This is a genomic window from Endozoicomonas montiporae CL-33 (assembly GCF_001583435.1).
Lineage (GTDB): Bacteria > Pseudomonadota > Gammaproteobacteria > Pseudomonadales > Endozoicomonadaceae > Endozoicomonas_A > Endozoicomonas_A montiporae.
Map to the genome: position 1 here is coordinate 1 of NZ_CP013251.1, position 115,343 is coordinate 115,343.

108 protein-coding genes (1 of these 108 running past the window's edge) are annotated in these 115,343 nt (G+C 47.8%); 58 read left to right on the forward strand and 50 right to left on the reverse strand.

The window, feature by feature from the left end; all coding sequences use genetic code 11:
• From dnaA to lpcA, 5 genes are all read left to right on the forward strand, one after another.
• Window positions 1-1,701 (forward strand): chromosomal replication initiator protein DnaA, encoded by a 1,701-nt coding sequence (gene dnaA / locus EZMO1_RS00005; protein ID WP_034878972.1) that lies wholly within the window; start codon window positions 1-3, stop codon window positions 1,699-1,701.
• A gap of 90 nt (window positions 1,702-1,791) precedes the next feature.
• Entirely contained in the window at window positions 1,792-2,895 is a 1,104-nt protein-coding gene (gene dnaN / locus EZMO1_RS00010) for a DNA polymerase III subunit beta (RefSeq protein WP_034878973.1), read from the forward strand.
• A 75-nt stretch (window positions 2,896-2,970) separates the two neighbouring features.
• A complete protein-coding gene (recF, locus tag EZMO1_RS00015) occupies window positions 2,971-4,158 on the forward strand; it encodes a DNA replication/repair protein RecF (protein ID WP_034878974.1) in 1,188 nt (395 codons plus the stop codon).
• Window positions 4,151-6,565: a DNA topoisomerase (ATP-hydrolyzing) subunit B gene (gyrB, locus tag EZMO1_RS00020; protein ID WP_034878976.1), complete on the forward strand. Its 2,415-nt coding sequence runs from the start codon at window positions 4,151-4,153 to the stop codon at window positions 6,563-6,565. Before recF ends, gyrB begins: the two co-directional genes overlap by 8 nt.
• A 125-nt stretch (window positions 6,566-6,690) precedes the next feature.
• A complete protein-coding gene (gene lpcA / locus EZMO1_RS00025; RefSeq protein ID WP_034878977.1) occupies window positions 6,691-7,269 on the forward strand; it encodes a D-sedoheptulose 7-phosphate isomerase in 579 nt (192 codons plus the stop codon).
• A 54-nt stretch (window positions 7,270-7,323) separates the two neighbouring features.
• Here lpcA and EZMO1_RS00030 read toward each other — a convergent pair whose 3' ends face one another.
• The 11 genes from EZMO1_RS00030 to EZMO1_RS00080 all read right to left on the reverse strand — a co-directional run bounded on the left by EZMO1_RS00030 (window position 7,324) and on the right by EZMO1_RS00080 (window position 20,803).
• Window positions 7,324-8,058 carry a lysophospholipid acyltransferase family protein gene (locus tag EZMO1_RS00030; RefSeq protein WP_034878978.1) on the reverse strand — a complete coding sequence of 245 codons (735 nt, stop codon included), beginning with the start codon at window positions 8,056-8,058 and terminating at the stop codon, window positions 7,324-7,326.
• 42 nt (window positions 8,059-8,100) lie between these two features.
• Window positions 8,101-8,649 carry a D-glycero-beta-D-manno-heptose 1,7-bisphosphate 7-phosphatase gene (gene gmhB / locus EZMO1_RS00035; protein ID WP_034878979.1) on the reverse strand — a complete coding sequence of 183 codons (549 nt, stop codon included), beginning with the start codon at window positions 8,647-8,649 and terminating at the stop codon, window positions 8,101-8,103.
• Window positions 8,650-8,730: 81 nt separating this feature from the next.
• Window positions 8,731-10,821, reverse strand: coding sequence for a glycine--tRNA ligase subunit beta (gene glyS / locus EZMO1_RS00040; RefSeq protein WP_034878980.1), 2,091 nt, complete (start codon window positions 10,819-10,821; stop codon window positions 8,731-8,733).
• Window positions 10,821-11,774 carry a glycine--tRNA ligase subunit alpha gene (gene glyQ, locus EZMO1_RS00045; protein WP_051790564.1) on the reverse strand — a complete coding sequence of 318 codons (954 nt, stop codon included), beginning with the start codon at window positions 11,772-11,774 and terminating at the stop codon, window positions 10,821-10,823. Before glyQ ends, glyS begins: the two co-directional genes overlap by 1 nt.
• 243 nt (window positions 11,775-12,017) lie before the next feature.
• Window positions 12,018-13,985 carry a hypothetical protein gene (locus EZMO1_RS00050; protein WP_034878981.1) on the reverse strand — a complete coding sequence of 656 codons (1,968 nt, stop codon included), beginning with the start codon at window positions 13,983-13,985 and terminating at the stop codon, window positions 12,018-12,020.
• 145 nt (window positions 13,986-14,130) lie between these two features.
• The gene (locus tag EZMO1_RS00055; RefSeq protein WP_034878982.1) at window positions 14,131-15,579 is read right to left on the reverse strand and encodes a TrkH family potassium uptake protein; all 1,449 of its coding nucleotides are present in this window, start codon (window positions 15,577-15,579) and stop codon (window positions 14,131-14,133) included.
• Between the two features lie 201 nt (window positions 15,580-15,780).
• The gene (gene trkA / locus EZMO1_RS00060) at window positions 15,781-17,154 is read right to left on the reverse strand and encodes a Trk system potassium transporter TrkA (protein ID WP_034878984.1); all 1,374 of its coding nucleotides are present in this window, start codon (window positions 17,152-17,154) and stop codon (window positions 15,781-15,783) included.
• A gap of 20 nt (window positions 17,155-17,174) precedes the next feature.
• A complete protein-coding gene (gene rsmB / locus EZMO1_RS00065; RefSeq protein WP_034878985.1) occupies window positions 17,175-18,488 on the reverse strand; it encodes a 16S rRNA (cytosine(967)-C(5))-methyltransferase RsmB in 1,314 nt (437 codons plus the stop codon).
• The gene (gene fmt / locus EZMO1_RS00070) at window positions 18,488-19,444 is read right to left on the reverse strand and encodes a methionyl-tRNA formyltransferase (RefSeq protein ID WP_034878986.1); all 957 of its coding nucleotides are present in this window, start codon (window positions 19,442-19,444) and stop codon (window positions 18,488-18,490) included. The genes rsmB and fmt overlap by 1 nt, the downstream gene beginning before the upstream one ends.
• A gap of 290 nt (window positions 19,445-19,734) precedes the next feature.
• Window positions 19,735-20,244, reverse strand: coding sequence for a peptide deformylase (gene def / locus EZMO1_RS00075; protein ID WP_034878988.1), 510 nt, complete (start codon window positions 20,242-20,244; stop codon window positions 19,735-19,737).
• A gap of 136 nt (window positions 20,245-20,380) precedes the next feature.
• On the reverse strand, window positions 20,381-20,803 hold the full coding sequence (locus EZMO1_RS00080) for a hypothetical protein (RefSeq protein ID WP_034878989.1): 423 nt from the start codon (window positions 20,801-20,803) through the stop codon (window positions 20,381-20,383).
• Window positions 20,804-21,013: 210 nt separating this feature from the next.
• On the opposite strand from EZMO1_RS00080, the gene EZMO1_RS00085 reads away from it, so the two are divergent.
• Entirely contained in the window at window positions 21,014-22,048 is a 1,035-nt protein-coding gene (locus tag EZMO1_RS00085; RefSeq protein ID WP_034878991.1) for a LysM peptidoglycan-binding domain-containing protein, read from the forward strand.
• Window positions 22,045-23,208 (forward strand): DNA-processing protein DprA, encoded by a 1,164-nt coding sequence (gene dprA, locus EZMO1_RS00090; protein WP_051790566.1) that lies wholly within the window; start codon window positions 22,045-22,047, stop codon window positions 23,206-23,208. Before EZMO1_RS00085 ends, dprA begins: the two co-directional genes overlap by 4 nt.
• A gap of 24 nt (window positions 23,209-23,232) precedes the next feature.
• Here dprA and EZMO1_RS00095 read toward each other — a convergent pair whose 3' ends face one another.
• Complete coding sequence (locus EZMO1_RS00095) at window positions 23,233-24,657, reverse strand: calpain family cysteine peptidase (RefSeq protein WP_061509235.1); 1,425 nt, start codon at window positions 24,655-24,657, stop codon at window positions 23,233-23,235.
• Window positions 24,658-24,891: 234 nt separating this feature from the next.
• On the opposite strand from EZMO1_RS00095, the gene EZMO1_RS26400 reads away from it, so the two are divergent.
• The gene (locus EZMO1_RS26400) at window positions 24,892-25,053 is read left to right on the forward strand and encodes a DprA-like winged helix domain-containing protein (protein WP_160174116.1); all 162 of its coding nucleotides are present in this window, start codon (window positions 24,892-24,894) and stop codon (window positions 25,051-25,053) included.
• A gap of 24 nt (window positions 25,054-25,077) precedes the next feature.
• On the opposite strand, the gene EZMO1_RS00100 is transcribed toward EZMO1_RS26400, so the two are convergent.
• Window positions 25,078-26,466, reverse strand: a complete 1,389-nt coding sequence (locus EZMO1_RS00100) for a hypothetical protein (RefSeq protein ID WP_061509236.1) — start codon at window positions 26,464-26,466, stop codon at window positions 25,078-25,080.
• A gap of 365 nt (window positions 26,467-26,831) precedes the next feature.
• On the opposite strand from EZMO1_RS00100, the gene EZMO1_RS27900 reads away from it, so the two are divergent.
• Together EZMO1_RS27900 and EZMO1_RS26410 are read left to right on the forward strand one after the other, a co-directional pair.
• A protein-coding gene (locus tag EZMO1_RS27900; protein ID WP_420809906.1) for an IS1 family transposase occupies window positions 26,832-27,589 on the forward strand; the annotation gives its coding sequence in 2 pieces (ribosomal slippage) (window positions 26,832-27,099 and window positions 27,099-27,589; 759 coding nt in all).
• 826 nt (window positions 27,590-28,415) lie between these two features.
• Window positions 28,416-28,574: a hypothetical protein gene (locus EZMO1_RS26410; protein ID WP_160173990.1), complete on the forward strand. Its 159-nt coding sequence runs from the start codon at window positions 28,416-28,418 to the stop codon at window positions 28,572-28,574.
• Here EZMO1_RS26410 and EZMO1_RS00115 read toward each other — a convergent pair.
• Entirely contained in the window at window positions 28,571-29,749 is a 1,179-nt protein-coding gene (locus EZMO1_RS00115) for an IS110 family RNA-guided transposase (RefSeq protein WP_051790568.1), read from the reverse strand. The genes EZMO1_RS26410 and EZMO1_RS00115 overlap by 4 nt on opposite strands.
• A gap of 541 nt (window positions 29,750-30,290) precedes the next feature.
• Here EZMO1_RS00115 and EZMO1_RS26415 point away from each other — a divergent pair.
• Complete coding sequence (locus EZMO1_RS26415; protein WP_160174116.1) at window positions 30,291-30,452, forward strand: DprA-like winged helix domain-containing protein; 162 nt, start codon at window positions 30,291-30,293, stop codon at window positions 30,450-30,452.
• 36 nt (window positions 30,453-30,488) lie between these two features.
• On the opposite strand, the gene EZMO1_RS00120 is transcribed toward EZMO1_RS26415, so the two are convergent.
• On the reverse strand, window positions 30,489-32,117 hold the full coding sequence (locus EZMO1_RS00120) for a hypothetical protein (RefSeq protein ID WP_145912417.1): 1,629 nt from the start codon (window positions 32,115-32,117) through the stop codon (window positions 30,489-30,491).
• Window positions 32,118-32,301: 184 nt separating this feature from the next.
• Window positions 32,302-34,413 (reverse strand): autotransporter outer membrane beta-barrel domain-containing protein, encoded by a 2,112-nt coding sequence (locus EZMO1_RS00125; protein WP_222842168.1) that lies wholly within the window; start codon window positions 34,411-34,413, stop codon window positions 32,302-32,304.
• Window positions 34,414-34,687: 274 nt separating this feature from the next.
• Between EZMO1_RS00125 and purE the strand changes: the two genes are divergently transcribed.
• The 6 genes from purE (at window position 34,688) to EZMO1_RS00155 (ending at window position 39,923) form a co-directional block, all read left to right on the forward strand.
• Window positions 34,688-35,194 carry a 5-(carboxyamino)imidazole ribonucleotide mutase gene (gene purE / locus EZMO1_RS00130; protein ID WP_034878996.1) on the forward strand — a complete coding sequence of 169 codons (507 nt, stop codon included), beginning with the start codon at window positions 34,688-34,690 and terminating at the stop codon, window positions 35,192-35,194.
• Between the two features lies 1 nt (window position 35,195).
• Complete coding sequence (gene tsaC / locus EZMO1_RS00135; RefSeq protein ID WP_236632082.1) at window positions 35,196-35,822, forward strand: L-threonylcarbamoyladenylate synthase type 1 TsaC; 627 nt, start codon at window positions 35,196-35,198, stop codon at window positions 35,820-35,822.
• A gap of 36 nt (window positions 35,823-35,858) precedes the next feature.
• A complete protein-coding gene (gene hemF, locus EZMO1_RS00140) occupies window positions 35,859-36,788 on the forward strand; it encodes an oxygen-dependent coproporphyrinogen oxidase (protein ID WP_034878997.1) in 930 nt (309 codons plus the stop codon).
• Entirely contained in the window at window positions 36,788-37,624 is an 837-nt protein-coding gene (gene aroE, locus EZMO1_RS00145) for a shikimate dehydrogenase (RefSeq protein WP_034878998.1), read from the forward strand. Before hemF ends, aroE begins: the two co-directional genes overlap by 1 nt.
• A 30-nt stretch (window positions 37,625-37,654) precedes the next feature.
• The gene (locus EZMO1_RS00150; RefSeq protein WP_034878999.1) at window positions 37,655-38,305 is read left to right on the forward strand and encodes a YiiX/YebB-like N1pC/P60 family cysteine hydrolase; all 651 of its coding nucleotides are present in this window, start codon (window positions 37,655-37,657) and stop codon (window positions 38,303-38,305) included.
• Window positions 38,306-38,498: 193 nt separating this feature from the next.
• Window positions 38,499-39,923 carry a hypothetical protein gene (locus EZMO1_RS00155; protein ID WP_034879000.1) on the forward strand — a complete coding sequence of 475 codons (1,425 nt, stop codon included), beginning with the start codon at window positions 38,499-38,501 and terminating at the stop codon, window positions 39,921-39,923.
• A gap of 74 nt (window positions 39,924-39,997) precedes the next feature.
• On the opposite strand, the gene speB is transcribed toward EZMO1_RS00155, so the two are convergent.
• The 9 genes from speB to EZMO1_RS00205 all read right to left on the reverse strand — a co-directional run bounded on the left by speB (window position 39,998) and on the right by EZMO1_RS00205 (window position 50,845).
• Window positions 39,998-40,915: an agmatinase gene (gene speB / locus EZMO1_RS00160; protein ID WP_034879001.1), complete on the reverse strand. Its 918-nt coding sequence runs from the start codon at window positions 40,913-40,915 to the stop codon at window positions 39,998-40,000.
• Window positions 40,912-41,835, reverse strand: coding sequence for an adenosylmethionine decarboxylase (locus EZMO1_RS00165; protein WP_034879002.1), 924 nt, complete (start codon window positions 41,833-41,835; stop codon window positions 40,912-40,914). Before EZMO1_RS00165 ends, speB begins: the two co-directional genes overlap by 4 nt.
• The gene (speA, locus tag EZMO1_RS00170; protein WP_082212324.1) at window positions 41,835-43,847 is read right to left on the reverse strand and encodes a biosynthetic arginine decarboxylase; all 2,013 of its coding nucleotides are present in this window, start codon (window positions 43,845-43,847) and stop codon (window positions 41,835-41,837) included. Before speA ends, EZMO1_RS00165 begins: the two co-directional genes overlap by 1 nt.
• A gap of 44 nt (window positions 43,848-43,891) precedes the next feature.
• Window positions 43,892-44,791, reverse strand: coding sequence for a polyamine aminopropyltransferase (gene speE / locus EZMO1_RS00175; protein WP_269077890.1), 900 nt, complete (start codon window positions 44,789-44,791; stop codon window positions 43,892-43,894).
• Between the two features lie 571 nt (window positions 44,792-45,362).
• Complete coding sequence (gene oppF, locus EZMO1_RS00185) at window positions 45,363-46,355, reverse strand: murein tripeptide/oligopeptide ABC transporter ATP binding protein OppF (RefSeq protein WP_034879005.1); 993 nt, start codon at window positions 46,353-46,355, stop codon at window positions 45,363-45,365.
• Window positions 46,348-47,340 (reverse strand): oligopeptide/dipeptide ABC transporter ATP-binding protein, encoded by a 993-nt coding sequence (locus tag EZMO1_RS00190; protein WP_034879006.1) that lies wholly within the window; start codon window positions 47,338-47,340, stop codon window positions 46,348-46,350. The genes oppF and EZMO1_RS00190 overlap by 8 nt, the downstream gene beginning before the upstream one ends.
• A 15-nt stretch (window positions 47,341-47,355) precedes the next feature.
• Window positions 47,356-48,300, reverse strand: a complete 945-nt coding sequence (gene oppC, locus EZMO1_RS00195) for an oligopeptide ABC transporter permease OppC (protein ID WP_034879007.1) — start codon at window positions 48,298-48,300, stop codon at window positions 47,356-47,358.
• Window positions 48,300-49,226, reverse strand: coding sequence for an oligopeptide ABC transporter permease OppB (gene oppB, locus EZMO1_RS00200; RefSeq protein WP_034879008.1), 927 nt, complete (start codon window positions 49,224-49,226; stop codon window positions 48,300-48,302). Before oppB ends, oppC begins: the two co-directional genes overlap by 1 nt.
• Window positions 49,226-50,845, reverse strand: a complete 1,620-nt coding sequence (locus tag EZMO1_RS00205; RefSeq protein ID WP_082212325.1) for a peptide ABC transporter substrate-binding protein — start codon at window positions 50,843-50,845, stop codon at window positions 49,226-49,228. Before EZMO1_RS00205 ends, oppB begins: the two co-directional genes overlap by 1 nt.
• 181 nt (window positions 50,846-51,026) lie before the next feature.
• On the opposite strand from EZMO1_RS00205, the gene soxR reads away from it, so the two are divergent.
• Window positions 51,027-51,524, forward strand: a complete 498-nt coding sequence (gene soxR / locus EZMO1_RS00210) for a redox-sensitive transcriptional activator SoxR (protein ID WP_034879010.1) — start codon at window positions 51,027-51,029, stop codon at window positions 51,522-51,524.
• A 104-nt stretch (window positions 51,525-51,628) separates the two neighbouring features.
• Window positions 51,629-52,450: an arylamine N-acetyltransferase family protein gene (locus EZMO1_RS00215; RefSeq protein WP_051790570.1), complete on the forward strand. Its 822-nt coding sequence runs from the start codon at window positions 51,629-51,631 to the stop codon at window positions 52,448-52,450.
• 36 nt (window positions 52,451-52,486) lie between these two features.
• On the opposite strand, the gene EZMO1_RS00220 is transcribed toward EZMO1_RS00215, so the two are convergent.
• Complete coding sequence (locus tag EZMO1_RS00220; protein WP_160174117.1) at window positions 52,487-53,806, reverse strand: AAA family ATPase; 1,320 nt, start codon at window positions 53,804-53,806, stop codon at window positions 52,487-52,489.
• Window positions 53,807-54,077: 271 nt separating this feature from the next.
• Window positions 54,078-54,341, reverse strand: coding sequence for a MarC family protein (locus EZMO1_RS00225; RefSeq protein ID WP_051790573.1), 264 nt, complete (start codon window positions 54,339-54,341; stop codon window positions 54,078-54,080).
• A gap of 261 nt (window positions 54,342-54,602) precedes the next feature.
• Here EZMO1_RS00225 and EZMO1_RS00230 point away from each other — a divergent pair, with 261 nt between their 5' ends.
• Window positions 54,603-55,208 carry a hypothetical protein gene (locus EZMO1_RS00230; protein ID WP_034879016.1) on the forward strand — a complete coding sequence of 202 codons (606 nt, stop codon included), beginning with the start codon at window positions 54,603-54,605 and terminating at the stop codon, window positions 55,206-55,208.
• A gap of 320 nt (window positions 55,209-55,528) precedes the next feature.
• A protein-coding gene (locus EZMO1_RS27905) for an IS1 family transposase (protein WP_420809906.1) occupies window positions 55,529-56,286 on the forward strand; the annotation gives its coding sequence in 2 pieces (ribosomal slippage) (window positions 55,529-55,796 and window positions 55,796-56,286; 759 coding nt in all).
• Window positions 56,287-56,350: 64 nt separating this feature from the next.
• Here the strand turns inward: EZMO1_RS27905 and EZMO1_RS00245 are convergent.
• The 4 genes from EZMO1_RS00245 to EZMO1_RS00260 all read right to left on the reverse strand — a co-directional run bounded on the left by EZMO1_RS00245 (window position 56,351) and on the right by EZMO1_RS00260 (window position 59,144).
• Window positions 56,351-57,409: a PDDEXK nuclease domain-containing protein gene (locus EZMO1_RS00245; RefSeq protein WP_034879017.1), complete on the reverse strand. Its 1,059-nt coding sequence runs from the start codon at window positions 57,407-57,409 to the stop codon at window positions 56,351-56,353.
• 157 nt (window positions 57,410-57,566) lie between these two features.
• On the reverse strand, window positions 57,567-58,157 hold the full coding sequence (locus EZMO1_RS00250; RefSeq protein ID WP_034879018.1) for a YhgN family NAAT transporter: 591 nt from the start codon (window positions 58,155-58,157) through the stop codon (window positions 57,567-57,569).
• 95 nt (window positions 58,158-58,252) lie between these two features.
• Complete coding sequence (locus EZMO1_RS27125; RefSeq protein WP_145912419.1) at window positions 58,253-58,492, reverse strand: hypothetical protein; 240 nt, start codon at window positions 58,490-58,492, stop codon at window positions 58,253-58,255.
• A gap of 118 nt (window positions 58,493-58,610) precedes the next feature.
• A complete protein-coding gene (locus EZMO1_RS00260; RefSeq protein ID WP_034879021.1) occupies window positions 58,611-59,144 on the reverse strand; it encodes a gamma carbonic anhydrase family protein in 534 nt (177 codons plus the stop codon).
• 175 nt (window positions 59,145-59,319) lie between these two features.
• Between EZMO1_RS00260 and prlC the strand changes: the two genes are divergently transcribed.
• Window positions 59,320-61,356, forward strand: coding sequence for an oligopeptidase A (gene prlC, locus EZMO1_RS00265; RefSeq protein WP_034879022.1), 2,037 nt, complete (start codon window positions 59,320-59,322; stop codon window positions 61,354-61,356).
• Between the two features lie 50 nt (window positions 61,357-61,406).
• The gene (locus tag EZMO1_RS00270) at window positions 61,407-61,658 is read left to right on the forward strand and encodes a YheV family putative zinc ribbon protein (RefSeq protein WP_034879023.1); all 252 of its coding nucleotides are present in this window, start codon (window positions 61,407-61,409) and stop codon (window positions 61,656-61,658) included.
• A gap of 71 nt (window positions 61,659-61,729) precedes the next feature.
• Here EZMO1_RS00270 and EZMO1_RS00275 read toward each other — a convergent pair whose 3' ends face one another.
• A complete protein-coding gene (locus EZMO1_RS00275; RefSeq protein ID WP_152557068.1) occupies window positions 61,730-62,443 on the reverse strand; it encodes a hypothetical protein in 714 nt (237 codons plus the stop codon).
• Window positions 62,444-63,468: 1,025 nt separating this feature from the next.
• Here EZMO1_RS00275 and coxB point away from each other — a divergent pair.
• Genes coxB through EZMO1_RS00295 form a run of 4 tightly spaced genes read left to right on the forward strand, consistent with a single transcriptional unit; the run spans window position 63,469 to window position 67,748 of the window.
• Window positions 63,469-64,665, forward strand: coding sequence for a cytochrome c oxidase subunit II (gene coxB / locus EZMO1_RS00280; protein WP_061509237.1), 1,197 nt, complete (start codon window positions 63,469-63,471; stop codon window positions 64,663-64,665).
• A gap of 10 nt (window positions 64,666-64,675) precedes the next feature.
• Window positions 64,676-66,259, forward strand: coding sequence for a cytochrome c oxidase subunit I (ctaD, locus tag EZMO1_RS00285; protein ID WP_034879025.1), 1,584 nt, complete (start codon window positions 64,676-64,678; stop codon window positions 66,257-66,259).
• Window positions 66,260-66,274: 15 nt separating this feature from the next.
• Entirely contained in the window at window positions 66,275-66,847 is a 573-nt protein-coding gene (locus tag EZMO1_RS00290; RefSeq protein WP_051790574.1) for a cytochrome c oxidase assembly protein, read from the forward strand.
• 10 nt (window positions 66,848-66,857) lie between these two features.
• On the forward strand, window positions 66,858-67,748 hold the full coding sequence (locus tag EZMO1_RS00295) for a cytochrome c oxidase subunit 3 (protein WP_034879026.1): 891 nt from the start codon (window positions 66,858-66,860) through the stop codon (window positions 67,746-67,748).
• A 44-nt stretch (window positions 67,749-67,792) separates the two neighbouring features.
• Here EZMO1_RS00295 and EZMO1_RS00300 read toward each other — a convergent pair whose 3' ends face one another.
• On the reverse strand, window positions 67,793-68,008 hold the full coding sequence (locus tag EZMO1_RS00300) for a DUF2909 domain-containing protein (protein WP_034879027.1): 216 nt from the start codon (window positions 68,006-68,008) through the stop codon (window positions 67,793-67,795).
• Between the two features lie 16 nt (window positions 68,009-68,024).
• On the opposite strand from EZMO1_RS00300, the gene EZMO1_RS00305 reads away from it, so the two are divergent.
• From EZMO1_RS00305 to EZMO1_RS00340, 8 genes are all read left to right on the forward strand, one after another.
• Complete coding sequence (locus tag EZMO1_RS00305) at window positions 68,025-68,819, forward strand: SURF1 family protein (RefSeq protein ID WP_034879028.1); 795 nt, start codon at window positions 68,025-68,027, stop codon at window positions 68,817-68,819.
• A complete protein-coding gene (locus EZMO1_RS00310; RefSeq protein WP_034879029.1) occupies window positions 68,800-69,417 on the forward strand; it encodes a hypothetical protein in 618 nt (205 codons plus the stop codon). Before EZMO1_RS00305 ends, EZMO1_RS00310 begins: the two co-directional genes overlap by 20 nt.
• 216 nt (window positions 69,418-69,633) lie before the next feature.
• Complete coding sequence (locus EZMO1_RS00315) at window positions 69,634-70,668, forward strand: COX15/CtaA family protein (RefSeq protein ID WP_034879031.1); 1,035 nt, start codon at window positions 69,634-69,636, stop codon at window positions 70,666-70,668.
• Between the two features lie 11 nt (window positions 70,669-70,679).
• Window positions 70,680-71,567, forward strand: coding sequence for a heme o synthase (cyoE, locus tag EZMO1_RS00320; protein WP_034879263.1), 888 nt, complete (start codon window positions 70,680-70,682; stop codon window positions 71,565-71,567).
• 37 nt (window positions 71,568-71,604) lie between these two features.
• Window positions 71,605-72,267, forward strand: a complete 663-nt coding sequence (locus EZMO1_RS00325; protein ID WP_034879032.1) for an SCO family protein — start codon at window positions 71,605-71,607, stop codon at window positions 72,265-72,267.
• 155 nt (window positions 72,268-72,422) lie between these two features.
• Complete coding sequence (locus EZMO1_RS00330; RefSeq protein WP_201772232.1) at window positions 72,423-73,334, forward strand: manganese-dependent inorganic pyrophosphatase; 912 nt, start codon at window positions 72,423-72,425, stop codon at window positions 73,332-73,334.
• A 140-nt stretch (window positions 73,335-73,474) separates the two neighbouring features.
• A complete protein-coding gene (locus EZMO1_RS00335) occupies window positions 73,475-74,431 on the forward strand; it encodes a lipid A deacylase LpxR family protein (protein ID WP_034879033.1) in 957 nt (318 codons plus the stop codon).
• 131 nt (window positions 74,432-74,562) lie between these two features.
• On the forward strand, window positions 74,563-75,927 hold the full coding sequence (locus EZMO1_RS00340; protein WP_051790576.1) for a MipA/OmpV family protein: 1,365 nt from the start codon (window positions 74,563-74,565) through the stop codon (window positions 75,925-75,927).
• A 173-nt stretch (window positions 75,928-76,100) separates the two neighbouring features.
• Here the strand turns inward: EZMO1_RS00340 and znuB are convergent, their stop codons facing one another.
• From znuB to EZMO1_RS00370, 6 genes are all read right to left on the reverse strand, one after another.
• Window positions 76,101-76,889 (reverse strand): zinc ABC transporter permease subunit ZnuB, encoded by a 789-nt coding sequence (znuB, locus tag EZMO1_RS00345; RefSeq protein ID WP_034879266.1) that lies wholly within the window; start codon window positions 76,887-76,889, stop codon window positions 76,101-76,103.
• Complete coding sequence (gene znuC, locus EZMO1_RS00350; RefSeq protein WP_034879034.1) at window positions 76,889-77,647, reverse strand: zinc ABC transporter ATP-binding protein ZnuC; 759 nt, start codon at window positions 77,645-77,647, stop codon at window positions 76,889-76,891. The genes znuB and znuC overlap by 1 nt, the downstream gene beginning before the upstream one ends.
• 48 nt (window positions 77,648-77,695) lie before the next feature.
• Window positions 77,696-78,205, reverse strand: coding sequence for a transcriptional repressor (locus EZMO1_RS00355; RefSeq protein ID WP_034879035.1), 510 nt, complete (start codon window positions 78,203-78,205; stop codon window positions 77,696-77,698).
• An 89-nt stretch (window positions 78,206-78,294) separates the two neighbouring features.
• The gene (locus tag EZMO1_RS00360) at window positions 78,295-80,016 is read right to left on the reverse strand and encodes a hypothetical protein (RefSeq protein ID WP_034879036.1); all 1,722 of its coding nucleotides are present in this window, start codon (window positions 80,014-80,016) and stop codon (window positions 78,295-78,297) included.
• A 70-nt stretch (window positions 80,017-80,086) separates the two neighbouring features.
• The gene (locus EZMO1_RS00365; RefSeq protein WP_034879037.1) at window positions 80,087-81,070 is read right to left on the reverse strand and encodes a homoserine kinase; all 984 of its coding nucleotides are present in this window, start codon (window positions 81,068-81,070) and stop codon (window positions 80,087-80,089) included.
• A gap of 77 nt (window positions 81,071-81,147) precedes the next feature.
• A complete protein-coding gene (locus EZMO1_RS00370) occupies window positions 81,148-81,543 on the reverse strand; it encodes a DUF2782 domain-containing protein (RefSeq protein WP_051790578.1) in 396 nt (131 codons plus the stop codon).
• A 113-nt stretch (window positions 81,544-81,656) separates the two neighbouring features.
• Here EZMO1_RS00370 and polA point away from each other — a divergent pair, with 113 nt between their 5' ends.
• Window positions 81,657-84,425: a DNA polymerase I gene (gene polA, locus EZMO1_RS00375; RefSeq protein ID WP_051790579.1), complete on the forward strand. Its 2,769-nt coding sequence runs from the start codon at window positions 81,657-81,659 to the stop codon at window positions 84,423-84,425.
• A gap of 837 nt (window positions 84,426-85,262) precedes the next feature.
• On the opposite strand, the gene yihA is transcribed toward polA, so the two are convergent.
• Window positions 85,263-85,952 (reverse strand): ribosome biogenesis GTP-binding protein YihA/YsxC, encoded by a 690-nt coding sequence (gene yihA / locus EZMO1_RS00385; RefSeq protein ID WP_034879039.1) that lies wholly within the window; start codon window positions 85,950-85,952, stop codon window positions 85,263-85,265.
• A 404-nt stretch (window positions 85,953-86,356) separates the two neighbouring features.
• On the opposite strand from yihA, the gene EZMO1_RS00395 reads away from it, so the two are divergent.
• From EZMO1_RS00395 to EZMO1_RS00425, 7 genes are all read left to right on the forward strand, one after another.
• Window positions 86,357-86,914: a c-type cytochrome gene (locus EZMO1_RS00395; protein WP_476700503.1), complete on the forward strand. Its 558-nt coding sequence runs from the start codon at window positions 86,357-86,359 to the stop codon at window positions 86,912-86,914.
• Between the two features lie 153 nt (window positions 86,915-87,067).
• Window positions 87,068-87,787 (forward strand): thiol:disulfide interchange protein DsbA/DsbL, encoded by a 720-nt coding sequence (locus EZMO1_RS00400; RefSeq protein WP_051790581.1) that lies wholly within the window; start codon window positions 87,068-87,070, stop codon window positions 87,785-87,787.
• A 76-nt stretch (window positions 87,788-87,863) separates the two neighbouring features.
• The gene (locus EZMO1_RS00405) at window positions 87,864-88,736 is read left to right on the forward strand and encodes an endonuclease/exonuclease/phosphatase family protein (protein ID WP_034879042.1); all 873 of its coding nucleotides are present in this window, start codon (window positions 87,864-87,866) and stop codon (window positions 88,734-88,736) included.
• 452 nt (window positions 88,737-89,188) lie between these two features.
• A complete protein-coding gene (locus EZMO1_RS00410) occupies window positions 89,189-89,821 on the forward strand; it encodes an adenylyltransferase/cytidyltransferase family protein (protein WP_051790582.1) in 633 nt (210 codons plus the stop codon).
• A 10-nt stretch (window positions 89,822-89,831) separates the two neighbouring features.
• Window positions 89,832-90,443, forward strand: a complete 612-nt coding sequence (locus tag EZMO1_RS00415) for an NUDIX domain-containing protein (protein ID WP_034879043.1) — start codon at window positions 89,832-89,834, stop codon at window positions 90,441-90,443.
• Window positions 90,436-90,984, forward strand: a complete 549-nt coding sequence (locus EZMO1_RS00420) for a hypothetical protein (RefSeq protein WP_034879044.1) — start codon at window positions 90,436-90,438, stop codon at window positions 90,982-90,984. The genes EZMO1_RS00415 and EZMO1_RS00420 overlap by 8 nt, the downstream gene beginning before the upstream one ends.
• A gap of 81 nt (window positions 90,985-91,065) precedes the next feature.
• Window positions 91,066-91,380 carry a hypothetical protein gene (locus tag EZMO1_RS00425; RefSeq protein ID WP_051790584.1) on the forward strand — a complete coding sequence of 105 codons (315 nt, stop codon included), beginning with the start codon at window positions 91,066-91,068 and terminating at the stop codon, window positions 91,378-91,380.
• Here the strand turns inward: EZMO1_RS00425 and def (EZMO1_RS00430) are convergent.
• The gene (gene def, locus EZMO1_RS00430) at window positions 91,377-91,985 is read right to left on the reverse strand and encodes a peptide deformylase (RefSeq protein ID WP_051790585.1); all 609 of its coding nucleotides are present in this window, start codon (window positions 91,983-91,985) and stop codon (window positions 91,377-91,379) included. The two genes, EZMO1_RS00425 and def (EZMO1_RS00430), sit on opposite strands and share 4 nt — an antisense overlap.
• A gap of 131 nt (window positions 91,986-92,116) precedes the next feature.
• Window positions 92,117-93,181 carry an IS701 family transposase gene (locus EZMO1_RS00435; protein WP_034873259.1) on the reverse strand — a complete coding sequence of 355 codons (1,065 nt, stop codon included), beginning with the start codon at window positions 93,179-93,181 and terminating at the stop codon, window positions 92,117-92,119.
• Window positions 93,182-93,242: 61 nt separating this feature from the next.
• On the opposite strand from EZMO1_RS00435, the gene purU reads away from it, so the two are divergent.
• Both purU and EZMO1_RS00445 read left to right on the forward strand, forming a co-directional pair.
• Window positions 93,243-94,097, forward strand: a complete 855-nt coding sequence (purU, locus tag EZMO1_RS00440) for a formyltetrahydrofolate deformylase (RefSeq protein ID WP_034879045.1) — start codon at window positions 93,243-93,245, stop codon at window positions 94,095-94,097.
• 246 nt (window positions 94,098-94,343) lie between these two features.
• Window positions 94,344-94,631 carry a hypothetical protein gene (locus tag EZMO1_RS00445; protein ID WP_034879046.1) on the forward strand — a complete coding sequence of 96 codons (288 nt, stop codon included), beginning with the start codon at window positions 94,344-94,346 and terminating at the stop codon, window positions 94,629-94,631.
• Window positions 94,632-94,635: 4 nt separating this feature from the next.
• Here the strand turns inward: EZMO1_RS00445 and znuA are convergent, their stop codons facing one another.
• The 3 genes from znuA to EZMO1_RS00455 all read right to left on the reverse strand — a co-directional run bounded on the left by znuA (window position 94,636) and on the right by EZMO1_RS00455 (window position 97,163).
• Complete coding sequence (znuA, locus tag EZMO1_RS00450; RefSeq protein WP_034879048.1) at window positions 94,636-95,583, reverse strand: zinc ABC transporter substrate-binding protein ZnuA; 948 nt, start codon at window positions 95,581-95,583, stop codon at window positions 94,636-94,638.
• Window positions 95,584-96,023: 440 nt separating this feature from the next.
• Entirely contained in the window at window positions 96,024-96,197 is a 174-nt protein-coding gene (locus EZMO1_RS26430) for a PA3496 family putative envelope integrity protein (protein WP_160174118.1), read from the reverse strand.
• 108 nt (window positions 96,198-96,305) lie between these two features.
• Window positions 96,306-97,163: a MurR/RpiR family transcriptional regulator gene (locus EZMO1_RS00455; RefSeq protein WP_034879050.1), complete on the reverse strand. Its 858-nt coding sequence runs from the start codon at window positions 97,161-97,163 to the stop codon at window positions 96,306-96,308.
• A 133-nt stretch (window positions 97,164-97,296) separates the two neighbouring features.
• On the opposite strand from EZMO1_RS00455, the gene uvrD reads away from it, so the two are divergent.
• Window positions 97,297-99,468, forward strand: a complete 2,172-nt coding sequence (uvrD, locus tag EZMO1_RS00460; RefSeq protein ID WP_034879051.1) for a DNA helicase II — start codon at window positions 97,297-97,299, stop codon at window positions 99,466-99,468.
• A gap of 282 nt (window positions 99,469-99,750) precedes the next feature.
• On the opposite strand, the gene EZMO1_RS00465 is transcribed toward uvrD, so the two are convergent.
• A complete protein-coding gene (locus EZMO1_RS00465; protein ID WP_145912421.1) occupies window positions 99,751-100,584 on the reverse strand; it encodes a hypothetical protein in 834 nt (277 codons plus the stop codon).
• 574 nt (window positions 100,585-101,158) lie between these two features.
• On the opposite strand from EZMO1_RS00465, the gene EZMO1_RS00470 reads away from it, so the two are divergent.
• On the forward strand, window positions 101,159-102,265 hold the full coding sequence (locus EZMO1_RS00470) for a TRAP transporter substrate-binding protein (protein ID WP_034879053.1): 1,107 nt from the start codon (window positions 101,159-101,161) through the stop codon (window positions 102,263-102,265).
• Between the two features lie 17 nt (window positions 102,266-102,282).
• On the opposite strand, the gene murI is transcribed toward EZMO1_RS00470, so the two are convergent.
• Both murI and EZMO1_RS00480 read right to left on the reverse strand, forming a co-directional pair.
• Window positions 102,283-103,245, reverse strand: a complete 963-nt coding sequence (murI, locus tag EZMO1_RS00475) for a glutamate racemase (protein ID WP_244886720.1) — start codon at window positions 103,243-103,245, stop codon at window positions 102,283-102,285.
• A 24-nt stretch (window positions 103,246-103,269) separates the two neighbouring features.
• Complete coding sequence (locus EZMO1_RS00480) at window positions 103,270-103,632, reverse strand: TraR/DksA family transcriptional regulator (RefSeq protein ID WP_034879056.1); 363 nt, start codon at window positions 103,630-103,632, stop codon at window positions 103,270-103,272.
• Window positions 103,633-103,730: 98 nt separating this feature from the next.
• Here EZMO1_RS00480 and cdd point away from each other — a divergent pair, with 98 nt between their 5' ends.
• The 9 genes from cdd (at window position 103,731) to EZMO1_RS00525 (ending at window position 111,515) form a co-directional block, all read left to right on the forward strand.
• The gene (cdd, locus tag EZMO1_RS00485; protein WP_051790589.1) at window positions 103,731-104,627 is read left to right on the forward strand and encodes a cytidine deaminase; all 897 of its coding nucleotides are present in this window, start codon (window positions 103,731-103,733) and stop codon (window positions 104,625-104,627) included.
• Window positions 104,628-104,700: 73 nt separating this feature from the next.
• Complete coding sequence (locus tag EZMO1_RS00490; RefSeq protein WP_034879058.1) at window positions 104,701-104,937, forward strand: hypothetical protein; 237 nt, start codon at window positions 104,701-104,703, stop codon at window positions 104,935-104,937.
• Between the two features lie 114 nt (window positions 104,938-105,051).
• The gene (locus EZMO1_RS00495) at window positions 105,052-106,149 is read left to right on the forward strand and encodes an acyltransferase family protein (RefSeq protein WP_034879060.1); all 1,098 of its coding nucleotides are present in this window, start codon (window positions 105,052-105,054) and stop codon (window positions 106,147-106,149) included.
• A gap of 78 nt (window positions 106,150-106,227) precedes the next feature.
• Window positions 106,228-107,244, forward strand: coding sequence for a polysaccharide deacetylase family protein (locus EZMO1_RS00500; protein WP_034879061.1), 1,017 nt, complete (start codon window positions 106,228-106,230; stop codon window positions 107,242-107,244).
• 108 nt (window positions 107,245-107,352) lie between these two features.
• Window positions 107,353-109,131 (forward strand): HAD-IIIC family phosphatase, encoded by a 1,779-nt coding sequence (locus EZMO1_RS00505; protein WP_034879062.1) that lies wholly within the window; start codon window positions 107,353-107,355, stop codon window positions 109,129-109,131.
• Between the two features lie 41 nt (window positions 109,132-109,172).
• A complete protein-coding gene (locus EZMO1_RS00510) occupies window positions 109,173-109,421 on the forward strand; it encodes an acyl carrier protein (protein WP_034879063.1) in 249 nt (82 codons plus the stop codon).
• A 17-nt stretch (window positions 109,422-109,438) separates the two neighbouring features.
• Window positions 109,439-109,864 carry a MaoC family dehydratase gene (locus EZMO1_RS00515; protein ID WP_034879064.1) on the forward strand — a complete coding sequence of 142 codons (426 nt, stop codon included), beginning with the start codon at window positions 109,439-109,441 and terminating at the stop codon, window positions 109,862-109,864.
• On the forward strand, window positions 109,861-110,592 hold the full coding sequence (locus tag EZMO1_RS00520; RefSeq protein WP_034879065.1) for an SDR family NAD(P)-dependent oxidoreductase: 732 nt from the start codon (window positions 109,861-109,863) through the stop codon (window positions 110,590-110,592). The genes EZMO1_RS00515 and EZMO1_RS00520 overlap by 4 nt, the downstream gene beginning before the upstream one ends.
• On the forward strand, window positions 110,589-111,515 hold the full coding sequence (locus EZMO1_RS00525; protein WP_034879066.1) for a hypothetical protein: 927 nt from the start codon (window positions 110,589-110,591) through the stop codon (window positions 111,513-111,515). Before EZMO1_RS00520 ends, EZMO1_RS00525 begins: the two co-directional genes overlap by 4 nt.
• A gap of 60 nt (window positions 111,516-111,575) precedes the next feature.
• On the opposite strand, the gene EZMO1_RS00530 is transcribed toward EZMO1_RS00525, so the two are convergent.
• Window positions 111,576-113,222: a hypothetical protein gene (locus EZMO1_RS00530; protein ID WP_034879068.1), complete on the reverse strand. Its 1,647-nt coding sequence runs from the start codon at window positions 113,220-113,222 to the stop codon at window positions 111,576-111,578.
• A 207-nt stretch (window positions 113,223-113,429) separates the two neighbouring features.
• On the opposite strand from EZMO1_RS00530, the gene EZMO1_RS00535 reads away from it, so the two are divergent.
• Both EZMO1_RS00535 and EZMO1_RS26035 read left to right on the forward strand, forming a co-directional pair.
• Window positions 113,430-114,713 carry an FAD-dependent monooxygenase gene (locus EZMO1_RS00535; RefSeq protein WP_061509239.1) on the forward strand — a complete coding sequence of 428 codons (1,284 nt, stop codon included), beginning with the start codon at window positions 113,430-113,432 and terminating at the stop codon, window positions 114,711-114,713.
• The gene (locus EZMO1_RS26035) at window positions 114,667-115,032 is read left to right on the forward strand and encodes a hypothetical protein (protein ID WP_145912422.1); all 366 of its coding nucleotides are present in this window, start codon (window positions 114,667-114,669) and stop codon (window positions 115,030-115,032) included. Before EZMO1_RS00535 ends, EZMO1_RS26035 begins: the two co-directional genes overlap by 47 nt.
• 38 nt (window positions 115,033-115,070) lie before the next feature.
• Here the strand turns inward: EZMO1_RS26035 and EZMO1_RS00545 are convergent, their stop codons facing one another.
• On the reverse strand, window positions 115,071-115,343 hold the final stretch of the coding sequence (locus EZMO1_RS00545) for a cation diffusion facilitator family transporter (RefSeq protein ID WP_201772233.1). It continues 645 nt past the right edge of the window; 273 of the gene's 918 nt are visible here — the last part of the coding sequence; its start codon lies off the right edge, out of view — the gene reads right to left on this strand; the stop codon is at window positions 115,071-115,073.

Genomic DNA, 115,343 nt, shown 5'->3' on the forward strand with positions numbered 1-115,343 from the left:
GTGCCCCTTGAGCTCTGGCAAAAATGCATAGATCTTCTTCAGGATGAGCTGTCATCCCAGCAGTTCAATACATGGATTCGTCCACTAAAAGTGATGGGTGATGAGCACGACTTATGCTTGCTGGCTCCTAACCGGTTTGTCTCGGACTGGGTAAAAGAGAAGTTTTTACCAAGAGTCGAGGAGATTCTTGATGAATTGACAGACGGGCAGCCTCCTGCTGTTGCCCTGGCAGTGTCCAATCGTCGGCCACAGTCTCTGAGCCGACGTTCTGGTAGCAGAACTTCAACGCCTGCCAGCAGTTCTCCATCTTTCTCTACTCAGTTTGCTCAGCGTTCAGTTGCACCTGTTCAGGAACCCCCGACACCTGCGGCGGCTTCAAAGCCTGCCTTGCTTAATCCTATTCAGAATCCTGCAGCCGAAAAGCAGCTGCAGGAGCGGATTGTCACTGAAAAGCTGGTGGATAATCTGGAATTAAACAGGGAATCAGAGCCTCTGTTGAGGCAGGAATCACTGGCTGTTGACCAGCCAGTGGCTGATGAACCTGTCGTTACAAAGCAACGAAAAGTAAACCCTCTTAAAGATCCCCTTAAAGAAACCAGGCTTGCAACGGATGAACCGGACCCTTCCAGAGAAATAATTACCCCGACTCGTCAGGTTGAGGTTGAAGGCTCCATCAAGCACAACAGCTCATTGAATACCCAATTTACCTTCGAAACGTTTGTCGAGGGTAAGTCTAACCAGCTGGCACTGGCGGCTTCCCGTCAGGTGGCTGAGAATCCCGGAGCAGCATATAACCCCCTGTTTCTATATGGTGGTGTTGGTTTGGGTAAAACACACCTGATGCATGCTGTAGGTAACTCTCTGGTGAAACAAAACCCCAATGCCAGAGTGGTTTATCTGCATTCCGAGCGGTTTGTTGCAGATATGGTAAAAGCCCTTCAGCTTAATGCTATTAATGACTTTAAGCGCTACTATCGGTCAGTAGATGCACTGTTGATTGATGATATCCAATTTTTTGCGGGTAAAGAACGGTCACAGGAAGAGTTCTTCCATACTTTTAACGCATTGCTGGAAGGCGGGCAACAGATGATCCTGACCTGTGATCGTTATCCCAAAGAGATCAGTGGTGTCGAAGAGCGATTAAAGTCGCGTTTTGGTTGGGGTCTTACTGTAGCGGTTGAACCTCCGGAGCTGGAAACCCGGGTGGCTATTTTGATGAAAAAGGCGGAGCAGCATCGGGTTGACTTGCCCCATGAAGCGGCCTTCTTTATTGCCCAGCGAATACGTTCCAATGTACGTGAGCTGGAAGGGGCTCTCAAACGCGTAATAGCCAGTGCGCACTTTATGGGGCGCAGCATTGATATAGACCTGATCAGGGAATCCCTGAAAGATCTTTTAGCCTTGCAGGATAAGCAGGTCTCTATAGATAATATTCAGAGAACAGTGGCAGAGTATTACAAAATCAAAGTCGCTGATATCTTATCCAAACGACGCAGTCGTTCTGTGGCCCGGCCTCGCCAGATAGCCATGGCACTGTCCAAGGAATTAACCAGTCACAGTCTGCCGGAAATTGGCGATGCCTACGGCGGTCGAGATCATACTACGGTGCTGCATGCCTGTCGCAAGGTAAAAGAGTTGACGGGTACAGATAGTGAGATCCGGGATGACTACAAGAACCTGTTGAGATCACTGACCAGTTAATGACTCTGGTGTGACAGCATCTCCACAGATTTTATTGAATTTGAGAGAAGAGTCTCAGCTCTTTTCCAGCTAGCAAGAGAAAGGAAAGCGATGAAATTTACCATTAATCGGGAAGCATTGCTGAAGCCACTGCAACTGGTGGCGGGCGTTGTAGAGCGCAGGCAGACACTACCAGTTTTGTCTAACGTCCTGATGGTGGTGGACGGTGATCAACTCTCCCTGACAGGTACAGACCTGGAAGTGGAACTGGTTGGCCGCGTTTCTCTGGATGATGTCACTGAAGGCGGCGAGATAACTGTTCCAGCACGTAAACTGATGGATATCTGTAAGTCTCTTCCTGAGAATGCCATGATTGAATTTTCTCAGGATGATCAAAGGGTTAAGGTGCGTGCCGGACGCTCACGCTTCACGCTTTCAACTCTGCCAGCCAATGAGTTCCCGAGTATTGAAGAAGAAGCGGGCTCTATGACCTTTACCATTGGTCAGACCCGTCTGCGTCGCCTTATTGATCGAACAGCCTTCGCGATGGCTCAGCAAGATGTTCGTTATTATCTGAACGGTATGCTGCTTGAAGTTAGTCAGAACCGCTTGCGGGCAGTAGCAACAGATGGTCATCGTCTGGCTATGTGTGCTGTGGATGCCGATATTAATCAGCAGGACCGGCATCAGGTTATTGTGCCCCGTAAAGGTATTCTGGAAATGGCTCGTCTGCTCACAGAAGGTGACGAGATGGTTCATGTCTCTTTGGGGGCAAATCATATTCGTGTCAGGACTGGTGATTTTATCTTCACTTCCAAGCTGGTCGATGGCAAGTTCCCGGATTATGATCGCGTAGTTCCTCGTGGCGGCGATAAGATTGTAGTTGGTGACCGTCAACAGCTACGTCAGGCTTTTCAGCGAGCCTCTATTCTTTCCAACGAGAAATACCGTGGCATTCGCCTGATCTTGAATGATGGTCTGCTAAAGGTAATGGCTAATAACCCGGAGCAGGAAGAAGCCGAAGAAGAACTTAGTCTGAGTTATCATGGCGATGCGATTGAAATTGGTTTCAACGTGAGTTATCTGCTGGACGTACTGTCTGTCATTTCCGGCGATTCAGTGAAAATTACTCTTTCTGACCCCAATAGCAGTGCACTACTGGAAGAGTCAGAAGGTGGTGACTCCACTTACGTTGTCATGCCGATGCGACTGTAATTCATTTATGAAGATGCACAATTCTCAACTAACGACAATCGTTGACGAGTCGCTGTTTTCTACTGAGGGTTGTGCATGACCATTCATAAATTGATGGTTAAGGATATCCGGAATCTGGAAGCCTTAACCATCGAGCCCTCTCCTTTTATAAATATTCTTTATGGCCTGAACGGCAGTGGTAAGACCAGTGTTCTTGAAGCTATTCATTTATTAGGTCTTGCACGTTCATTTCGCAGCAACCGGGTAAAGCCTGTTATTCGCAAAGACCAGCAAAAATGCACTGTGTTTGGTCAGGTTCGTCATTCTGGCAGCGCTGTGTTGAATGTCGGTGTGTCTCGTGCTTTGCAGGATGAGAACTTCCAGATAAGGGTTTCAGGTGAAAATCTGAGATCGACTTCTGCGCTGGCTCAGCACTTGCCGTTACAACTCATCAATCCTGATACTTTTCGTTTACTTGAGGGTTCTCCTAAAGATCGCAGGCAGTTTTTGGACTGGGGTGTGTTTCACGTGAAACAACGTGATTTTATTCCTCTTTGGAAGCGCCTGCAGAAGGCACTCAAACAGCGGAACAGTTTGCTTCGCCATGGTAGAATGTCCAGTTCTATAAATCGTTCTACCATTGCTCAAATTAGCTCAGAACTTCAGGTTTGGAATTCAGAACTGGTGAAGGCTTCTGAGGCTGTACATCAATTACGAGATGAATACTTTGAGCAACTTAAACCAGTCTTTCATGAAGTACTGAGTCAACTCACAGAGCTTTCGGGTATAAGTCTCAAGTATTATCGTGGTTGGGATAAAGAGCGCTCTTTTAGTGAGGTGCTGGCAGAAAGTCTTGAAAAAGATATACAGTCAGGATATTCACAGTCTGGCCCTCAGCGAGCTGATATTCGTGTGAGAATTGATGGCACTAATGCTATCGATACACTGTCGCGTGGACAGCTAAAGCTGGTTGTTTGTGCATTAAAGTTGGCACAAGGGATGTTGTTCTATCGAAAAACCGGCAAGCAATGTGTTTTTCTGGTGGATGATCTGCCGTCGGAGCTGGATGCTCCGCACAGAAAAGCCCTGTGTGCAATTCTACAAAATATGAAAACCCAGGTGTTTATCACCTGTGTCGAGCAATCTGCACTGGCTGATTGCTGGTTGCCTGAAGTCTATGTCAAAGTGTTTCACGTGAAACAGGGACGACTGGAGGCTAATGAACAGATCTATCCTGGGCGTGAGATTCGCCAGGCTGAATCGTTGGAGATAGAGCATGAGTGAACAAAACTACGATGCGTCCAATATTAAGGTGCTGAAAGGTCTGGATGCCGTTCGTAAGCGCCCTGGTATGTATATTGGTGACACCGATGACGGAACCGGTCTGCACCATATGGTGTTTGAGGTAGTTGATAATTCAATTGATGAGGCTCTGGCAGGCTACTGTGACCAGATTACAGTCATTATTCACCCGGATGAATCCATTACTGTAAAGGATAATGGTCGAGGCATTCCGGTTGATATCCATGAAGAAGAAGGTGTATCAGCTGCTGAAGTCATCATGACGGTACTCCATGCCGGTGGTAAGTTTGACGACAATACTTATAAAGTGTCTGGCGGTCTGCACGGTGTAGGTGTTTCGGTTGTAAACGCCTTGTCTAAAGAACTGAGAATGACTATTCGTCGAGGTGGACAAGTTCACCATCAGATGTATGTGCATGGTGTTCCACAAGAACCGATGAAGGTGATTGGTGAGACGGAGACCAGTGGTACAGAAATTCACTTTATTCCGTCAGAAGAAACCTTCAACAATATACAGTTCAGTTACGATATCCTTGCCAAGCGTCTGCGTGAATTGTCATTCCTGAACTCCGGTGTTTATATCAAGCTGGTTGACGAGAGAACAGGCAAAGAAGACGACTTTCGCTATGAAGGTGGACTAAGTGCGTTTGTTGAGTATCTGAATACCAATAAGACCAATATCAATAAGGTATTTCATTTTAATATCAACCGTGAAGACGGTACTGGTGTTGAAGTGGCACTTCAGTGGAATGATGGCTTTCAGGAAAGCATCTACTGCTTTACCAACAACATTCCCCAGCGTGATGGTGGTACGCACCTTGCCGGTTTCCGTGCAGCATTGACACGCAGTTTGAATGGTTACATCGAGCGGGAAGGCTTTGCCAAAAAGCAGAAAGTAAGCACATCGGGTGACGATGCCAGAGAAGGTTTGACTGCTATTATTTCGGTCAAAGTGCCGGATCCGAAATTCTCTTCCCAGACCAAGGATAAACTTGTTTCTTCCGAGGTGAAAACGGCAGTAGAGCAGGAAATGAGCAAGTATTTTTCTGACTACCTGCTGGAAAACCCTCAAGAATCCAAAGCGGTTGTTAACAAAATGCTGGATGCTGCTCGAGCCCGTGAAGCAGCCCGTAAAGCTCGTGAAATGACTCGCAGAAAAGGTGCTTTGGACATTGCAGGCCTTCCGGGGAAACTGGCGGACTGTCAGGAAAAAGACCCGGCGCTGTCTGAACTGTACATTGTGGAGGGTGACTCTGCTGGCGGTTCTGCCAAGCAGGGACGTAACCGCAAGACTCAGGCGATTCTGCCACTGAAAGGTAAGATCCTGAACGTCGAGAAAGCGCGTTTTGATAAGATGCTGTCTTCAGCTGAAGTGGGCACTCTGATTACAGCGATGGGCTGTGGTATTGGGCGATCTGAATTCAATATCGAAAAGCTGCGCTATCACAACATTATTATCATGACCGATGCGGATGTGGACGGTTCTCACATCCGGACGTTGCTACTGACTTTCTTCTTCCGTCAGATGCCGGAGCTGATCGAAAACGGTTATGTCTATATCGCTCAGCCTCCACTGTATAAAATCAAGCGTGGCAAACAGGAACAGTACCTGAAAGATGAGGCTGCACTCAGTGAATATCTGACTCAGGCTGCGTTAGAAAATGCCAGCATGCACGTCAATGAAAATGCGCCGGGTATCAGTGATGAGCCGTTGGAAAATCTGGTCAAAGAGTATCGTCAGGTGATTGCTGGTATTGAACGCCTGTCCCGCCTGTATCCGATGGATATCATGAAGGAGCTGATCTACATGCCTGAGGTGGAAGAAGCCAGCCTCGGTAATGAAGCCTTTATGAAGGACTGGACTGAAAAACTGAATGAGCGTGTTCAGCAGATTGATCTGGCAGGTCGAACCATTACCTTTGAATGTATTGAAGATCGTGAACACCATGCCTGGTTGCCGAAGGTGACTATTCTGGCTCATGGCATTCCCACTGAATACACTTGGAGAACCGATTTCTTCACTTCCGGTGATTATCGAGCCATTGTGAAACTGGGTAAGCAGCTGCAAGGGCTTCTGGAAGAGACCGCCTTTTTCCAGAAAGGTGAGCGTAAGAAAGAGACAACCTCTTTCGAAGAAGGTTTGGAGTGGTTGATGACTGAATCTACAAAGCGTGTTGGTATTCAGCGTTATAAGGGGCTGGGGGAGATGAATCCGGAACAGCTCTGGGAAACCACTATGGATCCGGATGTGCGCCGAATGCTGCGTGTGACCATTGAAGATGCCATCGCGGCTGACCAGATCTTTAACACCCTGATGGGGGATCAGGTTGAACCACGTCGTGACTTTATTGAGACCAATGCGCTCCGTGTGGCAAACCTTGACGTGTAATCTACTGCAAAGCTGATTGCCATAAAGGCTGTAAAGCCGGAGACTGGAAAGAGTCTCCGGCTTTTTTTGTATACTGCCTGTTCATACAACGGCTACTCATTTTACCTCTGACAGCAGGAATCGCTATGTACCAGTCACTTATTCGACAAGAACTTGAAGAAGCACAACAGGTGTTGGATCGTTTCCTGAACGATGAAAACTGCATTAATGCAATCAATGATGCAGCTAAATTAATTGCTGACTCATTTAAGACGCGAGGAAAAGTAATCTCTTGCGGTAACGGTGGTTCTCATTGTGATGCCATGCACTTTGCTGAAGAGTTAACAGGACGCTACCGGGATAATCGTCCATCCTATCCTGCCATAGCCATTTCTGATGTCAGTCACCTCTCCTGTGTCTCCAATGACTATGGCTATGACCATGTATTTTCACGCTATATCGAAGGCGTTGGCTTTGAAGGCGATGTTCTATTGGGAATCAGTACCAGCGGAAACTCCGGGAACATTATTACCGCCATAGAAGCGGCAAGAAAAAAAGGAATGAAAGTCGTTCTGTTGAGTGGTAAAGATGGTGGCAAGATGGCGGGTATGGCTGATGTTGAAATTCGTGTGCCGCATTTTGGTTATGCAGATCGAATTCAGGAAGTCCATATTAAAGCGATTCACATCATGATTCAGTTGATTGAAAAGCACATGGCGGAATAAGTATTTAGAGTAAAATGCGGCTTCTTATAATGAACAAGAAACCGCATTTTACAATCAGGCTACATCGCTATTATTCATTTCTTTAAGTGCGCCTTCTATCCACAATCTGGATTCTTCATTTAGCTGGGCAGGTGTTTTCCCTTCGGGCTTAATTTCATTACCGATGTGTACGGTAATCGTTCCAGGACGCTTTATCCACGAAGTATTTGGCCAGCAGCTGCCCGCATTATGAGCAATGGGAAGAATATTCTTATCAGTCTTGCGAGCCAGATTTATCCCCCCTCTTGAAAATTTTCCCAGCTGACCATTAGGAATCCGTGTACCTTCGGGGAAAATTAAAACCCAGACATTGTCTTCCAAAGCCCGCTTACCCTGTTCAACAATCTGTTGCAGGGATCGCCTTGGGTCATCCCGGTCTATGGCAATAGGCTTGGTCAACCTGAAGGCCCAACCAAAAAAAGGAATATTTAAAAGTGACTTTTTTACTACCTGAGTTTGAGGAGTAAACAGTGTTTGCAGGAAGAAGGTTTCCCACGAACTCTGGTGGTTACTGACAATAACGCAGGGGTTCTCCGGGATATTTTCCCTGCCTTTAACTTCCCATTTAACTCCGGCAATCCAGCGTGTCAGACCAATGGTGACATGTGCCCAGATTTTTACCAGAGCATGTCTTTTTCTGAAAGGAGCCAATGGCAAACCAATCAACATGAATGACGACCAGCCAACTGTCCATACAGTCAGGGCCAGATAAAGTAGAATTGTTCTTAAACTATATACGACAGCGGACATTTAATACCTTTTTCTATGTTGTCATGCTGATTGTCAGACGGGTTAGGTTAGGGGTAGGGTTAATAAGTGGTCTGCAAACTCAGCCAGTGATTCAAAAACCGGTACATCATCCAGTTCTTCCCCTTTTGCCAGAGTTCTCTTTCCTTTGCCGGTTTTAACCAGAACTGGCTGGCAATGTTTTCTTTCAGCACACTGAAGGTCCTTTAATGAATCTCCCACAAACCACGCACCGCTGGCAGACAGGTTAAGATCAAGTTCTATCTGTTCCACCAGGCCGGTTTCAGGTTTTCTGCACTGGCAGCCTTCATCGGGTGTGTGAGGACAGTATTTAATGCAAGCTATATGCCCACCCTGTGCCTGAACCAGACGGTTCATTTTATCGTGCATGGCAAATAATTCTGATAGTGGGTAATACCCTCTACCAATTCCAGACTGATTGGTTGCAACGGCGATGGTGAAACCGGCTTTACTCATTCTGGCAATAGCTTCGATACTGCCAGGCACCGGAATCCATTCATCAACACTTCGAATGTAATCGTCGGAGTCTTCGTTAATCACTCCGTCGCGATCAAGAATAATAAGTCTGGTCATGGGGTAAGTAGCTCTACCAATCCTGCTGGGCGTTTATAATACCTAAAAAAAGAGCGGCTGTTGCCGCTCTTTTGCTGTTCATCAGGACTTCTGTAACAACGAAATATCGGCAACGTGCAGGAACAGGCTACGAAGTTGCTTCAACAGAGCGTAACGGTTCAGACGAACCGCTTCATCTTCTGCATTGACCAGAACCTTGTCGAAAAAGTTATCAACAACATCCTTCAGTGGTGCCAGACTTTCCATTGCCTGACTGTACTGACGCTGTTCCAGCGCAGGCTGAACTTCTTCTTTCTTGTCTGCCAGAGCGGTAGCCAGAGTCTTCTCGGCTTCTTCGCTCATCAGGCCGGCATCTACGGAATCCGGAATCACCAGATCGCCCGCTTTGGCCATGATGTTGGAAACACGCTTGTTGGCAGCAGACAGAGCGTCAGCTTCAGCCAGCTGACTAAAGGCATGAACGGCTTTAACACGCTGGTTGAAGTCGAACGGCTGGGAAGGTTTCAGAGCCATAACGGACAGGAACACTTCCGCAGGAATGTTTTCGTCCTGATACCAGGCACGGAAACGTTCCAGCATGAATTTAACTACGGTGTCGGTCAGACCTTCACCGGCAGGCAGCTCAACCCCCTGAGCCTTGTAACCTTCGATGGAGTGATTGATCAGATCACGCAGATCCAGATCCAGCTTTTTCTCAACGATGATACGCAGAACGCCCAGAGTCGCACGACGGAGTGCAAACGGGTCTTTGCTACCTGAAGGTGGCTGCTTTATGCCGAAGATACCGGCGATGGTATCGATCTTGTCGGCAATCGCTACAGCGCAACCGGTCAGGTTGGAAGGCAGCTCGTCGCCTGAAAAGCGAGGCATGTACTGTTCGTTCAGTGCTGCGCAGACTTCTTCCGCTTCACCTTCAAAGGCACCGTAGTACTGACCCATAATGCCCTGCAGTTCCGGGAATTCCAGAACCATTTCAGAGTTCAGGTCAGACTTGCACAGTTCACCGGCACGCTTGGCCAGATCAGCCTGTCCACCTTCCTGTTCAGCGATGAACGCTGCGAGGCGGGCAATACGATCGGTTTTGTCGTAAACAGAACCAAGCTGCTGCTGGAATACGACAGGTTTCAGGTTTTCACGGCGGGCTTCCAGCGTAGTCTTCTTATCGGTATCAAAGAAGAACTTGGCGTCAGCCAGACGAGGGCGGATAACCTTCTCGTTACCTTCCACAACCTGAGTCGGATCTTTACTTTCAATGTTGGAAACGGTGATGAAGTAAGGCATCAGCTTGCCTTCTGCATCCACCATGTGGAAGTATTTCTGATGCTCTTTCATGGAAGAGATCAGGGCTTCGGCAGGGACTTCCAGGAATTTTTTATCGAACTGACCGGACAGAGGTACCGGCCATTCGTTCAGAGCGGCTACTTCATCCAGCAGGTCTTCATCAATAACCGCATTACCGCCAGCGGCTGCCGCGACTTCATTGACTTTGGTTTTGATGGTGTCACGACGTGCTGCAAACTCGGCAACGACTTTACCCTCTTCCAGCAGCAGGTTTTGATAATCAGCCGCCGCCGTGATGGTCAGTTCTTTATTGGCATGGAAACGATGACCTTTTGTGGTGTTACCACTTTTAAGGCCAAGGATTTCGCAATCAACCACTTCAGAACCCATTAACATCACCAGCCAGTGAACCGGGCGAACAAATTCTGCACGGCTTGCACCCCAGCGCATACGCTTAGGAATTGGCAACGCGTTAAGGGATTTTGAAACGATTTCAGGCAGCAGTTCGCTGGTCTGCAGACCTGGCTGAACAGCACGGAAAACCAGCCATGCACCTTTAGGTGTTTCCAGCTGTTCCAGTTGATCAACGGTAACACCGTTGGAACGGGCAAAACCTTCAGCGGCACGAGTCGGGTTACCGTCTGCATCGAATGCTGCTTTTACAGCAGGACCACGACGTTCCAGATTCTGATCCGGCTGAGCGGTTTCCAGACCTTTAACCAGCAGTGCCAGACGACGTGGTGCAGCGAAAGATTCAAAACCTTCGAAAGACAGCTGAGCGTCTTTCAGACCGTCGATGATGTCATTGGTAAACGCATCAGACAGTTTCTTGAGCGCTTTTGGCGGCAGTTCTTCAGTACCCAGCTCAACCAGGAAATCTTGTTTACTCATTACTTTTCCTCCTGAGCCAGTTGTTTCAGTGTTTCTTCTCTAATCTCGTCACTGGCCATCGGGAAGCCCAGCTTGTGACGAGCGTCGAAGTAAGCCTTGGCTACAGCGCGAGCCAGAGTACGAACACGCAGGATGTAACGCTGGCGCTCGGTCACAGAAATTGCGTGACGGGCGTCCAGCAGGTTGAAGGTGTGAGATGCTTTCAGAACGTATTCGTAAGCAGGCAGAGGCAGACTCAGTTCAACCAGACGGGCGGACTCGCTTTCGAAGAAGTTGAACTGATGGAACAGTTCTTTGGTGTCGGCGTGTTCGAAGTTGAACGTGGACATTTCCACTTCCTGCTGCAGGAACACATCACCGTAAGTGACAACACCCTGAGGGCCTTCTGTCCAGACCAGATCGTAAACGTTATCCACATCCTGAATGTACATGGCCAAACGTTCCAGACCGTAGGTGATTTCGCCGGTTACCGGGAAGCACTCAATGCCACCGACTTGCTGGAAGTAAGTGAACTGGGTCACTTCCATGCCGTTCATCCAGACTTCCCAGCCCAGACCCCAGGCGCCCAGAGTCGGGGATTCCCAGTTGTCTTCGACAAAACGAATATCGTGAACCAGAGGGTCAATGCCCAGCTCACGCAAAGAGTCCAGATACAACTCCTGAATATTGGCCGGAGAAGGCTTCATGACGACCTGGAACTGATAGTAGTGCTGCAGGCGGTTCGGGTTTTCACCATAGCGGCCGTCAGTCGGGCGGCGGCTTGGTTGAACGTAAGCGGCATTCCAGTTTTCCGGGCCGATGGCACGCAGGAAAGTCGCCGGGTGGAAGGTGCCTGCCCCCACTTCCATATCCAGTGGTTGCTGAATGACGCAACCCTGTTTGGCCCAGAATTGCTGCAGGGCAAGGATTAGGCCCTGGAATGTTTTGATGTCAGGCGTGCTTTGAGCAGTCACTTTACTACCTCATGGAGGCTTGAATACGGTGTATTGTCCCTGGATGCCCTGTTCGAAATTGCGAAATATTCAGTGTGAAAACACTGGAGGGCATGATTCCGGTGAGCCGGAAAGTGGGGATGAATTATCGCAAATAGGGGCGGATTATACCGGTTTATGCCGCAGAGTATAAGGTTGTGGATAAGATGTTAATTGATGTGGATAAGGTCATCGGGAGCTCTGCTTACCTTGAAGCAGAACCACTTAATCAATAGCTCGTCGTTCCCAGTTGCCTTTGGATTTTAGAATCTTTTTCTGGAGATCCTGAAGAATGATATCAGGGAATTTGTAAAAACCATCGAATTCTCCAGCCGCGTTTCTGCCGCTCTTTCGCCTGGATATATAGTCAAAGGCCTCATGCTTTGAATTAAAGGTTTTCAATCCACCTTTGCCAGGGTCAGTAAAAAAGTCCGTTTCGTAAGCAAAATTGTGAGGGTCATAGACAACATACTGGTAACGTCCGTTATCTAATTGTTGTCTGAAAACGCCATAAGCATAAGCACCCTGCCCGACAATAACCGAACTGGCTTTATTAAAATCGTGATTTTCAATTTCACTACGTGAAATGACTTTTGTGTCACTGCGATTATAGAGATGACCGTCACCTTCTTCCGTAGGAGAACCTTCTTCAGTACCAATAAGTGTGTAACCATTGTAGGCATCAGCAAAAGGTGGTGACTTGTAACGGTCAGTATCGCCTAACAGACTTTGAAGAATGATCGTTCCAAACCCGTAGCGCTTTCTGCACAAAGCCTGTCTGATGCGTTTACGCTGTTGTGGACTCTGAATATCAATCTGGTCTTCAATCGCATCAACCAGTATTGGAAATGGAACTTTAACGCCTGTTGCCATGAATATAGCCACCTGAAGCGAGTTAAAGCCGCAGGCCCAAGCTTCTATGTTTCCACCACTCCCGGCTTGAAGGTCCTTATAGGGCATGGTGTTATCAACCACTTTGTTTTTCAGGTAGGCAAAGGCTCTTTTAGCTCCAACTTCCGAATAGCCCGGGTATCCACCTCCACCGAGGTCTTCACCATCAAACGAACCCGCTCTGACCAGTTTGTGCTGATTGGTTGTCATGTCTTTCACAACAAGAATCTCATCACCGGGTAAATAGTCCCGGCTTGATCGTGGTTGCAGCTGTACCCTGAATTTTTTGATGACCTTATGATGACTGTTCGAATAGGCAATTCGCTCAAAATCGTTTAATTCTGTTTGTTGAATACTCATTGGAATATTTTGCAACCAGCTGGCATCTGCTCTTCTGAAGCCAAGATAAGCTTTTCTAAGATAACGAAGAGAAGACTCGGAACGACTGTTTAAGTCGTTCGCCACTTCATCAGAGATAAAACGTACTCTGTTGGTGTCAGCTTCATCCAGCTTAAATCCCCCTCTGCGATTTGTATCCGTTGGAATACCTGCTCCTTGTCTTTCCTGTTCCAGTGTAAATTCTCCACGAGTGTGGCTGGATGTGGATGAAGTCCCTGATGAGTGAGGTGGTCGAGAATCTGGCTTTGGAGCAATCATGGAACGAAGAGGAACCGCAAACTGCCGGTAATCAACAGCCGGTGTAGGAGCCCCTGTTTCATGTAAGGTTGCTTCGCAGGTGAGCAGGCGTTTTTCAGCGGAAGTTGCCTCATCAAACAAAGCCTGCTTTTTAACGCCTTTGTACTGATTATCCACTTGCTCCAGTTTATTGATCAGCTTGCGTTTTATCTCGTTGTACTTCTGTGGGTCCGCTTTTAAGCGTTCGTCGGGCGGAACCACACTGATCAGGGTTCCTTTATCGTTGTATGAAATGGAAAAGCCGAGGTCGGCGGGGATGATGCCTGCCGGGTTTTCATCCAGTTTTTTTAATGCGGGGAGATGTTTGATCAGGTTCGCCTGTGTCTGTAGCACACAGGTTGTGCGGAGCTGTTGTACATAGTTCGCTTTTGCCACCGCTTTAGCATTGATAGTGGGTGCGGGTGCGGAATTGGGATTGGAAGTGGAAGGGTGAATATTACGGGCTTTTAATGGTGTCTTCTTGAAATCTTGCTCTCTTCTCAGGGGTTGAGGCTGAGCTTCAAATGTCCTTCTTCTTTTTTTGTCGTAGTGATTTTCCTGTGAATAGGGGCGATATTCTGATGAATAAGGTGTGCTGCCTGATGGCGGCTTATGATCAATGGGCATGTTGTAAGCCGCCTGATTGGAGATTTGGTGGTTTTTTCTAAGCTATGTAGATTTATCGGTTAGGCGAAAATTAAAATTAGATTCCACGAGGTTGAAGAGAAAAGGCTGGAGGGCGGCAGCAGCATAAGACTGCTGCCGATAAACGTCAGTAGCGCCAGAACACCGGAGTGAACAACACCAGAAGGGTAAATATTTCCAGCCGTCCCAACAGCATGGCAAAGGTCAGAATCCATTTGGCAGCATCGGGCAGGGTCTGATAGTTCGAATACGCATCACCGAGTGCCGGGCCCAGATTGTTCAGACAGGAAGCAACGGTAGTAAAGGCGGTGACAATATCCAGCCCCGTTGCCATCAACAGCAAAAACATCACGACCAGCAGGAAAACATAAGTGGCAAAGAATCCCCACACGGCTTCACCGACTCGGCTATTAACAGGTTGGCCGCCCAGTTTGATAGTAAGAATCGCATTGGGGTGAACCAGACGATACAGTTCCCGTACACCCTGTTTAAAAATCAGCATAATTCGAACCACTTTCATACCGCCTGCTGTTGAGCCGGCACACCCCCCCACAAAGCTGGTAATGAACAGCAACAGTGGTAAAAAGGTGGGCCAGACAGAAAAGCCGGTGGTTGAATACCCTGTTGTTGTGGCAATGGAAACCACTTCAAACAGCCCGTACTCGAAAGAGGTCCAGAAGCCATAAGTGTTGGAGGCGTAGAGTGTAAACACTGTGATTAAGGCGACCGTGGAAAGTATCAGTACATAGCCTTTTACTTCAGAGTCTTTGAAATAATGCGAAGCCGTTTTGTTTCTCCATGCGAAAAAATGCAGCGCAAAGTTAATGCCCGCAAAGAACATAAAGAATGTGGTCATCGCATTGATCAGAGGCGATTGAAAATACCCGATACTGGCATCGTGTGTGGAAAAGCCGCCAATGGCAATGGTCGAGAAACTATGACTTATCGCGTCAAACCAGTCCATACCGGCGAGTTTGTACCCAATGGCACAAGTCACTGTTAGAGCAACATAGAGTGTCCAGAGCGCCTTGGCGGTTTCCTTGATTCTTGGCGTCAGCTTTGAGTCTTTAACAGGGCCTGGCGTTTCAGTGCGATACAGCTGCATGCCGCCAATACCCAGCATAGGCATAATAGCGACCGCCAGAACAATGATGCCCATCCCGCCAAACCATTGAATCTGCTGACGGTAAAACAGAATTGAACGAGGCATGTCGTCCAGCCCGGTCAGAATCGTCGCCCCGGTTGTGGTCAGTCCTGACATTGATTCAAAAATGGCATCGGTTATTGATAATGAGGGTGCATCCATCATCAGAAAAGGCAAAGAACCCACCAGTCCAAGTACCAGCCAGAACAGGACCGTGATAACAAAACCGTCCCGGGTTTTCATATTCCCCCGAACCTTGCGGTACGGCAGCCACATCGACATACCGCCCAGCAGGGTCAGAAAAAACGTGTAGATAAAAAGAGAAATCTCGGCCTCGCCGTAAATCAACCCGACAATCATGGGCGGAATATTCGACAGACTGAATACCATTAATAGGAAGCCCAGAACGGGCATGACGACTGAAAGTTGCATACAACCCCTGTTTTTAATTGTCTTGCTGCCTTGCAAGGGTCTGACAGGAACTCGTTACCATTATTCCTTGTTGTCAGACCCGCAGGGCATTGAATATTTCAATGCCCTAATCGGCGCAATCTATGCGCCGGTATTTTGTTGTAATAAGTATTAATGTCCTATATGGATAATCCGCATATAGCATTCTTGTTTTGGCTCAAATCAAAAGAATCCAAGACCAACCTGAAACAGTCGCTCTACTTCATGGATACGCTTCTTGTTGGTCAAAAACAGAATGATATGGTCGCCAGACTCAATACGTGTCGTGTCGTGTGCAATCAACACTTCATCGTTACGGACAATCGCTCCAATCGTTGTTCCCGGAGGCAGCTCAACTTCCTGGACAGTGCGACCTACCACCTTTGAGGAACTTTCATCGCCATGGGCAATGGCTTCCATGGCTTCGGCAGCTCCACGACGCAAAGAATGTACATTGACCACATCGCCTTTTCGGACATGTTTCAGCAGGCTACCAATAGTGGCAAGCTGAGGAGAGAGTGCAATATCAATTTCCCCGCCCTGAACCAGATCGACGTAAGCAGGGTTGTTAATAAGCGCCATCACCTTGCGGGCACCAAGACGTTTGGCGAGCATTGCAGCCATTACGTTAGCTTCGTCGTCATTGGTCAATGCACAGAAAACATCGGTTTCCTCAATATTTTCAGCAATCAGCAATTCTTTGTCGGAAGCGTTACCGTTAAACACCATGGCTTTGGTCAGGGTTTCTGAGAGGAACTGGCAACGAGACATGCTGCGTTCAATGATTTTAACCTTGAAGTCATTCTCGGCCGACTGCGCCAGCCGCAAACCGATATTACCACCACCGGCAATGATGATGCGTTTATAGTCATCATCCAAACGTTGCATCTCACTCATTACATCGCGAATGTGGCGGCGGTCAGCAATAAAAAAGACTTCATCGTCGGCTTCCAGAACAGTGGTTCCCTTGGGCATAATCGCCTGACCACGACGAAAGATGGCAGCGACACGGCTTTCGACGTTAGGCATATGCTCTTTCAGATAACGCAGCTCTTGGCCTACCAGAGGACCACCGTAATAGGCTTTCATGGCAACCAACTGTGCACGACCTCCGGCAAAGTCCAGAACCTGCAACGCGCCCGGACGCTCTAGCAAGCGCCTTATATAGTTGGTAACGACTTGCTCAGGGCTGATCAGTACATCCACAGGAAGGGCATCGTCGCCAAACAGGTTGTCCCTGCTCAGGTAGGCTGCCTGACGGATTCGGGCAATTTTGGACGGTGTGTGAAACATGGTGTAGGCAATCTGGCATGCGACCATATTAACCTCATCACTGTTCGTGACAGCAACCAGCATATCCGCTTCATCGGCCCCGGCCTGCTTGAGCACGGAAGGGAAAGAGGCCATTCCCTGAATGGTGCGAATATCAATTCTGTCCTGCAGTTCCCGGAGTCGTTCAGCATTGGTATCGACTACGGTAATGTCGTTTTCCTCGCTGGCAAGATTCTCAGCGAGAGTACCTCCGACCTGACCTGCCCCAAGAATGATAATCTTCATGAATCAGTATCCTTGACTGCCTATGCCTGTTTCTGTATCAGGCTGTAAAAGAATCCATCCCCGCTACCGGGGAAAATCTGTCGTCCAAACCCTGTGTCATGGCCCCAGCTGGCTTCAATCGGTTGCAGGGAAGCATCGTGATGATTATTCAGAAAAGCTTCAACCTGTTTGCTGTTTTCCGCAGGCATGACTGAACAGGTAGCGTATAACAGAGTGCCGCCCGGTTTAAGCAGTGTCCACATCGTATTGAAAATACGTTGCTGCAGATCTGCCAGAGCATCAATGTCTTCTGGTTGACGCAGAAGTTTTATATCCGGGTGACGACGTATAACGCCGGTGGCAGAACAGGGAGCGTCCAGCAGGATATGATCATAGAGTTGTTTGTCCCACCATTGTTCAGGCAGGGTGCCATCGCCCTGCATAAGACGAGCGTTTAAACCTATGCGGTCGAGATTTTCCTGAACCCTTGCCAGACGCTTTTCATCCACATCCAGAGCATCCAGTTCAATACCGTCGTTCAGTTCGAGCAGGTGGCAGGTTTTGCCACCCGGCGCGCAACAGGCATCCAGAACCCTGTCGCCGGGTTTTGTCTCGATCAGAACACCTGCCAGCTGTGCAGATTCATCCTGAACACTGACCCAGCCCTCGGAAAAGCCGGGAAGCAGATCCACAGAAACCGGTTTTGCCAGGGTGATAGCCTGAGGAGCAACAGACGATGGCGATGCCTGAATACAGTGGTCCAGCAGTTTTTTCAGGTAACGGTCACGGGATAGATGCTTTTCATTGACCCGAATAGTCATGGGAGGCTGTTTATTATTTGCTGTGAGAATGGTTTCCCAATGTTCAGGCCAGCCTTTTTTCAGCTTTCCGATTAACCATGCAGGATGAGCAGTGGCACAGGTTTCATCGAAACTTTCGCTGTTTGGCACATCCATGCTGTTCAGTTCATCGGTGTTGCGCTGGGCGTTGCGTAAAACACCGTTTACCAATCCCCTCGCCCAGGCTTTACCCATACTGCGGGTCACCTGAACGGTTTCACCGATGGCGGCATGGGCTGGAATGCGGGTGTAAAACAACTGGTATAAACCCACCAGAATCAGGCTGTGAACCACCTGTTCTTTCTTTTTCAGCGGTTTGTCCACCAATTTGTTCAGCCAGGCGCTGAGACGGAAGTAGTAGCGCAGGGTGCCGTAACTGAGTTCTGCCAACAAAGGCTGATCCTTTTTGGGCAGAGTTTCCTGCAGGTCAGGCAACACCTGACTCAAGGATTCACCGGAAACTACACGGGTGACAGCCGTAGCAGCTGCCAGCCTTACTGAAGATTGTCTGGCCATTAGTTGAACCGTTTTCCGACAGTAAACAGCTCTTTCTTGCTGTTTAGCAGATCACTGACAGCCATGGCTTTACTGCCGGGAAGCTGTACTTTGGTCACTCGAAGGATACCCTGTTGGCAGGCAATATCCAGCCCTTCCTTATCGGCTTTGAGAAGTGCTCCCGGTTCTTTGTCAGAATGACTCTGCACATCCTCACGGGCTACCGCAGCTTCCCAGACCCTGATCGTCAGGCCATCAAATTCGGCGGTTGCAACCGGCCAGGGATTAAAGGCGCGAACCAAATTGTGGAGTTCACCGGCTGTTTTGCTCCAGTCGATTTGTGCTTCTTCCTTGCTCATCTTGTGGGCGTAGCAGGCCAGGTTGTCGTCCTGCTTTTCTGGTTCCAGAGTGCCTTCTGCAATCGCATGAACGGCTTCAACCAGTGCCGGTTGGCCCACTTCAATAAGGCGATCATGCAGATCTGAAGAAGTATCAGTGGTGTTGATCGGACAATAAGCTTTGATCAGCATATTACCGGTATCAAGGCCTGCATCCATTTGCATAATGGTCACACCGGACTCTTCATCGCCTGCGGCAATGGCACGTTGAATCGGCGCGGCACCGCGCCAGCGAGGCAGGATGGAACCATGAACGTTGATACAACCGTGCTTTGGGGTATCCAGAACGACTTGCGGCAAAATCAGACCATACGCCACAACAATCATCAGATCGGCACCCAGGTCAGCCAGTTCTTGCTGGACAGTTTCATCACGCAGGGTTTTAGGCTGATAAACAGGGATGCTGTGCTGCAAGGCCAGCTCTTTTACCGGGCTTGGTTTCAGTTTGCGGCCACGACCCGCCGGACGATCAGGCTGAGTGTAGACAGCAATGACTTCATGATGCGTATCGAGCACTGCTTGCAGATGCGCACTGGCAAAATCCGGCGTACCGGCAAAGACGATTTTCAGGCTTTTCATTTCGATATTCGGGACTTATACCAATTCCCTCTTCTAAACATGAATTGCGCAGCCATTTCAAACCACTGGCTCTGCGTCAGAACTCCACGCAATAGCCAGCTATTACTTGTCGTTCTTCCTTGCCCAGCGATTTGAAATGGCTTGCTCATGGTCATATTTAGAAAACGGAATTGGTATTATGAATGGCTCCGCAGTAGCGGAAAGAGTAGAGATGACGGTGAATGATAAGGAAACTGTCGGAGAGAGTAAAATTGTGACGCCTGTTTATTCAGGCGTCGGGCTGATAGCTGTCAGGCAGTTGTCAGGCGCTTGTGCTTAACCATCTTCTTGCGAATACGATCTTGCTTCAGCTTGGAAAGGTAATCGACAAACAGTTTGCCATTCAGATGGTCAATTTCATGTTGAACACATACGGACGCCAGACCATCGAAATCCATAGAGTATTCTTTGCCATCGCGATCCAGAGCAGTCAGACGTACAGACGCAGGACGATCTAATAGTTCAAAAACGCCTGGCACCGACAGACAGCCTTCCGAAATATCAGTCAGCTCTTCAGTCAGTGACTCAAACGTCGGGTTGATCAGAACCAGTGGCTCACTGTTGTCCCCGGAGAAATCCATTACCACAATACGCTGGTGGATATCGACCTGGGTAGCTGCCAGACCAACACCTTTGGCGTCATACATAGTTTCCAGCATGTCATCAACGATTTTGCGAATATCGTCGTTTACTTCGGAAACAGGCTTGGCAATGGTGCGCAGCCTTTCGTCAGGGTATTCCAGAATATCGAGCAGTGCCATGAGGATCTCTGATTAAAGATTTTGATTAGAAGCTAATTTTAAATATCTTTTTGGTATATAGGTAGTTTTAAGTACATTAGTACTTCCCTCGGGGTCTGAGAAAGTCTGATAGCAGGAAACTGTGATCAGGTTGGGGTTATCGGATAGCAGGCCAGTCTTTGGCCGACTGCCACAGACTCGCAATACTGCACTGCCCGGTATCACCCGCATGAGAAATCATAAGGTGAACCAGTTTTTCAACGGCATTATCGACATAGCCTTTTTTCTTAAGCACTGATGCCATAGCGGGGACAGCCTGTTTGGAAATAAAAGTAGACTGCTTTTTGGGATCAAACGAGCTGTTTTGACGGTACGAAGGTGTGTTGTGTACCCAGCGGATAAACTCCAGCTTTCGGCCCTGAAAATCTTTCAACGCCCTGATAATCGCAGTATTAATAACCCTGTTGGAGTAACCCTTCGCCTGTAATTCAATGAGTGCCCAGCGGCACAGGTTTTGCTTTACTCTTGTCTGATGAGCCGGTGTGTTTTCAGACAAAACGACCGTTGTTGTTATGTTCATTAGTTGTCAGTAATAGCAAGGATGATTCTAACCCTATCGGCGGTAAAAACAGACCTTGTACCCAATGAAGTTCTGCTGTCAGGAAAACCGTTGAATATTCAGAAAGAAGTGCTCTGGTCGAAACTTTAGATAACATTCATTGCTCGTTCTGAGTGCGAATTGGTACACTGCTGGCAATGATAAAAATAATAATTCAGGGATTTTTCCGCCATGAGAAACTTCATTCTTGGGGTTTTATTAACGTGTATTACAGCATCAGGCTTTGCTATTGACAGCCCGATCAAATCCGATTCCCCAAGAGAATATGTGGTGACTCAGGGCGATACCCTCTGGGATATATCCAACCGGTTTCTGAAAAGCCCCTGGTTGTGGCCGGAGATATGGCACGCAAATTCACAGATCCATAACCCGCATTTGATTTTTCCCGGTGATGTTATCAGCCTTGTCTACATCGATGGACGTCCACGGCTCACTATTGTTCGACGCGGTGAGAGTGGCCGGACGATAAAGCTGAGCCCTAAAATACGAACGCTTCCGGCAGAATCAGCCATTCCTGCCATTCCGCTTCAGGCAATCGACTCATTTCTGAGAGACAGCCGGATATTCAACAATATGCAGGAGCTTGAGTCTGCACCTTATATATTCGCTACCAAGCAGCAGAAAATTATTGCCGGTGACGGAGACAAAGTTTATGCAAGAGGGCGGGTGAATACCCTGCAGGGAAGAACACTTGGTGTTTATCGCTCTGGTGACGTGATTTCCGATCCGACCAGTGGTGAGCTGTTAGGTGTTGTTGCTATGGATATAGCCAATGCAGCCATGTTGAAAACCGCCAGCGATATTGCAACGCTCAGAGTGCTTAACAGCAATAGAGAAGTCCGTGCCGGTGACCGGGTGTTGCCAGCAGATACTTTCTCCCAGGCCACCACTTTCTTTCCCCGGGCTCCGGATGCTCCTGTTGAAGGTTCGGTGGTGTCCGTAGTGGATGGCGTTGACAGGGTTGGACGTTATAGCACGGTGATCATTAACAAAGGTCTGCGCGAAGGATTAAAACAGGGTGATATTCTGACCGTACACAAAAGCCTTCTGGTTAAAGATCCGCTTTCCGGACAGAACATTAAGCTGCCTCCGGAAAGGGTGGGAATGATTATGGTTTATCGCCCGTTCGAAAAATTGAGCTATGGTATTGTGCTGTCGGCTAATGAAGACATTACGATTGGGGATAACATAAAGAGTCCTGAATGACCCTTGAACTGACCAGACCGAATACTGAACAAGAAGCTTTACACCAGCAGGAATGGCAGGAGCTACGGCAATGGCTTTTACTGTCGTTCATTTCCGGGCTGGGTGCGGTTCGTTACCGGGCACTTCTTAAAGAGTTTGGCCATCCTGAAAGCATCCTTAATGCTACCTATGATCAGCTTCGGGCCGGTTTACCCGATAAACTGGCTCGATGCATTGCCGGAAAACCTGAAACGTCTGACATCAGCGAACGAATTGAGCACACACGTAACTGGCTTGAATCCAGTGAAGCTCACCATATCATTCCTTTAAGCAGTCCGGCCTATCCGGTTCGGCTGAAAGAAATCTCTGATGCGCCGCCGCTGATTTATGTGATTGGTAATCCCAAGTTGCTGTCAGAACCTCAACTGGCCATTGTCGGGAGTCGTCGCCCTACCCCACAGGGACGACGGCTGGCTCATGATCTGGCTCTGGAGCTTGGGAAAAGCGGTCTGGTGATTACCAGTGGACTGGCGCTGGGCATCGATGCGGCAGCCCATCAAGGGGTGCTCAGCAGTTATGGCAGCACGGTTGCGGTGCTGGGTACAGGTGTTGACCAGATCTATCCACGTAACCATCAGAGCCTTTATTCCCTTATTGCCCAGCAGGGAGCCATTGTCAGTGAGTTCCCGCTGGGCACTTCTGCCAGCCCCGGACACTTTCCAAGACGAAATCGCATTATCAGTGGTTTGTCCTTGGGCGTTCTGGTGGTAGAGGCCGAGCAGAAAAGCGGGTCGTTAATCTCTGCACGACTGGCTGCGGAACAGGGACGTGACGTATTTGCAGTGCCCGGATCTGTTTTGAACCCACTCTCCAAAGGTTGTCACCAGTTATTGCGTGAAGGCGCTGTTCTGGTTGAAAGCCACGAAGATGTCCTTCTGGAGCTTCAGCCTCAGCTTGAACCCATGCTGGATGAAACTGATCCGGAACCTGAAATAGTCAGCGATGCCATTAACAGCCAGCACCTGCATGTACTGGATTGTATGGGGTTCGATGTTGCCAGTATGGATCTCCTCAGTCAGGTGTCTGGTCTGCCTTGTGCCGAGCTGTCAGTGGTGCTTACCGAGCTGGAAATGGAAGGGCTGGTGCAGTCTGTTCCCGGTGGTTTTGTCAGGGTGCGCTGAAACCGTCTTATCGATTTATTCTCTTTAGTAATCGTTATTTGGACATTGGTACGGTCCGCACTGGCTAAATAACAGGACATTAAATGTATCAATCAACTGCTGTACGCTCATTTCGATGATGCCGGTATTGGCGGGGCTTCTCTCAGAAGTAGACGCGGGGCTTGGAATATCTGAAGGAATTGCGCCTTTGCCTAAGTCCATTATCTCCGGTTCGGTTTGATTAAGCTTATGGCGTATTAGCTCCTCTGTCAGGCCATAAGCGACTCCGTAGTCAGGGGATTCGGGATTATTCGTCATAAATTCAAATATTACGCTATTTCCTGAGGAAAGAGACTGTATATGTTGATTAATGGTAAAGCGATTTTTAGCCGCAGCGGACTGACCTTTAGGGTCACGAATATAAACAATATCTTTTTCTTCGTCATAGCCAATCAGACTATAGGCATGCAGGGACCTGATATTCATGAACGGCCTTAACCCCAGGGGAGCTGCTACTAAAGGCCTGAACTTCAGGGGAGTTGACAACAATGGGAGAATTGAAAAAATCACTGCTTTTTCTTCATCAACAAAAGAGTTGAGTAGCTCCTTAAACTGCTCCCGAGTCTTAAATTGCGGGTTGATTAAGAGGTGGGTGGGGGAGTTCATGAGTGCCTCAGATGCTGATAATGTGTTTACTCCAGCCAGATCTGAATATTGATGATACTTAAATTGTGCCTTGCCATTTCGTTTATTCGCATTGAGGTGTTTTTTCGACAGATGGGCGTAAGCAGCTTCCAGCATGGCCAGCCACTTGCCGCCATCGCGTGTTTTGGCAAAGAGTGAGTAGCGCTCAACTTCGCTGAATTGAATCGAAACTCCCTTACGAAAACCCGGAAAAACAATGGTAAATGTCTGTTCATCAATAGTCATATGGAAGTAATTGAATATCAGCCTTTTTCCGGTTTCAGAGCTGGCTATTGAGGCCAGCAAGGCGATCAGGACACAATCTGGAAAATGATTCTGCAGGAGATTATCCGGGATAACACTGGTCAGGCCATGAGGAAAAAGCCGTTTATAGGCCTCGGCAAAGGGTTGCCGTTCAGGCTGTGCAAGCCAGGCATTCCAGAACGCGTTATCCTGTTCGTAATGGTACTTTGCGACGAGTCCCGACAGTTCAGCCAGCTCGATACTCTCTCTGCTTAATGAGGCTGTGACAGGATTTTGCCATGACTCAAAATTAACAAGGTAAAGCCTGATGGTTTGGTAAAGGTCCTTGTTCAGGTACGGGGCATGGTAACCCTCAATCAGCTCATCGTAGGAGAGCAGGTCGTCAAAGTTTTTATCTATTGCGCCTGTCAGTTCTGGAAAATAGCGGTATGCCACCGGGTAGCCGGGTGAGAATTCCGCGCCAAAAATCTGGATAGAAAAAAAGAACAGACCGGCCAGTAATAGAGTGTATAAACGACCCATAATATTTTACCTCCTTTTAAAAAAACTGCACCTTTGGTATGAGGCAACACCCACTCCCACTGGTGTGATCAGGGGCTGTGACAAGCCCCATCAACCATTTAGGTGACAGGAAGTTCCAAAAGTTCATATATTGGTTAGTGAACTGGACACCTCTGTTAGGCGAAGCAGTGTTCAACATAGTCATAAAGACCTGTTAGAATCCGAATCTTGCTGATCAATCCAAATGGAAGTGTTATGAATAAGCCATTCGTTGATATTTTAATGGGGTCTGCCAGTATGGATCTGCTCAGCCAGGTGTCAGGTCTGCCTTGTGCCGAGTTGTCAGTGGTGCTCACCGAGCTGGAAATGGAAGGGCTGGTGCAGTCTGTTCCCGGTGGTTTTGTCAGGGTGCGCTGAAACAGTCTTATCGATTTATTCTCTTTAGTTATCGTTATTTGGACATTGGTACGGTCCGCACTGGCTAAAGTACAGGACATTAAATGTATCAATCAACTGCTGTACGCTCATTTCGATGATGCCGGTATTGGCGGGGCTTCTCTCAGAAGTAGGCCTAAGTTCAAAAACATCTGAAGGGATTCTGCCCTTGGTTACTTCCAGAATCCCTGGGAAAGTTTGATTAAGTAAAAAGTTTATTTTCGACACTGTCAGGTCCATACTAAATCCGTAGTCAGGGGATTCGGGATTACTCGCCATGTATTCAAATATTACGCTATTTCCTGAGGAAAGAGACTGGATGTGCTGATTAATGGTAAAGCGGTTTTCAACCGCAGCAGACTGACCATGAGGGTCGCGAATATAAACAATATCTTTTTCTTTGTCATAGCCAATCAGGCTGTAGGCATGACCGGATTCGATTTCGCTGAATGACCTTAACCCCAGATGTGCTGAAAATAATGGGTTAATAATAACACCCGCTGCTTTTTCATCATCAACAAAAGAGTTGAGTAGCTCCTTAAACCGCTCCTGAGTCTCAAGTTGCGGGTTGATGAAGTCGGAGGGGGAGTTCATGAGTGTCTTAGAGACTGTTGACGGGTCTATTGTAGCCAGATCTGAATATCCATGATACTTAAATTGCAACTTGCCATTTCGTTTATTCGCATTAATGTATTTTTTCGATAGATAGCCGTAACTGGCTTCCAGCATGGCCAGCCATTTGCCACCATCGCGTGTTTTGGCAAAGTGTGAGTAGCGCTCAACTTCGCTGAATTGAATGAAGGCCTCTGTACGAAAACCGGGAAAAAAAATGGCAAATGTCTGTTCATCAACGGTATAGAAGTAATTGAAGATTAGCCTTTTTCCGGTTTCAGAGCTGGCTATTGAGGCCAGCGAGGCAATCAGGACACAATCTGGAAAATATGTCTGCAGGAGATTATCCGGGGTAACACTGGTCAGGCCATGAGGAAAAAGCCGTCTATAGGCCTCGGCAAAGGGTTGCCGTTCAGGCTGTGCAAGCCAGGCATCCCAGAACGCGTTATCCTGTTCGTAATGGTACTTTGCGACGTGTCCCGACAGTTCAGCCAGCTCGATACTCTCTCTGCTTAATGAGGCTGTGACAGGATTTTGCCATGACTCAAAATTAACAAGGTAAAGCCTGATGGTCTGGTAAAGGTCCTTGTTCAGGTACGGGGCATGGTAACCCTCAATCAGCTCATCGTAGGAGAGCAGGCCGTCAAAGTTTTTATCTATTGCGCCTGTCAGTTCCGGGAAGTAGCGGTATGCCACCGGGTAGCCGGGTGAGAATTCCACGCCAAAAATCTGGATAGAAAAAAAGAACAGACCGGCCAGTAATAGAGTGTATAAACGACCCATAATATTTTACCTCCTTCTGAGTAACTCACTCCACAAGCCTTGTTGTCACTGGATTTATATTTTTGATAATAAAGTACAAGAAAGGGCTTATTGGAACGTTAGTTACTCATAGATGTTTGGCCGCGTTCGGCCTGGGGCGCTTTTTCTGAGTAACTCACTCCACAAGCCTTGTTGTCACTGGATTTATATTTTTGATAATAAAGTACAAGAAAGGGCTTATTGGAACGTTAGTTACTCATAGATGTTTGGCCGCGTTCGGCCTGGGGCGCTTTTTCTTTTAAAAAACGGTAGTGGCACAGTTCTGTGATTCTAGCCCTGTCTGCTAAAATACGACATTCGGCAACTTTGAAAAATGCGGTTTAAAAATGTGCCTTACGCAAGTCCTCTGTACAACATGTGGCAGTAACCAAGTTCGGCCTTTCGGATACAGCACTCATGATGTTCCACGATACTATTGCTGTAATGACAAATGTGAAATCAAAACCTTCATGCTTGAATATCGCTACAAGGCCTGTGAGCCTGGCGTTAAAGAAAAAATCATCGATATGGCAATAAATGGCAGCGGAATCAGGGATACAAGTAAAGTACTCGGAATAAGCAAGACAACAGTAATAAAGACTCTAAAAAAAAAGAAAGCGGTCTGGTAAAGGTCAACCCAAATATTCAAACTATTGATCTCAAGTCAGATGCAATTATTCATGTAGGGCTTGTCTGCCAAGAGGCTGAGCTAGATGAGCAGTGGTCGTATGTTCATGATAAATCGAACCAACGCTGGCTTTGGTATGCTGTTGATCACGCTACAAATACCGTGCTTGCTTATGTTTTCGGAAAACGGAAAGATGAAGTTTTTAAAGAACTCAAAACACTTCTGAAGCCATTTGGTATTAATAAATTTTACACCGATGATTGGGGAGCCTATGAGCGACACCTTGATGAAAACATGCATATTATTGGTAAAGCAAACACTCAGAAGATAGAGCGTAAAAACCTTAATTTTCGGACTTGGATTAAACGGTTGGCCAGAAAGACAATTTGTTTTTCAAAGCTCGAAAAGATGCACGATATTGTTATTGGATTATTGATTAATAAAGTTGAGTTTGGGGTCAATATTCACGCGATATAACAGTTCTGGCCCACTACCTAAAAAACTTCTGAGTAACTCACTCCACAAGCCTTGTTGTCACTGGATTTATATTTTTGCCGTGAAAATAACCAAATTCAGGACGCAAGTAGCCACCCCAAACAAAACAAGGAACAATCGTTTCAGAAATAAAATCAGGCTATTTGTTGAGCCTGAGCAAGTAGTCCGTATTCCTCCAGTTTATATAACCAGCGTGACGCATTTTTCCTGACCATCAGACCCTCATAATCAATGTCAGGATCGACATAAGGCTGTCGTCGCTTTAATGCGAAGCCTTGGGTCTAATTCCCCGCAGCTTGCTGCGAACTACTCAAGAGCTAACTTGATACCCCGGAGCTTGCTCCGGGGTAGTTCATGTGTGCCGAGCATGTTGCACAGCTTGGGGGTGAAAGTCCCCTGCCCAGCCAGATGAGGGCGAAGGGCTAGCGAAGCACAAGGTTTGTATCGCGAGGTGCAGACTGAAGGCAGTGTGGAGCAAAACTGCGAGCTGACGAATAGAAATCGGATATGAGGCTGTCTGCGTGAGGACGAGTCAGCATGTGATGACGAAGTCCCATACTCATCCGGACACTCGGACAGTAAATCCGGCAGTTGTGCAGGGAAGGCGGTGTAACTTACCTCGGGAGGTCTGTCTGGTGTCTGATATTTCAGACTGAGGTCATCGTAAGATGTCCTGATCGCCATACAGAAGTCAGCAGACGGCATAGTAGCTGGCGAAGTCAGTGAAGGCCTGAACGGTTAGAGCGGTGATTAGTTTCTGTTTCTCGATATATCGGACGCAGACAAAGGCCAGCAAACACTGGTGCTCATGCCAAGCGGTGACGGCGGAACCGAAAGCTGCAAGGTCATAAGAGCTGAGACTATATCGGCATTACAGGATTACAAAAGCCCGGCGGGTGGTGTGAGTCATATGTCTTGTATCACTGACCCTTCCATTGTCATGTTTGTGCTGATGGTAGACGCTTAACTAACCGAAACGCCCAGTACGGACCCGTACGCTGGGTGTTGTGGGAGGAGTGGAGCCGCGAGGCTCCACCCTATCCCGATTAGCGTATAAATGACACGAATAAGCTTGTGGGCTATCGCAATTAAACTTCGTTTATGCCCTTTACGAATGACCAGACTTTGATATTTACCCTTGAACTGGCTCTTGGTCTTGATGGCTGCATTAGCCACTTCACAAAGGATTGTCTTAATCATTTTATTTCCTTTGCGGGTTCGACCACTTTTGCGTTTGCCTGCACTTTCATTATTTCCAGGACAAAGTCCTGCCCATGAAGCAATCTCCTTCATGCCTCCGAACTGATCCATATCATCACCAATTTCTGCAATGAGTGTTGCAGCGCTCATCTCACTGACTCCGGGTAGAGTCTGGAGAAGCTGCCAAGCTTCTTTCCATGGATCAATAGCACTCAGGATAAGGCACTCCAGCTTCTGAAGCTGTTCACTAAGGAAGCTAATGTGTGCCCGAATCTCTTTCAATACGATCAGATGAGAGGGAGATAATTTCTCATCCATACTGGCCATCAGTTGTTTTTTGTCTGCCTTTAGTCGCCCATCCGCTTTCTTGATAATATCCTGCAGTGATTCACCATCAATCAAAGCATTAATCATACGCTGGCCAGACTTACCATTGATGTCGCTGATCAGGCCTCCAAGACGAATTCCGCTGTCATCGAGAGTTTTATGGAGCCGGTTCTTCTCAGTGGCTATTTGTTTAACAACAGTGTCTCGGCGTCGAGTCAGTAAGCGCAACTGCTCCTGATCAGGGTGTGGTACAAAGCTCGGACGAACCAGACCACAATGAGCAAGCTGGGCTAGCCACTGACTGTCCAGTGTATCTGTTTTACGACCAGGTACATTTTTAACATGCCGGGCATTGACTACCCAGGGTGTCAAACCAAAGCCAATAATGGATGCATAAATGCTTTTCCAGTAAACCCCCGTGCTTTCCATCACCACAAGATCAATTTGGTGCTGCTGAAGGAACTGGCACATTAACTCGCGATCTTTGCGGAAAGTACCAAACTCACGGGTAAGCACCTGAGTATCACCCTCAGGCATTTCTTTGCGAACGGCAACCATGACCATCATTTTGTGGACATCAATGCCTGCACAGTTTTTCACAATCGTTTGCATCATCTATGCTCCAAACGTTCACGGAGGAACGGCAGAGCCTGACGGACTGAATCGGATCGCCATAATCTCACTTGGAGAAAAGGGCTGTTTGCCGTGCATTCAATGTTCCAGAGGTGGAACCTGATGGTGCCAGCTCTGAATCATGAGATAAGCGAGGGTGCGAACGATCCAGCCCAGGTCAATTTGAGTTCAGGGTCTAAAAGCCACTGCAAAAACATCGACCACTGTCAGGCTCTGCTTCAGTTGCATTGTGGCAGAACATTATTTTCATAGTGCGGGGTGGCCGGAGATGCGGTCATGACGATTTGATAATAAAGTACAAGAAAGGGCTTATTGGAACGTTAGTTACTCATAGATGTTTGGCCGCGTTCGGCCTGGGGCGCTTTTAAAAAACTGCAGCTTTGGTATTAGATGACAGGAAGTTCCAAAGAGTTCCTATATGGGTTAGTGAACTGGACACCTCTGTTAGGCGAAGCAGTGTTCAATATAGTCATAACGACCTGTTAGAATCCGAATCTTGCTGATCAATCCAAATGGAAGTGTTATGAATAAGCCATTCGTTGATATTTTAATGGGGTCTGCCAGTATGGATCTGCTCAGCCAGGTGTCAGGTCTGCCTTGTGCCGAGTTGTCAGTGGTGCTCACCGAGCTGGAAATGGAAGGTCTGGTGCAGTCTGTTCCCGGTGGTTTTGTCAGGGTGCGCTGATACTTTTTTATGGAGCGTTAAGGTGCTCTTGCCCCCCTATTCTTCATCTGCTTTATTCAGAATTTCTTTCAGAAGTGACGTTTTGATATTGTCCTTATAGATACGGATATCCTGCATGGCGGCTTCGATTTCGTCTTGACCAGATGATTCAGTCAGCTGCTGAAAGGTCTTGTTTATCTGCCTTAGCCAGGCGATATCCTGCCACTTTGGTGGAAGTTCATGAATAGTATTTTGTTCAATAGCCTCGTCGACCTTGGAGATAGCGAGCCATAATTCACTGCTTCCATCCATTGTTTGCTCGACTAAAGCTCTAAGAATCGGAGAAGCGTTGTAACGGGTAGTCAGTGAATTGGTAAATGTTGAGATAGTTGAAGGTTCTTTTAATATCCGTTTAAGTGCACTGGCTTTTTTCCCCGGAGAGAAATAACGGAAATAATCGTGCATGGTTTCAAGGCCGCTCTCTTTGGCAATGCGGGCAAACTCATCATTAACGAAGCGTTGTAAAATCATCCATTCGTGCAGCGGGAGCTTACCCATGGAAAGCACCCGAAATAAACTAAGTTCTCCTGTTGTTCCCACCACTGGCTGAGAGAAAAATGCCAGAGATTGAGCCAGAGGTTCTGGTGTTGGAAACACGTTAACCACCCTGATTTGAAAGCCGTGTTTATCCTGCTGGGCAGGTCTCAGGTCAAACTCTACCTCTCCGGATTTTTCAGACCAGAACTTAACATGGGTAATGTTCACTTTTCGCAGTGCATCAATAATTGCAGGGTCTTCAAAATCTTCTGCCTTCATTTTCATTATCAGAGTGAGCCTGTTTTTGTTTGTTGCTAAAGACAAAGTCTGAATAAACTGAAGGTTGGCAAACAGGGTGTGCATGTATGAGTAGTAGTAATTGCCAGAAACAAAAAAAGCGAGGGCTTTTTTTCTGTTGGTCTGCCCGGTTAATGCGAGCAGCTCGTCATCAGATAATACAGACAGGTGTTTAAGATAGTTTGAAGGCTTGTCAGGTTTATTCAGTAACAAACCTATCTTATGACTGCGAAGACCAAATTCCCTTGCAATACCTGCCTGCATAGGCTGCCCGGGATAAACAATTTTATGATGAATGGATTTTCCGTAATCAGTCATCGATTCAACATATCCGGAAAACAGGCTCCTGAAGCTGGTTTCAATATCCAGTCTTTCTTCTGAGAGTAGTTTTAGAGTCAGCTTCTGGTATTCTTCATCCAGACTTTTGACATCATACAGGTATTCGCTGTGATGCAGGGTTTCAAAAAAGGAGTAAGGTATCGTGTGTATCTCATTTTCAGGTATCAGTTTGTACAGAACATCATTAACCAGGGCAATGGTTTGACGACTGCTTTTTACCCAGCTCCTGGCAATGTCAGTATTGTGAATGTTTTCCTGCGATTCATCATCCATTAGCAGCAACATATCATCTGGACCAGAGGGAAAATCGAATATTCTCTTAACCGCTTCAGCCTCTTCAGCTTCGCCATACATGATTCTTTTAAAGGGAATGGGCTTTTTCCGGCCTTCGTTCACTACTTCCTGAAACCTGAATACAAAAGCGTAAATACCAAACCCGGTACCACCACTCAGACTCAGCAGAACCAGATTTTTACCCTGCGGTTTTTCAGGTTGCGTGGCAGTGTAAAGCATAATAGCTGTTTCCTGACCCGGCATGGTAAAAGGAATGCCCAGCAAACTATCCTCTGCGAGTGCAGTTCTGTGCAATAAAAGACAGAAAAGAAACAGAACAGGTGCCTTTGGAAAAAAGTTTTTAAATTGTGAGATCAAAAAAATCATCTTACAAAACCTTATTTTTATTGTTGTTTATAAAAATTCAAAAGTTGTATTCCAGACGTAAATAACCAGAATCACTATGCCACCTTTCAGACCCGTTGCGACTGAAGGCCAACTCTATAACCGCCTGTTCTGACATTGAGTAGCTTAAGCCAGCTTGAATCTCATAGCGGTTTTTATTAAGGCTTGTGCCTGTGGATGTAAACCAGGAGGGCTTGCTAGTGAAGGCATAAGCTGTTTTTACCTCATATGCTTTTGCTTTGAAGTCATGCCAGACAGAGCCTGAAAATTGCCATGTCAGCAAATGGCGACCTATTTTCTGAAAGGTTTCTGTAAGGATGCCCACACCGGATTCCATCAGTTTGTACTCATTGGATGCATAGTGGTAATTGAGCGAGCCGGTTTCGGTATAATTTGGTGTCGATAAAGTCTGATAATTCAAGCTGATATGAGGTGAAATAAACCAGTCTGAGTACTGAAGTTTCTTAGCCAGAAGCAATGATAACCCATGATGCCTGCTATCGAACTTGCTTTTGGCTGAATCAAGTGAGGCAACTTCATAAAATCGCTGATGAGTATTTTTATGGAGGCCGGAACTAAGAACGGCAGTTAAAGACCAGTCTGACCAGCGTTTTTGACCGTAAAGACTGATCAGATAACTTTGCAGGTTTAAAAAATCCGGAGAATGATTTTTTTTCGTTTTGCTGTTCCCGTAACTAAAGGCCACACCTGCCATTAAATCGTTTGACCATTGTTGATCATAACCAAGAGTTAGTCCGTCGCTGGTTACATCGTAGCCTCTGATCAGTGTGCCATTTTTCTTTCGCTGCTTTTTGTAGTGGCTGGTAGAGTGATACGTTACCCCCCATAAACGTTTACTGGCTGATTCGCTGGTGTCACCATAATTTAAGGAGTCAAATCGACTGGCAGCTTTTTGCGTCAGTTGCTGTTGAATCGACCGGGTCATTGTCATTGGCAAAGAGGCAATACTGCCATTAGTCGAAGGCTTGAGCTCTTTTGCAATCTTTGCCAGCTGCTCGTCGTCCGAAACGGCTGTCAGTGCGGAAAACCAGCTCTCAACTTCACTGGTCGTTGCCAGGCTGATTTCAGGCGTTTCCAGAACGTCAATAACGTTTTCCAGAGCTTCGCTGTAGGCTTCTTTAGAATCATCAATCAGGCCACTTTCAGCTATCACCTCATCAATGTCTCTGGCTTGAAGGGTAATATCGATTTCCTGATGATTTCCGGTGATGGAAATGCTGTCAAAAAACAGAGAACTATCGATGTTTAGCTGGTCCTTTCCAGCAATCGTAGTGTTTGAACGCAAGGCTTTATAGTTTGAAATGCCTTCTCTGGTCAGTACATAAAAATCAGGCTCCAGCGACAGAGTGCTGCCCGATGAAAAGCTGGCACTACCACTTTCTATCACAGGTTGGGTCAGGTTTGCTTCAGTCAGTGATACAACCAGAGAACTGTTTGTTTCCTGAATATAATCGGTTCCATCCAGTACCAGACCATCAGTAGAAAGCTCTCCAGAGTTTCTGAACTGCAGAGTTCCAGTAAATGTGCCGGATACATTGCTCTGGCCGCTGCTTGTTACCTGTTCAACTCCGTTTACAACGCCATTGAACACACCGCTATCAAGCTTAAAATTGTCGGTGAGACTTGGAGAACCATAAATATTACCTCGAATCACTCCCTTATTCTCAAGGTTCAGGGCTGAACTCGAGGAGAAATCAATCGCAGTTCCAGCACCAGCATTCAATGAGCCGTTATTGATAATGGTGCCGGTGAAAGGCGCATTACTGCGGATGAGATTTTTGCCATTAATCGCTCCGGTATTGTATATTCTGCCGGAACTGGCTCCCAGGATATCAATGGCAAAGCTGCTGCTGGCAGACTGTATATCACCGTAATTGTTAATAATGAGTGTTCCGCCATAAGCCTTTATAACCGATCCTGCGTTAAGGTCTGCAGACAACGTTTTCACATTGTATAAAGTCAGGTTGGTGTTTGCTGACACATTGAAAACCGATTGTCCCGGCCCGGCAGCTTTGAGAGAAGCGAAATTATCGACTTCATACTTTCCTGCAGGAGAGGGATCAAGCCTGAATATAAATGGTTCAAGCTCTTTACCCGTTTGATCATTCAAAATAGTGTAATTGTTGTTGATAATTGTCAGAGCAAAAGAGGGCTGAATAAGTAATCCTGTGCACAATTTAATCAATAAATGAATAGAGTGCTTCTGAAAGCCGCTGCCATGGAAAAGAGATATCATCTGAAACCTTTCACGTTGACGGTTTCATAGTGTTGTCGGCCTCGACTGGCTGAAAGAAAGTGGTTTTAAACAGAGGGTGCAATGCTCAACATAGTTATAAAGACCTGTTAGAATCCGAATCTTGCTGATCAATCCAAATGGAAGTGTTATGACGAAGCCATTCGTTGCTATTCTAATGGGGTCTGATTCGGACCTGCCCAAGGTTCAGGCCGCTATCGACGTACTCAAAAAGCTGGATGTTCCAGTTGAAGTTAAAGTGCATTCTGCACACCGAACTCCGGAAGCGACTCATCACTATGTCACCGACGCTGACAAGCGTGGCTGCGCAGCCTTTATTGCCTGTGCAGGCATGGCGGCGCACCTGGCGGGTGTGGTTGCTTCCCTGACCATCAAACCGGTGATTGGTGTACCGATTGATGCAGGTCCTCTGGACGGTCTGGACGCTCTGCTGTCTACCGTACAAATGCCGGGTGGTATTCCGGTAGCGACCGTTGCTATTGGTAAAGCCGGTGCGAAAAACGCAGGCTATCTTGCTGCTCAAATTATTGCCTTGGGTGATAAAGAGCTGGCTGATCGTCTGCAGATGGAGCGTAAGGCCAATACTGAAGAAGTACTGGCGAAAGACGCTGCCCTGCAACAACAACTGAACGGCTGATATGACTGCGACCCCTGATGTAAATTCCGGGATGACTCTGGAACAGGCAACTCCGGAGACAACTCCGAATAATAACTTGTCCACCGCACAGGCAGCGGTCACGGTGCATCAGGGGGGCGTTATTGCTTATCCTACCGAAGCAGTATGGGGGCTGGGCTGCGATCCTTGGAACAGGGATGCGGTGTACCGCATTCTGGATATCAAAGCCCGCCCTGTAGAGAAGGGCATGATTCTGGTGGCGGCCTCTGAAGCCCAGATTGCGCCGCTGCTGGAACCGCTGACGGCAACTCAGCGGCAAGCTCTTTCCGACTCCTGGCCAGGACCTTTTACCTGGCTGATTCCCGACATCAATCATTGGGTGCCTGACTGGGTAAAAGGTCAGTTTGATACGGTGGCTGTCCGTATCAGTGATCACCCGGTTGTGCAGGCTTTGTGTGAAGCTGCTGGGCATCCGTTAATTTCCACTTCTGCCAATCGGGCAGGAGAACCGCCCTTGCTCACCGAACAGTCGTTGCATCAGCATTTTGGTGCAGAAGTCGATTTGATCGTACCCGGAAAAACCGGTTCACAAAATACGCCTTCTGAAATTCGTGACTTACGAACCGGGCAGGTCATCCGGTCCGGCTGAATGGCCGATATGCGCCTGAAGCGCATGGGATGAGACATGACAAAGATAAAAACAGAACAGGTCAAAAACTACTTATTGTCACTGCAGGATGCCATTTGTGCCGCTCTGGAAGAACAGGACGGTGAAAGGGTCTTTTCCGAAGAAAGCTGGGAGTACCACGGTGGTGGTGGCGGTCGTGCCCGGGTGCTTGAAGGTGGTCACGTATTCGAAAAAGCCGGTGTCAACTTTTCATTTGTAAAAGGTGAGCGATTACCCGCTTCTGCCACAGCCAAGCGCCCTGAACTGGAAGGCCGCAGTTTTCAGGCAATGGGTGTATCGCTGGTGATTCATCCCGATAATCCTTTTGTTCCAACCTCCCATGCCAATGTCCGCCTGATGGTGGCAGAAAAAGACGGTGAAGAGCCAGTCTGGTGGTTTGGCGGTGGTTACGACCTGACCCCCTACTATGGATTTGAAGAAGACTGTCAGCACTGGCATTCCACAGCCAAAACGGCCTGTGAGCCTTTTGGTGAATCCGTCTATCCCCGGTATAAGAAATGGTGTGACGATTACTTCTTCCTAAAGCATCGCAACGAGCCCAGAGGCATTGGCGGGCTGTTTTATGATGACCTGAATGAGTGGCCGTTTGAACGTTGTTTCGAGTTTATGCAGGCGGTGGGCAACAGTTTTATTGATGCTTATATACCGATTGTTGAAAAGCGCAGGCAAACGCCATTCAGTGAACAGCACAAGCAGTTTCAACAGTATCGTCGCGGGCGCTACGTTGAATTCAATCTGGTTTACGATCGTGGAACACTGTTTGGTTTGCAGTCAGGCGGGCGTACAGAGTCTATCCTGATGTCTTTACCACCACTCGTGCGCTGGAATTACAACTGGCAGCCAGAGCCTGGTAGTGAAGAAGCGCGTTTGTACGATGTTTTCCTGAAACCCAGAGATTGGGTAAACGAGCCAGAGGTCTTACGTTAATGGCGGGTCCTGTTGATAAGTATGCCGTTTTGGGCAACCCCGTTGCTCATAGCAAGTCACCCCGGATACACACGATGTTTGCCAGTCAGACTGAACAGCGGCTACAGTATAACGCCCGACTGGTACCTGTGGATGGTTTTGATGAAGCCATTAACCACTTTTTCAAGGAAGAGTTTGGAGGGCATGGCCTGAGTATCACCGTTCCGTTTAAGGAACAGGCCTGGGAATGTGCACAACATCGTACAGCTCGTGCAGAAAAAGCCGGGGCAGTGAATACATTGTGGATAACCAACGATGGCGTAATTCATGGTGATAACACCGATGGCTTGGGACTGGTGCGTGATTTATCAGTGAACCATCAGGTAGAACTGGAGAACAAACGTATTCTTATTCTGGGTGCGGGTGGTGCGGTGCGTGGTGTGCTTGAGCCTTTGTTGGAACAAAAGCCTTCCGAGCTGGTCGTTGCCAATCGCACTGTCAGCAAAGCTGAAGCATTGGTAGAACTGTTTCCCGAAAAGCCCGTTTCTGCCTGTGGATTTACAGATCTTTCAGGGAATTTTGATCTGATTATTAATGGCACTTCAGCTAGCCTGCAGGGCGACCTCCCTCCCCTGCCCGTTGAAATAGTGGCTGAACATACCATTTGCTACGACATGATGTACGCCAGTGAAACCACTGTGTTTAATCAGTGGGGACTGGCGCATGGAGCCCGTCAGGCGTTGGATGGTCTGGGTATGCTGGTGGAACAGGCGGCAGAACAGTTTCTGATTTGGCGTGGTGTTCGTCCGGATACTGCACCCGTGCTGCTGCATCTTCGTGAAGACATGTCAGCTTAAAAAATGGCAGCTTAACAAGAAGGAACCTTGATGGAAATGACCAACCTGAAAAAAGGTGACCTGCTTTTTCAGCTGCGTTCCGGTGGTGAACTGGAATACGCCATCAGTCGTGTTTTTGCCGGTTATAACGGCATGCTTCTGAACCATGTAGCTATTTATTGTGGCGACAATCATGGGCAGGGACAGGTTGTTGAGGCCACCATGCCACAGGTTCGATGCATCGATCTGAAGCATTTCCTTGAACGTTCGGTTGTGGACACTTCAGGACGACACTGTGTTGTGCAGGCCAGACTGCTACCGGAATTTCAGCACCTTACTGACAGTGCCGTCGAGTTTGTCCTGAAACAGCTGAATAAGCCTTACGACAGTGACTATAACGGCCGTTGTAAAGGCTGGTATTGCAGTGAACTGGTGCTGGAAGCCTGGCGTCAAGCCAACCATGGTCGCTTTGTTTTTCCACAGACACCTATGGGCTTCAGAGATATGGAAACCGGCAAACTCCTTCCTTACTGGATTCAGCATTATAAAAAGACGGGTCAACCGATTCCTGAAGGAAAGCCCGGTTCTCATCCGGCGTTAGTGTCCTGTTCTGAAAAACTGGAAATTCTAAATGTGATAGGTCAACTGCCATCAAGGCTGGAATCGCTCAGTATTTTTAAGCCTCCACTGCAAACGGTCTGATTGAAAATCAGCTTCGTTCTGAGCATGACTTTCGAGATGATCAGGCAATACCAAAGGGCATAAATACCCAAAGGCTCGAGGGTCAGCGCAGATAAAGTGGTTTATTCAAAAAAACAAGGCTATTTTATGACCATCTGGTCAGATTTTGTCTATTATCCTCTCTCTTCGTTATGTGATTACATAGGTTGTACAAATGAGAGATTACGCTCAAAAAGCTTTACCCGTGTTGCTGGTCGCAGTGTTGGCCTTGCCGAACGGTGCACTGGCAGAGCGAAGTGTGAAGACTATTCTGTTCCCGGCTGCCGTTGGAGGGTTCTTTATTTTCGCAGCTTATTCTTCTTCACATATATACAATACATTGACAATCACTGAGATTAACAACGAAGTGAAGGCAATGCGTCAAATGATGAAGCCTCAGCTGCCAACCTCAGGGTCAATACCTTCTGAAAAAACAGGGGATCAGACACGGAGTATCACCTTCAGCAACGGAGGTTTCCACTGGGCCTCTCTCAAGCAAATCAGACACTCTGATTTTAAGTTGACTCCCTTCTTTTTTTATTCTCAGACTGGCAATCTGACCAGCTATTGTATGGTAACGCAGGAACAAGGTATCCCCCCTACTGCCGGGGCTGGTCAGCTTGTGGGGTATCTGAAAATACCAGACCTGCCGGGGCTTCCGACCGGCTGTGAGGTCGATGAAACTGACGTTCAGGGATCAGTATCCGGGAAGAGATTAGAGGAAGAACCGGGCAAATATTTACTCTTGGTGGAAACTCCGGAGAGACATTACAGGTGGCTGCCAGCCACGCTTGGACGCATCTATACCACTGTAGTGTTTGGTTTTTCTGGTGAGGGAGTTTATGATACCGATGTGCATCTGTGCAAAGGTGTGTTGAATGGCGCACCAGGCATTCTGACCTTTGATAGCTCACAACCCGCCACTGACTTCATTAACTCTCCATGCACACCAGTGGCAGGTTGGGAAATTACCAAAAACAAAGACTATAGTGCATTATCAACTTCGAATAAGAATGATCTTTCACCGGAAAAAAATACCGCTTCGGCTCTATTGGTACCAAGAGCCAGAAAGATGAGTGCTTCTAACAAAAAGACAACCATTCAATGGCAACAAAAAACGGACACAAATGTCCCATCTATAATTCAATCGGATGCTGACTCCAAAGATATCGCCTCTACATATTGCTCACCCAAAACAGAGCTTGGGCAATTTCTTGTGGGTAACAGGCTAGGGAAAGACTGCTGGTATATCAATATCCAGCAAAAAAAGGCTTTTCGGGCCTTCAATCTGGAAGGCAAGAAGCAGACAAAATATCTGACGCCTTTATTTAACCGGGAACAACCCATTCTCTGGCAGGAGTACCACAAAGATTCAGGCATCCCGTCCGGGGCTTTGATTGCCGGGTATGATAGTGTTACTGGTCAGCCACTCTATTTTTGCAGTTATTATGATAACGATATTCTGATTCGGCAATTTGGTGTGTTCGCCAAAGAAACCAAAGAATGTATCTTTTTCCCTGTTAACTTTAATAAAAAAACATATAAGTTGGAGAGCACTTCGACCGGTTTTGATCTTTTGGTCACAGGCCAGATTCAGTAGTCGTACTATTTTGCATGCCGAAACGGCAAAAACAGCAGTAATGACTGCCTGACAAAAGGCAGTCACAATAAGTTTCACTGACGAAAACTTTGTAAATAAAGCATCTCTAGTGCAATCGTTGCTCCGGCCAGTGCGGTTATATCGCTCTGGTCATAAGCCGGACACACTTCCACCACATCCATGCCAACAATATCCAGACCTTTCAAACCGCGAAGAAGTTTAAAAGCCCTGTCTGTAGTCAGTCCGCCACATACGGGTGTGCCTGTGCCGGGGGCATAGGCCGGATCAAGACAGTCGATGTCAAAGGTCAGGTAGGCACGACGGTTACCCACTACGCTGCGAATTTTTTCGACCACTTCATCAACAGAAGCGTCATTAACGTAGTCTGCACCGAGTACGTTGAACGGTGTATTATCGTAGTCGTGTGTCGTACGAATACCTAGCTGAATGGAGGCTGAAGGATCGATCAACCCTTCAACCTGGGCGTGATAGAACATGGTGCCGTGATCAAATTTGCCGCCCTGATCGTAATCATCGGTGTGGGCGTCAAAGTGAATCAGTGCCAGTTCGCCATAATGTTTGGCGTGAGCACGTAACAACGGCAGAGTTACGTAGTGATCACCACCGAAACTGAGCAGTGTTTTGCCTGCTGCAATCAGGCTGTCGGAATGTTCAAACAGGCGGTCGCTCATCTGCCGGGCATCGCCGCAATCAAACACCAGATCACCGCAGTCTTCAATAGAAAGACGTTTGGTAATGTCAAAGTTCCACGGCCAGCGCTTGCCTTCCCAAGCGATATTGACAGACGCTTTGCGAATACCTTCCGGCCCCTGACGGCAGCCGCCTCGACCCGTGGTGGCAAGGTCAAAAGGAATACCGGTGATGATCACGTCAGCATTGCTGTTGACCGGATCAAAATTTAACGGTTGTCGAAGATAGCCAAAAGCATTGGCGTACAGAGAATGATCCTGTCTTTGCCCGAGAGTATTCATAATTTTTCAGCCTTTACTGTTGCATGTCCTGAATGCTGATAATGCCTGAAACGCATATCATAGCCACAATTTAAAGGCAGATCACAACGGGACATACACAGGTAATCATGCTGTTCTGGTAATACCTGGTTGGCATTAAAGCCAATCAGATCCCAACAGCCCGGGTTCAGGGCTTCCAGCAGAACCGGAACCACCGGATTCTTCTGCAGATCCATATTGGTTTCAAAGCTGACGTAAGAGCTGTCTTCCTGCGGAGTAATATGGAAGGTGGCATACCGGTCACCTTTGATAGCATTCAGTGAATAACCAAAAGGTTCAAACAGCCAGTCACTGATTTCAAAGTCCGGCAGAATGTCATCCAGTCTAAGCAACTTACGAATGCCCTCAACCGTTTGACCCTCAGCGCGCAGATACTCGGCATTTTCGCCTTTGATGTGGTACATCAACAGCTCGCTGGTGTTGTCATCCGCTTCCGGCTGGTAAGGCTTATCCAGATGGAAAACGTAATTGTGATGACTGTCCAGATGTCCCAGACGAAAAGCCGGGCCTTCAAGGCGTTTGCTCAGGCGGTCAATGTCTTCTTCAAAGGTGCTTTTCTGAAGATGTGACTGATACTCGTTTTTACGCTGGAAGCTGGCAAATAGAATGTGATCCAGCGGAAAATGATCCAGAAAATACAGAGTGGCATCCACCAGAGTGGTGGTACCGCAGGTCAGCATCAGAAAACGGTCATGCCAGACAAACAGGCTGGATTCAGACAGCAGGTAAGCGTCGCAGTGTTCGTTGCTGATGGTGTCCAGAATCTCTGCCTGGGCTTTGGCGACAACGCCTGCCCAGAAATCCTTGCCCAAAGCACGCAGCGAGCCTGCTTCGGGGGCTGTGACCATTTCAACTTTCTTTTCCGAGCCTTCAAAAAACATCACAGCTCATTCCCTCCGACGTATTCGAGGTAGGTGTAACCCCGCAGTCCTGATTCCAGTTCGGCCAGTGTGGCCTGTTGTTCATTGAGAGGCAGGTTTTCCCTGACCAATTGGCGGAACGTCCGCAAAAAGCTTTCCGGCTGCAGATTGACGTAGCGCAGGACGTCTTCCACCGTGTCGCCGGGCTGATATTCAGTGACTTCAACCAGCCCCAGATCGGTAATGCGAACGGATGCAGTGTCGGCGTCGCCGAACAGGTTGTGCATATCGCCGAGAATTTCCTGATAGGCACCGACCATGAAAATACCCAGCAGATAGGGCTTGTCAGCATGCCAGGTGGGAACCGGCAAGGTGGTTTCAATGCCCTGACCATCGACATACTGGTTAATCACACCGTCGGAATCGCAGGTGATATCAAGCATCACGGCACGCTTTTCCGGTGGTCGATCCAGTCCGGATAACGGCAGAACCGGAAACACCTGATCAATGCCCCAGGCATCGGGCAGAGACTGGAACAGCGAAAAGTTCACATAGAACTTGTCAGCCAGTTTTTCACTCAGTTCATCAATCAGTGGGCGGTGTGCCCGGTTGCGGGTAGACAGGCGGCTTTTCAAAGTGTGACAGATACGCAGATTAACGTTTTCAGCCCATGCCCGGTGCTGAAGCCCGAGCAGACCCATTTCAAACTGCGTGTGTGCTTCGGCAAGGTCGGCCTGACTGTCGTGATAGATTTCCACCAGTGCTCGCTGGCTTAAACCACGAGCCAGGTCCTGCCAGGAACTCCACATGTTGTGCAGCAGTCTGGGTGCATCGTCGGCAGGTGCTTCCAGCAGTTCCGGTTCATAACTTTCCACACCCACCACATCGGTAATCAGTACCGCATGGTGAGCCGTCAGGTTACGACCGGACTCGGAAATAACACCCGGCATCGGCAGCTCATACTGTTTACAGAGATCACCAATGGTATAGATGATGTTGTTCGCATATTCCTGCAGACTGTAGTTCATGGAGCAATGGCTCTGGCTGCGGGTACCTTCGTAGTCCACTGCCAGTCCGCCACCGACATCCAGATACTTCACTGGCGCGCCCATGCGATACAGCTCGGCATAAATCCGCGCACACTCGCTGACACCCTTGCGCACGTCACGAATATTGGCAATCTGTGAACCGAGATGGAAATGCAGCAGTTGCAGGCAATCAAGCTGATTTTCCTGCTTCAGTCGCTCAATAACATGCAACACCTGACTGGCAGACAGACCAAATTTGGACTTCTCACCACCACTGGCCTGCCATTTGCCTTTGCCCTGTGAAGCAAGACGAACCCGCAGCCCCAGCCTTGGTTTTACACCCATTTTGGCCGCTTCAGCCAGAACCATGTCCAGCTCGGTGAGCTTCTCCAGAACAATGTAAACCTGATGTCCCAGCTTCTCACCGGTGAGTGCCAGCCGAACGTATTCACGATCTTTATAGCCATTGCAAACAATCACGGAACTGGCGCGTTTAGCCAGTGCCAGCACCGCCAGCAGTTCCGGCTTACTGCCTGACTCGAGCCCCAGCTGACGGTTCTGACGCGCCGACTGACTCTCCAGTATCTCTTCCACCACCGCGCGTTGCTGGTTAACCTTGATCGGGTAAATAGCCAGATACTGGTTATCGTAACTGTACTCGTGAATGGCACGGTTAAAGGCATTACACAGTGAATCTACCCGGTCATGAATGATTTCCGGGAAGCGGACCAGAACCGGCAGAGACACACCCTGCCGGGTCAGCTGATGGGCAATGTTATCCAGATTCACCGGAGGTTTGCCCTTCATGTTCACGGTGACATGGCCATCGTCGTTCAGGTCAAAGTAATCCTGACTCCAATAGCGAATATTGTAGGTGGAACGGGCTTCTTCTACGTTCCAGCCATCAGCGACGCAGTGTTCTGTTTTCTGCTCAGACAGAGGTTCGCCCAGCACCGCCTGTGCCGGGAATGGTCTGCTGTCACTAAAGTCTTCAGTGTTATCCATTAAGCTTTTTACTCTGAAAAGACATCGCCTTTTTAACTTATTTCTTACGAGGCACTTTTTCTCGCGGCTTCTGCTTTCTCAATCGCTTCTTCAACATAGCGCGGCAGTGCAAAAGAGCCATGGTGCAGCGCAGGTGTGTAGTAGCGGGTAGAAATGCCACTGGCTGCAAAGCGACGGGTCAGTTCTTCCACGCTGACTTTGCGGGCCTGAGTGTCGTCGGTTCCCCAGGCCAGAGTCATTACGCCACAGGCATAAGTCGGGATTGCTGCTGCGTAGAAATGGCAGTCGTTAACGTAGCTGCCCAGGCGCATGGCAGTGGTTTCCACTTCTTCCAGCTGCATCAGGGGCACACCGTTCTGGGCAACAAAAATGCCTTTCTCGGTCAGCAGGCGCTTGCAGCCACTGTAGAAATCGGAGGAGAACAGAACTTCACCCGGACCAATCGGGTCGGTGCAGTCGGAGATAATCACATCGAAGCTGTTGTCAGCGGCCTTTTCGACGTTGTTAACAAACTTAACGCCATCGTCGATCACCAGGTTAGCGCGCGGGTCTTCATAGGAGCCTGCAGAGTGGTTGGGCAGCCATTGTTTGCACATATCCACAACCGCCTGATCGATTTCAACCATGGTCACGTGCTCAACACTCTTATGCTTCAGCACTTCACGCAGCATACCGCCGTCACCACCACCGATGATCAGAACTCGCTTGGCATTGCCGTGAGCGAGAATGGGTACGTGGCTCAACATTTCGTGGTAAATGAACTCGTCTTTTTCTGTGGTCTGAATCACACCGTCCAGCGCCATAACCCGGCCAAAGACGGCGTTTTCAAAAATAATCAGGTGTTGATGTTCGGTCTTGTTTTCGAACAGTACCTTGTCAACGGTGAAACTTTGTCCGTAACCGGAGTACAGGGTTTCCAGATAAGTGTTGTCTTTGTGCATCATTGAATCCTTTAACAGCCCTTTAAAAAAGCCATTGCTGCAAACAGGCAGCCTCGCCAAACCGGAAGATGGAGGTTGCTCTACAGCAATGAAAAATCACAACTCACCCAGCAGCCTGAGCGCGGGATAAGAGAGTAGACAGTAAAAACGGGAAGCGGTTCTCGCCTGCTTTGTCAGAAAGCAGCGAAATCAGGGGTAGGTGTATAACCAGAAGCAGAATGAGGACGGGTTACTCTGGCGCGACGAAGCCTTACGAAGTCGGTTGATGACGTTGATCACTGAGTCTGAATGCAGAGATGCATTTCGGGCTGGCCGGGGAAACAGTGCCAGTATACAGGTTGGATTGTACATCAGAATCACTCCACAATAAGGTCCGCACGTTTGTTACCGGGTATAAAGAAAGCCGGTGGCAGTCAACGTACGGTTCAGACTTCGAGAACCATAAGTTCCTCAGGTTGCTTGGGGCAAGGTTTAAGCAAGATTTAAGAAAGTGGCGAATTAAACCTTTGAACCCATTTAAAGACAAGCAAAAAGTGGAACAAATATAGATGAGCGCCATGCGGATTGCCGCAGTTCAGGTTTTTGGGCAGGCAGCCCGGTGATCACCTATCGCCCTGAAAGCGGGTTCTGATCGGGCACAATCGGCCTCAGCCATCGGGCAGCGGGTTCGAAAGACGCAGCCTGAGGGCGGATTAACAGGGGATGGCAGGTCACCATCAAGCAGTTGAATGGAGTGATTTTGCAACTTGCTTCGTTCCAGCTGCGGATCAGGTATTGGTACAGATGCCAGCAAAGCCCGTGTGTAAGGATGTTTGGGGTGAGTATACAATTGTTGTGAGGTGGCTGATTCCATTTCCCTGCCCAGATACATCACCATGACGCGGTTGCTAATGTGTTTCACCACACTCAGGTCGTGAGCAATAAACAGCAGTGCCAGCCCCATTTCCTGCTGCAAACTCTGCAAAAGGTTGATGACCTGAGCTTGAATTGATACATCCAGCGCACTGACCGGCTCATCGCAGATCACCAGTTTTGGCTTCAGCATCAGCGCCCGGGCAATGCCCACCCGCTGGCACTGACCACCGGAGAACTCATGGGGATAACGATTCATAACGTTTGGCAGCAGTCCTACCCTGTCCATCATGGCTTTAACCTGTTGCTGAATCGCAGACTCAGCCAGTTCCGGACAGTAATTACGAACGGGTTCGGCAATGATGTCACCAATGGTCATGCGAGGATTCAGTGAGGCCAGCGGGTCCTGAAAAATCATCTGAATATGTCGCCGAACTTCCCGGCGTTCATTATTGCTCAAACCATTAATTGCTCGTCCCTGCCATATCACTTCGCCAGCCGTGACGGGGGTCAAACCAATAATCGCTCTCGCCAGTGTTGATTTTCCACAGCCGGATTCTCCAACAATGCCAAGGGTTTCGCCCGCTGCAAGATTGAAGCTAATACCATCAACGGCCTTGAGAGCAGAGGGTTTTTGCCACGGCCACGATCGATGGTTATTCACAGGGAAATGTACTTTGAGGTCACGAACACTAAGTAATGTCAGGTTATCCATCTGTACTCCTGCTCTCGGGCTGCCAGAAGCAGGCTCTTTGTCGTTGACCTTCAAAGGTTTGAAGTTCAGGGCGTGAACGTTGGCAATGGCTTAATGTGTGCTGACAACGTTCCTGAAACGGGCAACCCTGAGGTAGATTCAACAGGTTGGGCGGATTACCGGGAATGGACGTCAGCTCTCTGGCTTCACTGTTAATTCGGGGGATGGAAGTCAGTAATGCCTGTGTGTAAGGGTGAGACGGGCGATAAAAAATATCGTCAGTTGCACCGTACTCCATGGTTTGACCGGCGTACATCACCAGTACTTTGTCGCAGAGTCCGGCAATAATGCCCAGATCATGAGAGATCAGAATAATAGACGTGCCGAAGTCCTGTTTCAGGTCCTGTAGCAGTGCCATGATCTGCGCCTGAACAGTCACATCCAGAGCCGTTGTTGGTTCATCGGCAATGAGCAGTTTGGGCTGACAAAGTAACGCCATGGCGATAACAATCCGCTGTCGCATACCTCCGGAAAACTCGTGAGGGTACATGGACATCCGCTTTTGGGCTTCCGGCATTTTTACTGCATCGAGCATTCTCACAGACTCGGCAAAAGCAGCGCGTTTATCCATACCTTTATGGTATTGCAAAACCTCCATCAGCTGAGGTCCCACTTTCATATAAGGGTTCAGAGAGGTCATCGGGTCCTGAAAAATCATGGCAATCTGGTTTGCCCTGATTTTATTCATATCCGAATCGGACAAAGCCAGCAGGTTTTGACCTGAAGAGTATTGACCGGAAAAAAAAGCAGAACCTGACACCGAGCCATTTTTTGCCAGCAACCCCATCAGGGCAAAAGCCGTTTGTGTTTTGCCTGACCCCGACTCGCCAACCAGCCCCAGAGTCTCGCCCGCTTGCAAAGAAAAATTCAGGCGGTTCACGGCCACCACTTTCCCATCAGGGGTGTCAAAGCGAACATCCAGATCGTTAACGGTTAACAGGTTCATTCCTTACCCCCTGCCCTATCGTTCTTTTGGATCCAGGGCATCCCGAAGACCGTCGCCAATAAAGTTAAAACAGAACAGCGTTATCACCAGAAATGCGGTTGGAAACATCAGTTGCCAGATAGCGACCTCAATGGTCAGGGCGCCTTCATTCACCAGAGCGCCCCAGCTGGTCATGGGTTCCTGCACGCCCAGCCCGAGAAAACTCAGGAACGACTCAAACAGAATCATGCCCGGTACCAGCAACGATGCATAAACGACAACGATGCCTAACAGGTTGGGAATCAGGTGACGAAACAGAATCTGGCGGGTATTGGCACCACTGATAATGGCAGCTTCCACAAACTCCCGTCGTTTAAGACTGAGTGTTTGTCCACGCACAATACGCGCCATGTCCAGCCAGGACACAGCACCGATGGCAATAAAGATCAGAAGAATGGAGCGACCGAAAAACGTCACCAGCAGAATCACCAGAAACATAAACGGAAAAGACTCCATAATCTCGATCATTCGCATCATGACCACATCAACACGTCCACCAAGATAGCCGGCAATGGAACCATAAACCGTACCGATAATCACGGCGACCAGTGCGCCAAGAATACCAACCATAAACGAGATTCGTCCGCCTTCCAGAGTGCGAACAAATAAATCGCGTCCAAGATGATCGGTGCCGAAGTAATGCCCTGTTTCCAGCGAAGGGGGAGCCGCCATGTACGACCAGTCAATTTCATCAAAGGTGTACTGGCTGACGGAGGAGCCAAAGAGAACCAGAAGCAAAATCACCAGCAGCGTTGTCATGCTCAGAACCGCTGCACGGTTACTCAGAAAACGACGGCGGGCGTCTTGCCAGAGGCTTCGTCCGGCCACAGTACTCTGTTCTCCAAGCCTTTCGGAAAACTGCTCTACAGCGGTCTGGCTCTGGCCGCTCAATGGCGTATTAATGGACGTCTTTTTTACCATTAGTGTTTTATTCTGATTTTTGGATCAATCAGCCCATACAGTATATCGACGAGTGTGGTGAACAAAATGGTCAGAGCACCTACGATGACGGTTAAACCCAGCACCAGCGAGTAGTCACGATTCAGGGCGCCGTTAACAAAATGCTGCCCGATGCCCGGTAGCCCGAAGACTGTTTCGATAACAACCGAGCCGGTAATAATGCCGACAAAAGCGGGCCCAAGATAAGAAACCACTGGAAGCAATGAAGGTTTCAGTGCGTGTCGCAGAATAATACGGTGAGTTGGAAGCCCCTTGGCTCTGGCTGTTCTTATAAATGGACTGTTCAGGGTTTCAATCATGCTCGAACGCATAATGCGGGCAACAGCAGCAATGTACACAATGGTCAGCGACGCTACGGGTAACACCATGCTACTCCAGTGGCCATCGTTCCATCCTCCGGCTGGTAGCCAGCCTAGCGTCACCGCAAACAGCAGCACCAGAATTGGCGCAATAACGAACGATGGTAGTACGACACCTGTCATTGAAAAACTCATGACCAGATAATCGACCCATGTATTCTGACGGATAGCCGCAAGAGTGCCCAGAGCAACGCCTGCAATCACCATGACGATAAATGCCGTTAATCCCAGTTTGATGGACAAGGGCAGACTTTGGGCAACCAGTTCATTGACGGAGTAATCCATATACTTGAATGAAGGACCCAGATCGCCCTTTAGCAGGTCAGAGAGGTAATAGAAATATTGGCGGTACAAAGGCTCGTCAAGATGATACTTTGCCTCCAGATTGGCAAGAATCTCCGGAGGCATATTAAAGTCACCGGTAAACGGGCTGCCCGGTGCGGTCTGGATCAGAAAAAACGACAGTGTCACCAGTATCAACAACGTAGGAATAGCCAGCGCCAGTCGTTTGAGTATAAATAACAGCATTAATGCGCTTTTATATACATGTCTTTGGTGTAGACAGTGGCTTGAACGTTGTTCACGGGATACCCGCCAACGTAGGGTTTTATCAGCCTGCTGCTTACGTACTGGTAAATGGGTGCGACCGGCATTTCTTCAGCAAGAATCTGCTCAGCCTCTGAATACAGGCTATTCCGCTCTTTGTCTGTGGCGGCCGTTCGGGACTTTGCCATCAAAACGTCGTATTGCTTGTTGCTGAACCGACTGTCGTTCTGTCCATGTCTGGTGGTATGCAGGTCCAGCATACTGGATGCTTCGTTGTAGTCTCCCATCCAGCCACCTCTGGCGATTTCAAAACGGTTATTGCGTTTCAGATCAAGAAAGGTTTTCCACTCCTGATTTTCCAGCCTGACTTTTACCCCGAGGGGTTTCCACATTTGGGCAATGGCAATGGCTAATTTTTTGTGCCCTTCACTGGTGTTGTAAACAATCGTCACTTCCAGAGGTTTGTCGGGGCCATAACCGGCCTCACGAATCAGTTTGGCTGCTTTCTGGTTTCGTTCTTTCTGACTCAGCTTACTGTAGTCTGTTTCCGGTGGTGTGAAGCCGCTGACACTTTCCGGTGTGAACGTATAGGCAGGCTTTTGCCCCTGACCCAGAATGTAATCAGTGATGGCAGACCGGTTAATGGCATACGACAGTGCTTTGCGAACACGGACATCATTCATGGGAGGCTTGGTGGTATTGAAACTGTAGTAGTAAGTGCCCAGTTCCGGAGACGTAACCACCTCGTCAGGAATTTTCTGTACCAGCCGTTTGTAATGTTCCAGCGGCACGGTGCCGGTCATATCCAGCTCACCGGTTTTATAACGGTGCAGTTTGGCTGAGTCGGTAGTGATGGGCAGGTAGGTCACTTGATTGATGACAGTTTCTTTGTCGTTCCAGTATTTCGGGTTGCGCTTGAGAACAATTTTGCCATTCACCACCCACTGATCCAGCACATAAGCACCGTTAGACACCATATTTCCCGGGCGGGTCCATTCATCCCCGTGTTTTTCAATACTGGCGCGATGGGCGGGAAAGGTGGTCGCATTTGCCAGCATTTTGATGAAGTAAGGAACCGGTTGTTCCAGTGTTACTTCCAGCCTTTGATCATCTAACGCTTTTACCCCGAGTGTAGAAGGTGGTTTTTCTCCGCGAATAATCGCAGCGGCGTTAGCCATTGTGGTGGTTTCAATGTACCAGCTGTAGCGGGAGGCGGTAGCTGGGTCAACTACCCGCTGAAAGCTGTAAACAAAGTCGTGAGCAGTAACAGGGTTTCCGTCCGACCAGCGGGCACTGTCACGAATCTTGAAGGTGAAAACCTTATTGTCATCTGACACCAGCCAGCTTTCCGCCTGCCCCGGAACAATGTTGCCATCGGCGTCCTGATTCACCAGTCCTTCAAATAGGTCCCGGATGATGTTCCCTCCGGGAACGCCTTCCACCTTGTGGGGATCCAGAGAGGCTGGCTCGGCATTGTTGTCTACCGTCAGTTCCTGAACTTCAGCAAGCTTTGTGCTTGCCGGAACGACGGCAGCCTGTGCTGCAGGAACCAGTTGAGTGGTGATAACGGCAGTTGCCGCAAGTATCGATAAAAACTTCATTATTATTCTATTCCTCTTAACCTGCATTGCATTACGGCTCAGGCAAGTCTTACTGCCTATGTAACTAGATGTCTGAAGATGGATCAAGTATCGGTTTATGCAAGTAAAAAAGAGTCGTATGGGAAAATAACCGTTTGAATTGTAGTAACCTTGCTTTTTCTTAGATTGAGTCGTTAACCCGATGCGCCGTAATGATAAGTTTCTGACAATTAGTGAAGTGGCCGAGCGGACAGGCGTTGCGCCTTCAGCCCTGCGGTTCTACGAGACGAAACAGCTTATTCGTTCAATACGGACGGCGGGTAATCAGCGACGGTATCACCCCTCCATGTTACGGCAGATTTCTGTTATTCAGATTGCCCAGAAGCTGGGTGTAACGCTCGAAGAAATTGCCAAAGCTTTTGCTGACCTGCCTGAGAACCGCACGCCGAACAAAAAGGACTGGGACAAACTGGCACGACACTGGGGCAAACAGCTGGATGAACGCATTGCTGTTATGCAGCGTTTACGCTCGCAACTCAACGGTTGTATTGGTTGTGGCTGCCTTTCCATGAAGCATTGCGAGCTGGTGAACCCGGATGATGCCGTTGCGTCTCATGGTTCCGGTGCACGGTATGTGATGGAGGAGCCGGAAGAGTTGTTTGCCGAGATCAGCTCCGGTGGTAAAACCCGTAAAAAATAACAAAGTCCGTTAAGCTTGACTTAAAGTTAACTTTAATTTGTATGATCGCCCTCGAATTACATCACTCCCCCCCCCTTGTGTCAGCATAGTTGTCGAGGTTGATTATGGATCTTAATGCTTTTTTCAAACGTATACAGTTTCAAGGTGACGTCAGTATTAATCTGCAAACCCTGAATGCATTGCAAACCGCTTTTGTGCATACCGTCCCTTTCGAGAATCTGGTAATACATCTTGGGCAGGGCATAAATTATGAATCCGATGCTGTATTCGACAAAATTGTTACTCGTGGTTTGGGAGGGGTGTGCTACGAAAACAATACCTTGTTTTATGATGCCCTGATGGCAATGGGATTTGATGCACAGTTGATTGCGTCAGAAATGAATCCTGATCCGGAAAAAGAATTGTCGGTGTTCACGCACGCTGCAGTACTCGTTACTTTTAGTGATGGGCAATATCTGGTTGATGTGGGTAATGGCAGAAACTTTGGTGGTGCTCTGGCTATTGATGGCTCAGTAAACACTTTCGCAGAAGGCTATGAGTACAAGATAGCGCCTTATGATGAGCGGCATCTGGGTTTGTTCGCTCGGGATCTTAATCAAGGCAAAGGTCAGAAGCCTGGTGAATGGGAAAGCCCGAATGCTGATCAGCCTGGTGGTTGGATAATCCGATATGCGATTCAGCCTGCTTTGCCAGCCCAAACCCGCAGCTATTTTAAGGATGCCTGCGACAACATTCAGAATTCACCGGATTCAATTTTTCGTCAGAAGCGTCTGGCGACTTTACCAAAAGCCTGTAGTCGTATAACGTTTTCCGATTACTTCTGGATTGAAAAAAGTGATGACGGGCAACGCATTGATAAGGACATTCCTGAATCGGAATATTTGTCTGTTCTAAAGCGTGATTTTGGGCTGAATTATTCGTTGTAAAAGTTACCTCCAACCCTGATGATTCAGCAAGAATCATCAGGGTTGAAGAGCATATGACATATCGATAATGTGGTTGAAATAATTCTCTTCTACAACAGAGTTCACCACGCCATTCGCATGGATGAGAACTGGGCATACTGCCAAACTGCTATCGTGGGTTAGCCTTGCTATTTTTTGCTTAATATCTTTAATGATGCTTTTCTGAACTTTGCCAGCCAGCATCTTGCATTCACAAACATACAGACGATGTTTGGTTTGAATCAGTAAGTCTATCTGGCAACCTTTCTGACGCTGGGTTTGATTCTGGAAATAGCCACCGACAAATATGGGGTCTGTGATGCGTAATTTCTCTAAAACGAAGTAAGTGTTGTTGTAAACAAGATTCTCAAACTGTAGCCCTAAAATGCTGGCTAGATTATCTGGAACGGTTTCTCGCCCTGTCCTTTTTGCTAACTCATTCTGCTTTGAAATAGAGCGGAAGAAAAACGCTGTATAGTTATCAGCGATCTTGAATTTTGCCGCTCGTCCGGATTTTGTCGTTCGGGTATTCCAAGTGTGTTCTTGTTTAAGAAAGCCTACCTCGCATAAGTCTGACAATGCCTGATTTACCCGACCTGTGTAGTGTTTCTCAATTTTTTCTGCTACTTCTCTCGCAGTCAACGCAGATGCACTGTTGCCGACGGCTTCGAGTATGGCGCGATAGGTTTTATTTTCATTAGAAAACAACTCATTGAACATCTGATTAAACTCATTGTTAAAAGCGCCTGTGCTCTTATAGGCAAGCTTCAATAAGTTATCCTCAGCCGTCAGGTTTGGGTCAATATGATTGAGGTATAGCGGGACTCCACCAAAAGCGCAGAGCAACTTTATGATGTCCCGTTTTGGAAGCTTTTTGTGCGCTGAACCAAACAATTCAAGCACGTTATTCAGCGGCAATTCGCGCAATACCATATTGACTGAGATACGCCCTACAAAGCCTTCACTCGCGATGATGTTTTTCTCCATCCAGGAAGCCAGAGAGCCGGACAGGATCATCATAAAATTGGCTTTATGGGCGCACTCGCGCTCCCAGACTTCCCATAGAACGTGCTCAATGGGTGTCGGAGATTTTCTGGCTAACCAGTTCACTTCATCAATTGCCAGAATGGTATGGGAGTGAGAACACTGGCTGACTATAAAATAGATCAGTGCAGACCATGATTCATGGGGTGGTTTATAGGGCAGATCAAACTCGCGTTTTACCTGTTCAGCGTAGGCAGCTCTCTCCTGTTCATCAGTCAACGTCTTTTTTGGTGGAGGCGATGTCAGATAGCGCAGGGTGACTCTGGAGTCTCGGGCGGGCAGCTCTTTTATCAAAGTGCTTTTGCCTATTCGGCGACGGCCTTTGATGACATTCAATGTGCCTTTGTGAGCATTGAATGACTGCAGTAGTGTTTCAATTTCTTCTGTCCGACCCACGAAGCGGTTCATTGTGATGCCTTTTTATGTTCATGGATTAAGCGGTATGTCGATTTCATGAACATAAGGATAGTCTAATATTTTGTTCATGAAAATGACGTTTTGTTAATTTCATAAACATTCATAAATAAAGAGAAACGGGCGTCCCTCTTCATTTATCGCGGAAATGTCAGGCGATGTAGCTTGATATACCATTAATCAGCATCTGCACAGACAGCATGATCAGGATCATACCCATCAGACGCTCAATGGCGAATACGCCACGATTACCCAGCAGCTTCATAATACGGTTTGAACACACCAGAATGGCTGCACTCACCAGCCATGCCCCAAACACGGCAGTGATCAGGGCAACTTCTTCACCGGGATTCTGATTACCCAAAAGGATCAGTGTGGCAAGAATGGATGGCCCGGCAATGAGTGGTGTTGCCATAGGCACAAAAAGGCTCGCCGTCTGTCAGAAGGAAATAGCGGAATAGAGTGTGCACTTGTCTGCTTTATGGCCAATTATAAGCAATAACATCAGAAATCATTGTTGCTAAGTCAATGAAAAAAAACTGGTGCTTTATTACGATGTAATGCATGAGTCAGTAAATAACATATCGGAAGCGTCTTTTCGTAAGACGCTTGATTTTAATACTGCTCAAAATAAGCACAGCAAAATCAAAAATTTATATTTTTTCAGGGAAGTAAAATGAAAAAATTGTTTAGTATTGTCCTTGCCGGGCTGGTTCTTACTGGTTGCGATAGTGATAGTGACAAAGATTCTGAGGCTCGCCCTCATAACCCTAGCGTATCTGAAATAAGAAATTTACTGGCTTCTGCCAACACGGCCTATCCAACTGAATTCGGATTTGAGTGCGATGGCGATGGAGAAAACATACGCGGCTGCTACATCATTCCTTCTTGCCGCCGGTCTTCTGATTACTTTTCAACCCGAACTGTTTATGGCTTTGGAAGCGATAAAATCACAGCTTATATGATTAGTTATGATTCAAGTAACTGCTCTGGTTCTCCAACCATGAGCTATTCAAGTGCCGGAATTTGGGAATACACAGCAGACTACGACGAAAATTTAGCTCAGGGTGAACTCAGTGTAGAGCTGGTGTATTACGGAGATGGTTATTTGTTTGACCCAAATAAACCTCAGAAAGGGATTACCTACAAAGCAAATTATAATACCGACAATAACGCTAAACTGTGCTTAAGTGATTTGCTCATTGATCCTACACGGCCACTTAAGTTTATGAGCACAAAAGCTGACCCAATTGACTACAGTAATTGCGCCGTTGCTTTTTAGAGGTAATTTAACGTGATAAGCCTGAGAATCAGGCTTATCACTTCTTTGGGATTCTACATTTATACTTTATCTGTCGTGCTTCGTGCTTCACTAAAAACCACTCTTCAGATTCTAGGTGGGAGCCAATATAAAAATAGTTATCTATATTTATGAGCATCAACAAATTAAGTCCGCAAGTGCTAAAAAGGCTTCCGGTCAAAATACCCATAGATACTCTATTGTAGGGATATTTGAATTATCCGGTAGTGGCACAGTTCTGTGATTCTAGCCCTGTCTGCTAAAATACGACATTCGGCAACTTTGAAAAATGCGGTTTAAAAATGTGCCTTACGCAAGTCCTCTGTACAACATGTGGCAGTAACCAAGTTCGGCCTTTCGGATACAGCACTCATGATGTTCCACGATACTATTGCTGTAATGACAAATGTGAAATCAAAACCTTCATGCTTGAATATCGCTACAAGGCCTGTGAGCCTGGCGTTAAAGAAAAAATCATCGATATGGCAATAAATGGCAGCGGAATCAGGGATACAAGTAAAGTACTCGGAATAAGCAAGACAACAGTAATAAAGACTCTAAAAAAAAAGAAAGCGGTCTGGTAAAGGTCAACCCAAATATTCAAACTATTGATCTCAAGTCAGATGCAATTATTCATGTAGGGCTTGTCTGCCAAGAGGCTGAGCTAGATGAGCAGTGGTCGTATGTTCATGATAAATCGAACCAACGCTGGCTTTGGTATGCTGTTGATCACGCTACAAATACCGTGCTTGCTTATGTTTTCGGAAAACGGAAAGATGAAGTTTTTAAAGAACTCAAAACACTTCTGAAGCCATTTGGTATTAATAAATTTTACACCGATGATTGGGGAGCCTATGAGCGACACCTTGATGAAAACATGCATATTATTGGTAAAGCAAACACTCAGAAGATAGAGCGTAAAAACCTTAATTTTCGGACTTGGATTAAACGGTTGGCCAGAAAGACAATTTGTTTTTCAAAGCTCGAAAAGATGCACGATATTGTTATTGGATTATTGATTAATAAAGTTGAGTTTGGGGTCAATATTCACGCGATATAACAGTTCTGGCCCACTACCGAATTATCCTATAGAGCCTTCCAGAGTAACCCGTTTCTTCAATGCCCTACTCTTCCTCTTTGCTTTCTTCCCTAAGCCATATCAGACGCTCCCGCTGCAACTGTTCCTGCAACTCTTTTTCGCTGGGGAGGTAGGTTAGATATTTCGAGGCAAACAGCTGCTTACTGTCAGTCAGAATTGAATACTTTGCCACCGCTTCGCTTTTTTCGCTGCACAGGATTAAACCGACAGTGGGGTTATCATCACGATCCTTACGATGCTGATCATAGATGCGGACATAGGTATCCATTTGCCCTACGTCTTGATGGCAGAGCTTGCCAATTTTCAGGTCGATCAGCATAAAACATTTGAGCTTGAAGTGGTAAAACACCAGATCAATATAAAAGTCCTGATCTTCTGTACTGATTCGTTGCTGGCGCTCGACAAAGGCAAATCCTTTACCCAGTTCCAGCAGAAAAGTTTGAAGGTTATCGATTAGCGCCTGCTCCAGTTTGCTTTCCAGAATCGGGCCACAGGGCAGATTCAGAAAGTCGAGCACATAAGGATCGCGCAAGTAATCCTGAGGGGGAGTAGCCAGAGCTGAGGTTTTTTCCAGAGCTTCATCCTGAACCGGTCTGATATCCTGCTGATTGTTTTGTGTTGCCAGAAGGCGCTCGTAATAGAGTTTACCCACTTGCCGATCCAGGGCTCTTGCACTCCAGTTTTGTTCAATGGCCTCTTGCATATACCACTCTCGTGCCTGAGCATTATCAATGCGGATCAGGCGGCGATAGTGAGTCCAGCTTAATTCGGTACGCAGTGCGTTCCGTTTTGGGAAAGTCAGGTAAAATGCGCGCATATTACGCAGGTTGCGAACATCAAAGCCCCTACCAAACTCTGAAGTTAGCTGACGGGACAGGCTTTCCATTTGTTTTTTGCCATAGGAAGCCCGTTCAGCTCCGTTTTGTTCCTCCTCAACAATCAGCCGTCCCACGTTCCAGTAAGCCTGCACCATTGTGTGATTGATAGTCTTTTGCAGCTGAGCCCGTGACTGATTCAAAACGTCACGGATGGCCTGTAATAGTTCTGAACGTTCACAATGCTGAGTAGGCGGTTGATTGGTCATGGGGCACCTTTCGTGAATTACAGCTCTTTGAGGAAAGGTATCTTAGCCGGAAGGCATCTGTCGTTCAGGTGGAGTTGGCTGATAATTTTCAATCAGAAGCCGTTTCGAGTGGAAAGTGAAGAGAGGCGAATACCTCTCTTCATAAACAGAGTAAATGTCAGGCGATGTAACTGGAGATACCATTAATCAGCATCTGCACAGACAGCATGATCAGGATCATACCCATCAGACGCTCAATGGCGAATACGCCACGATTACCCAGCAGCTTCATAATACGGTTTGAGCAGACGAGAATGGCTGCACTCACCAGCCATGCCGCAAACACGGCAGTGATCAGGGCAACTTCTTCACCGGGATTCTGATTACCCAAAAGGATCAGTGTGGCAAGAATGGATGGCCCGGCAATGAGTGGTGTTGCCATAGGCACAATGAAAGGCTCGCCATCTGGCGTATCACCCATAATGCCGCCGCCACGGGCAGGAGGAAAAATCATCTTTAACGCGATCAGGAAAAGTATAATGCCGCCCGCAATACTCACAGCTTCCTGTTCAAGGCTTAATAGTGACAGCATGTTATCGCCTATGAAAAGGAAGATAATCAGTATCACTAAAGCGATCAGAAGCTCTCGAACCAAAACCTTTGTTCGTCGTTCTTCAGGAACGTGCTTTAGCGCTGAGATGAAAATAGGCATATTGCCCAGCGGATCCATGATCAGGAACAGCAGAACCGCAGTAGAGAAAATATCCATTTAGAACAACCAATGACAAGTTACGAATTTTGGTCAGGCTTATATCACTGGCGTTTTGAAAATCCAAGATAGGGGATATTCAGGAAGGCGTAGCGTCAGGAAGTTAGATGACCAGGTTCTGTCGGCTCACTAACAAGGCAAGCCTTGCTTTTTTTGTCTTTGACCGAGCCCTGATCGAATTCGGAAGTATTGCTGGCTTGTTGCACACGGGGCTTGTCAGCCTGCTGTCCGGCATTGGCTGCCTCAGACGTTTCTGGTTTCTGCTCGGCGACGATCAGCGAATTTTGGTGTATTTCGCTGCCAGATGCTGACGTTGACGTGATTGACTGGCTCATGCCCTCTCTCCAAAATCTTCCTTGATGTGGAAAGAATAGGGAGCCATTCTCAGAGCGTCTGTAAGACTATGGGCTAATCCAAATCTGATGGAATATAAGGCTATTTTTAATTCTTTTTTTAGATAATGTATTCATCCTTCAGTTTCACGTAATTGGCAGCACTGTAGGAAAAGAAACTGACTTCCTGGTCGGTCAGGGGGCGCACCATTTTGGCCGGATTGCCTTTATAGAGAAAGCCTTTTTGCAAACGCTTGCCCGGAGGCACCAGACACCCGGCTGCGACAATCACCTCTTCTTCAACGACAGCGCCGTCCATCACAATCGCTCCAATGCCAATAAGCACCCGGTCATGAATGGTGCATCCGTGTAGAGTGGCACTGTGACCCACTGTCACATCACTGCCAATGCTCAGGGCGTGACCTTTGGGGTTGTAATCGCTGGCATGGGTAATGTGCAGAATGGAACCATCCTGAATGCTGGTGCGTTCACCAATGCGAATGCTGTTCATATCGCCCCGAACCACCGTCATTGGCCAGATAGAACTGTCTTTGCCAATCACTACATCGCCAATGACCACTGCTGTTGGATCAATAAACACTTTTTTTCCGATAACCGGAGTTTTCCCTCTGAAGGTTCTTATGGCGGTGTTCATGGTGCTCTCGCATTAGAATTTGGTTTTTAAATTATTCTATCAGGCTCTCTGTTATTTGTTTGTCCAAAGACGTATAAACAGCTTTGCGAGAGTTGAAAATGCTGCACAGCATGCTTGAAATAGCCATCTGCTGTACCCATTGTGATTAATAAGAACAGACCTGAGAACATTACACATGAACAACCCGCTGCTTCAGCCTTCCGAACTGCCTCCATTTTCCAAGATCAACCCTGAGCATGTTCAGCCAGCGGTTGAAACCATCATTAAAGAGAGTGAGCAGGCTATTGAGTCGTTGTTGTCGAAAACAGCCCACTTCAGCTGGCAGTCCTTGCAGGAACCTATGGATGATCTGGGTGATCGCCTCAGTCAGGCGTGGTCACCGGTCGGGCATATGAATGCCGTGGTGAACAGCGATGAGCTGCGTGATGCTTACAACGCCTGTTTGCCGATTCTTTCCGAGTTTTCAACACGTCTGGGACAAAATCAGGGATTGTATGAAGCTTACCGGGATATTGCCGGTTCTGAGGAGTTTGCTCAGCTCGATAAAGCCCAGCAAAAAGTCATCAATGATAACCTGAGAGATTTTAAACTGGCCGGTGTTGCCCTGCCGGAAGACAAAAAAGCCCGTTACGGTGAAATCAAAAAAACACTGTCCGAGCTGACCAGCAAATTCTCCGACAATGTTCTCGATGCCACCATGGCCTGGTCAAAACTGGTTACCGACGAAAACGAATTGAAAGGTCTGCCGGAATCGGCACTGGCCGGTGCTCGTCAGCTGGCAGAAGCAAAAGGCCATGATCAGGGCTGGATGTTAACCCTCGACTTTCCAAGCTTTTTCCCGGTCATGACATACTGTGACAACCGGGCGCTACGTGAAGAAATCTATACTGCATTTTCTACACGGGCTTCCGATCAGGGACCCAATGCCGGTGAGTTTGATAACAGTGAGAACATCAAACAGATTCTGAAGCTGCGTCATGAACTGGCTCAGTTGCTGGACTTCAGCGATTATGCAGAATACTCGCTGGCGACCAAAATGGCGGAAACGCCTGATCATGTGGTGTCGTTTCTTGAAGATCTCGCCAAGCGCAGCAAGCCTCAGGCCGAAAAAGAGCTGGCTGAACTGAAAGCCTTTGCCAAAGATGAATACGGTGCTGATGATCTTCAGGCATGGGACATTGGTTACTACGGAGAAAAGCTGCGTCAGAAGCGCTATGCCATTTCTCAGGAAGAGCTGCGCCCGTGGTTCCCTGCTGAAAAAAGCATTAACGGTATGTTTGCCGTGGTGGAAAAGCTGTTCGGCATTACCTTTGAAACCGCAACCGATGTGGATGTCTGGCATAAAGATGTTCGCTTTTACAACATCAAACGCAACGACACAGTGATTGGCCGTTTCTATCTGGACTTATACGCCCGTGAACACAAACGCGGCGGTGCCTGGATGGATGAGTGTCGTGTGCGTCGCAAGCTCAGCGCACAGAATAATGTGCAATTGCCAGTGGCTTACCTGACTTGTAACTTCACCCCGCCAGTGGGTGATAAGCCTGCGCTGCTGACTCACGATGAAGTGGTCACGCTGTTCCATGAGTTTGGTCATGGTTTGCATCATATGCTGACAAAGGTGGATTACTCTGCGGTGTCCGGTATCAATGGTGTCGCGTGGGATGCTGTGGAACTGCCGAGTCAGTTCATGGAAAACTGGTGCTGGGAAGAGGAAGGTCTGGCACTGATTTCCGGTCATCACGAGACCGGTGGACCGTTGCCCAAGGAAATGCTGGATAAGCTGCTGGCGGCGAAGAATTTCCAGTCTGCCATGATGATGGTTCGTCAGCTGGAGTTTTCCCTGTTTGATTTTAAACTGCACAAGAATTATGCAGAAAGCAAAGATGTTCAGGAAGTATTGAACGAGGTCAGACAGCAGGTGTCTGTTGTGATTCCTCCGGCCTTCAATCGTTTCCAGAACAGCTTCAGCCATATTTTTGCCGGTGGCTATGCTGCGGGTTACTACAGCTACAAGTGGGCTGAAGTGCTGTCTGCCGATGCGTTTTCCCGTTTTGAGGAAGAAGGCATCTTTAACAATGAAACCGGTGAGTCTTTCCTGAAAGAAATTCTGGAGAAAGGCGGTTCAGCGGAACCTATGGAATTGTTCGTCAACTTCCGTGGTCGTGAACCCAAGATTGACGCGTTGCTGCGTCACAGCGGTATTGCCTGATCAACCAGATACGGTTCCCGAAACGGGAACCGTTTTAGCGGTAGTTAACGATGACAATAAAAAGGTTTATAGCCGGTGCGGTATGCCCTTCCTGCGGCGTTCAGGATTCTGTCCGTGTCTTCCAGAAAAAAGGTCGGGATGTCCGCGAGTGTGTGGATTGCGGCTTTTCGGACGAGGTTCAGGAAAAGCCTGCACTGGTGGGAGAGCTTCCGGAAACCAGAATCTCCCACGGCGATGAAGACAAGCTTGAGAATGTAACTGAAGACCAGATTGTCCAGGTGGTTCGCATACTGGACAGCTAGTTTCCGGGCAAACCCTTTTATGGTCTGTTATCCCGATAATTACATTGGCTTTTCATGCAACGGCTGAGACATCAGGCTGCGGAAGTGAATTTAAGATCTATGCCCAGCTGGTGTGACATGCAATTCCATTTGGACCAGATGTTGACCCATTCCTCAGGGTCTCTGCAGTTGATTAACTGCTTGAATTTTTCAGGGCTGAAAACGGTTTTGGAACGCATCATGTGCTGCACAGTCTGTTCAACAATGGAGTCCAGCTCATTGCCGAATTCATCACCCAGAATGGCGTGAATAATCAGGTTCGGCCAGGTCATGTTCATGGGGATCAGTGTGCTGCCGGTTTTTATCAGCCAGGTGTCGTTAACTTCTTCAATCAGCCGGTGTGCAAAGTAGGATTTTTCCAGCAGCTCATACATATCAATATCTGATCGGGACTGGAGAACCGGAGCCATAAAATTTTCATCGATGATATCCAGAAAGGGATAGATGAACTCTTCAATATTCAGCTCTTCGGATGCTTTTTCCAGAGCCTTCAGAAAGTCTGGAACATGGTCTATGTATTCAGCGACGAACTTCAGCAACGTTTCGCAAGCATTTTCTTCTGGTAGCTCGATGGTGTGGTGCAGCTGGTTAAGCTGTTTTTCCACCAGGGAACTTAAATGCATGCTTTGTGCTTCGTGCGCTCTTGCGTGATCAATAAGATCAACGATCGCCTGCACGTCCATATGTGCCTCCATTGACAGTGGCGGATACTGACTAATGATGATGAGGTGTTTGTTCCATTCCAATGAACCATTGATTTCCTGAGTTTCGGTTGAGCGTTAAACTTCAGAAAAAGTCCAATTGGAACGAGACATAATTGACCATAGTGCCAGCTTTGGTACAAGTTATTTTAAATACCCCTTTTTCATAAAAATCACATCTTTTAGAATTAAATAAGAAATATAAAAAAGCCTTGATTTGCAGGCTATTTCGTGATCTTTCCAGTACTTGTGCAGTCAAAAAAATGACACACAAAATATGCCAGTGAAGCCCGCTGTTTCAACGTTTTATTGATGGTTGCCAGAACGATTTGTTCCTTCAGCAAAACATGAATGGGAAATCATTTAATTTCCAAAAAAAGGGGGAGTGGAATTGAAATCATTTTGCTGTGAGTGATTAAAACTACCTGTGTCGTTTGTTTTTGTGCTGGGTTTTTCTGCATAAATCTATTTTTTAACGTGTATTTTTTGGACAAAAAACACAAGAATAATTTCCTTTTTTTTATCCATGTTGTTTAATGAAGTTCTGGGACTATACTTCTTGGATCATTATTGTCAGATCCTTGGGGTATGTATTGCAGGGTGTTCCTGCGATTTGGGTTTAGCAAGCCGACGTGCAGATTTTATCTGTCCGGTCGGATACTCAGGCACAACATTCCGGCAGTGATCAGTTGCTGGCCGGTAAGCAGCTAACTAGGTGTAGTTAATTTGCAGTGTCCAGGTAGTGTGACTTTGTCTTCTATTTTTAGGCATGATGATAAATGGTCGCTCTTGCATAGAATTTTACCCTTTACCATGTTGATAGTGTTCTGCCAGATCATTCTCTGCTGAACAATAGTCTGCTGGTAGATGTTTGGGAAAGCTTTTTTCAGGCAAGATGCTGTACTGACCAGGGCAGGTCAACAGGACAATAATAAAACCAGCTTAATGACAGTAGTTCATTAGCCGGTTAACACCTCTGAATGCAGGGCTCTGGGTCTGCTCAATAATAATAAGAAGTTTCCGCCACCAATCTTTTAGACACAGGGCGGATCGTCAGGGGATGTAAGGGAATGATGCAGCAAATGCGAGCACTTTTTCTTCTTGCTACCGGTTTTCTTGGTAGCTTGTTGCCTGTGCGCCTGATGGCGGACTGGCAGGTCAATATGACTGAGGGGGTGACGGCTATCAGCCGTTCCATCTACGGTCTTCACATGACCATATTCATCATTTGCGTTGTTATCGGCGTGTTGGTGTTTGGTGTCATGTTCTATTCAATCATCATGCACCGGAAATCCCGTGGCGTTAAACCGCAGCACTTTCACGAAAGTACTTTGGTTGAAATTGCCTGGACCACTATTCCGTTTCTCATTCTGGTTGTCATGGCAATCCCTGCCACCAAAACCCTCATCGATATTTACAACACTGATGAAGCGGAAGTGGACATAAAAATCACCGGCTATCAGTGGAAATGGCAGTATGAATATCTTGGGGAAGGTGTTTCGTTCTTCAGTAATCTCTCCACACCTAAAGAACAGATTTATAATGTCCGCGACAAGCAGGATAACTACCTGCTGGAAGTCGATGAACCTTTAGTCCTGCCTGTCGGTAAAAAGATTCGTTTTCTGGTCACTGCTGCGGATGTTATCCACTCCTGGTGGGTGCCGGCTTTTGCGGTGAAACGCGATGCCATTCCCGGGTTTATTAACGAAGCCTGGACCAAGATTGAACGCCCCGGCATTTATCGCGGACAGTGTGCAGAACTGTGCGGCAAGGATCACGGCTTTATGCCAGTGGTGGTGGATGCCAGAACACCGGAAGACTTTGACCTTTGGCTGGCAGAGAAAAGGCAGGAAGCCGAACATATCAAGAAGTTAACGGATGAAGACTGGGACATGGACAAGTTAATGACGCTGGGCAAAACCACCTACGAAAAAATCTGTGCTGCCTGTCATCAGGTGGGTGGTGAAGGTATTCCGCCTCTGTTCCCTGCCCTGAAGGGATCAGAGATGGCAATTAAAACAGGCATGCTGAAAGACCATGTTGACATTGTCGTGAATGGTAAGAAAGGTACTGCCATGCAAGCATTTGCCAACCAGCTGAATGAAGCTGAGCTGGCGGCCGTGATCACTTATGAGCGCAACGCCTGGGGCAACAATACGGGTGAATTAGTCACTCCGAAACAGATTCTTGAATACAAGAAAACAGGAGAGCTGAAGCCTGACGACAGCGGTCAGCCTGCTGCAAACACCAAGCAAGCATCGCTGTGAGGACGCCACTATGACCGAACATACACTTGAACATCACGACGATCATCATCACGGCCCGGCCAAAGGGTTAATGCGCTGGGTTCTGACCACCAACCACAAAGACATTGGCACCATGTATTTGTGGTTCAGCTTCATTATGTTCCTGACCGGTGGTGCCATGGCCATGGTAATCCGGGCAGAGCTGTTTCAACCCGGCCTGCAGATTGTCGAGCCTGAATTCTTCAACCAGATGACCACCATGCACGGGCTGATTATGGTGTTTGGTGCGGTAATGCCTGCCTTTGTCGGGCTGGCAAACTGGATGATTCCCATGATGATTGGTGCGCCGGATATGGCACTGCCGAGAATGAACAACTGGAGCTTCTGGATTTTGCCGTTTGCTGCCCTGATGCTGGTCAGTACCCTGTTTATGGAAGGCGGCGGTCCTAACTTTGGCTGGACGTTCTATGCTCCGCTGTCAACGGACTATGCGCCGCCCTCCACCACCTACTTTATTTTTGCCATTCACATGCTGGGTATCTCGTCGATTATGGGGGCGATCAATATCATCGCCACCATTCTTAACCTTCGGGCACCGGGCATGACCATGATGAAAATGCCTTTGTTTGTCTGGACCTGGCTGATCACTGCGTATCTTCTGATTGCCGTAATGCCGGTACTGGCGGGTGCCGTGACCATGATGCTGATGGATATTCACTTCGGCACCAGCTTCTTTAACGCCGGTGGTGGCGGTGATCCGGTACTGTTCCAGCATATCTTCTGGTTCTTTGGACATCCTGAAGTGTACATCATGATACTGCCGTCATTCGGTATCGTGTCCGCCATCATTCCAACCTTTGCCCGCAAGCCGTTGTTTGGTTACACCTCTATGGTGTATGCCACCAGTAGTATTGCTTTTCTGTCGTTCATTGTCTGGGCGCATCACATGTTTACAGTAGGTATTCCGCTAGTGGGTGAACTGTTCTTTATGTATGCCACCATGCTGATCGCTGTGCCGACGGGTGTGAAAGTATTCAACTGGGTCACTACCATGTTCCGTGGTGCCATGACTTTTGAAACACCCATGCTGTTTGCCATTGCCTTTGTGGTGCTGTTTACCATTGGCGGTTTCTCAGGTTTGATGCTGGCGATTGCACCGGCGGATTTCCAGTACCACGACACGTACTTTGTGGTGGCTCATTTCCATTATGTGCTGGTGCCGGGTGCTATCTTTGCCATCTTCGCCGCTGCCTATTACTGGCTGCCCAAGTGGACCGGTCATATGTATGACGAAACTTTGGGTAAAACACACTTCTGGTTGTCGTTTATTGGCATGAACCTGACATTCTTCCCCATGCACTTTATCGGGCTGGCGGGAATGCCAAGACGTATTCCGGATTATGCCTTGCAATTTGCCGACTTTAATCAGATAGCCAGTGTTGGTGGTTTCCTGTTTGGTACCACGCAACTGTTGTTCCTGTTCATTGTGATCAAGTGTATTCGTGGTGGGAAACAGGCAACGGATGAGGTTTGGGAAAATGCCGAAGGGCTGGAGTGGAGTCTTCCTTCTCCAGCGCCTTATCACACGTTTACTACTCCGCCTGACGTAAAGTGATTCAGGGGATTGTGTATGAGCGGGAAGGATAAAAACAAAGAAGACAATGTCGTCGATTTGTCAAAGCGAACCATGCTTCGCACCGGGCTGGTAGCCGGAGGTATGTTTGGCTTTGGTTTTGCGATGGTGCCTATCTACGACGTTTTCTGCAAAGTCACTGGCCTTAATGGCAAGACAGATCCTAACCCTTATACCGGCAAGGCCGTTATGGACACCAGCCGCACCATTAAAGTGCAGTTTGTGGCGACTAAAAATGCGGGAATGAGCTGGGACTTCCACCCGGATATTTCCGAAGTAGAAGTACACCCGGGACAGGTGGGCGAACTCAGCTTTTACGCCCGAAACCCGACCGGAAAACGGATGATTGGTCAGGCAATACCCAGCGTAACGCCGTTTCAGGCCACGAATTATCTGCACAAGGTCGAATGTTTCTGCTTTACCACACAGACCCTGGATGCAGGTGAAGAAAAAGTCATGCCGCTGAGAATTATTGTGGATCAGGAATTACCCCGGCATATCACAAAACTAACCCTGTCGTACACTCTGTTCGATGTGACAACGATGGGGGAAAGGACGTTGAAGTCTTGAGGAGAGTTTAATGGCTGACGAAGGAAGCTATTACGTTCCCGCACAGAGCAAGTGGCCAATCATTGCTTCTATTGGCATGTTTGTGACGCTGGCGGGTGCAGGCATGATGATGAACGATATGTCTGCCGGTGTGAAAGATTCCATTGCGCATTACGTAATGTTTGCCGGTGCGCTGATCATGGCTTACATGCTGTTTGGCTGGTTTGGCAATGTGATTAAAGAGTCCCATGACGGGCTGTACAGTGCGCAAATGGACCGAAGTTTCCGCTGGGGAATGAGCTGGTTTATCTTCTCGGAAGTGATGTTCTTTTTTGCCTTCTTTGGCACCCTGTTTTACATCCGGATGTTTTCGGTCCCGTGGCTGGGCGGTGAAGGTCACGGGGCTATGACCAATCAGTTGTTATGGCCCGAGTTTGAGGCTGGCTGGCCTTTGATGAAAACACCGGACAACGAAACCTTCCCGGGGCCGGATGCCATCATCGATCCTTTCCACCTGCCGCTGTTGAACACACTTTTGCTGGTGGCTTCCAGTATCACTCTGACCATTGCTCATCATGCACTGCGTAAAAACGAACGTAAAAAGGTCATTGTCTGGCTGGCTGCCACCTTGGTACTAGGTTTTACCTTCCTGTTTTTTCAGGCTGAAGAATACATTCAGGCCTACAACGAACTGGGACTGACCCTGAGTGCCGGCATTTATGGTTCCACCTTTTTTATTCTGACGGGCTTTCATGGTGCTCACGTCACACTGGGTGCGTTGATGTTGACGATCATGTTTGTCAGGGTGCTGAAAGGTCATTTTGAACCCGAGAAGCACTTCGCCTTTGAAGCGTCCAGCTGGTACTGGCACTTTGTGGATGTAGTGTGGATCGGACTCTTTATTTTTGTCTACCTGTTGTGATGAGCATTGTGATGAACGTTGTGATGATAAGAGCAAAGCGCCCGCTAACGGTATAACCATGGAGCGTGGCTGTGAATATCACCGTGCAGCCATGCCACAACAATGATCAACATAATCAGAACCGTCAGGGTGATACGTGCTGTAAGAGAGTTAAGCAGTCTGGTCGATCCGCTTCGGTCGGTGACAAGGTAGTAAAGTCCCCGCCCCAGGCAGACGAGCACTGCGAAGAAAAGAATAAGAATAATAACTTTTAACCACATACCAGACACCTGTTGCTTGAATAAGCGCTTAATTGAGCCATCAGCCGGTAAAGAGCTTTTAAAAGCATATCAGTGGAACTGGAATGAGCACCAGATGTTGAAGTATAGAATCAAGTTGTCGCTGTTGGTGATGCTATTGCTGCCCTTGCTGGTATCCCTTGGACTATGGCAGCTCTCCCGCTATGAGCAAAAGCTGGAGCTGGAACAGATGCTGATCGAGCGTCTGCACATGTCGCCTTTGTCTTACTCGGATGTAAAACAATTCCCTGATCCCATGTATCTGCCCGTGAACGTTCAGGGGCAGTTCGATGCTTCCCGATATTTCCTGCGGGATAATCAGGTGCATGCAGGGCAGGCCGGTTATGAACTGATCATGCCTTTTACGACAATCGACGGACAAACAATACTGGTTAACCGCGGCTGGCTAAACAGTGTGTCCAGAGAAACACTGCCTGATGTTATAACGCCTTCGTCAACGATTGAGCTGACAGGCACTCTTTATCGTCCCCTTGGAAAAGCATTCACTTTGGGTGAAGACGTTTGGACAGAGTTGTGGCCCAAGCGCATTCAGGCTCTGGATTTCCCAAAAATGCGAGCCGCTCTCAACCTTGAAATTCCATCTATGCTGCTGGTGCTGACTTCGGGGCAACCGGGGGCATTGCAGGTTCGCCCTGTGACGATGAAAACCAGTTCCGGCAAGCATCTGGGTTACTCCTTTCAATGGTTCACCATGGCGCTGGTGTTGCTGGGACTTTATCTCTATCAAATGATTAAAACCGGGAAGCGACAACATGCAGGAAGCCACTCATAAACGCAGAGCAGACAGCGGGAAGAACGCCAAGGCAAAAGGTCGGCTGCAAATGGTATTGATATTTGCCATTCCTGCTTTTGCTATCTGTCTTTCGTACCTGATGTACTTTACCGGCGCTTTTGTTCCGGAAGGTAAAACCAATAAAGGACAGCTGATTTTGCCGCCTAAATCACTGGCACAGATGAACCTGATACATGAAGGCAGGTTATTTTCCGAGAAAAACCTGGAAGGGCGCTGGGGCATTATCGTGTTGGGCAGCAAAGACTGTGCATCGAAGTCCTGTCAGGACGCTATGTATCAGACACGTCAGGCACATATTGCATTGGGAAAGGAAACCGATCGTGTGGTGCGAACGTTTGTTGCTGATGAAGAGTTGGCAGTGACTCGCGGGTTTCAACAGGAGCACCCGGATATTGTTTGGCTGAAAGCAGATAAAGCCGGTTTGCTCAAAGAGCTGGATTTAAAAGAGTGGTCAACCGGTCGGTATTTCATTGTCGATCCGCTGGGCAACATCATGATGGGTTACGATTCGGCACAACATGGTGGTGATTTGTTGAAAGACTTAAAGCGGCTGTTGAAGGCTTCAAAAATCGGCTAGGAGCCTGTCGGACTTAGCCGACCGTAGCGAGAAAAAGACAGGTTTGAGACAGTTTTGACGATCATTTGAGGCGAATAGCGAGCTATTCAACGAAAAGGATCGTCAAAAATGGCCAAATCCGGCTTTTTCGCAGTAGGTCAGTGGTAAGTCCGACAGGCTCCTAGCGATAAGAAATTGTGAGAGCAATACGACGTCGGCAGGATAAAGGGGGTTCACATGGGAACAACAAAAAAGAAAGGCTTTTATCTGGCACTGTTTGCCACGGTTCTGGCAATGGTCGTCGTGGTTCTTGGGGCTTATACCCGGCTGGTGCATGCCGGTCTGGGTTGCCCTGACTGGCCCGGTTGTTACGGACAGTTAACGGTTCCGGAAACGGCCAGAGAAATAGCCGTGGCTGAAGCTTTATTTCCTGGTGCACCCGTAGAAGTGGAAAAAGGCTGGGCGGAAATGATTCACCGTTACGTGGCCGGATTGCTGCTGCTTGTGGTGTTGGGTATTGCACTGCTTTCATGGAAGCACCGTAAGGAACCGGGACAACCGCTGATACACCCTGTCTTTATCCTTGGTCTTATCATTTTACAGGCCGCCTTTGGTATGTGGACGGTGACACTGAAACTCTGGCCACAAGTCGTGACGCTGCATCTGCTGGGTGGCTTTGCCACGTTCAGCCTGCTTTTTTTACTAACCCTTCGTTTGTCAGGCATGGGGTGGAAGAAACTGCCTCCGGATGTGGTTAATGGTTTGAAAGGGCTGGGCATGGCCGGATTGCTGGTGGTGATTGTGCAGATCACGCTGGGTGGCTGGATCAGTTCAAACTATGCTGCACTCGCCTGCCCTGACCTGCCCATGTGTCAGGGACAATGGTTACCACCGGCTGATTTTGCAGAAGGGTTTGATATTACTCAGGAGATAGGGCCAAACTACCTTGGCGGACAAATGGATTCTGCTGCCCGAACCGCCATTCACCTGACTCACCGGTTGGGAGCTTTAATCACGGTGCTGGTGCTACTGCTACTGTCGTTCAAGGTTCTGACACGCAGTAAACAACTGTCTTATAGTTCACGCGGCAGCCTGCAAAAAATATCATTAGCTATTCTGTTTATTCTGACGATTCAGGTGATTCTGGGTCTCAGTAATATTATCTGGCATCTGCCATTACCGGTAGCCGTTGCACACAACCTGTTTGGTGCTTTGTTGCTGCTGTCTCTGGTCGCTTTAAATTACCGACTTCGTATTTCAGGGGATGAATGAGGAACGTTGTGATGAGCAAGGTAACGTACAGTGAATCGGTCCACTGGAAGGACTACCTCGAACTGACCAAGCCCAAAGTGGTCACATTGATGGTGCTGACGGTGGTGATTGGCATGTGTCTGGCAACACCGGGCATTGTGCCACTGGACGTATTGGTTTTTGGTAATGTCGGCATCGCTTTGTCTGCGGGTTCTGCGGCGGTGATTAACCATGTGGTAGATCGACGTATTGATAACATCATGGCGCGAACCCACAAACGTCCGGTCGCCGAGGGCAGAATTGCTCCGGCTCATGCATTGTTGTTTGCCTTTGTGCTGGGTGTTACCGGCATGGGTATTTTAGCTTTTCTGGTTAACCCGTTGACTGCCTGGCTGACGCTGGCTTCCCTGATTGGTTATGCCGTGGTTTATACCTCTTTTCTGAAACGTGCCACACCACAGAATATTGTCATTGGTGGTCTGGCGGGTGCAGCGCCTCCCCTGCTGGGCTGGACATCAGTAACAGGACAGCTTGATGGCAATGCGCTGCTGCTGGTTCTGATTATCTTTGCCTGGACGCCGCCGCACTTCTGGGCCTTGGCTATCCATCGCAAAAAAGAGTACGCCAGAGCCCATATTCCCATGTTGCCTGTCACCCACGGTGAGGCTTACACCAAACTGCACATTGTCCTTTATACAGTGATCATGATTCTGGTGAGTGTGTTACCGTTTCTGACCGGCATGAGCGGGCTGCTTTATCTGGCCGGTGCGCTGGTACTGGGAGGGCGTTTCCTGTACTGGTCCATCGCTTTGATGCGTGACAGTCGTCCTAATGCTGCCATCAAGACGTTTAAATACTCCATTACCTACCTGATGTTGCTGTTTGTCGTTTTACTGGCAGACCATTACACGACGTTTTAACGGCAATAGTTCATAGCCTTATAAAAGAGAGAGCCGCATGAAAAGACAGATAAAAGGCAATATCAGTAAAACCGTACTGTTACTTCTGGCGGCTGTTGCCATGGTGTTTGGCTTAACATTTTATAAATACACAACCCAGCCTTCTCTGTCGCTCGACGATTTACAGAAGATGGGTACCATCGTTTTTGAACAGCCCCGTTCTTTTTTAATGGCTGATCTGACCGATCATAATGGCAAGGTCTATAACAACAGTACCCAGAAAAACCAATGGACACTGATGTACTTTGGCTACACATTCTGTCCGGACATTTGTCCGATCACTCTGAGCCAGTTGAATGGAATGGATAAACAGCTGAAGCAAGACAATGCAAAGCTGGCTCAGCAGATGCGTTATGTACTGGTATCGGTTGATCCCCGTCGTGATTCCGTTGAGAAACTGAAAGGCTATGTACCTTACTTTAATAAAGACTTTATTGGTGTTACTGGTGATGTAAAAAATATTCACGACCTCACGGTTCAGCTGAATGTGCCTTACACGCCAGTGATTGATCCGGAAGATGAGTATTATCTGGTTGATCACGGCGCCAACCTTGCAATTATTAATCCTGATGGGCAGTACCATGGCTTTATCCGCCCTCCTCTCGAACCGGCAAGGCTCACCCGGATCATGACGGCTGTTGATGAAAACTACAGGCACTAACCTTTTGATAGACGACCCCTTTGATAGGCGACATATGGCGAATTACTTATATGGAGCCAGACCTTTACTTCGATACACTGCGTGTTCTTTAAAGCCTGCGCCTCTGCGATGAGGTTTGGCGCAGGCTTAAATTGTTAGATAAAAAACATGAGAACATGATGATTCAGGTTGTAGGTCACAGTAATCCCGATTCCGATAGTATTTGTTCTGCCCTGGCGGCTGCCGAGTGGCTGAAAGTATCCCGTGGTGAAGAAGCTGTTGCTGTTTCCCAAGGTGAAATTACCGGTGAAACCGCGTTTATCCTGAATGAAGCGGGTGTTGAAGCGCCTGTTCTGTGTGAAAACGTGGAAGACCAAAAAGTATGGCTGGTTGACTTCACCGATCTGGGTCAGGGACCGGAAGGTCTGGATAAAGCCGATATCATGGGTGTTATCGATCACCACCGTCTGGGTGATCTGACGACCGTTAATCCACTGGAAATGTGGATCTGGCCAGTAGGCTGCAGCTCTACCATTCTTTTCAACCTGTTCCGAATGGAAAACGTCAAAATTGAGCGCTCTGTTGCCGTTCTGATGCTGGGTGCCATTATCAGTGACACCGTTGCTTTCCGTTCTCCAACCTGCACTGACAAAGACCGTGAAGCCGCTCAACAGCTGGCAGAAGAAGCGGGTATCAGTCTGTATGACTTTGCTGACCGTCTGCTGCGTGCCAAGACCAATCTGGATGGTCTGACCATCGAAAGCCTGGTAGACCGTGACCTGAAGCAATACGCCATTAATGGTGCCAACGTTGTCGTGGGGCAGGTTGAAATCGCCAGCTTCGAACAGGTTGAAGACAAGATTGAAGCACTGGACGCCGAACTGCAGGCTCGTTGCGAACAGAAAGGTTTCAAACTGGCTTCTCTGATGCTGACGGATATCACCACTTCTACCACTCGTTTGCTGGTGAAAGGTGAATGGGCTGAAAAACTGAAGTCCGACAGCGACGATCGCTGGGTTCAGATGGAAGACACCCTGAGTCGTAAGAAGCAGGCGTGGCCATGGATGCAAAAGGTGCTGGCTGCATAAGCATCCTTTCACCTTCAGACCACTCATGCCTGCATGAGTGGTTTGTAAAAATACTTCCTGAGACGTACAACATGTGTTGTTTTAAAGATTGAGAGGGCTATAAGATAAAAGCAAGGGAATAATAAAAACAGGTAAGCCCCATGAAGCCAGCACGCTACAGACTCTTACCACTGGCCACGTTTCTGTCACTGAGTGTCAGTGCATCAACATTACAATTCGGCATGGATAACGATGTACTGTTCAAAGTGGATGGAGACTACTCGAATGGCATGTTTTTCGGTTACAGTTCTTCTCCTTCACCACTGACTTCTGATTCTTTCCTTCCTCTTGATCCTGCAAACGGCTATCAGACCAACTGGTCCGCTTCTATTGCTCATAAAATGTGGACACCTTCCGACATTGAGCAGACAACGCCTCAAAAAAATGAACGTCCCTACGCCGGGTTGCTGGCTGTAGACTCAGGCATTGTTGCAACGAATGGTACAACCGCTCATCAGCTTGGGCTGTTGCTTGGACTGGTTGGGCCAGACTCCGGTGCTGAAGATGCCCAGAAGCGGGCGCACCGACTGCTTGGAAATGCTATTCCCAAGGGCTGGGACTATCAGGTAAAAAATAAAGCGATCATCGATGTCAGTTATGAAGTGGATCAGTTGTTCTATCGATCAGGCAATACGCCTTATCAGAATGAATTCAGTGGTTATGGTCGTGTAGTGGCAGGAAACTTTCAGCCTGAACTAGCTGCCGGTGTTGGGTGGCGCTGGGGTAAAAGTCTGGAAAACAGCTTCAATGCGAACAGCTTAAGACCTTACCGACAGCACGCTATGGCTGCTGACGGACTCCATGGGGGTTGGTATCTCTATGGAAATCTGGAAGCGCGTTACCGCTTTGATGATCTGACCATTACAGGTAGCACATTAAAGCCGGTTCCTGATGTGGATATGGAAAAAGGTCAAATGACCGCAGCCTCGGGTGTCGTGTATTTTTACAGACAGTTTGGAATTGGGCTGTCTGCCGTTGCTTACTCCAAAGCATTCAAACAGGATCAGGATGACTGGCATTTCCGAAATTCACTGACCTTCTATTGGCTATTCATGTGAGGTGAAAGTTCGTTAAGTCTCAATAGTTATAAAAAATAATTTGGGTACAATCGCGCGGTTTAGAACTCCGTGTTTGAGCAGCAAGGAAAACTGCTTACCAGTAAAAACCGATTGAATAACCCGAATTCTTTATGACCAACAAAAATGTCTCTGGCCTGCACAGAAAAACAATCCGGACAACGATAGCCTCTATTCTCTCCGTAGCGGCCTGTTCTACAGCAGTTGCTTCGACTGCAGAGACCGGGCGCTGGGGGATCGGGGTTTCTGCCCGTCATGGCACGATCCCTTATAACACTGATCGGGCTGATACGGTTCGAACCACCATTCCTCAGATTTTCTATGAAGGTGAACATGTCTTTCTGCGTGATCTTGAGTGGGGGATTAAAGCCTATGAAGACGGCGATAATCGTATCAACGCAGTAGTAAAGCGTCGCTTTGTCAGCATCCCCCGTCGTATGCAAAACGACTATCAGGAAGACGCACTGGACTGGGGTCTGCAGTGGATTCACCGGGTAAACGACGAGCGTAGTTGGCGTTTTGAAGCCTTAACTGAGACCCGCTCCCGGTCACAGCTTTACGCAGGCCACGACTGGCAGCTTCAATACGGTGATCTTGAACTGAACCCTAGTGCCGGTCTTCGATATAAGTCTAAAAAGTTCAACAGTCACTACTATGGCCTGAGCAACTATGAAGAGTTCAATGGTCAAAAGATTGATGCAGGTATTGAGGCCGAGGTTGGTGTCAGTCTGCGTTATCCATTGATTGGCGGGCTTTATTTAACCGGTGCGCTGGAATACGTTTATCTGGACTCCAATGCCCGCAAATCCCCGCACGTGGACAGCAATGGTTTTGGTGCCGTCCGACTGGGTTTTATTTACTTTGATGAACCGTCAGCCAGACCGGCTCCTGTTCTGGCTGAAGGGGCTTATATAAGAGGTGCCCACGGTTGGGCGACGCCTTCGGATATGAACGAGATACTTCGTTTTAAATCCGAGCGGGATCGCTATAACAATCAGATGAGTTCGGTCTTCTATGGTCATCCTTTGAAACAAGGATGGCTGGGACGGCCTATAGACGTCTACCTTCACAGCGGTATTGTTTATCACTACGAGAAAGACAAGGTCGACGAGAACGGCAGAAAGGTTCAGGACCCGGTCTGGGAAGGTGTAGTTTCCATCAAGGCTTATTACAATTTTACCTGGCCAACTCGCTGGCGCTTTGGCGTTGCAGAGGGTTTGTCCTATGTCAGCAGACTGACCTACAACGAATGGCAGGAGATGGACAGAAAAGGTAATGAAGGCAGTAAGTTGATGAATTATCTGGATGTCAGCTTTGATGCCAATCTGGGTGATCTGTTCCGCAGCAAGTCTATGGAAAACCTGTGGGCTGGTTACAGTATGCATCACCGGTCTTCTATCTTTAAGCAGGCTTCCCAGTTTGGTCGTATCAAAGGTGGCAGTAACTTCAACACCTTCTATCTGCAATACCACTTTTAAGGGTATAGATGTCTGATTGAATCGGCTATAAATAGGTCACCAGTTCATAGTTGAGCTGGTTACCTTAAACAATAAACCTGAAAACCCAATTATAGAGGGAGCATTAATTGGCAAACCGGGCCCGGTGGACCCGTCTTACCAGTTTTTCAGATTATTGAAGCGCGGGGCGGACACTACTCACGCAGAGTCGTATAAATCAGACTTAGCAGAAACATTATAAAGCAGACGACAACAACAGAAGGACCAGCGGGTGTGTCCAGATGCCAGGAGGCTGAGAGTCCGCCACTGACACCCAGTAAACCAAAGCCACTGGCTAACACCGCCATTTGCTCAGGTGTACGTGCAAACTTCTGAGCGGTGGCAGCCGGGATAATCATTAACGAGGTGATCAGCAGAACACCGACAATCTTCATGGCGATCGCGATAACCAGAGCCATCAGCAGGGTCAATACCAGTCGGGCTTTTTGCACCGGAAAGCCTTCTACCTGAGCCAGTTCGGCATGCACGGTCATGGCAAGCAACGGGCGCCACAACCAGATCAGGGCCGCGAGTACAATCGCACCGCCGCCATAAATCCATAACAGGTCTTCGACGCCAGTGGCCAGCAGATCGCCAAACAGATAAGACATCATATCGATGCGCACATTACCGGCAAAACTGATGGCAACGAGACCTATAGACAGGCTGCTGTGGGCCAGTATGCCCAGCAAGGTATCTGAAGCCATGTGCTTCTGGTTTTGCATGACCACCAAAATAAGTGCCAGCAAGAGTGAGCAGAAAATAACCGCAAGGTTCAGGTCGATATCCAGCAACAGCCCAATAGCCACGCCCAGCAAAGCCGAGTGAGACAACGTGTCGCCAAAGTAAGCCATGCGTTGCCAGACCACAAAGCAGCCCAGGGGACCGGCAATCAGGGCTACACCAAATCCGGCAAACATGGCATGAAACAGCAGGTCAGACATCATGGAGTGTCTCCGGTATTGCCAGGTTTGCGAACAACATGCCCGTCAACCGTATGTTCATGGTCGTGGTGGTGAGTGTAAATAGCCAGTTCCTCAGACTCTCCGCCGAACAGTTTCAGATAGGCCGGATCCTTGCGAACTTTATGAGGGTGGCCCGAACAACATATGTGACGGTTCAGGCAAATAACACTGTCGGTGGAAGCCATCACCAGATGCAGGTCGTGAGAGACCATGAGCACTGAACAGCCCTGTTCATCTCTCAGCTCTGTTATCAGATGATAAAGCTCTTTCTGACCATTAACATCGACGCCCTGAACAGGTTCGTCCAGCACCAGCAGGTGTGGGTTGTGCAGTAGAGCCCTTGCCAGCAGGGTTCTTTGTAGCTCTCCTCCAGACAATGACTGTACCGGGGAGTTGATGACATGCTCTACCCCGGTTCGGCCCAGAGCATTTTTAATATCAGTCATGGGCTGGTTGGTCAGTGACAGAAAGCGCTTAACTGTCAATGGCATAGTGTTATCTACGTGCAGTTTCTGGGGCATGTAGCCAATGCGTAATCCGCGCCTGATGGTTCTTTGCCCGGAATCAGGCTTTTGTAAACCCAGAACAATTCGAACCAGCGTGGTTTTTCCTGCCCCGTTTGGTCCTATAAGCGTGACGATCTCTCCGGGATTCAGATCCAGAGAAATATTGGCAAGCACGGTTCGCTCCCTGTACGCCAGGCTGATGTTATTCAGGTTTATTAGTGTTTGTGACATCGTAATCCGTGAAAAATAGGCTGACCAGAAAGGGCTGTCGCCCTCTGGTCATGACTGTTCATTCATGTCGGTATCAGGCGCGCCGTCACTGGCAGCACAATTACGACACAGACCGGTTAGCTCAATGGAGCTTTCAGAGACAATAAACCCCTGCTCGGACGCACAGGAATGGATGGCGTTATTTATAGCAGCATGATCGACTTCCTTAGTGGTTCGGCACTGTTTACAGATGAGAAAACTGCCAAGGTGTCGTTCCCCCGGGTGGGGGCAGCCGATAAAAGCGTTCAGTGACGATAGCCGGTGAATAAGCCCCTGTTCCAGCAGGAAATCCAGAGCTCGATAGACAGTGGGAGGTTGCGCAGGTCTGGATTCCAGTTCTGCCAGCCGGGCAAGAACATCATAAGCTCCAACGGGCTCATGGCTCTGCCACACCAGTTCCAGAACGGTTTTACGCAAAGGTGTCAGGCGAACCCCGTTGCTCTGGCATATCTCGGAGGCGGTCTGAAGCGCCTCTTCAATGCATTCGTCATGATTGTGGGGGTGGTAAACACTGCTCATACTATCGGGTTAATGGCTCGAAAAATGTAATGTTACATTATAACCTGAATTGGTATGGATTTGTGGGTTATGAGCTTCTTCTTTTGTCACTACTCTTTGTCATCTAATGGAGGAGGATCCATGTTCCATGGAGAATAATTTGATTGTTTGGACGATTTATCATTGTTTGCTGTAAGGGATGTAGGTGGAGTCAAAAACTCATTATCTGTTCCCATGCCGATACCACTCTCACCGGAGACACTCTTACCGTAGACACTCTTACCGTAGACACTTTCACCGTAGACACTTTCACCGTAGACACTTTCACCGGGGACACTAAGATTATCCTCTGCGTCGTCTTTAGATTGGGTTGTGGCGCTATAAGTTGGGAACTGAGACTCTGTAAATGGCACTTCGAACTCATCTGTCTGAGTGGAGGAAGACATTGTGGTTGGCACTTCAACGTGTTCAACCTGTCTGTTGGTAAGAAATCGTTGCAGGCGCTCTCTTAACTCTTCTTCCCGAAAAGCATTACCTTTGTCAGCCAGAGAAGGGTAGGCACTTTTCAACATATTGATGGTTTGATCAATAGCCTCTTCCATTGGCAGCTGTACATTATCGTAATACAGGGGGCGGCTGATGCGTTTTGCTGCCAGATCGCGGTATTTCTGCGGGAAATGACTGTTGTCTTTAATGCCCTGATCTTCCAGTCTTTCAACTTTCTTCACGGCCTTCAGTCTTGTTCTGGACCAGTAAGCGGTTTGAGTTTGATGGACCGCTTTAGCTTTGGCTTTTTGCAGTTTGGCATGCTCTTTCGTATGCAGGTTGGCCTTTTCCAGAAGTATCGCCTTTTTTATATTTTCTGGTGAACCATTTTCAAGAAGCTTTATTGCCTCTTCCGACCAAGTCTCTTTGATTTTCCGGAGTTGTTTGATTTTTTTGGCTACGTGCTTGCCTTCAGGAATATCGTCCGGATTTATAATGTAATCTCCCTGCTCAAGCATCTGGTCAACAGCCAGATCTGTCGGAGACTGGAACTTAAAGCTGTTATTGCGATCGGCATCACTCATTTCACGTTTGTTTTTCCAGGCTTGCTCCTGCTCTTCTGACGGGGTGCGAGGCTCTGCTTTATGCTGCTCACCATGTGAGGAGTCAGGTGATGATTCGCTCCACTCCTGCGGAGGGCTGTACACCCTTCTTGCGTAGTCACAGGCTACGTTATACAACGCCACTTTAACGGTTTTGTCGTCAAGCGCAGCATCTAACTGTTTGATAGTGGCTTTTTTTACACCGGCCCGGGATAGAATCTCTGTCACGTCGGAGCGCAACTGCTGCATTTGTGCGACACGGCAAAGCTGTTCGTTTTCTACCGCGAGGTCTGCTGCTTGTTTTGCACCGTCCAGAGGATCCGTTATCATTTCTGACGGGTGTGTCAGAGCGTCGGTAATATTGGCTACGATCCGGTCAAACCGAAGTCGATCAGTCTGAGACTCATTTAATAGTTGCCTGATATCGACAACTTTGCTGGAATTGGCGGTATAAGGCTTGGTGGTTCGCTTTGATATAGCCCCTGCAAGCGCTCTGGCAAAGGCTTGCTCTTCCTGTTTGCTGACGTCTTCAAAGCTGGCTTGTCTGGCTTCCAGAAACTCTTTTTTCCAGCTGGTTGGGGGCCAGAACAGTTTAACCAGCATCCCTTTAAATTTTTGTAGACCGGTTCCCTTGAATTCACCGACAACGATCTTACCGTTGCGGAGCCTCAGTACCTGATCATCATTATGTCTTTGTGTTAAGTTTTCAGCCTGTTGAATCAGGTTGGCAGGTATACCAAGCATGCTGCGTCCTTGCTGTGCTATATACCCAAATCCGATGGGTATAGATTAAATCCCTTAAAGCAAGAATAGGTCAGGGAAGCGCCGGAATACTCTCCTGACCGCGTAAACACATCATTTTTTTAAATTCATCCGGATCTTTGAAGTTAAGAACCTGGTTTTCCTGATGCTCTTTATCCACTTCCTGCTCAGGATGGACGAAGGTAATGATTCGGGAAATCCAGAATCGGAAGGCTGCAAGGCGCAGCATCAGTGGCCATGCTTCCCTTTCCTGAGTCGTGAATGATCGAATGTCGGAGTAGGCTTGTGTGATGGTCGTCAAACGATTGTCATTCAACGACAAATCCGGGTTAATACACCAGTCATTGACGGTAACGGCCAGATCATAGAGCAGGTAATCATGGCAGGCGTTATAAAAGTCGATGATACCGGTGATTCTGCCCTGTTCGAACAGAGCGTTGTCATGGAACAGGTCGCCGTGGATCAATCCTGTGGGTAACTGGTCAAACCGGGACAATTCTGAGGTAATACTCTGCCAGGCCGATTCCATGAGCTCTGCATCGTCAGCAGACAACAGGGTATTCAGCCGTTGCACCTGCTGCTTCAGCCAGGGAATACCCCGCTGGTTTTCCTGTTGCAGGGCTGATTTCTGGCCAATTCTGTGCATTTTCGCCAGTTGTGTACCAATCTGGGCGCAATCTTCAGCACTGATGGTTTGCAGGTGTTTGCCTGAAAAGCAGGGGCTGATCAGACAGGGCCTGTCCTTTAGCGTATGCAGGGCTTGCCCCTTTCGATCCTTGATGGGGGCTGGAACCTGAAGACCGCCTTCACTGAGTTCTGTGATGAAATCAATAAAAAAAGGCAGGGTGTCTTCTGGCAGATATTCAAACAGCGTCAGCACATAGCGTTGCTGCTTGTCTCCGGACTTCAGATCGATGAAGTAGTTGGTATTCTCGACACCGCTCTCGATACCTGTAAAGTCTTGCAGGGTTCCAAGATCGTAATGCGACAACAGCGAACGGATGTCGCTGGCAGACAAATGGGTATAAACGGACATAACTTCCTTAACGTATAGCCCCTGTGCTTTCTTGCACTGATATTGGCATTCTGTTTATAAACCGGTTTTTGGTGGGCTTACTTCCACTGGAAAATAGTCCACGATGGGACAAGCATGCCGGGTTTATCGGCTCTAATAAAGTTACCCTCACTGTCGGCAGCGACCAGGAAATACGGAGGGCCGACTTTGGGTGTCACGTGAATGGCGTAGAGGAAAGGACCAATACGATATTCGCGAATAGTGCGGTCATCTCCCGAACGGATCACAACGGTTGTATCATCCCGTTGTTCCAGTTCTTCGGGGCGCAGGTTTTTGGGAATTTTATTAAAGTCAGCTTCGCTGATGACATTCGCTTCCGAACTGACTCTGGGTGGCTTTTCCAGATCGTTTTGCTCTGAGTCCGGTGCTTTGGTAGCGCAACCTGCGGTAAGAAGGCTGGCTGTAACCAGCGAGGCTATGAGTTGCTTGTTCATATTGTGTATCGCTCGTGCTCTCATTTAGAAGGCGGAACTGGTATAAAATAGCCGCAGTCGCTGAGTTTACTCGGAATTCTCTAAACCGAATATCATTTTAAAAAGTAATGACTATGTCAGAACAAGTTTCAGAACATGTGCCAGAAGCCGCCTCCAGGCAAGAGACAGCCCCGCTGATTCTTGTTGATGGCTCTTCCTATCTTTACCGTGCTTTCCATGCCTCGGAGCGCGCTAACCTGCGAACCTCTGATGGTCAGCCTACCGGCGCGATCCGGGTCATGACCAACATGCTGCGCAAGCTGAGCAATGAGTACTCTGGCAGTACGGTCGTTGTCATATTTGATGCCAAAGGGAAAACCTTCCGGCATGACATGTACTCCGAGTACAAGGCTACCCGCAAGCCCATGCCGGATGACCTGCGCTCTCAGGTTCAGCCAATTCACGATATTGTTCGTGCGCTGGGCATGCCACTGCTGATGATTGAAGGTGTGGAAGCGGATGATGTCATCGGCACTCTGGCCCGCGAAGCGACGGAAAAACAAGTGGATACCATCATTTCTACGGGCGATAAGGACATTGCCCAGCTGGTATCCGAGCACGTTACTCTAATCGATACCATGAAGAACGAAGCCACTGACCTCTCTGGAGTCGTGGATAAGTTTGGTATCCCTGCCCATCTGATTGTGGATTATCTGGCTCTGATGGGCGATTCCAGTGATAACATTCCCGGCATGCCGGGGGTTGGGCAGAAGACTGCTCTGGCTCTTCTGCAGGGCATTGGCAGTATTGATGATATTGCCGAACGTCTGGATGAAGTTCCGGCACTGGGTTTTCGAGGCAGTAAAAACTTTGCCAGCAAGTTTGCTGAACACAAAGATGTGGTGCTGTTATCCCGTGAACTGGCCACCATTAAAACCGATGTAGAACTGCCAGTGGGTGTAGACGGCCTGAAGGCTGAAGCCATCGATAAAGAAGCGTTGCTCGAACTGTTCCGGACGTTTGAATTTCGCTCCATGATCGCAGAGCTGGACAGTGGTGCAGTAGAAGCTTCTGAAGATCAGAAGCCAAAGGTTGAAGCACACTACGACACTGTTCTGACTGAAGATGAGTTTAACCATTGGCTGGAACAGCTAAATAATGCTGAGCTGTTTGCTTTTGATACTGAAACCACCAGCCTCGACTACATGGTGGCAGAGCTGGTGGGGGTTTCTTTTGCCATTGAGCCGGGCAAAGCGGCTTATGTACCCGTGGCTCATGATTATATGGGGGCACCGGAGCAACTGAATCGTGACTGGGTGCTGGAGCAGTTGAGGCCTCTGCTGGAAAACGATGAAAAGAAAAAAGTAGGCCAAAACCTCAAGTACGATCAGAGTGTTTTGGCACGCTATGGTATCCATCTTCAGGGCATTGCTTTTGATACCATGCTTGAGTCGTATGTATTCAACTCCACTGCTACCCGCCACGATATGGACAGCTTGGCTGATAAATACCTTGGTCATCGATGCACGTCTTTTGAAGACATCGCAGGCAAAGGTAAAAAACAACTGACGTTTAATCAGATTGAACTGGAAAAAGCTTCACCCTATGCCGCTGAAGATGCCGACATTACCCTGCGTTTGCATCAGGCTATCTATCCCGGGCTGGAAGCTGAAGCCTCTCTGGGCAAAGTGTTCCACGACATTGAAATGCCGCTGGTGGATATTATTTCCCGGATGGAACGCAACGGTGCCAAAGTCGATGGCTCATTGTTGGCAAAGCAGAGTCTGGAGATTGGTGAACGGCTGAAAGAGCTGGAACGACAGACGCATGAAATGGCGGGTGAGCCGTTTAATCTCGCTTCTCCAAAGCAACTTCAGGCATTGCTGTTTGAAAAGCTGGGTTTGCCGGTCATTAAGAAAACCCCTAAAGGACAACCATCGACGGCTGAAGAAGTGTTGCAGGAACTGGCACTGGACTACCCGTTGCCCAAGCTGCTGATTGAGCATCGTGGTTTGAGCAAGCTGAAGTCTACCTACACTGATAAACTGCCACAGATGATTAATCCTGAAACTGGGCGAATTCATACGTCTTATCATCAGGCTGTAACAGCAACAGGACGACTGTCGTCTTCTGACCCGAACCTGCAGAACATTCCAATTCGAACTGAAGAAGGTCGCAGAGTGCGACAAGCATTTGTTGCGCCGCAGGGCTACAAACTGATCGCAGCAGACTACTCCCAGATTGAATTGCGTATTATGGCGCACCTTTCTGGTGACAGAGGGTTACTGGAAGCCTTTGCTAACGGTCTGGATATTCACAAAGCGACAGCTTCGGAAGTCTTTGGTGTGACTCTGGACGATGTGACTTCCGAGCAGCGTCGCAGTGCCAAGGCGATTAACTTTGGCCTGATCTATGGTATGTCGTCGTTTGGTTTATCGAAGCAGCTGAACATTTCCAGAAAGTCGGCGCAGGAATACATCGACCTTTATTTTGATCGCTACCCGGGTGTGCTGCGCTACATGGAAACCACCAAAGAGAGTGCCCGTGATAAAGGCTATGTTGAAACGCTGTTTGGCCGTCGTCTTTATTTACCGGAAATTAACGCACGAAACGGTATGCGTCGTCAGGGAGCAGAGCGTACGGCCATCAATGCCCCCATGCAGGGAACGGCTGCGGATATTATCAAACGCGCCATGGTTGATGTGGATCACTGGCTGACAGACAGCAAACTGGATGCTCGCATGATTATGCAGGTGCACGATGAATTGGTTCTGGAAGTGGCTGAGAGTGATCTTGAGTCAGTTCGTAAAGGCGTTGAGGCAAAAATGTCTCAGGCCGCTACTCTGGATGTGCCATTACTGGTAGAAGCAGGTATTGGTGATAACTGGGATGAAGCACACTGATACAGGGAAGACCATGCGTAACTGAGAGTTTTGTAAGGTTTTTGTAAGGTCGAAAACAGTCAGGAACTAATCTCTGAACTGCTTGTCTTAGATAGTAACAGTCACGTTAAGTGGCTTGTTTACTCCTTGTGTGTTTAGTGTTGGCAAGAAGCAGTGGTCAGTACCCCTGCAGACTACTGCATCAACCAGCTTCCTTCCCCCAAAGGCAGCTGGTTTTTTTTCGCCTGTAAAAAAGAGACCTGCCGTGCAAAAAAAGTTTTTCAAAAAAATAAAAAAAATTTTGAACTTTTTCCAGAAGCCGTTGTCTTAGATTATGCAGGAGGGAAACTTTCTGCACTCCTTGTGTGTTTAGTGTTGGCATATACGGGCAGTCTGACGTTCCCCAACAACAGACTGTCATCACCAGCTACCAGTCCCCTCTGGTAGCTGGTTTTTTTTATCTCTATAGACGACAAATGTTTAATTTCGGAGTAAAGTTTTTCTTCTTTTGTCGATTCCTTATACCAATTCATGTTTAGAAGACGGAATTGGTATTACCCAATGATCCGCTTTTTTTGATCTTTCGCAGGGCTTTTTGTGGTGCATGATTTCTTTCATCGTTGTATGCGATGAAAAAAATCACCATTTAAGAGTTTTTATGGAGCGATCCATGGAACTATTTGTGGAACTATTTGTGGAACTATTTGTGGAACTATTCAAAAAAACGCAGGTCTGATGTTGTGTAAGGTGGCTGAATGCCTTCTTACACCAACTCCTTGTGTGTTTAGTGTTGGCAAATACTCCGTTTTCGGAGCTTTGAACTCCAGTTCCCCTCCCCCGGGAACTGGAGTTTTTTTCTTATTCTTCTTCGTGATTTTCTACAGAACCTTCTTCATCAAATGGCTCTTCGTCAGGCAGTTCGTTGTCTTCAACCCCAAGCCAGGTGTCAAGGTGATGAGCCAGCTCGGTGACACCGGTTTTTTTCAAAGATGAGAATAGCTGAACAGTGACCTGATCATGCTCTTTTACTTCATTTTTGAGCTTGTTAAGCGCCTGTTTGCCTACGCCGGACTTTAGCTTATCAGCTTTGGTCAGAAGAATGTGAAGGGGCATATGAGACTCAATGCTCCACTGCAGTATCATTCGGTCAAATTCTTTCATGGGATGCCGAATATCGACGAGCAGTACTACACCTGCCAGAGATTCCCGGTTGGTCAGGTAATCATCCAGATGCTTTTGCCATTTTATTTTCATGGCTTCAGGGACTTTGGCATAGCCATAGCCCGGCAGGTCAACAAGATAACGGTTTTCTTCGATCTCAAAAAAGTTGATCAGCTGCGTCCGGCCAGGGGTTTTACTGGTTCTGGCCAGTTTGGATGATCCTGTCAGCGCATTAAGAGCGCTGGATTTTCCTGCATTGGAGCGACCGGCAAAAGCCACTTCAAGGGCATTGTCCGGTGGGCACTGCTTCAGGGTCGGAGCACTTGTCACAAAGTGTGCTTTACGGTAATTCAGGTGACGGGGAGTGGTATTATTTGATTCAGTCATGAGGCTTGTTCTGGTCGCCGACTCGGTAAGTGTTTATACTAGTCAGCGTTTCGGGGTGTATGCGGCCGGTGGCTGCTGTATTCGCTGAAAAGCACTTAACACACTGTTTGTATGAGAGTTTGACAAGAACGCATGGTGAAAGTTCTTATCAGATTTCTGACAAACACTGTGGAATAACAGTCTGGAAAACAGACTGGGTTGATAACAGTAAACATAAACAAGTGTGTCATCCAAAATCTCTTCTGAGATTCGGAAACGCTGATTATAACAAACAGTCTTTCTGTATGGTTTGGCCAGAATAATAACAGCCATTTTAGGCAAGTGCCGTAGCTGGGTCAGGGGTAATGAAAAAAATCATTCTCAGTCTCTTAGTTCCATTGGGTGTCTCATTAGGCGTTTCTGAATTGGCGTATGCAAAAGGAGATGCAGAGGCCGGTAAGGCTAAAATCGCCACCTGTTCGGCCTGTCACGGGGCAACAGGCGTCAGTGCTGCACCCAACTACCCAAATCTTGCTGGCCAGGGAGAACGTTACCTGATCAAGCAGATTAAAGAAATCAAATCGGGTGTTCGCAGTGTGCCGGAAATGGCGCCGTTCACAGGCAAGCTGACCGATCAGGATATTGAAGACATTTCAGCATTTTATGCCAGCCAGCCAGCAGTAAAAGGTGTCGCTGATCCGGAAAAAGTGGCTCTGGGTGAAAAACTGTTCCGCTTTGGGGACGCCAAAAAAGCTATTCCGGCATGCAGTGCCTGCCATTCACCAACAGGTAAAGGCAATTTCCTTGCAGGCTTCCCGTACTTGTCCGGTCAGCACCCAGCGTATACCGAAAAGCAGCTGAAAGAATTCCGGGAAGGTATTCGGGTGAATGATGGTGACTCTAAAACCATGAGAATGATTGCTGAAAAACTCAGCAATAAAGAAGTTGAGGCTCTGGCCAGTTATATCAGTGGACTTCAGTAAGTCTGATCGGGCTAAAGCGTCTATCCTGTTTTCAGATAAATGGTTTATCCATTGTGATTATCCAATACGAAAACAATAGACCGGACGTCGCAGCTCAGGTGGAAGTGCTGTTAGGGCAGACGGTAACAAACGCTGCACTGGCGGGAGTGACTGATGAGAAAAATAATTCAAGGCTTTTGGCTATTGGTTTTATGCATCCCTTTTCTGGCGCAGGCAGCTCCTGTTGAGGGCTTTAAGGAAGGGAAAGATTATCATCTGTTGAAATCACCGGTTCAGACTTCAGTCTCTGATGACCGTATCGAAGTGGCTGAAGTGTTCTGGTACGGTTGCCCACACTGTTCCAGTCTTGAAAAAGTGGTCACTCGCTGGAAGCCTCAAATGACCGATGAGGCTCAGTTAGTCCGGGTTCCGGGTTTTTTCGGGCCTAACCTCTGGCAAACCCATGCCCAGCTTTATTACACACTGGAAAGTCTTTTTCCGGATGAAAAATCACTCAAACCAGTCCATGACGCTATATTCCAGCAGGTGCAAGAGAGAAACAACCTTCTGAAGAACGAAGAAGAAATGCTGGGTTATCTGACCAAACATCACAAAGTGGATAAAGACAAGTTTCTGTCTCTCTACAACTCTTTTGGTGTAAAAAACCTGATGAACCAGGCTTCTTCCAAAGTTCGCGGTTATCAGTTGACCGGTGTGCCAGTACTGGTTATTGACGGGCGGTTTGTGGTTGAGCCAAAAGTGGGTCTGGAAAGAATGCCTGAGATTGCGGATTACCTGATCGAGAGAGTGAGTAAAGAGCGCGCCGAAGCAAAGGCAAAGAAATCTCCGACTAGTCCCCAGTCAGCAAAAGATCAGAACGCTAAAGTAAAGTAATTGTTACGGTTGTGGGATAGTCGCTGAGCCTTAGGGTAAGCTTAGAAACAGAGTCTGTAACTTTCGGATATCACTGATGCCGATAAGAACCCTTAAGGGAGCCATTGCTGCCAGCTTACGCAAGCGCAGCAAAGCTCCTCAGGCTGTTGCCTGTAGCGAGCTAGACTATTTCCCCGTCAGCTTTAAAAAACACCAGTGCCTGCGACTGCTTAGTTTTAACATCCAGGTGGGCATAAACACTCAGCAATACCGTCACTATCTTACCCGTAGCTGGCAGCATGTCCTTCCTCATGCCAAACGGGTTCAGAACCTGAATTCAATCGCTTCTGTTTTGCCTGACTTTGATATTGTTGCCCTGCAGGAAGTGGATGGAGGCAGCTTACGTAGCGGCTTTGTCAACCAGACTGAATACCTTGCACTTAAAGGCCGTTTTCCCTATTGGTACCAGCAGCTGAATCGCAATCTTGGTAAATTTGCCCAGCACAGTAATGGGCTGTTAAGCCGTTACAAACCCGCCAATCTTGAAGATCACAAATTACCCGGCATTATTCCGGGGCGTGGCGCCATTGTTGCGGAGTATGGTCAGGGGCGGGAAAGTCTTCTGGTCGTGATGATGCACCTTGCACTGAGCCGGAGAACCCGCGACATTCAGTTATCGTATATTCGCGAATTGGTACAGTCCTACCGGCATGTTGTTCTGATGGGCGATATGAACACTCATGCTGAACAGTTGCTCAATCAGTCACCACTCAGGGGCAGTGGTTTACAGGCTGCACACTGGGAGCAAAATACCTTTCCCAGCTGGAAGCCGCATAAATCGCTGGATCATATTCTTGTCAGCCAGTCGCTACTGGTGAACAAAATGGAAGTATTGAATTTGCCGGTTTCAGACCATTTGCCCGTGGCTGTCGAAATAGAAGTGCCGGATAGTGTGCAGTTGAAGAAGTAGGAAAAATATCTGAAGGTGCCGGAGCCATAAAAAAAGGTCTGGCATCGAGGGGGAAGGAGGAGGGGTGATGCCAGACCTTAACAAATTCCAACCAGAAGTCAGGGAGTAATTGATGGGAAGTATATTACCCATCTAAAAATTGATTTGTATCAGTATATTCGTGCTGTTCGGTAGGTAATCCAACTGATCAGGCCGGTCAGGCCTGTCAATCAAGAAAGTGCTAATTCAGTGCTAATAATCGTATATTGTTGACTGAAATCAACAATATATGGGGCTTTTGGGCTATTTTGACCACATCTAACCACAAGAGTCGCACAGTTAGCCGATTTTAGAGCTTCTGCATTAGTTACTTATAAGATGTTTGTTTTGCGAAATTCTGCTTTTTCTACACACAAACATTGGAACCGCTCAGCCAATGATAGAATAGAGCTCAAGTTTCTGGATGTGACAGTATGAATCCAATAAAAATCGGAGTCTTTGGCTCTGCGTTTAACCCTCCTACTCTCGGTCATCAGGATGTTCTTCGTCAGGCTGCAGATCACTTTGACCGGATTCTTCTGGTGCCTTCAGCTTCCCATGCGTTTTCCAAAAAACTCCTGCCTTTTGCCCAGCGGGTAGCTATGCTCGAACGCTTTCTGAGTGAGGCTCAGGTTCCTCAGTGTGAGCTGGAACTGTGTTTACTTGAAGAAGCCCTGCTGAACAATAATCCTGATAAGCCTGTTTACACCTACGATCTGATGGAAGCGCTTGAGCAGCAATATGCTCAAGGACAATCTGGTGAAGACCCGTGCGGTGAAAAACAGTCTGGTGAAAAACAGTCTGGTGAAAAAAAAGTAACACTCGGTTTTATCAGGGGGCCGGACAATGCCGACCCGGATACGTGGAGCCGGTTTTACAAGGCAGACGAAATAGAACAGCGCTGGCCACTTTTTACCGCCGAGGAAAGACGTCCGGTTCGAAGTAGTCTGGTACGAAGCTTAACAGCTTCGGCAACATCGGACGATAACAGAAGAAAGGTGCTGGATGGTTTGTTACACCCATCAGTACGGGACTTCATGTTGATCAATAAACTTTATCAGGTTTGACTGAAATTTTATGAAACTATCCAATCTCGGGCTGGATGATGTTCGCATTGACGAAGAACAAAATGTCTATTCCGGTTTTCTGAAGCTGAGCCGATACAAAATCCGACATGCGCTGTTTGAAGGTGGCTGGAGTCCTCAATTAGAGCGGGAAGCCGTTTATCGTGTGCCATCTGTGGGTGTGCTTCTTTATGATCCTGCGCTGGATCTGGTGGTGCTGGTGGAGCAGTTTCGGATTGGTCCTCTGCTGAGTAACGATGACCCATGGTTACTTGAAGTGGTTGCTGGTATTTCCGAGGCTGACGAAACGCTGGAATCGGTGGCGCTAAGGGAAGTGAAAGAAGAAGCAAATTGTGAAGTGAAGGCATTGCTGCCTGTTTCTAATTTTTATGTCAGTCCCGGCGCGACCAATGAAAGGCTGATGCTTTACTGTGGCATCACCGATGCTTCAAAAGCCGGTGGCTGCTATGGCGTTGAGGATGAGGGTGAAGATATCAAGGTACATGTCGTGCCTTTTGCTGAAGCCTATGCGATGGTAAAAGACGGACGTATTGCCAATGCCCCGGCTGTCATCGCCCTTCAGTGGTTGAAATTACATCATCAGGAGTTACAACAATATGCTTAAACCGAAAACGGTCTCTAATCATAGTGTGTTTACCCTGCTGGTTTTGTTTTTGCTGGCAGGCTGTCAGTCCTCCAGTGTGCCCAGTTTATACCGGGAAGGTTTACCTGGTACGGCCAGCTGGGCTGTGTTGCCATTCGTTAATTACACCGAATCAGAAAATGTTTCAGATCAGGTAGAAAAGATTCTGATGGTGTTGTTGCCTTCTAACGGAATTGATGAGCCTGAGCTGTATCCGGAATTTCTGGTGACCAGTGCAAATAATGTGCTGACCGATGCTCATAAAGTTCAGAGTGGACGACAGTGGGCTTTCCAGAATGGTGTCAGCTTTGCATTTACTGGCACTGTGAATGAATGGATGTTTGATGACGAGGGGCGCCCTCACGTTGCCCTGAGTCTGACGGTTATGGATGTGCGCAGCGACGAAACCCTCTGGAGTATCAGTGGTGCCAGTGAAGGCCTGCCGGGGGATGATCTGTTTGCTGTCAGCCGCGGCCTGATTAATGACCTGCTTCGGTCGCTCCCTGTCAATCGCCGCCTATAAACAGTCTTAAATCCTATAAAGAAAAGGAAATAATCAAGAGGATCAGCAAGGATGCTATACGCGCTAAAGGATGATAAGGGAATGATCACTGCGGTATCAGAAAAGCAGCTTTCTGATGACTGGAAGTCAGTAGATCTGGAAGACGAGTCGGTCATGGTTTTTCTCCAATGTAATCCAACCATTGGCGACAAGGTGATGCAGGCTGCTGATGCTGACTTTATTCGGGTGCTGGAGGATGTTATCGATCTGCTCATCGACAAATCCGTTATCCAGTTCACCGAATTGCCTGATCCTGTGCAGAATAAGTTATTGAATCGTCGTCGTTATCGTGAAGAGCTTCGTAATAATGACGACAGAAACAACCTGATCAGCGGAGAGGACGAGAGTATTTTTTAGCGTTCTCTGGAAATAGCCCCTATCGGGGTTATTTTGGCATTCGGTGTTGGCCAGTCTTCAGCCCAGTCATCCTGATGACAGATGGCATCATTGGGAATCAGCATCGTTTTATCGTCCACCCGCATTGGGTACAAAATACCATTAAGATGATCCAGTTCGTGCTGCATTAAGCGGGCATGAAAGTTTGTCAGTTCTGCTTCCTGTCGTTCCCCATGTCGGTCATAGCCCGCCACGGTGATCGATGCTGGCCTTTCTACCCAGCCCCGCATACCCGGGACAGACAGGCAGGCTTCCCATGTCCAGCAAGTGTCCGAGCTGCTTTCAATGATTTGAGGGTTAATCCAGAAATTGAAAGGAATGTATTCTGCATCCGGATAACGAGCACGACTTTCATCGGATATCCCTACACTGATGGCTCTTACCGGCCATTCTGCCTGGGGGGCGGCAATACCGATACCATTGCTACGAATCTGTACCTGTCGTAAAGCGTCGAGGTTGTCCTGAAACTTGCGAGTGGTTATTTCATCCAGAGTGACCTGAGACTGTTCCTGAAAGAGCAGTGGATGTCCCATGATTAAAACGTCTGCTTCTGGTGACAATTTCATCGATTTGCCTCTATTTTCGTTAAATCTGCGCGGTTAGTAAAAATAGTCAAGATATCACGGCGGAGTCGTCATATAATGCCGCTTTTCAAGCCTGACCCCTCTCAGGCCTTTCATAATAATCCTGAATTAACTCATGTTACGCACCCCTTCATCGACTGAAGTTTCTGGAACGATGATTTCAATGCAGTGAGATAAAGCTTTGCCCGCAACTCAAAATGGTTTAAATCAAGCTTATTAGCCAGCACCTCGAGACGAAATGCCGAATATATCGACATAAACAGATGATTACTCTGCGTCAAAACTGTATAAGTCGGTGACTTGGCCATTGACGCATTAGATTTGAGTGTTTTATGGAAGACTTCAACTTTCCACCGTTTTTTGTAGATCGCCTTCAAAGCCTCTGCGTCACACTCAAGATCACTGCATATCAGATAGAGAATGCCCTTACTGCCATCTTTGTTTGTAAAGACCTGCCGGAACAGCAGAACGGGGAAGTCCACGCCTGCAATCCAGCCTTTGATAGGCTTTTCTTCTGAGAAATCAATGGAATCTATGCGCTGTGAGCGCCCCCGACTTTTATCTTCCTCACTCAGCGAAACCTTCCGGTTTGACTTGCTGGCCATGACAAAATGCTTATCGCATTCGTGTCGTATATACAGCATGTTGTCGTTAGAACAGAACCAGCTATCTGCCAGCACGTAACGAAATTTGAGCTGATTATCACAGCAAACTTTCAGCATCTCCCGAAAGTCTTCGTTCTTGGTGGTTTCAGCCTTGCGTTTAACTTTTTTAGTTTTTACGTCGGAGTATTGAATAGGCTTTTCGATAAGCTTGTAGGCCACGGGAATAGAGATATCACCGACATGGTAAACAAAGTTGAGAAGGTTGATACCTTTTACCGAACGACCAAAGGTGTGATCAAAGTGCCATGCAATCAGGTCGTTCTCATCAGTGTAGAGTTTCTCCTGAATAGTGTCGTCGGCAATAAGTACTCCATCATCGCGCTCTTCCTGACGCACAACGGCTTTAACATGGTGCCAAAGAGTCTTACTGTCGAAGTGATTACGGGACAGAAGGCGTGTTACCTGATCATGGCTGTATGCGCCGTCCAGCAAAGATGACAGCTGTGTAGCTGTCGTTTTGCCGAATGAGGACAGCAGGTAATCGCTATACAGCTCAAACAGCTCTGTGTTCATGCTCTAAAGCATGGCAGATTTTTCTGGGTGCGTAACATGAGTGAATTAAAAGAATAGAACGATGACAAGGACCTATCGATTGTTAATCTCTTGTCCGGATGCCAGTGGCATTGTTGCTGCAGTAAGCCAGTTTATTGCAAGGGAAGGTGGCTGGATTCTGGAGGCTAACCACCATTCGGACCCGGTAACCGGACGGTTTTATATGCGCAATGAAATCAGAGCAGACAGCCTCCCTTTTGGGCTGGAAGAGTTTTGCACAAGATTTCAGTCTATCGCAGATGAGTTGAAGCTCGACTGGCGCATCAACGATTCCGGGCAACCTCACCGAGTGGCTCTGTTAGCGAGTAAACAGGCTCATTGCCTGTCGGATCTGCTCTACCGCTGGCGCAGCGGAGACCTGTCTATGGATATTCCCTGCGTGATCTCGAACCATGAAGATCTTCGCAGCTTTGTGGAGTGGCACGGTATTCCTTTCCATTATGTGCCCGTCGATAGAGACAATAAGGCGGTTGCCTATCAGCGAATGAAAGAGCTGCTGGCAGAATATACGGTTGATACTGTCGTGTTGGCTCGCTACATGCAGATCATCCCGCCTGAGTTGTGTGACCTGTATGAAAACCGCCTGATCAATATTCATCACAGCTTCCTGCCCTCATTTGTGGGTGCAAAACCTTATCATCAGGCTTATGACCGTGGCGTTAAGCTGGTTGGAGCCACCTGCCACTATGTGACTGAAGAGCTGGATGCAGGTCCTATCATTGAGCAGGATGTGATTCGCGTGGGTCATAACCACCTGCCGGAAGATATGGTGCGTCTGGGCAAAGATGTTGAAAAAACGGTTCTGGCTCATGGTCTGCGCTACCATCTTGAAGATCGCGTTATTGTTGATGGCAGAAAAACCATTATTCTGGACTGATTGCTCTGACAGCAGGTTCTACCAATTCCATCTTCTAAACATGAATTGCGCAGCCATTTCAAACCACTGGCTCTGCGTCAGAACTCCTCGCAATAGCCAGCTATTACTCGTCGTTCTTCCTTGTCCAGCAATTTGAAATAGCTTGCTCATGGTCATATTTAGAAAACGGAATTGGTATTATCTTGTGGATAACCTGTTAGCAAATGTGTAAAACTGATTTTAAATGATCTGCACATTAAGCTGCTTATGGAAAAGCACCCTCCTCTGGCCATACTCAAGACCTGCCCCTGCTGCAAAGGAAAGGCCGAACTGTCCGATATGGTCGTTGCTGAAACACAAATGTGGCAGGTGCATTGCAATCAGTGCGGATTATCGTCTGAGCTGGATGATGATGCTGAATTTAGCGTGCAATGCTGGAATCGGCGTTTGGAGTCAGATGGCTTGAGAATGTGGCTGACTCTGTCAGCCACAGCCATTCCCCTTGTTAGTGTTATAGCTTTTCTGGCGGGAACTTATCTGGGTATGAGCCTCTGATAGGCTACTTCAGGCAGCTGACAATATTGTTAACAAGGCCGTCGAGGAATTCCGGATAAGCATTCGGACCTTCTGCAATATCGGTTGCCAGAGGATCTAAGAGGGACACTTTGGTATCAAGACCCCTAACGATTCTGTTGATGTAGGCAGGCTGGAACTGTGGCTCTCTGAATACGCAGGTTTTGCCTGATTCTTTCAGTTTATCTCTCAATTCTGTCAGATGGCGGGCACCTGGCTGCTGCTCCGGGTTCAGGGTGAAGTGTCCGGCAATGTTAAGGTGGTAGTGATCCTGAAGATAACCATAAGCATCGTGGAACACAAACACTGGGCGCTTGATAACCGGTGCCAGCTTTTTCTTATTACGAGCATCCACCATGTTCAGGCTGCTGGTAAATTTTTTCAGATTGCTTTTGTACTGCTTCGCATTGGCCGGATCCATTTCGCTCAGGGTTTCACTCATCGCTGAAGCTATGGCAATCGCATTCTGTGGGCTTAGCCAGATGTGGGCATCGTAGTCACCGTGATGGTGGTCATGGTCATGATCGTGATCATGATGATTATTATGGTCATGGCTATGTTCATCGTAGCGCCTTAGATGAGTACCTTTAGCGCTCATCATCGGGACAGATCGTGTACTTTTGGCATTAGCCAGCATTCTTTCCAGAAACACTTCCATATCAGGACCAATCCAGAACATGACATCGGCACTGTTCAGCAAACGGGCGTCGGAGGGACGCAGGCTGTGGTTATGAGGTGAAGCACCAGGAGGCAGCAGTACGTCAGGTTCCGTGATGCCATCAGTGATGGCCCGGGCAATCAGTTGCACAGGTTTGATAGAGGTTAACACTTTCGGAGGCTGCTGAGTCGGCAGTTTGCTGGAAAATGTTGGCGCACTAATAAACAGCAAGCTGATCAGGCTGACTATTATTGGGAATTTTTTATTGAGAACCATGAATTGTTACGACACTGCTTAACTTCAAAGCGTTACATTATAACATATATATTTTAGAGTGTACTTATGTTCTATATGTGTTGTCCCATGACCCATTTTTATCTAGGAGGCTGTCCGAGAATAGTCTGCCCTACCGGCAACTGCTCCTGCGTTGCACTAGCTCCTGCATCCATGCAGTCGTGCGGTGGCAGCAAATTGGTCTGAAAAATCGCTTTTGTTCGTCAAATAGCTCGCTATTCTCCTTACAAAACCGCTTTTTCATCCTCAATTTTCTGCCATCCTCGCTACGGGCGCTATTCTCGGACAGCCTCCTAGGAGGCTGTCCGGTCATTTTTCTTAAAAAGAAAGGTGTCAGGGACTGTTGGGCAATGCAGAAGGGAGTTTGTTTAAGGGGGCATCAGGCAGCATGTTGCTGCCTGTTATGACAAAGATAAGAAAGGTCAGTCACTCCAGTAATCGTCGCCGCATTCACTGCTCAGACGCTTTTTCTCTTCCCGGTCTTCCAGAGCCCGGCGAATATACAATGCTCGCTTCGAACCTTTTTCGGGTATCCCGCCACGGGCATGGCCGGAAGCGGTAATCGAGGTTTTTTTAGAGGTTTTATTCTTATTCATGGCAGTAATCTCTTATTATTTTTCTTACTGACAAATTTAAAATAAACCTGTGTCATATTATTGACAAGAGAGCATTTCTTTTATCTGTGTAAGACATCTCGTACACCGTCAGGTCTCGACTTTACCGACGCTTAAACTTTGCTTTATCTTTCGTAATTGCTCTGCAATGTCGGGTTGCTTGAGAACTGCAACGGCCGTTGCCAATACGTCGATCACCACCAGATGAGCAATTCTCGATGACAGTGGTGTAAATAGCGCAGTGTCTTCTCTGGCTTCAATCGACAGAGGGATATGGCAATATTCTGCCAGAGGGGTGTGGTCAGAACAGACGCCAATAATGGTGGCACCGCGTTTTTTGGCCTGTTTTACGCTTTCAATCAGCTCTCTGGAGCGACCGGAGTGTGAAATGGCAATCACAACATCAGCCTCAGTCATTGTCGATGCTGAAATCAATTGCAGGTGAGGGTCAGAGCTGGCAAATGTCAGTGGCTTCAGACGCATGAATTTATGCTGTGCATCCTGAGCTACGATGCCTGAGGCGCCAAAGCCGAAAAACTCCACTCTTCTGGCTCTTGCAATCACTCGGGTGGCCGTTTCTATCAGCCTGAAATCCAGAGCCTGCTTCACCTGTAGAATTTCTCTAATAGAACTATCAAATACTTTACGACTCAAATCTTCCAGTGAGTCTCCGGGATTCAGTGAAAACTCGGCAAACTGTGGTGTAGCGGTATCAATACTACCCATTGTTTTAGCCAGTTTTAAACGAAAGTCCTGATAACCACTGCAGCCAATGGCTTTGCAAAAGCGTATGACGGTAGGTTCGCTGACCTCTGCCTTTTTTGCCAGATCAGCAATGCTGGAATTTAAACTATCGTGAGGATGCGTGAGAACAAAATCGGCAACTTTTTTCTCGGAGCGGCGAAGGGAAGAGTAACCCTGCTGTACGGCAATAATAGGGTCGTTCATAAACGTCAAACTTCATTATTATTAGAATATTTGCATTTATACTACATTGCCTGAATTGAAGATATAAGCGCCTGATCGATTACGCACTGAGTATTCGTTACACTGTTCCAAGTTTTAATTGCGAAGACCCGCCATGGATGTAACACCGATTATTGACTCCCTGAATGATGCCCAGCGCAAGGCCGTTACAGCCCCGCTGAGCTCAATGCTGGTTCTGGCTGGTGCCGGAAGTGGTAAGACCAGAGTACTGGTACACCGAATTGCCTGGCTGGTTCAGGTAGAAACAATATCGCCTTACTCCATTATGGCCGTTACCTTTACCAATAAAGCAGCGGCCGAAATGCGCACCCGTATTGAAGATTTGCTGGGCATTCCGCCACGCGGTATGTGGGTGGGGACTTTCCACGGCTTATCCCACCGTCTGTTGCGTGCACATTATCAGGATGCTGGCTTACCGGAGAGTTTTCAGATACTCGACAGCGACGACCAGCTTCGGGTCATCAAGCGCATCATGAAAGCGATGCAGCTGGATGATCAGCGCTGGCCACCCAGACAGGCTCAGTGGTACATCAACAGTAAAAAAGATGAAGGCTTGCGTCCGGACTACATCGATCCGGGTTATGACCCGTTTGAACGTACTATGCTGGACGTCTATCGGGCGTATCATCAGTACTGTGAACAGATGGGCGTCGTCGATTTTGGTGAGCTGTTACTACGATCCCATGAGCTGTTCCTGAAGCGTCCCGATATCCTGCAGCACTACCGACAGCGCTTCCGTTATGTGCTGGTGGATGAATTTCAGGATACCAACGCCGTCCAGTATGCGTGGCTCAGGTTGCTGGTGGGTGATGAAGACAAAATGATGGTGGTAGGTGATGACGACCAGTCCATTTATGGCTGGCGTGGTGCCCGTATCGAAAATATACGTCAATTCACCGTAGATTTTCCCAAGTCTGAAACGGTCAAGCTCGAACAGAATTATCGTTCTACCGGTATGATCCTGAACGCTGCCAATGCGGTCATAGCCCATAACCCGGACCGTCTGGGTAAAGAGTTACGAACCGACAGCAGTGATGGTGAAGCGATACAGCTCTACTCCGGCTTTAATGAAATGGATGAGGCCCGCTTTATTACAGACCGGATCAGCGAGGTGGTTAATGCAGGCACAGCCCGCAGTGATATTGCCATTCTTTATCGTTCAAATGCCCAGTCTCGTAACCTTGAAGAAGCACTGCTACGTGCAGGTATTCCTTACCGGATTTACGGCGGTCAACGATTCTTCGAACGGGCAGAAATCAAAAATGCCCTGGCTTATCTCAGGTTGATCAGTACCCCCCATGATGACACTTCTCTGGAGCGGGTCATCAATATTCCGGCGCGGGGCATTGGCGAGAAAACCGTTGAAAAACTGAGAGAGGCTGCTCGTACACAAGATGTTTCTCTATGGCTCGCTATCAAGAACGTGATTGCGAACAAAGCCATTGGCGGGAAGGCAGGTCGCTCTCTGGCAGAGTTTGTGGACCTGATCGAAACGTTGACAGTTGCGGGAGACGACCTTGATCTTGGTGAACTGACTGACCGTGTCATTACTCACACAGGTCTGGTCGAACACCATGAAAAAGAGAAAGGCGAAAAAGGCCGTGCCCGGGTAGAAAACCTTGAGGAACTGGTAACAGCCTGTCGTCAGTTTGATATCGAAGATCTGGATCTGGACGAAGAAACCGAAGCCATGAGTCCGCTGGATGCCTTTCTGGCCAATGCTGCACTGGAAGCCGGTGACAATCAGGCCGACCAGTTTTCTGACAGCGTTCAGATGATGACACTGCACTCGGCTAAAGGGCTCGAATTTCCGGTGGTCTTTCTGGCAGGTATGGAAGAAGGTCTGTTCCCTCATAAAATGTCGCTGGATGAAGGCAATCTGGAAGAAGAGCGTCGTCTTTGTTACGTGGGCATTACCCGGGCAATGGAGAAACTGTACCTTACCTATGCGGAGAATCGTCGTTTATATGGCAAGGACACCTTTAATCGCCCTTCCCGCTTTATCCGGGAGATACCCGGTGAGTTGATTCAGGAAGTCCGTCTGGGAGGAACCATTTCCCGTCCGACAGCCACACGACAGCCTTCATCTTCTGCTGCTTCTGCCGGACTGGAACTGGGACAAAGAGTACATCACGATGTGTTTGGTGAAGGCGTCATTTTGAATGCGGAAGGTGACGGAGCCCAGGCAAGGGTTCAGGTCAATTTTGACAGCGAAGGCACCAAATGGCTGATGATGGCTTACGCTAACCTGACAATTATTTCCTGATGGATATCAGCCCGGATACTTGTCCGGGCTGTCAGTTTGGGCTCGTTTAATACCAATTACGTTTTCTAAATATGACCATGAGCAAGCCAATCCAAATCGCTGGGCAAGGACGAACGACGAGTAATAGCTGGCTATTGCGAGGAGTTCTGACGCAGAACCAGCGGTTTGGAATGGCTGTGCAATTCATGTTTCGAAGACGAAATTGGTATAAGCTGGTTCCCCGGAACTGAGCTGATTGAGACGGCGGCGTTATCGATCGAGACTGAAGGGAGTGGGACCGGGTTAACCCTCTTGGTCATTATTGAACCGTTTGCGCCAAACATACCCTCTACTCAGGGTATCTCTTACCAGTTTCCGGGCATCTATAACACTCAGGAAATGGAGCACATTGTTACGAACCAGAAGCACCAGAGAACAACCACTGAGCAAAGTCATGCTCAGATAGTCTTCGCTGTCCAGAAACGGTCCATGCTCATTCTCTTGTATCTCTTCCTTAGACATGGTGACAAAGCTGGAAGTGTTCTGATCCGGCATAAACAGTTCTTCAACGTCTTGAGGATCAATGACTGTTGAATGTTCTTGTGAGCTTGCGGAGAAACCCAGAAAAAAAGCCATGATACTGGAGGTGAGATACCCATTTTCTAAACTCTCATGATGCAAGCCAACGGTGTTGGTCAACCCTGTTGAGTGAACCTTGAAGGCATTGGCCATAACATTGGAAAATTGGGTATCATAGGGGCTGATTGTAAAAACAAATGAATAAGGTGGCACCCCACAAGACATACTATTGTTGGCATTCTCAGGCCCGCAGCTGCCGGAAGACTCCATATGGGTAAACCGGACGTTGTCAAGATCGTAACCAGTATAATCGTTCATCGCATAGTTGTTGCCAAGGTCAAGTTCTGTGACCATAGGACCATCGATACTAAACATGATCACCTCAAAGGTTAGCTCGTCACCTCCTGAAACAGGCTGCGTTTTATCGTGGTAAAACGTTATAGTGATTGCCTGAACTTGAGTGACAACACTGATAGCCGAAACAGCAAATACTAAAACAACACGGAAGAAGTTCAAGAAATGAGTGGAGATTTTTTGGGAGCTTATATCTTTTAACATGTACAAAGGAGGGACTCCAAAGGTCAGGGAAAACATCAAAACAATAAGCCTTAAAGAAGGCAGTGATATTGGTACACTTTCTCGGTTCTATAGCACTGTTTTCAGGGTTATTGGCGAAGACGAAGTAAAAGTAGAAGATAATTTACCCTTCCGCCATGCTTGCTCACACAGAGTGAGTAATACCAATCCCACCTTCTAAACATGAATTGCGCAGCCATTTTGAATCACGGGAGCTGCGTTGGAACTCCTCGCAATAGCTGGCTATTACTCGTCGTTCCGCCTTTATGTCCTTCAGGGTATTGTCCTGCGACCCAGAATGACTTGCTCATAGTCATATTTAGAGAGCGGAATTGGTATGACTGGCTGTGCCCGGTCTGATCAATAGGCGGTAGTGGTCTAAATCTGTGATTTCTCATCTTGTTATCTCGGTGTTGGCAAGGTCTACAGACTTTTATGATCACAGGTTTGACCCACTACCCAATAGGCTATTGCGTAATTTAAGTTGCCAGAAAAGTCACACTTGATAACATGCACCTGTCTTTTATAAAAACAATAATGACAGAAAGGTAAAGTCATGAAACATCGACATCTGTTTGCCTCGGTCGGACTGGCGTTATCTGCAACATTGCTTGCGGGTTGTGGATCGTCCGAGCAAGCCGAAACTTCGGTTGTTGTGGAGCCTGAAGCACAGTCTTTTGAATGGAAACTGGTCACCTCCTGGCCGAAAAACTTCCCCGGTCTGGGTATGGGGCCTGAACGTTTTGCCACTATGGTGGATGAAATGAGTTCAGGCCGTCTGAAGGTTAAGGTGTTCGGTGCTGGCGAACTGGTTCCGGCACTGGAAGTGTTTGATGCGGTGTCCAATGGTACCGCTGATATGGGACATGCCGGAGCTTATTACTGGAAAGGGAAAGAACCGTCTGCACAATTCTTTGCCGCTGTGCCTTTTGGTTTAAACGCTCAGGAAATGAACAGCTGGATTCACTATGGCGGTGGACAGGCTTTATGGGATGAAGTGTACAAGCCTTTTAATATCAAACCGTTTGCTGGTGGCAGTACCGGTGTACAGATGGCAGGCTGGTTTAATAAGGAAATTAACTCTCTTGATGATATCAAAGGGTTAAAAATGCGCATTCCCGGCATGGGCGGAGAAGTGTTGAAGCGTTTGGGTGGTGTTCCGGTGACCTTGCCCGGTGGTGAACTCTTCACAGCTTTGCAGACTGGCGCTATTGATGCGACGGAGTGGGTTGGCCCGTATAACGACTTGGCCTTTGGTTTTTATAAAGTGGCATCTTACTACTACTATCCGGGTTGGCACGAGCCGGGCACCATGCTGGAATTCACCATCAATCTTGATGCCTGGAATGCCTTGCCGGAAGACCTTCAGGCGATGGTAAAAGCATCAATCAGGGCGGTGAACCAGGATATGCTGGATGAGTATACTGCCAGAAATAATGCAGCGTTGAACCAGCTGGTGTCTGAACACGGTGTTAAGTTGCGTCGCTTGCCGGATGACGTATTAAAAGAACTGAAGAAAACCTCTGACGAAGTCACGGCTGAAGTGGCAGCCACCAGTGACGTCGCCAAACGGGTTTACGAATCCTTTAATGCCTTCCGTAAACAGTCCATGGAATATCACAAAATCTCTGAAGAAGCCTATTACGACGCTCGTTCACTGTAAAAAGTTGTGAGCAGGGGTTAATGCTCCTGCTCCAGCTGACTCACCGTTTCAAAACCCATTGATTTCAGGGCAGGCATCAGGGCCTGAACTCCGTCATCATTACCGGTATAAATAAACTGATCGGAGTTCGCTGTTCCAGACTCGGGTGCCCTCTCCAGTAAGTACTCTACCCTTCTGGCGATGGCTTCACCGGAATTGATCCAGTGAATCGGAACCGGGCTGGCAGCCTGAAGCTGCTCTTCCAGTAGAGGGAAATGCGTGCAGCCTAAAACGATACAGTCTGGCTGCTGACCGTTCACAAAGAATGGCTCTATAACGGCTTTGAACTCTTCATGACCAACAGGCTCGTCCCGCAGGTGGCGCTCTGCCATGTCTACCAGTTCACTGGAACCGACCATAATCACTTCGCAATCTTTGGCAAAATCGCGAACCAGCTGTTGAGTGTATTCTCTGGCAATGGTTCCCGGTGTCGCCAGTAGTCCTATCCTGCGCTTTTTTGACCACTCTCCGGCAGGCTTGATGGCAGGAACAACACCGACCACCGGAATTTGAAGTGCTTGCCTGGCTTTGGGTAGAGAGATAGTGCTGGCAGTATTGCAGGCGATGATGGCAAGGGATGGCTGGAATTGCCGGGCCAGCTCGTTCAGGCAATAGAGGGTACGATCAATGACTTCTGTTTCCGGCTTTGAGCCGTATGGGAATGCTTCATTATCGGCGCAGTAAATGACTTCAATGTCTGGCAGCTTTCGTTTGACTTCCTGATAGATGCTCAGCCCTCCAACGCCGGAGTCGAAGATCACAATGGGACGACTCTTTATGGAGTGCCCCTTCATAGAGCTACTCTTTATTGAACTGCTCTCCATAGAGAAACTGCTCACAGGATCATTCTGTTGCGCTGACCGTTGCATAGACGATAGGTGCTGTCGTTCCACAAAAGCCATTAGGTTAGTCGCTGGCAACCGGTTTGCAAATAAGTTCATGCTGCAAAAGACTGCGTTTTGGCTTTATCGCCTTTGTTCCGCCTTGCTTTGACACTGGATGCACAAGGGAGTTTCCGGTCGGGCTTCCAGTCTTGGAAAACCAATGGATTGGTCACAGCCCGGACAAAAGCCATACTCATCGGCTTCAAACCGTTTAAGTGCCTTTATGGTCATTTGTAGACGTTTCTTTATGTGGGCTTCACTGGCTTTGGCCATACTTTGCTGTTGCAGTGCGCCTCCACGGGACACTCTCCCAAACGCCTGCTGGTCCAGGTGAACCGGTTGAGCCGACTCGCTGGTCTGCTGAAGTGTTTTTTGCAGCCCGGCTTTCAGAGACTGCAATATTGTTTTAAGTTGCTTTTCCTGTTTGCTGGTTAATGGTTTCATGAGTCTTTCTTGTTGTTTTCGATATTGTTTAAAAACTGGACAGAAGGCTGCAATGCAGTATTGTTAGCCTCCGTCACTTTCGTACTGGTCATTATGTCATGCAGACAAAAAACGACTTCAAACTTCTTTTAAATGAATTTCCAGCTGAAGCGGCCAATATCCTCAGAAACACAGCTCTGCAGTCGGGACGCCTGAGTAAAGAACAGACTACCTCGTTGTTATCCTGTTTGAATATGACAATAGAGGAGCTGATGAAAGCACTGTTGCCGCTGGCTGCTTCCCTGAGTGTTACCCCGATTTCCGATTTTCAGGTGGGTACAGTGGCAGAAGGAGGCAGTGGAGATCTGTACTTCGGGGCAAACCTTGAATTTGAACAACACCCTTTGAAGGTTACCGTTCATGCCGAGCAGTGTGTGGTGACCAATGCCTGGCATCAGGGTGAAACCCGGTTGAAACGTCTGATGGTGAATGAAGCGCCCTGTGGCCACTGCCGTCAGTTTCTGAAAGAGCTGAACCGGGTTGATGAGATGGAAATCATTATTGACCGTACTCCCAAAGGAGAAGTCATAAACTGCCATATTGCCGACTTGTTGCCAGACGCCTTTGGCCCTGATGATCTGGGAATCAGTGACTACCTGATGAGTGACGTTTGTTATCCGCTGGTGCTAAACGACACGGGTGAGCTGGCTCAGGCGGCTCTCGACGCTGCAAAAAGGAGCCACGCACCGGTTTCACAGAGTCGTGCGGGTGTGGCGTTGCAATTGTCCGGTGGTCGCGTGGTAACAGGTCGCTACGGAGAAAATGCGGCATTTAACCCCGGCATCTCTGCCATGGAAGCCGCCATTGTTAACTGGCGAATGTCCCTGCTGTCTGAGCCTGAAGATCAAGTGATTGCTGCCGTTATGGTTGAACAGCAGGGAACCAGCTCCCAGCGCTATCTGGCAGAAGCTTTTCTGGCTGGTTATGGCATCGGGCTTGAATATTTCAGAGTCTAAACTTAAAAGAGTTTCTTAAAAAAGAGTTTCTTAAAAACGGAATGGTTATTAACTCGGGCAGGGACGCTCAATCATGAAAATAGACCCTTCTACAACGTCAACCAATCTGGATTACGGGCAAAGCTCTGACGATGGTTCAGGAGAGGATCAACAAAATAAAAAGCAAGGTGATAAAACCTATCAACCGGTTTTACCCCATGACCGTTCTGAACGATCCAATGATAAACGACTGGCTGCCCGCAAGGCGCGTAAGAAAAAAAGGAAAATCATCGAGCGCAAAACCAAGAAAAAGAAAGATCAGGATAAATAAGCTTCATCCATACCCTTTCCCCCCTGAGAACCTGTAAAAATCTGAGAAAAGAAAGCAATTGCCTTGCCGATAGTGTGATTGTTAATGCGGTAAATTCATGGCAGGCACGATCAAATGGACAGGAAACACATTAAAGCCTTAACCGGGGTTCGTGGTGTCGCTGCCTTGTGGGTTTTTTTTCATCATATTATCAATCAATATCCACTGAATGGCTCTTTGCCTGAGTCTGTGAAAAATGTGGCTGACACCGGTTGGCTCGGGGTCGATTTATTCTTTATTCTGAGCGGCTTTGTCATATCGTACGTTCACCAGAAAGACTTTGAAGACGGTGTGACAGCCACGTCCTGGAAGAACTTCATGATTCTCCGGTTTGCCAGAGTCTACCCGGTTCATTTTTTTACAACGATGGCTTTGGTGGTTATTTATCTCTCGGCCTCGGTGCTGTTTCATTATGAATCTAAAGTCGAAGCTTTTACGTTTAGCAAACTGGTTTATTCCCTTACATTGACCAACGGGTTTGGCATTCCTGAATCAAGGGGCTGGAATATTCCGTCCTGGTCTGTCAGTACGGAAGCGTTTGCTTATCTTGTATTTCCCTGGCTGACGTATCTTGTTTTTTCCCGAAAAATGTCCATGTTGACCTGCCTGATAAGCTGCATTGCTATTCTGCTCTGTACGACGGCAATAGGCTGGTATCTGAGTGATGGGGAAAAGTACTTTAGTGGTTGGGAAACCAATGTCATCCGAATTTTATCCGAGTTCTCTATTGGCTGCTTGTTGTTTAATATCTTCAAGCAGAATACAAAATACGCCCTGTGGTGGCTGGGTGAAGTCGCCTTTATAGCCATTATCGTGATGACCTGGTTACAGGTGCCGCACCAGTGGGATGTTCTTTACATTATGGCGTTGGCTGTTCTGGTGATTGCCCTGACAGAAGACAAGGGACTGCTTGCCCGCTGTCTGGGAAGACGCATCTGGATTTATCTGGGAGAAATTTCTTACTCGGTTTACCTTTGCCACTGGCTTGTTTTCATGGTGTTTAACTACCTTTTCCAGAAACTGCTATCAGTTGACGTAGGATGGCACACTGCTCTCGCTGTATTGGTTTATGTTGCAGTGACTTGGCTGGTTTCCCATGTGACGTATTATCACCTTGAGGTAAAGGCGCGGCTTTATATTAAAGACCGTTTTCTTAAGAAAAAGGCGAGCTGATTTCAGGCCAGATTGATGAGTGTCATCAGTCAGAAAAGTATGGTTTTATAGTAAATTGCATAAAGACAGGGAGTGTCTATGCAGGGACTAAGAAATATCTTGTTTAAAGGGCTTGTGCGCTCTGGTGCAACAAGAGCGGCTTCTTATTTCCATCGCCATCATGTCACGATTCTCTGTTTTCATTCTATTTCTCTGGAAGACGAACATCGTTTCTGGCCGGGTGTCTTTGTATCTAAAGACAAGCTGACCGAGCTGTTGGATTATCTTCAGCAATCCCATTACAACGTGATCAGTTTGCAAGAAGCAGAGCGGCATCTGCGCGGAGAAGTGACCTATCAATATCCGGTGGTCATAACCATTGATGACGGATGGTTTTCCAGTGTCTCATCGTTGCTGCCGGTGTTATCTTGTTACCAGTTTCCTGCCACGCTTTATGTGACGACGTATTACTGCAATCACCAGATTCCGGTTGTTAATGTGCTACTGCAATACTGGTTGTGGAAAAAGCCTGCCAAGTCATTGGATGTTGAGTACGACGGAAAGCGTTTTGAATTTACAGGTGATAAAGCCGCCATTGTTAGAAGTGTCGAGCAGACCATCAGCGCTTTTACCGATCAGCAGAAAATGCAGTTCCTGAAAGCAATCGCTGCCAGCCTGAATGTGGATGGGAGAGATATAACTTCTCGCCGGTTTCATAATGCCAACTACAGTGAGATCGCTGCAGCAGCCAGTTCGCCTCTGGTTGATATCCAGTTACACACTCATACACACCGGCTGCCTAACGACGATGCAGGTATTGAGCGTGAAGTTCAGGTGAATAAAAATACGTTATCCGAGCAGTTGAAAATAGACAGCGGTCTGGATCACTTTTGTTATCCGAGTGGTATCTGGTCGCCCGAGCAGATTCCCTATTTGGAGCAGCTGGGTATCAAAACGGCGACAACGCTGGACGAAGGGTTAAACAGCAGGCAAGAGCACCTTCTTAAACTGAAACGCAACCTGATTATGGATTCTCGCTCGCTGGATCAGCTGAGAGTCACTATGTCAGGGACTCTGGATGTAATGCGGCGTTTGAAGAAAAAGGTTCGAGCATAAAACCGGGTGGGTAAAGCTATGACAGAGCCATTAGCTGTAAAGGAGCCATCAGCTGTAAAGGAGCCATCAGCTGTAAAGGAGCCATCAGCTGTAAAGGAGCCATCAGCAATGAAAATCCGTTACCCGTTGGACGTGGCGTATTTGCAGCGTCATCAAAAAAAGATGCGACGCTCTCTTAAAAAACAGCTGAACCGGGAACCTTTGCGAATTGCTGTTTTAGGTGGCTCAACCACCAACGAAGTGTGCCAGTTCATCGAGTTGTTTTTGTTAAATGAAGGCATCAATGTCGAGACATACGAGTCTGGTTACAACCAGTTTTATCAGGAGGCGGTATTCGATAACCCTGAACTGGATGCCTTTAATCCTCAGGTTATTTATATCCACACCAGCAGTGTCAATTTAACCGACTGGCCTGATTTATCAGCCAGTGAGGCCGATGTCGAACAGGCTTTGAAAAGCTGCTTTGATTATTATCAAGCCATCTGGCAGGCATTGGGCAGCAAATACAATGCGACTGTTATCCAGAATAACTTTGAGCTGCCCTTTTCCCGCCCGCTGGGAAATCTGGATGCCAGCGCAGTGTGCGGCAAAACCCGGTTTACCCAGAAGCTGAACAGTCTGTTTTCTGAGTATTCCCAAACACATTCCGGTTTTATTTTACACGACATTAACTATTTATCGGCCTGGTTTGGATTAGGCCGCTGGTATGACAAGGCGCAGTGGTACGCTTACAAGTACGCTATGAGTAGCGATGCAGTTCCAGAGTTGGCCTACAGTATTGCGGCACAGGTTAAAGCGTCACTGGGGTTGAGCAAAAAGGCCGTTGTCTGTGATCTGGATAATACCTTGTGGGGCGGCATCATTGGCGATGATGGTGTTAACGGCATAAAAATAGGTCAGGAAAATGCCGATGCCGAAGCTTTCAGTGACCTTCAGTATTATTTGAAAGCACTTCACCAGCGGGGGATTTTGCTGGCAGTCTGCAGCAAGAATGAAGATGAAAATGCCCGGCTTGGCTTTACCCACCCCGACAGTGTGCTGGGTTTAAAAGATTTCAGTGCTTTTAAAGCAAACTGGAACAATAAAGACATCAATATCGAAAACATTGCCAAAACACTCAACATCGGATTGGATTCACTGGCGTTTCTGGATGATAACCCCAGTGAGCGTAACCTGGTCAGCAATACGCATCCCGCAGTGGCTGTGCCCGACATCGGTGACGATATAACAGACTACATACGTTATCTGGATAAGGCTTGTCTGTTCGAGCTGATTTCTCTGAACAAGGAAGACATACAACGAGCAGAAATGTACGCCCAGAATCAGCAGCGGCAACAGCTACAAAGCCAGCATCAAAACTATGCGGATTATCTGCTGTCACTGGACATGAAAGCCACGATCAAACCGTTCGATGATGTTGCGCTGGAAAGAGTGACTCAGCTCACCAATAAAACCAATCAGTTTAATCTCACTACCTACCGCTACGGCTTTCAGGAAATGGAGACCTTTATGCAGTCGTCTTCCCATATCACTCTGTATGGACGACTGATCGACAAGTTTGGCGACAATGGCATTGTATCCGTGGTGGTAGCTGAACAAAAAGACGGTGGATTGTATATCCAACTCTGGTTAATGAGTTGCCGGGTCTTCAAGCGAGACCTTGAATGGGCCATGTTCCGGGAACTGCGAAGTCATGCGCAGAAAGCCGGTATTACCCATCTGGTTGGACACTATATACCCACAAAGAAGAATGGTCTTGTCAAAGAGCTTTATCAGACACTGGATTTTCAATGCACATCAAAAGAAGATGATGGTTCGAGCTGGTGGGAGTATGAAGTCACGGATGCCGAGCTGAACCACGATATTCCCATGACCATTGAGAATTAACGGACAGGCGTCACTAACAAGAATGACAATCAGGAGCCGCTATGACAATTTTCGAAACACTCGCCACTATTATCAGTGATGTACTGGATGAAGACGATCTGGAGATAACCCCTCAAACGGTGGCAGACGATGCTGAAGACTGGGATTCTCTGGCACAGATTCAAATCATTCATGCGATAGAGCATGAGCTGAAAATCAAGTTCAGCCTGCAGGAGATCGAACAACTCAATCATGCCGGTAACGTAGGCGACACCGTTGAATTAATTTCTAAAAAAATAGAAGCCTCATAAGCTTCAGTGAGAACGCCATGAATCGCTATACCATTGATACGATCAGAGTGGGGTTAAAATACAGCTTTGAGTCGGAGGTGACCCATGAAAAGCTTCAGGCATTTACCCTCATCAGTGGCGATATCAACCCTTTGCACACCGATAAAGAGCACGCTGTAAAAAGAGGCCACCCGGATGTGGTGGTGTACGGCATGCTCACAGCTTCGCTCTATTCCACGCTGGTGGGCGTTTATCTGCCCGGTGAAATGGCTTTACTTCAGGAAGTACAAACGCAGTTCAAACGACCCGTTTATGTGGGGGATACATTGACACTGGAAGGTGAAGTGGTGGATGTACATACCTTACTTAAACGCATTGAGATTAAAGCCGTTATCCGTAACCAGCACGGTAAGGTGGTGTCAAAGGCAAGAATTTTCTCAGGTATTGAAGAGGCGCAGGTATGAGTGTCCACCGTATGATCATTGGTGCCAGCTCTGAAATTGGCCGGGAAACGATGAGAGTTCTGGATCGTCAGGGTGATCGTATTCTTGCCCACGGTTTTCACAATACACAGTCCCTTGAAAATATGGGTAAAGGCATGCTCTGCCAGTTGGATACCCTTGGTGCAGATTTAAGCCGAGAAGAAGACTGTGAACGTTTTATTGAGCAAGCCAAAGCCCTTTGTGAAGGGCCCGACCATCTTATTTTTGCCCAGTCTCCACGGTTGGAATTAACCCGTTTTAAAAAAATTACGCGAGACCAGGCACTTCAGCATTTACAGGTACAGGCGTTGAGCAGTCTGGAAATTGCCAAAGCCTTTTTACCGGGTATGGCAAAGCGTGGATACGGACGAGTGGTGTTTATCATCAGCAGTGTCACGCTGGGTATGCCGCCCAATGCCATGGCAGATTACACAATGGCAAAGTATGCACAGCTTGGTTTGATGCGATCACTGGCTAAGGAATACGGTAGTAAAGGCGTTACCGTAAATGCAGTGTCACCCTCAATGGTTGATACACCATTTATAGAAGGGTTGCCAGATAATATGCGACTGCAGGGTGCTGCTTCTCACCCTCTGAGGCGCCATGCAACGGTCAGTGAAGTTGCACCGGCAGTTGCCTTTTTGTTGTCTGATGAGGCGAGGTATATCAACGGCACGAACTTACCGATCACTGGTGGAGAATCTGTGTGACACTGCCTCAAAAACTATTGCACACACAACAGGTTCTGGAAAACGCGCTAAGTCATGTGAACGACAGAAGCACCCTTATTCAACGGTATCTGGCGTTTGTTCAGAATGATATGCCTGCGCGTCCATACGACAGTTTTACTGATGACATGATGCGCTGGCTGGATGAGCTGGAGCGTTTATACGATAAGCCCACACTCAACAGTATTCACAAGTTGGCGTTAGTTAAGCTGATGTTGCACAGCCTTCCACAGCTGGATGCCGCAATGGCAAAACACCTTCCTGATGTTTGTGTGGAAGCTGTTGAGCGATGGTTCGAATCGGTCTGTGATCAAGCCAGTGATGAAAGTGCTGTTCTGGATCGCAACAGCGATTTGTTTAAAAAAGATCTGGCAATATCGGCTTTGAACCTGTGGCCAAGTCACTCCATTTGCCACTATGAACCCAGAGCATTACCCAGAGGCTTTTTATTGTCGGGCGGTGGTAAACAGTTTTTCAGAGGAATCTGCCTGCTGTACGGCACATTGAAAAACCGTTATCGGACTATGTATGAGCTGCACATGGAAGACCGGCGAACCAATCCTCACTTTTTAGAGGCAGGCTGGCAATCTTTCTACATTGAGATAGCCAGACGTCTGGAGTCCGAACCGGATGTAGCAGGTATTTTTGCACAAAGTTGGTTCTGGGACCCTGTTGTCGGGCAGCAGTCGTCAAAAATGGCTTATTTACGACAGTTACCTGAATCGGGCGGTGCCTCTTTTTTTCGCTTAAACAGCAGCACTGATGCTGATCATATAGCTTTGCAGAACAAGAAACGGCGCAAGCTGTTTGAGCAGGGGGAATATACCCCAACCAGCTATTTAATGGTTTGGGGACGCAGTGATTTGATCCACTGGGCGAAGGATCAGACTCTGATAACTGGTTGAATGCAGTCATTAAAAATTGCCGGACAAGTAGCCCGGCAGTTTAGAACAGAGTTTTCAGACTTAATGGCCTAACTTGGGAAAATCTTCTTCATAATTTGACTGTAGATTCAATTCACTTTTTTGATCGGTAATGCCTTCTTGCGGTTCTTTTGGCACTTCCTCTTCATGACTTGGATCAGGATGCGCACTTTGCTTCTCTCCATCAGGTTGGTCTTGTTTCTTATTATCCTTTATTTGAGAATTGTGCAGATCTCTCTCGTATTCTTTTTGCTGTCTCTGTCTTTCAGCTTCTTCGGTTTCTTCGTAGATGTACCAGTCTTCTTTAACCTGTTGCATCAGCTGATTTGTTGTTAAGCGATGATCCTTATCTTTAGCCTTTGGTAATTTGGACAATACTTCCTTTCTGGCAGGAGGCACTTGTCTGGCTTGCTTCAACTGTGCAAGCAAATCAGTTACCTTTCCTTCCAGTGAGCTGAGTTCTTGCATTTTTCTTTCGTAATTTGGTGATTCACTGGTTCTTTTTTTCTGCAACCATTTGTTACCAATATGGACTTTAAGAGAGTTGATTTCTGAGCGAATTTTATCTATTGCCGCTTCTAAATTTTTGACCTTAGTACTGTATTTTTTTAATTCACCTACAGTAGAGTCATTTGGTTGCTTTGGCCCGTAGTCCGTAGGACGTTCTTCATTTGGGTCATCACCATCCTGCCCACCAGTTGACCTTTTCTTTTTAGGCAAATCACCTTTGCCACTTAAATCTTTTTTTCTATTTTTTGGTGCACTATCCCCTTTTTGAGAATCACTTTGCGTTCCTGAACCGGTCCTTTCTCCTCCGGCGTCGGTTAGCTCTTCAGCGTTTTGAATATCCCCAATAGCTGCTATTTTTACGGGCTTTCCTTTATAGGTTAAAAACAAATGTTCGTCGGATAAAAATCGCCCATTATAAATACCGAATGGCTGCTCGCTAAATTGAGAAAACAATGGTTCCCGGGGATAAGCTCTTAAATTCAAAAAGTAGTTGTATGAATTTTTCGAACTACCTGCTGAAAGCAATGCGTCATTATCACAACCTACAATGTGTGGCCGATGCGAGGTGGCACTATTGTGATAGCAATGGAATGCGTTGAAGACATCCCCTAACGAAGTTTTACTCAGCATTGTAAAACCGGGAAGAACACCTTCCGGATCATTATCCGCTATGATTTGTGAAGGTATCTGAATGCTGAACGTTGCCATTGATTGAGAAGCAGGGGCGTAGGATTCGAAAGAGAGGGTAAAGTTTCCATTTTTCTCGTTGTACCAGACTTGGGCGCCATTTTGCACAATCATTACTGCCACTTGCAGCAATAGTTTATCGTAGTCAGATGTGAATAGTTCTGGCTGCTGCAATGCTGGGGGGCTCACTTTGGATTCTTCGAACGTTAGCACCTGTCGCCCGTCTTCATAACGGGAAACGGTCGCAGATATGCCTTTGAATCGTGCGGGTAGCTCGATCGTCTGTGATTTTACTGGTGCTGGTTTCACCTTATCCGCTTTTGGGGTTAGCCTGCCATCAACAGGCCAAACTTCTTTTTTAACAAAACCGGCTGCAGAGGGCTGTATCTCCAGAACGTCCAGTGAACCAGAGAACCCGGACTCTGAACCTGTAAAAGCCAGCGCAGGAAAAGCCGTAAAAAGGTAAACAGCAGGTATGGTTCGATACTTCATTATGTATTCCTCGTTCAGCCACTGTTTTTATGACCGTATTGGTTTAGCAGTGACTGAATGAGTTGCAAGTTCTTGAGCATTCAAACAGGCTATGCTCAGATGACGGACACACAAAAAGTGCCGCCGCTGGAATGCCTTCTGGCGGAAAGAAGAGTAGCAAATATGAGCAGCAAACATGAGCGGCAAACAAGGCAACGATAAAGAATAATGATGAATAAACAACACTACGATGTACTGGTAGTTGGTGGAGGCATGGTGGGTGCAGCCCTGGCAGCAGCTCTGGGTCAGCATGATATTCGTGTGGCCGTGTTTGATCAGGCTGTGCCAGACCCTTTCGAGCCTGACTCATTGCCCGATATTCGTGTGTCGGCACTGAGTCAGGCATCAGAAGCACTGTTGCAGAAAGTGGGTGCATGGCCGGTCATGCAATCCATGCGCATGTGTCCCTACCGGAAAATGGCTGTCTGGGAAAAGCTGGATGCATCTTTAAGTCTGTTTTCCCAACAGAAGAAAACAGGTCAGCGGTTTAATCAAACCCTGTTTAATGCTGCGGATGCTCATTTTGACCAACTGGGCTTTATTGTTGAAAACCGGGTGACTCAGCTGGGCTTGCTTGAAGTGTTAAGCAATAACAGTCATGTTGATCTGTATTCTCCGGTCAGTATTGAACAAATGAATTTGTCAGGAGAACAGCCGGAACTGACTTTGCAGGATGGACGCACCTTTACCGGTGAATTGCTGGTGGGGGCAGACGGCGCCCGTTCCAGAGTCAGGGAGCAGGCTGGCATACGACTGGAAACGTCTGAATACGCCCAGCAATGTTTTGTTGCTACAGTGGAAATAGCTGGCGGGCAGCAGGACATCACCTGGCAGGCATTTACTCCAACAGGGCCGGAAGCTTTTTTACCCCTGCCGGATATTAACGGTAAAAGCTATGCATCCATTGTCTGGTATCACCAGCCGGAGCAGGTTCGGCAGTTGATGATGTTGTCAGGACAAGAAAGCAATAAGCTGTTAATTGATCAGATCAGGTCTAGCTTTCCTGAAGAGTTGCCGGAAATACTCGCCTTGCATGAGTGCAGCTACTTTCCTCTTGCCAGAAGACATGCCGGAACTTACTACAAGAAAGGTGTTGTTCTGGTGGGTGACGCTGCCCACACTATTAATCCTCTTGCCGGTCAGGGAGTCAATCTTGGTTTTCAGGATGTTGCCTGGCTAACTCAGCATTTGCTCGATGCGAAAAAGCAGCAGCGTAGTCTGGGAGCTATTGATGTACTCGCGGGTTATGAAAAATCCAGACGAAAAGATAACCAGTTAATGATGTCCACAATGGACACTTTCTATCATGCATTCAGTAACGACACATTGCCGTTAAAGCTGGCGCGTAATGCACTGTTAGCCATTGCAGGGAAAAGTAAACCAGCCGTTTCGCAGGTGATGAAGTATGCGATGGGAGTTTCCGGTAAAAAGCCCTGCTGGCTTTCACATTAAACTGCCTGCATTTGCGTTAATCCCTGATGCCTATGGAGTCGCAGGGGCGTTACGATGCCCACGCGAATTATTTAAGGTAGGGCGTCAGGTTATGCGGATGTTGTTATCGGCCTTTTTAAAACTGGCTGCAATTGCCTCTTTGGGTTACTGGTGGCTTTGGCTGTTTCTTGGAACCGCCTACCATTACCTGATACAGCATGACTCTCTATGGTCTTCCATGCAGTCTGGTGCAGGGATGACGCTGGTGATTTTTGTAGTGGGAATGATGAGTGTTCAGCTTTCGGAAGTCCTCGCTCCCATAGAAGAATACACCGACTGATTTTATGAAAAAGGGCAGCCATCGCAGCCCTTTTCATGTTACGACACTGATTCATTCCATGGGTCAATGTGTATCAGCACCTCAATGATGTGAGGCCCTTCTTCCAGTAGTAATGTTTCAACGGCTAAAGCAATATCATGCCCCTGATTAACACTCAGGCTACCGTCAACGTACAGATGCATATCCACAAACAACCCGCCATGATGCCGGGTGCGTAATCGATGAATGCCCTTAACACCTTCTACGGTGACAGCCAGCGCATGAAGTCGTTCGGTAATGTCTTCCGATGCCCCGGAATCCACCAGAGAACT

Excerpts from the sequence above, each read along its gene's own strand:
- dnaN (WP_034878973.1), top strand. The coding sequence starts at position 1,792 with ATGAAATTTACCATTAATCGGGAAGCATTGCTGAAGCCACTGCAACTG.
- recF (WP_034878974.1), top strand. The coding sequence starts at position 2,971 with ATGACCATTCATAAATTGATGGTTAAGGATATCCGGAATCTGGAAGCC.
- gyrB (WP_034878976.1), top strand. The coding sequence starts at position 4,151 with ATGAGTGAACAAAACTACGATGCGTCCAATATTAAGGTGCTGAAAGGT.
- lpcA (WP_034878977.1), top strand. The coding sequence starts at position 6,691 with ATGTACCAGTCACTTATTCGACAAGAACTTGAAGAAGCACAACAGGTG.
- EZMO1_RS00030 (WP_034878978.1), bottom strand. The coding sequence starts at position 8,058 with ATGTCCGCTGTCGTATATAGTTTAAGAACAATTCTACTTTATCTGGCC.
- gmhB (WP_034878979.1), bottom strand. The coding sequence starts at position 8,649 with ATGACCAGACTTATTATTCTTGATCGCGACGGAGTGATTAACGAAGAC.
- glyS (WP_034878980.1), bottom strand. The coding sequence starts at position 10,821 with ATGAGTAAACAAGATTTCCTGGTTGAGCTGGGTACTGAAGAACTGCCG.
- EZMO1_RS00050 (WP_034878981.1), bottom strand. The coding sequence starts at position 13,985 with ATGCCCATTGATCATAAGCCGCCATCAGGCAGCACACCTTATTCATCA.
- EZMO1_RS00055 (WP_034878982.1), bottom strand. The coding sequence starts at position 15,579 with ATGCAACTTTCAGTCGTCATGCCCGTTCTGGGCTTCCTATTAATGGTA.
- trkA (WP_034878984.1), bottom strand. The coding sequence starts at position 17,154 with ATGAAGATTATCATTCTTGGGGCAGGTCAGGTCGGAGGTACTCTCGCT.
- rsmB (WP_034878985.1), bottom strand. The coding sequence starts at position 18,488 with ATGGCCAGACAATCTTCAGTAAGGCTGGCAGCTGCTACGGCTGTCACC.
- fmt (WP_034878986.1), bottom strand. The coding sequence starts at position 19,444 with ATGAAAAGCCTGAAAATCGTCTTTGCCGGTACGCCGGATTTTGCCAGT.
- def (WP_034878988.1), bottom strand. The coding sequence starts at position 20,244 with ATGGCACTGCTCGATATTCTGGAATACCCTGACGAAAGGCTGCGCACC.
- EZMO1_RS00080 (WP_034878989.1), bottom strand. The coding sequence starts at position 20,803 with ATGAACATAACAACAACGGTCGTTTTGTCTGAAAACACACCGGCTCAT.
- EZMO1_RS00085 (WP_034878991.1), top strand. The coding sequence starts at position 21,014 with ATGAGAAACTTCATTCTTGGGGTTTTATTAACGTGTATTACAGCATCA.
- dprA (WP_051790566.1), top strand. The coding sequence starts at position 22,045 with ATGACCCTTGAACTGACCAGACCGAATACTGAACAAGAAGCTTTACAC.
- EZMO1_RS00095 (WP_061509235.1), bottom strand. The coding sequence starts at position 24,657 with ATGGGTCGTTTATACACTCTATTACTGGCCGGTCTGTTCTTTTTTTCT.
- EZMO1_RS26400 (WP_160174116.1), top strand. The coding sequence starts at position 24,892 with ATGAATAAGCCATTCGTTGATATTTTAATGGGGTCTGCCAGTATGGAT.
- EZMO1_RS00100 (WP_061509236.1), bottom strand. The coding sequence starts at position 26,466 with ATGGGTCGTTTATACACTCTATTACTGGCCGGTCTGTTCTTTTTTTCT.
- EZMO1_RS26410 (WP_160173990.1), top strand. The coding sequence starts at position 28,416 with ATGCCAAGCGGTGACGGCGGAACCGAAAGCTGCAAGGTCATAAGAGCT.
- EZMO1_RS00115 (WP_051790568.1), bottom strand. The coding sequence starts at position 29,749 with ATGATGCAAACGATTGTGAAAAACTGTGCAGGCATTGATGTCCACAAA.
- EZMO1_RS26415 (WP_160174116.1), top strand. The coding sequence starts at position 30,291 with ATGAATAAGCCATTCGTTGATATTTTAATGGGGTCTGCCAGTATGGAT.
- EZMO1_RS00120 (WP_145912417.1), bottom strand. The coding sequence starts at position 32,117 with ATGCTTTACACTGCCACGCAACCTGAAAAACCGCAGGGTAAAAATCTG.
- purE (WP_034878996.1), top strand. The coding sequence starts at position 34,688 with ATGACGAAGCCATTCGTTGCTATTCTAATGGGGTCTGATTCGGACCTG.
- tsaC (WP_236632082.1), top strand. The coding sequence starts at position 35,196 with ATGACTGCGACCCCTGATGTAAATTCCGGGATGACTCTGGAACAGGCA.
- hemF (WP_034878997.1), top strand. The coding sequence starts at position 35,859 with ATGACAAAGATAAAAACAGAACAGGTCAAAAACTACTTATTGTCACTG.
- aroE (WP_034878998.1), top strand. The coding sequence starts at position 36,788 with ATGGCGGGTCCTGTTGATAAGTATGCCGTTTTGGGCAACCCCGTTGCT.
- EZMO1_RS00150 (WP_034878999.1), top strand. The coding sequence starts at position 37,655 with ATGGAAATGACCAACCTGAAAAAAGGTGACCTGCTTTTTCAGCTGCGT.
- EZMO1_RS00155 (WP_034879000.1), top strand. The coding sequence starts at position 38,499 with ATGAGAGATTACGCTCAAAAAGCTTTACCCGTGTTGCTGGTCGCAGTG.
- speB (WP_034879001.1), bottom strand. The coding sequence starts at position 40,915 with ATGAATACTCTCGGGCAAAGACAGGATCATTCTCTGTACGCCAATGCT.
- EZMO1_RS00165 (WP_034879002.1), bottom strand. The coding sequence starts at position 41,835 with ATGTTTTTTGAAGGCTCGGAAAAGAAAGTTGAAATGGTCACAGCCCCC.
- speA (WP_082212324.1), bottom strand. The coding sequence starts at position 43,847 with ATGGATAACACTGAAGACTTTAGTGACAGCAGACCATTCCCGGCACAG.
- speE (WP_269077890.1), bottom strand. The coding sequence starts at position 44,791 with ATGATGCACAAAGACAACACTTATCTGGAAACCCTGTACTCCGGTTAC.
- oppF (WP_034879005.1), bottom strand. The coding sequence starts at position 46,355 with ATGGATAACCTGACATTACTTAGTGTTCGTGACCTCAAAGTACATTTC.
- EZMO1_RS00190 (WP_034879006.1), bottom strand. The coding sequence starts at position 47,340 with ATGAACCTGTTAACCGTTAACGATCTGGATGTTCGCTTTGACACCCCT.
- oppC (WP_034879007.1), bottom strand. The coding sequence starts at position 48,300 with ATGGTAAAAAAGACGTCCATTAATACGCCATTGAGCGGCCAGAGCCAG.
- oppB (WP_034879008.1), bottom strand. The coding sequence starts at position 49,226 with ATGCTGTTATTTATACTCAAACGACTGGCGCTGGCTATTCCTACGTTG.
- EZMO1_RS00205 (WP_082212325.1), bottom strand. The coding sequence starts at position 50,845 with ATGAAGTTTTTATCGATACTTGCGGCAACTGCCGTTATCACCACTCAA.
- soxR (WP_034879010.1), top strand. The coding sequence starts at position 51,027 with ATGCGCCGTAATGATAAGTTTCTGACAATTAGTGAAGTGGCCGAGCGG.
- EZMO1_RS00215 (WP_051790570.1), top strand. The coding sequence starts at position 51,629 with ATGGATCTTAATGCTTTTTTCAAACGTATACAGTTTCAAGGTGACGTC.
- EZMO1_RS00225 (WP_051790573.1), bottom strand. The coding sequence starts at position 54,341 with ATGGCAACACCACTCATTGCCGGGCCATCCATTCTTGCCACACTGATC.
- EZMO1_RS00230 (WP_034879016.1), top strand. The coding sequence starts at position 54,603 with ATGAAAAAATTGTTTAGTATTGTCCTTGCCGGGCTGGTTCTTACTGGT.
- EZMO1_RS00245 (WP_034879017.1), bottom strand. The coding sequence starts at position 57,409 with ATGACCAATCAACCGCCTACTCAGCATTGTGAACGTTCAGAACTATTA.
- EZMO1_RS00250 (WP_034879018.1), bottom strand. The coding sequence starts at position 58,157 with ATGGATATTTTCTCTACTGCGGTTCTGCTGTTCCTGATCATGGATCCG.
- EZMO1_RS27125 (WP_145912419.1), bottom strand. The coding sequence starts at position 58,492 with ATGAGCCAGTCAATCACGTCAACGTCAGCATCTGGCAGCGAAATACAC.
- EZMO1_RS00260 (WP_034879021.1), bottom strand. The coding sequence starts at position 59,144 with ATGAACACCGCCATAAGAACCTTCAGAGGGAAAACTCCGGTTATCGGA.
- prlC (WP_034879022.1), top strand. The coding sequence starts at position 59,320 with ATGAACAACCCGCTGCTTCAGCCTTCCGAACTGCCTCCATTTTCCAAG.
- EZMO1_RS00270 (WP_034879023.1), top strand. The coding sequence starts at position 61,407 with ATGACAATAAAAAGGTTTATAGCCGGTGCGGTATGCCCTTCCTGCGGC.
- coxB (WP_061509237.1), top strand. The coding sequence starts at position 63,469 with ATGATGCAGCAAATGCGAGCACTTTTTCTTCTTGCTACCGGTTTTCTT.
- ctaD (WP_034879025.1), top strand. The coding sequence starts at position 64,676 with ATGACCGAACATACACTTGAACATCACGACGATCATCATCACGGCCCG.
- EZMO1_RS00290 (WP_051790574.1), top strand. The coding sequence starts at position 66,275 with ATGAGCGGGAAGGATAAAAACAAAGAAGACAATGTCGTCGATTTGTCA.
- EZMO1_RS00295 (WP_034879026.1), top strand. The coding sequence starts at position 66,858 with ATGGCTGACGAAGGAAGCTATTACGTTCCCGCACAGAGCAAGTGGCCA.
- EZMO1_RS00300 (WP_034879027.1), bottom strand. The coding sequence starts at position 68,008 with ATGTGGTTAAAAGTTATTATTCTTATTCTTTTCTTCGCAGTGCTCGTC.
- EZMO1_RS00310 (WP_034879029.1), top strand. The coding sequence starts at position 68,800 with ATGCAGGAAGCCACTCATAAACGCAGAGCAGACAGCGGGAAGAACGCC.
- EZMO1_RS00315 (WP_034879031.1), top strand. The coding sequence starts at position 69,634 with ATGGGAACAACAAAAAAGAAAGGCTTTTATCTGGCACTGTTTGCCACG.
- cyoE (WP_034879263.1), top strand. The coding sequence starts at position 70,680 with ATGAGCAAGGTAACGTACAGTGAATCGGTCCACTGGAAGGACTACCTC.
- EZMO1_RS00325 (WP_034879032.1), top strand. The coding sequence starts at position 71,605 with ATGAAAAGACAGATAAAAGGCAATATCAGTAAAACCGTACTGTTACTT.
- EZMO1_RS00330 (WP_201772232.1), top strand. The coding sequence starts at position 72,423 with ATGATGATTCAGGTTGTAGGTCACAGTAATCCCGATTCCGATAGTATT.
- EZMO1_RS00335 (WP_034879033.1), top strand. The coding sequence starts at position 73,475 with ATGAAGCCAGCACGCTACAGACTCTTACCACTGGCCACGTTTCTGTCA.
- EZMO1_RS00340 (WP_051790576.1), top strand. The coding sequence starts at position 74,563 with ATGACCAACAAAAATGTCTCTGGCCTGCACAGAAAAACAATCCGGACA.
- znuB (WP_034879266.1), bottom strand. The coding sequence starts at position 76,889 with ATGTCTGACCTGCTGTTTCATGCCATGTTTGCCGGATTTGGTGTAGCC.
- znuC (WP_034879034.1), bottom strand. The coding sequence starts at position 77,647 with ATGTCACAAACACTAATAAACCTGAATAACATCAGCCTGGCGTACAGG.
- EZMO1_RS00355 (WP_034879035.1), bottom strand. The coding sequence starts at position 78,205 with ATGAGCAGTGTTTACCACCCCCACAATCATGACGAATGCATTGAAGAG.
- EZMO1_RS00360 (WP_034879036.1), bottom strand. The coding sequence starts at position 80,016 with ATGCTTGGTATACCTGCCAACCTGATTCAACAGGCTGAAAACTTAACA.
- EZMO1_RS00365 (WP_034879037.1), bottom strand. The coding sequence starts at position 81,070 with ATGTCCGTTTATACCCATTTGTCTGCCAGCGACATCCGTTCGCTGTTG.
- EZMO1_RS00370 (WP_051790578.1), bottom strand. The coding sequence starts at position 81,543 with ATGAACAAGCAACTCATAGCCTCGCTGGTTACAGCCAGCCTTCTTACC.
- polA (WP_051790579.1), top strand. The coding sequence starts at position 81,657 with ATGTCAGAACAAGTTTCAGAACATGTGCCAGAAGCCGCCTCCAGGCAA.
- yihA (WP_034879039.1), bottom strand. The coding sequence starts at position 85,952 with ATGACTGAATCAAATAATACCACTCCCCGTCACCTGAATTACCGTAAA.
- EZMO1_RS00400 (WP_051790581.1), top strand. The coding sequence starts at position 87,068 with ATGAGAAAAATAATTCAAGGCTTTTGGCTATTGGTTTTATGCATCCCT.
- EZMO1_RS00405 (WP_034879042.1), top strand. The coding sequence starts at position 87,864 with ATGCCGATAAGAACCCTTAAGGGAGCCATTGCTGCCAGCTTACGCAAG.
- EZMO1_RS00410 (WP_051790582.1), top strand. The coding sequence starts at position 89,189 with ATGAATCCAATAAAAATCGGAGTCTTTGGCTCTGCGTTTAACCCTCCT.
- EZMO1_RS00415 (WP_034879043.1), top strand. The coding sequence starts at position 89,832 with ATGAAACTATCCAATCTCGGGCTGGATGATGTTCGCATTGACGAAGAA.
- EZMO1_RS00420 (WP_034879044.1), top strand. The coding sequence starts at position 90,436 with ATGCTTAAACCGAAAACGGTCTCTAATCATAGTGTGTTTACCCTGCTG.
- EZMO1_RS00425 (WP_051790584.1), top strand. The coding sequence starts at position 91,066 with ATGATCACTGCGGTATCAGAAAAGCAGCTTTCTGATGACTGGAAGTCA.
- def (WP_051790585.1), bottom strand. The coding sequence starts at position 91,985 with ATGAAATTGTCACCAGAAGCAGACGTTTTAATCATGGGACATCCACTG.
- EZMO1_RS00435 (WP_034873259.1), bottom strand. The coding sequence starts at position 93,181 with ATGAACACAGAGCTGTTTGAGCTGTATAGCGATTACCTGCTGTCCTCA.
- purU (WP_034879045.1), top strand. The coding sequence starts at position 93,243 with ATGACAAGGACCTATCGATTGTTAATCTCTTGTCCGGATGCCAGTGGC.
- EZMO1_RS00445 (WP_034879046.1), top strand. The coding sequence starts at position 94,344 with ATGGAAAAGCACCCTCCTCTGGCCATACTCAAGACCTGCCCCTGCTGC.
- znuA (WP_034879048.1), bottom strand. The coding sequence starts at position 95,583 with ATGGTTCTCAATAAAAAATTCCCAATAATAGTCAGCCTGATCAGCTTG.
- EZMO1_RS26430 (WP_160174118.1), bottom strand. The coding sequence starts at position 96,197 with ATGAATAAGAATAAAACCTCTAAAAAAACCTCGATTACCGCTTCCGGC.
- EZMO1_RS00455 (WP_034879050.1), bottom strand. The coding sequence starts at position 97,163 with ATGAACGACCCTATTATTGCCGTACAGCAGGGTTACTCTTCCCTTCGC.
- uvrD (WP_034879051.1), top strand. The coding sequence starts at position 97,297 with ATGGATGTAACACCGATTATTGACTCCCTGAATGATGCCCAGCGCAAG.
- EZMO1_RS00465 (WP_145912421.1), bottom strand. The coding sequence starts at position 100,584 with ATGTTAAAAGATATAAGCTCCCAAAAAATCTCCACTCATTTCTTGAAC.
- EZMO1_RS00470 (WP_034879053.1), top strand. The coding sequence starts at position 101,159 with ATGAAACATCGACATCTGTTTGCCTCGGTCGGACTGGCGTTATCTGCA.
- murI (WP_244886720.1), bottom strand. The coding sequence starts at position 103,245 with ATGAACTTATTTGCAAACCGGTTGCCAGCGACTAACCTAATGGCTTTT.
- EZMO1_RS00480 (WP_034879056.1), bottom strand. The coding sequence starts at position 103,632 with ATGAAACCATTAACCAGCAAACAGGAAAAGCAACTTAAAACAATATTG.
- cdd (WP_051790589.1), top strand. The coding sequence starts at position 103,731 with ATGCAGACAAAAAACGACTTCAAACTTCTTTTAAATGAATTTCCAGCT.
- EZMO1_RS00490 (WP_034879058.1), top strand. The coding sequence starts at position 104,701 with ATGAAAATAGACCCTTCTACAACGTCAACCAATCTGGATTACGGGCAA.
- EZMO1_RS00495 (WP_034879060.1), top strand. The coding sequence starts at position 105,052 with ATGGACAGGAAACACATTAAAGCCTTAACCGGGGTTCGTGGTGTCGCT.
- EZMO1_RS00500 (WP_034879061.1), top strand. The coding sequence starts at position 106,228 with ATGCAGGGACTAAGAAATATCTTGTTTAAAGGGCTTGTGCGCTCTGGT.
- EZMO1_RS00505 (WP_034879062.1), top strand. The coding sequence starts at position 107,353 with ATGAAAATCCGTTACCCGTTGGACGTGGCGTATTTGCAGCGTCATCAA.
- EZMO1_RS00510 (WP_034879063.1), top strand. The coding sequence starts at position 109,173 with ATGACAATTTTCGAAACACTCGCCACTATTATCAGTGATGTACTGGAT.
- EZMO1_RS00515 (WP_034879064.1), top strand. The coding sequence starts at position 109,439 with ATGAATCGCTATACCATTGATACGATCAGAGTGGGGTTAAAATACAGC.
- EZMO1_RS00520 (WP_034879065.1), top strand. The coding sequence starts at position 109,861 with ATGAGTGTCCACCGTATGATCATTGGTGCCAGCTCTGAAATTGGCCGG.
- EZMO1_RS00530 (WP_034879068.1), bottom strand. The coding sequence starts at position 113,222 with ATGAAGTATCGAACCATACCTGCTGTTTACCTTTTTACGGCTTTTCCT.
- EZMO1_RS00535 (WP_061509239.1), top strand. The coding sequence starts at position 113,430 with ATGATGAATAAACAACACTACGATGTACTGGTAGTTGGTGGAGGCATG.
- EZMO1_RS26035 (WP_145912422.1), top strand. The coding sequence starts at position 114,667 with ATGCGATGGGAGTTTCCGGTAAAAAGCCCTGCTGGCTTTCACATTAAA.